110 protein-coding genes and 2 pseudogenes (1 of these 112 only partly in view) are annotated in these 111,696 nt (G+C 60.2%); 54 read left to right on the top strand and 58 right to left on the bottom strand.

Annotation, left to right across the window (positions count from 1 at the left end):
- The 3 genes in view from AC1DIS_RS07540 to exbB are tightly spaced (at most 6 nt apart) and all read right to left on the bottom strand, a layout consistent with a single transcriptional unit that may run on beyond the window.
- On the bottom strand, window positions 1–401 hold the 5' portion of the coding sequence (locus AC1DIS_RS07540) for an energy transducer TonB family protein (protein ID WP_018927476.1). Its footprint begins 346 nt before the window's first position; the window shows 401 of its 747 coding nt (coding positions 1–401); it begins with the start codon at window positions 399–401; its stop codon lies beyond the left edge, outside the window.
- Complete coding sequence (exbD, locus tag AC1DIS_RS07535) at window positions 398–826, bottom strand: TonB system transport protein ExbD (protein WP_007934588.1); 429 nt, start codon at window positions 824–826, stop codon at window positions 398–400. The genes AC1DIS_RS07540 and exbD overlap by 4 nt, the downstream gene beginning before the upstream one ends.
- Window positions 827–832: 6 nt before the next feature.
- On the bottom strand, window positions 833–1,783 hold the full coding sequence (gene exbB / locus AC1DIS_RS07530) for a tonB-system energizer ExbB (protein ID WP_064621107.1): 951 nt from the start codon (window positions 1,781–1,783) through the stop codon (window positions 833–835).
- Window positions 1,784–1,972: 189 nt separating this feature from the next.
- Between exbB and AC1DIS_RS07525 the strand changes: the two genes are divergently transcribed.
- Window positions 1,973–2,830: an SDR family oxidoreductase gene (locus AC1DIS_RS07525; RefSeq protein ID WP_477743565.1), complete on the top strand. Its 858-nt coding sequence runs from the start codon at window positions 1,973–1,975 to the stop codon at window positions 2,828–2,830.
- Between the two features lie 140 nt (window positions 2,831–2,970).
- Here AC1DIS_RS07525 and AC1DIS_RS07520 read toward each other — a convergent pair whose 3' ends face one another.
- The 6 genes from AC1DIS_RS07520 to AC1DIS_RS07495 form a co-directional block, all read right to left on the bottom strand.
- A complete protein-coding gene (locus tag AC1DIS_RS07520; protein ID WP_018927479.1) occupies window positions 2,971–3,711 on the bottom strand; it encodes a hypothetical protein in 741 nt (246 codons plus the stop codon).
- Between the two features lie 69 nt (window positions 3,712–3,780).
- On the bottom strand, window positions 3,781–4,161 hold the full coding sequence (locus AC1DIS_RS07515; RefSeq protein ID WP_003177257.1) for a RidA family protein: 381 nt from the start codon (window positions 4,159–4,161) through the stop codon (window positions 3,781–3,783).
- Window positions 4,162–4,185: 24 nt separating this feature from the next.
- On the bottom strand, window positions 4,186–6,291 hold the full coding sequence (gene spoT / locus AC1DIS_RS07510) for a bifunctional GTP diphosphokinase/guanosine-3',5'-bis pyrophosphate 3'-pyrophosphohydrolase (protein ID WP_007934594.1): 2,106 nt from the start codon (window positions 6,289–6,291) through the stop codon (window positions 4,186–4,188).
- Between the two features lie 56 nt (window positions 6,292–6,347).
- Window positions 6,348–6,611, bottom strand: a complete 264-nt coding sequence (rpoZ, locus tag AC1DIS_RS07505; protein WP_477780808.1) for a DNA-directed RNA polymerase subunit omega — start codon at window positions 6,609–6,611, stop codon at window positions 6,348–6,350.
- Window positions 6,612–6,778: 167 nt separating this feature from the next.
- Complete coding sequence (gene gmk, locus AC1DIS_RS07500) at window positions 6,779–7,399, bottom strand: guanylate kinase (protein ID WP_018927481.1); 621 nt, start codon at window positions 7,397–7,399, stop codon at window positions 6,779–6,781.
- Between the two features lie 12 nt (window positions 7,400–7,411).
- Window positions 7,412–8,275, bottom strand: coding sequence for a YicC/YloC family endoribonuclease (locus AC1DIS_RS07495; RefSeq protein WP_018927482.1), 864 nt, complete (start codon window positions 8,273–8,275; stop codon window positions 7,412–7,414).
- Window positions 8,276–8,543: 268 nt separating this feature from the next.
- Here AC1DIS_RS07495 and rph point away from each other — a divergent pair, with 268 nt between their 5' ends.
- Together rph and AC1DIS_RS07485 are read left to right on the top strand one after the other, a co-directional pair.
- Window positions 8,544–9,266 (top strand): ribonuclease PH, encoded by a 723-nt coding sequence (rph, locus tag AC1DIS_RS07490; protein WP_007934600.1) that lies wholly within the window; start codon window positions 8,544–8,546, stop codon window positions 9,264–9,266.
- A gap of 30 nt (window positions 9,267–9,296) precedes the next feature.
- A complete protein-coding gene (locus tag AC1DIS_RS07485) occupies window positions 9,297–9,665 on the top strand; it encodes a DUF4870 domain-containing protein (RefSeq protein ID WP_018927483.1) in 369 nt (122 codons plus the stop codon).
- A 71-nt stretch (window positions 9,666–9,736) separates the two neighbouring features.
- On the opposite strand, the gene AC1DIS_RS07480 is transcribed toward AC1DIS_RS07485, so the two are convergent.
- Window positions 9,737–10,516 carry an exodeoxyribonuclease III gene (locus AC1DIS_RS07480; RefSeq protein WP_007934608.1) on the bottom strand — a complete coding sequence of 260 codons (780 nt, stop codon included), beginning with the start codon at window positions 10,514–10,516 and terminating at the stop codon, window positions 9,737–9,739.
- A gap of 82 nt (window positions 10,517–10,598) precedes the next feature.
- On the opposite strand from AC1DIS_RS07480, the gene pyrE reads away from it, so the two are divergent.
- Complete coding sequence (gene pyrE, locus AC1DIS_RS07475) at window positions 10,599–11,243, top strand: orotate phosphoribosyltransferase (protein ID WP_018927484.1); 645 nt, start codon at window positions 10,599–10,601, stop codon at window positions 11,241–11,243.
- 91 nt (window positions 11,244–11,334) lie between these two features.
- On the opposite strand, the gene AC1DIS_RS07470 is transcribed toward pyrE, so the two are convergent.
- The 5 genes and pseudogenes from AC1DIS_RS07470 to coaBC all read right to left on the bottom strand — a co-directional run bounded on the left by AC1DIS_RS07470 (window position 11,335) and on the right by coaBC (window position 16,111).
- Window positions 11,335–11,595: a hypothetical protein gene (locus AC1DIS_RS07470; protein ID WP_477743566.1), complete on the bottom strand. Its 261-nt coding sequence runs from the start codon at window positions 11,593–11,595 to the stop codon at window positions 11,335–11,337.
- A 196-nt stretch (window positions 11,596–11,791) separates the two neighbouring features.
- Complete coding sequence (gene argB, locus AC1DIS_RS07465; protein ID WP_018927486.1) at window positions 11,792–12,697, bottom strand: acetylglutamate kinase; 906 nt, start codon at window positions 12,695–12,697, stop codon at window positions 11,792–11,794.
- Between the two features lie 25 nt (window positions 12,698–12,722).
- A pseudogene (locus tag AC1DIS_RS07460) lies at window positions 12,723–14,099 on the bottom strand (phosphomannomutase/phosphoglucomutase); the annotation flags it as partial.
- A gap of 342 nt (window positions 14,100–14,441) precedes the next feature.
- Entirely contained in the window at window positions 14,442–14,897 is a 456-nt protein-coding gene (gene dut, locus AC1DIS_RS07455) for a dUTP diphosphatase (protein ID WP_018927488.1), read from the bottom strand.
- Between the two features lie 5 nt (window positions 14,898–14,902).
- Window positions 14,903–16,111 carry a bifunctional phosphopantothenoylcysteine decarboxylase/phosphopantothenate--cysteine ligase CoaBC gene (gene coaBC / locus AC1DIS_RS07450; RefSeq protein WP_064621105.1) on the bottom strand — a complete coding sequence of 403 codons (1,209 nt, stop codon included), beginning with the start codon at window positions 16,109–16,111 and terminating at the stop codon, window positions 14,903–14,905.
- A 135-nt stretch (window positions 16,112–16,246) separates the two neighbouring features.
- On the opposite strand from coaBC, the gene radC reads away from it, so the two are divergent.
- On the top strand, window positions 16,247–16,921 hold the full coding sequence (gene radC / locus AC1DIS_RS07445; RefSeq protein ID WP_477748468.1) for a RadC family protein: 675 nt from the start codon (window positions 16,247–16,249) through the stop codon (window positions 16,919–16,921).
- A 64-nt stretch (window positions 16,922–16,985) separates the two neighbouring features.
- Here the strand turns inward: radC and AC1DIS_RS07440 are convergent, their stop codons facing one another.
- Window positions 16,986–18,572 carry an ABC transporter substrate-binding protein gene (locus tag AC1DIS_RS07440; RefSeq protein ID WP_018927491.1) on the bottom strand — a complete coding sequence of 529 codons (1,587 nt, stop codon included), beginning with the start codon at window positions 18,570–18,572 and terminating at the stop codon, window positions 16,986–16,988.
- Between the two features lie 447 nt (window positions 18,573–19,019).
- On the opposite strand from AC1DIS_RS07440, the gene rpmB reads away from it, so the two are divergent.
- Both rpmB and rpmG read left to right on the top strand, forming a co-directional pair.
- Window positions 19,020–19,253, top strand: a complete 234-nt coding sequence (gene rpmB / locus AC1DIS_RS07435) for a 50S ribosomal protein L28 (RefSeq protein WP_018927492.1) — start codon at window positions 19,020–19,022, stop codon at window positions 19,251–19,253.
- Between the two features lie 11 nt (window positions 19,254–19,264).
- Complete coding sequence (rpmG, locus tag AC1DIS_RS07430; protein ID WP_003177274.1) at window positions 19,265–19,420, top strand: 50S ribosomal protein L33; 156 nt, start codon at window positions 19,265–19,267, stop codon at window positions 19,418–19,420.
- Window positions 19,421–19,504: 84 nt separating this feature from the next.
- Here rpmG and AC1DIS_RS07425 read toward each other — a convergent pair whose 3' ends face one another.
- Complete coding sequence (locus AC1DIS_RS07425; RefSeq protein WP_018927493.1) at window positions 19,505–19,867, bottom strand: cupin domain-containing protein; 363 nt, start codon at window positions 19,865–19,867, stop codon at window positions 19,505–19,507.
- Between the two features lie 236 nt (window positions 19,868–20,103).
- Here AC1DIS_RS07425 and AC1DIS_RS07420 point away from each other — a divergent pair, with 236 nt between their 5' ends.
- Window positions 20,104–21,597, top strand: a complete 1,494-nt coding sequence (locus AC1DIS_RS07420; protein WP_477743567.1) for an aldehyde dehydrogenase — start codon at window positions 20,104–20,106, stop codon at window positions 21,595–21,597.
- Window positions 21,598–21,786: 189 nt separating this feature from the next.
- Window positions 21,787–22,932, top strand: coding sequence for an MFS transporter (locus AC1DIS_RS07415; protein ID WP_064621103.1), 1,146 nt, complete (start codon window positions 21,787–21,789; stop codon window positions 22,930–22,932).
- 167 nt (window positions 22,933–23,099) lie between these two features.
- Here AC1DIS_RS07415 and AC1DIS_RS07410 read toward each other — a convergent pair whose 3' ends face one another.
- Both AC1DIS_RS07410 and AC1DIS_RS07405 read right to left on the bottom strand, forming a co-directional pair.
- Window positions 23,100–24,671 (bottom strand): phospholipase D family protein, encoded by a 1,572-nt coding sequence (locus AC1DIS_RS07410; protein ID WP_477743568.1) that lies wholly within the window; start codon window positions 24,669–24,671, stop codon window positions 23,100–23,102.
- 56 nt (window positions 24,672–24,727) lie between these two features.
- Window positions 24,728–26,149 carry an aminotransferase-like domain-containing protein gene (locus AC1DIS_RS07405; RefSeq protein ID WP_477780807.1) on the bottom strand — a complete coding sequence of 474 codons (1,422 nt, stop codon included), beginning with the start codon at window positions 26,147–26,149 and terminating at the stop codon, window positions 24,728–24,730.
- Between the two features lie 179 nt (window positions 26,150–26,328).
- On the opposite strand from AC1DIS_RS07405, the gene AC1DIS_RS07400 reads away from it, so the two are divergent.
- On the top strand, window positions 26,329–26,574 hold the full coding sequence (locus tag AC1DIS_RS07400) for a DUF1127 domain-containing protein (protein ID WP_064621101.1): 246 nt from the start codon (window positions 26,329–26,331) through the stop codon (window positions 26,572–26,574).
- 51 nt (window positions 26,575–26,625) lie between these two features.
- Here the strand turns inward: AC1DIS_RS07400 and AC1DIS_RS07395 are convergent, their stop codons facing one another.
- The gene (locus tag AC1DIS_RS07395; protein WP_064621100.1) at window positions 26,626–27,939 is read right to left on the bottom strand and encodes an NAD(P)/FAD-dependent oxidoreductase; all 1,314 of its coding nucleotides are present in this window, start codon (window positions 27,937–27,939) and stop codon (window positions 26,626–26,628) included.
- Between the two features lie 148 nt (window positions 27,940–28,087).
- On the opposite strand from AC1DIS_RS07395, the gene AC1DIS_RS07390 reads away from it, so the two are divergent.
- The gene (locus AC1DIS_RS07390) at window positions 28,088–28,441 is read left to right on the top strand and encodes a YkgJ family cysteine cluster protein (protein WP_064621370.1); all 354 of its coding nucleotides are present in this window, start codon (window positions 28,088–28,090) and stop codon (window positions 28,439–28,441) included.
- Between the two features lie 3 nt (window positions 28,442–28,444).
- Here the strand turns inward: AC1DIS_RS07390 and AC1DIS_RS07385 are convergent, their stop codons facing one another.
- Complete coding sequence (locus tag AC1DIS_RS07385; protein ID WP_003177284.1) at window positions 28,445–28,933, bottom strand: Lrp/AsnC ligand binding domain-containing protein; 489 nt, start codon at window positions 28,931–28,933, stop codon at window positions 28,445–28,447.
- Window positions 28,934–29,089: 156 nt separating this feature from the next.
- Between AC1DIS_RS07385 and dadA the strand changes: the two genes are divergently transcribed.
- The 6 genes from dadA (at window position 29,090) to AC1DIS_RS07355 (ending at window position 35,232) form a co-directional block, all read left to right on the top strand.
- Complete coding sequence (gene dadA, locus AC1DIS_RS07380; RefSeq protein WP_064621369.1) at window positions 29,090–30,394, top strand: D-amino acid dehydrogenase; 1,305 nt, start codon at window positions 29,090–29,092, stop codon at window positions 30,392–30,394.
- The gene (locus tag AC1DIS_RS07375; protein WP_018927502.1) at window positions 30,366–30,719 is read left to right on the top strand and encodes a RidA family protein; all 354 of its coding nucleotides are present in this window, start codon (window positions 30,366–30,368) and stop codon (window positions 30,717–30,719) included. The genes dadA and AC1DIS_RS07375 overlap by 29 nt, the downstream gene beginning before the upstream one ends.
- 111 nt (window positions 30,720–30,830) lie before the next feature.
- The gene (gene alr / locus AC1DIS_RS07370; RefSeq protein WP_018927503.1) at window positions 30,831–31,904 is read left to right on the top strand and encodes an alanine racemase; all 1,074 of its coding nucleotides are present in this window, start codon (window positions 30,831–30,833) and stop codon (window positions 31,902–31,904) included.
- Between the two features lie 128 nt (window positions 31,905–32,032).
- Window positions 32,033–32,581, top strand: a complete 549-nt coding sequence (locus AC1DIS_RS07365; RefSeq protein WP_018927504.1) for a cupin domain-containing protein — start codon at window positions 32,033–32,035, stop codon at window positions 32,579–32,581.
- 170 nt (window positions 32,582–32,751) lie between these two features.
- Window positions 32,752–33,180, top strand: a complete 429-nt coding sequence (locus AC1DIS_RS07360; protein WP_081625748.1) for a c-type cytochrome — start codon at window positions 32,752–32,754, stop codon at window positions 33,178–33,180.
- A 129-nt stretch (window positions 33,181–33,309) separates the two neighbouring features.
- A complete protein-coding gene (locus AC1DIS_RS07355; protein ID WP_477743569.1) occupies window positions 33,310–35,232 on the top strand; it encodes an acetyl-CoA hydrolase/transferase C-terminal domain-containing protein in 1,923 nt (640 codons plus the stop codon).
- A 68-nt stretch (window positions 35,233–35,300) separates the two neighbouring features.
- Here the strand turns inward: AC1DIS_RS07355 and AC1DIS_RS07350 are convergent, their stop codons facing one another.
- The gene (locus AC1DIS_RS07350) at window positions 35,301–35,873 is read right to left on the bottom strand and encodes a xanthine phosphoribosyltransferase (RefSeq protein ID WP_477743570.1); all 573 of its coding nucleotides are present in this window, start codon (window positions 35,871–35,873) and stop codon (window positions 35,301–35,303) included.
- A 57-nt stretch (window positions 35,874–35,930) separates the two neighbouring features.
- On the bottom strand, window positions 35,931–37,940 hold the full coding sequence (gene rep / locus AC1DIS_RS07345; RefSeq protein WP_018927510.1) for a DNA helicase Rep: 2,010 nt from the start codon (window positions 37,938–37,940) through the stop codon (window positions 35,931–35,933).
- A gap of 262 nt (window positions 37,941–38,202) precedes the next feature.
- Between rep and AC1DIS_RS07340 the strand changes: the two are divergent.
- A pseudogene (locus AC1DIS_RS07340) lies at window positions 38,203–39,783 on the top strand (putative bifunctional diguanylate cyclase/phosphodiesterase); the annotation flags it as partial.
- Window positions 39,784–39,848: 65 nt separating this feature from the next.
- Here AC1DIS_RS07340 and AC1DIS_RS07335 read toward each other — a convergent pair.
- Window positions 39,849–41,246 (bottom strand): NorM family multidrug efflux MATE transporter, encoded by a 1,398-nt coding sequence (locus AC1DIS_RS07335; protein WP_018927512.1) that lies wholly within the window; start codon window positions 41,244–41,246, stop codon window positions 39,849–39,851.
- A gap of 157 nt (window positions 41,247–41,403) precedes the next feature.
- On the opposite strand from AC1DIS_RS07335, the gene AC1DIS_RS07330 reads away from it, so the two are divergent.
- The 3 genes from AC1DIS_RS07330 (at window position 41,404) to AC1DIS_RS07320 (ending at window position 45,883) form a co-directional block, all read left to right on the top strand.
- Window positions 41,404–42,324, top strand: coding sequence for a LysR substrate-binding domain-containing protein (locus AC1DIS_RS07330; protein ID WP_019580487.1), 921 nt, complete (start codon window positions 41,404–41,406; stop codon window positions 42,322–42,324).
- 185 nt (window positions 42,325–42,509) lie between these two features.
- Complete coding sequence (locus AC1DIS_RS07325; RefSeq protein WP_477748469.1) at window positions 42,510–44,486, top strand: methyl-accepting chemotaxis protein; 1,977 nt, start codon at window positions 42,510–42,512, stop codon at window positions 44,484–44,486.
- 182 nt (window positions 44,487–44,668) lie between these two features.
- Window positions 44,669–45,883, top strand: coding sequence for an aldose 1-epimerase family protein (locus AC1DIS_RS07320; RefSeq protein WP_018927517.1), 1,215 nt, complete (start codon window positions 44,669–44,671; stop codon window positions 45,881–45,883).
- A gap of 6 nt (window positions 45,884–45,889) precedes the next feature.
- On the opposite strand, the gene AC1DIS_RS07315 is transcribed toward AC1DIS_RS07320, so the two are convergent.
- Window positions 45,890–47,383, bottom strand: coding sequence for a YifB family Mg chelatase-like AAA ATPase (locus AC1DIS_RS07315; RefSeq protein WP_477748470.1), 1,494 nt, complete (start codon window positions 47,381–47,383; stop codon window positions 45,890–45,892).
- 340 nt (window positions 47,384–47,723) lie between these two features.
- On the opposite strand from AC1DIS_RS07315, the gene AC1DIS_RS07310 reads away from it, so the two are divergent.
- A complete protein-coding gene (locus AC1DIS_RS07310; protein WP_018927527.1) occupies window positions 47,724–47,987 on the top strand; it encodes a HigA family addiction module antitoxin in 264 nt (87 codons plus the stop codon).
- Window positions 47,988–48,220: 233 nt separating this feature from the next.
- Here AC1DIS_RS07310 and AC1DIS_RS07305 read toward each other — a convergent pair whose 3' ends face one another.
- Window positions 48,221–48,481, bottom strand: coding sequence for an accessory factor UbiK family protein (locus tag AC1DIS_RS07305; protein WP_008007559.1), 261 nt, complete (start codon window positions 48,479–48,481; stop codon window positions 48,221–48,223).
- A gap of 416 nt (window positions 48,482–48,897) precedes the next feature.
- Here AC1DIS_RS07305 and glnK point away from each other — a divergent pair, with 416 nt between their 5' ends.
- The 4 genes from glnK to sutA all read left to right on the top strand — a co-directional run bounded on the left by glnK (window position 48,898) and on the right by sutA (window position 51,673).
- Window positions 48,898–49,236 carry a P-II family nitrogen regulator gene (glnK, locus tag AC1DIS_RS07300; protein WP_002555808.1) on the top strand — a complete coding sequence of 113 codons (339 nt, stop codon included), beginning with the start codon at window positions 48,898–48,900 and terminating at the stop codon, window positions 49,234–49,236.
- Between the two features lie 35 nt (window positions 49,237–49,271).
- Window positions 49,272–50,609, top strand: a complete 1,338-nt coding sequence (locus tag AC1DIS_RS07295) for an ammonium transporter (protein WP_018927528.1) — start codon at window positions 49,272–49,274, stop codon at window positions 50,607–50,609.
- 212 nt (window positions 50,610–50,821) lie between these two features.
- Window positions 50,822–51,247 (top strand): secondary thiamine-phosphate synthase enzyme YjbQ, encoded by a 426-nt coding sequence (locus tag AC1DIS_RS07290; protein ID WP_018927529.1) that lies wholly within the window; start codon window positions 50,822–50,824, stop codon window positions 51,245–51,247.
- 102 nt (window positions 51,248–51,349) lie between these two features.
- Window positions 51,350–51,673 carry a transcriptional regulator SutA gene (gene sutA / locus AC1DIS_RS07285; protein ID WP_018927530.1) on the top strand — a complete coding sequence of 108 codons (324 nt, stop codon included), beginning with the start codon at window positions 51,350–51,352 and terminating at the stop codon, window positions 51,671–51,673.
- A gap of 81 nt (window positions 51,674–51,754) precedes the next feature.
- Here the strand turns inward: sutA and AC1DIS_RS07280 are convergent, their stop codons facing one another.
- From AC1DIS_RS07280 to lptM, 6 genes are read right to left on the bottom strand one after another with little or no spacing between them, the layout of a single operon-like run.
- On the bottom strand, window positions 51,755–52,462 hold the full coding sequence (locus AC1DIS_RS07280; RefSeq protein WP_019650117.1) for an HAD family hydrolase: 708 nt from the start codon (window positions 52,460–52,462) through the stop codon (window positions 51,755–51,757).
- Window positions 52,459–53,358 carry a tyrosine recombinase XerC gene (xerC, locus tag AC1DIS_RS07275; RefSeq protein ID WP_018927532.1) on the bottom strand — a complete coding sequence of 300 codons (900 nt, stop codon included), beginning with the start codon at window positions 53,356–53,358 and terminating at the stop codon, window positions 52,459–52,461. The genes AC1DIS_RS07280 and xerC overlap by 4 nt, the downstream gene beginning before the upstream one ends.
- Before the next feature lie 2 nt (window positions 53,359–53,360).
- Entirely contained in the window at window positions 53,361–54,086 is a 726-nt protein-coding gene (locus tag AC1DIS_RS07270) for a DUF484 family protein (protein WP_007941280.1), read from the bottom strand.
- Between the two features lie 13 nt (window positions 54,087–54,099).
- A complete protein-coding gene (dapF, locus tag AC1DIS_RS07265; protein ID WP_018927533.1) occupies window positions 54,100–54,930 on the bottom strand; it encodes a diaminopimelate epimerase in 831 nt (276 codons plus the stop codon).
- A 4-nt stretch (window positions 54,931–54,934) separates the two neighbouring features.
- Entirely contained in the window at window positions 54,935–56,182 is a 1,248-nt protein-coding gene (gene lysA, locus AC1DIS_RS07260) for a diaminopimelate decarboxylase (protein WP_018927534.1), read from the bottom strand.
- Between the two features lie 9 nt (window positions 56,183–56,191).
- Window positions 56,192–56,365, bottom strand: a complete 174-nt coding sequence (lptM, locus tag AC1DIS_RS07255) for an LPS translocon maturation chaperone LptM (protein ID WP_007941283.1) — start codon at window positions 56,363–56,365, stop codon at window positions 56,192–56,194.
- Between the two features lie 238 nt (window positions 56,366–56,603).
- Between lptM and cyaY the strand changes: the two genes are divergently transcribed.
- From cyaY to rnk, 3 genes are all read left to right on the top strand, one after another.
- A complete protein-coding gene (cyaY, locus tag AC1DIS_RS07250; protein WP_018927535.1) occupies window positions 56,604–56,936 on the top strand; it encodes an iron donor protein CyaY in 333 nt (110 codons plus the stop codon).
- 4 nt (window positions 56,937–56,940) lie between these two features.
- On the top strand, window positions 56,941–57,159 hold the full coding sequence (locus tag AC1DIS_RS07245) for a DUF1289 domain-containing protein (RefSeq protein WP_081625749.1): 219 nt from the start codon (window positions 56,941–56,943) through the stop codon (window positions 57,157–57,159).
- A gap of 259 nt (window positions 57,160–57,418) precedes the next feature.
- Window positions 57,419–57,829: a nucleoside diphosphate kinase regulator gene (gene rnk / locus AC1DIS_RS07240; protein ID WP_007941285.1), complete on the top strand. Its 411-nt coding sequence runs from the start codon at window positions 57,419–57,421 to the stop codon at window positions 57,827–57,829.
- 5 nt (window positions 57,830–57,834) lie between these two features.
- Here the strand turns inward: rnk and AC1DIS_RS07235 are convergent, their stop codons facing one another.
- The 3 genes from AC1DIS_RS07235 to AC1DIS_RS07225 form a co-directional block, all read right to left on the bottom strand.
- Window positions 57,835–60,681: a class I adenylate cyclase gene (locus AC1DIS_RS07235; protein ID WP_477780806.1), complete on the bottom strand. Its 2,847-nt coding sequence runs from the start codon at window positions 60,679–60,681 to the stop codon at window positions 57,835–57,837.
- Between the two features lie 207 nt (window positions 60,682–60,888).
- Window positions 60,889–61,134 (bottom strand): TIGR02647 family protein, encoded by a 246-nt coding sequence (locus tag AC1DIS_RS07230; protein ID WP_007894898.1) that lies wholly within the window; start codon window positions 61,132–61,134, stop codon window positions 60,889–60,891.
- A gap of 176 nt (window positions 61,135–61,310) precedes the next feature.
- Window positions 61,311–61,595 carry a hypothetical protein gene (locus tag AC1DIS_RS07225; protein WP_018927538.1) on the bottom strand — a complete coding sequence of 95 codons (285 nt, stop codon included), beginning with the start codon at window positions 61,593–61,595 and terminating at the stop codon, window positions 61,311–61,313.
- 125 nt (window positions 61,596–61,720) lie between these two features.
- Between AC1DIS_RS07225 and AC1DIS_RS07220 the strand changes: the two genes are divergently transcribed.
- Window positions 61,721–62,380, top strand: coding sequence for a glutathione S-transferase family protein (locus AC1DIS_RS07220; protein ID WP_018927539.1), 660 nt, complete (start codon window positions 61,721–61,723; stop codon window positions 62,378–62,380).
- 107 nt (window positions 62,381–62,487) lie between these two features.
- On the opposite strand, the gene argH is transcribed toward AC1DIS_RS07220, so the two are convergent.
- Window positions 62,488–63,882, bottom strand: a complete 1,395-nt coding sequence (gene argH, locus AC1DIS_RS07215) for an argininosuccinate lyase (RefSeq protein WP_018927540.1) — start codon at window positions 63,880–63,882, stop codon at window positions 62,488–62,490.
- A 462-nt stretch (window positions 63,883–64,344) separates the two neighbouring features.
- On the opposite strand from argH, the gene AC1DIS_RS07210 reads away from it, so the two are divergent.
- From AC1DIS_RS07210 to AC1DIS_RS07180, 7 genes are all read left to right on the top strand, one after another.
- Window positions 64,345–65,091, top strand: coding sequence for a LytR/AlgR family response regulator transcription factor (locus tag AC1DIS_RS07210; RefSeq protein ID WP_086944358.1), 747 nt, complete (start codon window positions 64,345–64,347; stop codon window positions 65,089–65,091).
- A gap of 136 nt (window positions 65,092–65,227) precedes the next feature.
- Window positions 65,228–66,169: a hydroxymethylbilane synthase gene (gene hemC, locus AC1DIS_RS07205; protein ID WP_018927542.1), complete on the top strand. Its 942-nt coding sequence runs from the start codon at window positions 65,228–65,230 to the stop codon at window positions 66,167–66,169.
- Complete coding sequence (locus AC1DIS_RS07200) at window positions 66,166–66,933, top strand: uroporphyrinogen-III synthase (RefSeq protein ID WP_018927543.1); 768 nt, start codon at window positions 66,166–66,168, stop codon at window positions 66,931–66,933. Before hemC ends, AC1DIS_RS07200 begins: the two co-directional genes overlap by 4 nt.
- Window positions 66,934–66,949: 16 nt before the next feature.
- Window positions 66,950–68,104, top strand: a complete 1,155-nt coding sequence (locus tag AC1DIS_RS07195) for a uroporphyrinogen-III C-methyltransferase (RefSeq protein ID WP_018927544.1) — start codon at window positions 66,950–66,952, stop codon at window positions 68,102–68,104.
- Entirely contained in the window at window positions 68,101–69,339 is a 1,239-nt protein-coding gene (locus AC1DIS_RS07190; protein WP_477748747.1) for a heme biosynthesis HemY N-terminal domain-containing protein, read from the top strand. Before AC1DIS_RS07195 ends, AC1DIS_RS07190 begins: the two co-directional genes overlap by 4 nt.
- 361 nt (window positions 69,340–69,700) lie before the next feature.
- The gene (locus AC1DIS_RS07185) at window positions 69,701–70,252 is read left to right on the top strand and encodes a disulfide bond formation protein B (protein ID WP_018927546.1); all 552 of its coding nucleotides are present in this window, start codon (window positions 69,701–69,703) and stop codon (window positions 70,250–70,252) included.
- Between the two features lie 178 nt (window positions 70,253–70,430).
- Window positions 70,431–70,901 (top strand): Rsd/AlgQ family anti-sigma factor, encoded by a 471-nt coding sequence (locus AC1DIS_RS07180; RefSeq protein ID WP_018927547.1) that lies wholly within the window; start codon window positions 70,431–70,433, stop codon window positions 70,899–70,901.
- 61 nt (window positions 70,902–70,962) lie between these two features.
- Here AC1DIS_RS07180 and AC1DIS_RS07175 read toward each other — a convergent pair whose 3' ends face one another.
- Window positions 70,963–71,628 (bottom strand): FKBP-type peptidyl-prolyl cis-trans isomerase, encoded by a 666-nt coding sequence (locus tag AC1DIS_RS07175; protein ID WP_018927548.1) that lies wholly within the window; start codon window positions 71,626–71,628, stop codon window positions 70,963–70,965.
- 192 nt (window positions 71,629–71,820) lie between these two features.
- Here AC1DIS_RS07175 and AC1DIS_RS07170 point away from each other — a divergent pair, with 192 nt between their 5' ends.
- Window positions 71,821–72,984: an AlgP family protein gene (locus AC1DIS_RS07170; protein ID WP_064621057.1), complete on the top strand. Its 1,164-nt coding sequence runs from the start codon at window positions 71,821–71,823 to the stop codon at window positions 72,982–72,984.
- On the opposite strand, the gene AC1DIS_RS07165 is transcribed toward AC1DIS_RS07170, so the two are convergent.
- Window positions 72,981–73,445 carry a TIGR02444 family protein gene (locus AC1DIS_RS07165; protein ID WP_477748748.1) on the bottom strand — a complete coding sequence of 155 codons (465 nt, stop codon included), beginning with the start codon at window positions 73,443–73,445 and terminating at the stop codon, window positions 72,981–72,983. The two genes, AC1DIS_RS07170 and AC1DIS_RS07165, sit on opposite strands and share 4 nt — an antisense overlap.
- A gap of 50 nt (window positions 73,446–73,495) precedes the next feature.
- Between AC1DIS_RS07165 and AC1DIS_RS07160 the strand changes: the two genes are divergently transcribed.
- From AC1DIS_RS07160 to AC1DIS_RS07150, 3 genes are all read left to right on the top strand, one after another.
- Window positions 73,496–75,406, top strand: a complete 1,911-nt coding sequence (locus AC1DIS_RS07160; protein WP_064621055.1) for an ATP-binding cassette domain-containing protein — start codon at window positions 73,496–73,498, stop codon at window positions 75,404–75,406.
- Window positions 75,406–75,996, top strand: a complete 591-nt coding sequence (locus AC1DIS_RS07155; protein WP_019650132.1) for a mechanosensitive ion channel family protein — start codon at window positions 75,406–75,408, stop codon at window positions 75,994–75,996. The genes AC1DIS_RS07160 and AC1DIS_RS07155 overlap by 1 nt, the downstream gene beginning before the upstream one ends.
- A gap of 117 nt (window positions 75,997–76,113) precedes the next feature.
- Window positions 76,114–76,746, top strand: a complete 633-nt coding sequence (locus AC1DIS_RS07150) for a LysE family transporter (RefSeq protein ID WP_018927553.1) — start codon at window positions 76,114–76,116, stop codon at window positions 76,744–76,746.
- 70 nt (window positions 76,747–76,816) lie between these two features.
- On the opposite strand, the gene AC1DIS_RS07145 is transcribed toward AC1DIS_RS07150, so the two are convergent.
- The 5 genes from AC1DIS_RS07145 to AC1DIS_RS07125 form a co-directional block, all read right to left on the bottom strand.
- On the bottom strand, window positions 76,817–77,560 hold the full coding sequence (locus tag AC1DIS_RS07145) for a hypothetical protein (RefSeq protein ID WP_018927554.1): 744 nt from the start codon (window positions 77,558–77,560) through the stop codon (window positions 76,817–76,819).
- A 3-nt stretch (window positions 77,561–77,563) separates the two neighbouring features.
- Complete coding sequence (lpoB, locus tag AC1DIS_RS07140) at window positions 77,564–78,151, bottom strand: penicillin-binding protein activator LpoB (RefSeq protein WP_007941608.1); 588 nt, start codon at window positions 78,149–78,151, stop codon at window positions 77,564–77,566.
- Window positions 78,152–78,189: 38 nt separating this feature from the next.
- Complete coding sequence (locus tag AC1DIS_RS07135; RefSeq protein WP_064621053.1) at window positions 78,190–78,561, bottom strand: YcfL family putative periplasmic lipoprotein; 372 nt, start codon at window positions 78,559–78,561, stop codon at window positions 78,190–78,192.
- Between the two features lie 15 nt (window positions 78,562–78,576).
- Window positions 78,577–79,971 carry a COG3014 family protein gene (locus tag AC1DIS_RS07130; protein WP_064621052.1) on the bottom strand — a complete coding sequence of 465 codons (1,395 nt, stop codon included), beginning with the start codon at window positions 79,969–79,971 and terminating at the stop codon, window positions 78,577–78,579.
- Window positions 79,972–80,178: 207 nt separating this feature from the next.
- Window positions 80,179–81,576, bottom strand: coding sequence for a COG3014 family protein (locus AC1DIS_RS07125; RefSeq protein ID WP_064621051.1), 1,398 nt, complete (start codon window positions 81,574–81,576; stop codon window positions 80,179–80,181).
- Between the two features lie 153 nt (window positions 81,577–81,729).
- Here AC1DIS_RS07125 and AC1DIS_RS07120 point away from each other — a divergent pair, with 153 nt between their 5' ends.
- Window positions 81,730–83,628 (top strand): FTR1 family protein, encoded by a 1,899-nt coding sequence (locus AC1DIS_RS07120; protein ID WP_477743599.1) that lies wholly within the window; start codon window positions 81,730–81,732, stop codon window positions 83,626–83,628.
- 106 nt (window positions 83,629–83,734) lie between these two features.
- Window positions 83,735–84,190 (top strand): YaiI/YqxD family protein, encoded by a 456-nt coding sequence (locus AC1DIS_RS07115; protein WP_064621049.1) that lies wholly within the window; start codon window positions 83,735–83,737, stop codon window positions 84,188–84,190.
- Window positions 84,191–84,239: 49 nt separating this feature from the next.
- Here the strand turns inward: AC1DIS_RS07115 and elbB are convergent, their stop codons facing one another.
- Window positions 84,240–84,908 carry an isoprenoid biosynthesis glyoxalase ElbB gene (gene elbB / locus AC1DIS_RS07110; protein WP_064621048.1) on the bottom strand — a complete coding sequence of 223 codons (669 nt, stop codon included), beginning with the start codon at window positions 84,906–84,908 and terminating at the stop codon, window positions 84,240–84,242.
- A 114-nt stretch (window positions 84,909–85,022) separates the two neighbouring features.
- On the opposite strand from elbB, the gene AC1DIS_RS07105 reads away from it, so the two are divergent.
- Window positions 85,023–86,258, top strand: coding sequence for a sterol desaturase family protein (locus tag AC1DIS_RS07105; RefSeq protein WP_064621047.1), 1,236 nt, complete (start codon window positions 85,023–85,025; stop codon window positions 86,256–86,258).
- Here the strand turns inward: AC1DIS_RS07105 and AC1DIS_RS07100 are convergent.
- Window positions 86,239–86,871, bottom strand: a complete 633-nt coding sequence (locus AC1DIS_RS07100) for a DedA family protein (RefSeq protein ID WP_018927562.1) — start codon at window positions 86,869–86,871, stop codon at window positions 86,239–86,241. The two genes, AC1DIS_RS07105 and AC1DIS_RS07100, sit on opposite strands and share 20 nt — an antisense overlap.
- A gap of 208 nt (window positions 86,872–87,079) precedes the next feature.
- On the opposite strand from AC1DIS_RS07100, the gene hemB reads away from it, so the two are divergent.
- Together hemB and ppk1 are read left to right on the top strand one after the other, a co-directional pair.
- A complete protein-coding gene (gene hemB, locus AC1DIS_RS07095; RefSeq protein WP_019580521.1) occupies window positions 87,080–88,093 on the top strand; it encodes a porphobilinogen synthase in 1,014 nt (337 codons plus the stop codon).
- 18 nt (window positions 88,094–88,111) lie between these two features.
- On the top strand, window positions 88,112–90,334 hold the full coding sequence (ppk1, locus tag AC1DIS_RS07090; RefSeq protein WP_018927564.1) for a polyphosphate kinase 1: 2,223 nt from the start codon (window positions 88,112–88,114) through the stop codon (window positions 90,332–90,334).
- Between the two features lie 181 nt (window positions 90,335–90,515).
- On the opposite strand, the gene ppx is transcribed toward ppk1, so the two are convergent.
- The 5 genes from ppx to AC1DIS_RS07065 all read right to left on the bottom strand — a co-directional run bounded on the left by ppx (window position 90,516) and on the right by AC1DIS_RS07065 (window position 95,124).
- A complete protein-coding gene (gene ppx / locus AC1DIS_RS07085) occupies window positions 90,516–92,018 on the bottom strand; it encodes an exopolyphosphatase (RefSeq protein ID WP_477743600.1) in 1,503 nt (500 codons plus the stop codon).
- Window positions 92,019–92,264: 246 nt separating this feature from the next.
- Window positions 92,265–93,002: an amino acid ABC transporter ATP-binding protein gene (locus AC1DIS_RS07080; protein ID WP_064621044.1), complete on the bottom strand. Its 738-nt coding sequence runs from the start codon at window positions 93,000–93,002 to the stop codon at window positions 92,265–92,267.
- The gene (locus AC1DIS_RS07075; RefSeq protein WP_007899375.1) at window positions 92,989–93,639 is read right to left on the bottom strand and encodes an amino acid ABC transporter permease; all 651 of its coding nucleotides are present in this window, start codon (window positions 93,637–93,639) and stop codon (window positions 92,989–92,991) included. The genes AC1DIS_RS07080 and AC1DIS_RS07075 overlap by 14 nt, the downstream gene beginning before the upstream one ends.
- The gene (locus AC1DIS_RS07070) at window positions 93,636–94,316 is read right to left on the bottom strand and encodes an amino acid ABC transporter permease (protein WP_018927567.1); all 681 of its coding nucleotides are present in this window, start codon (window positions 94,314–94,316) and stop codon (window positions 93,636–93,638) included. Before AC1DIS_RS07070 ends, AC1DIS_RS07075 begins: the two co-directional genes overlap by 4 nt.
- Before the next feature lie 22 nt (window positions 94,317–94,338).
- Entirely contained in the window at window positions 94,339–95,124 is a 786-nt protein-coding gene (locus tag AC1DIS_RS07065; protein ID WP_028939126.1) for a transporter substrate-binding domain-containing protein, read from the bottom strand.
- 257 nt (window positions 95,125–95,381) lie between these two features.
- Here AC1DIS_RS07065 and AC1DIS_RS07060 point away from each other — a divergent pair, with 257 nt between their 5' ends.
- From AC1DIS_RS07060 to AC1DIS_RS07040, 5 genes are all read left to right on the top strand, one after another.
- Window positions 95,382–96,089: a FadR/GntR family transcriptional regulator gene (locus tag AC1DIS_RS07060; protein ID WP_018927569.1), complete on the top strand. Its 708-nt coding sequence runs from the start codon at window positions 95,382–95,384 to the stop codon at window positions 96,087–96,089.
- Between the two features lie 120 nt (window positions 96,090–96,209).
- Window positions 96,210–96,539, top strand: a complete 330-nt coding sequence (gene trxA / locus AC1DIS_RS07055; protein WP_477780805.1) for a thioredoxin TrxA — start codon at window positions 96,210–96,212, stop codon at window positions 96,537–96,539.
- Window positions 96,540–96,786: 247 nt separating this feature from the next.
- Window positions 96,787–98,046, top strand: coding sequence for a transcription termination factor Rho (rho, locus tag AC1DIS_RS07050; protein ID WP_007899384.1), 1,260 nt, complete (start codon window positions 96,787–96,789; stop codon window positions 98,044–98,046).
- A gap of 138 nt (window positions 98,047–98,184) precedes the next feature.
- Window positions 98,185–99,651, top strand: coding sequence for a 4-hydroxy-3-polyprenylbenzoate decarboxylase (ubiD, locus tag AC1DIS_RS07045; RefSeq protein WP_477780804.1), 1,467 nt, complete (start codon window positions 98,185–98,187; stop codon window positions 99,649–99,651).
- Window positions 99,651–100,619 carry a CDP-6-deoxy-delta-3,4-glucoseen reductase gene (locus AC1DIS_RS07040; protein WP_018927572.1) on the top strand — a complete coding sequence of 323 codons (969 nt, stop codon included), beginning with the start codon at window positions 99,651–99,653 and terminating at the stop codon, window positions 100,617–100,619. Before ubiD ends, AC1DIS_RS07040 begins: the two co-directional genes overlap by 1 nt.
- Window positions 100,620–100,633: 14 nt before the next feature.
- On the opposite strand, the gene AC1DIS_RS07035 is transcribed toward AC1DIS_RS07040, so the two are convergent.
- Window positions 100,634–101,077 (bottom strand): hypothetical protein, encoded by a 444-nt coding sequence (locus AC1DIS_RS07035; protein WP_019580529.1) that lies wholly within the window; start codon window positions 101,075–101,077, stop codon window positions 100,634–100,636.
- A gap of 385 nt (window positions 101,078–101,462) precedes the next feature.
- On the opposite strand from AC1DIS_RS07035, the gene AC1DIS_RS07030 reads away from it, so the two are divergent.
- A complete protein-coding gene (locus tag AC1DIS_RS07030) occupies window positions 101,463–102,131 on the top strand; it encodes a gamma-glutamylcyclotransferase (protein WP_018927574.1) in 669 nt (222 codons plus the stop codon).
- Here AC1DIS_RS07030 and glpT read toward each other — a convergent pair.
- Both glpT and AC1DIS_RS07020 read right to left on the bottom strand, forming a co-directional pair.
- Window positions 102,107–103,456, bottom strand: a complete 1,350-nt coding sequence (glpT, locus tag AC1DIS_RS07025) for a glycerol-3-phosphate transporter (protein ID WP_018927575.1) — start codon at window positions 103,454–103,456, stop codon at window positions 102,107–102,109. The genes AC1DIS_RS07030 and glpT overlap by 25 nt on opposite strands.
- Window positions 103,457–103,659: 203 nt before the next feature.
- Window positions 103,660–104,637 carry an NADPH:quinone oxidoreductase family protein gene (locus AC1DIS_RS07020; protein ID WP_018927576.1) on the bottom strand — a complete coding sequence of 326 codons (978 nt, stop codon included), beginning with the start codon at window positions 104,635–104,637 and terminating at the stop codon, window positions 103,660–103,662.
- Window positions 104,638–104,787: 150 nt separating this feature from the next.
- Between AC1DIS_RS07020 and AC1DIS_RS07015 the strand changes: the two genes are divergently transcribed.
- Window positions 104,788–105,195 (top strand): flagellar basal body-associated protein FliL, encoded by a 408-nt coding sequence (locus AC1DIS_RS07015; RefSeq protein WP_019580533.1) that lies wholly within the window; start codon window positions 104,788–104,790, stop codon window positions 105,193–105,195.
- 60 nt (window positions 105,196–105,255) lie between these two features.
- On the opposite strand, the gene AC1DIS_RS07010 is transcribed toward AC1DIS_RS07015, so the two are convergent.
- From AC1DIS_RS07010 to AC1DIS_RS06995, 4 genes are all read right to left on the bottom strand, one after another.
- Window positions 105,256–106,374, bottom strand: a complete 1,119-nt coding sequence (locus tag AC1DIS_RS07010; RefSeq protein WP_018927578.1) for an ABC transporter permease — start codon at window positions 106,372–106,374, stop codon at window positions 105,256–105,258.
- Complete coding sequence (gene rbbA, locus AC1DIS_RS07005) at window positions 106,374–109,097, bottom strand: ribosome-associated ATPase/putative transporter RbbA (protein WP_477743601.1); 2,724 nt, start codon at window positions 109,095–109,097, stop codon at window positions 106,374–106,376. Before rbbA ends, AC1DIS_RS07010 begins: the two co-directional genes overlap by 1 nt.
- Complete coding sequence (locus AC1DIS_RS07000; protein ID WP_477780803.1) at window positions 109,094–110,059, bottom strand: HlyD family secretion protein; 966 nt, start codon at window positions 110,057–110,059, stop codon at window positions 109,094–109,096. The genes rbbA and AC1DIS_RS07000 overlap by 4 nt, the downstream gene beginning before the upstream one ends.
- Window positions 110,060–110,188: 129 nt before the next feature.
- Window positions 110,189–110,638, bottom strand: a complete 450-nt coding sequence (locus tag AC1DIS_RS06995) for an EVE domain-containing protein (RefSeq protein ID WP_064621039.1) — start codon at window positions 110,636–110,638, stop codon at window positions 110,189–110,191.
- A gap of 196 nt (window positions 110,639–110,834) precedes the next feature.
- Here AC1DIS_RS06995 and AC1DIS_RS06990 point away from each other — a divergent pair, with 196 nt between their 5' ends.
- Window positions 110,835–110,984, top strand: coding sequence for a hypothetical protein (locus tag AC1DIS_RS06990; RefSeq protein ID WP_007899400.1), 150 nt, complete (start codon window positions 110,835–110,837; stop codon window positions 110,982–110,984).
- Between the two features lie 35 nt (window positions 110,985–111,019).
- Here the strand turns inward: AC1DIS_RS06990 and AC1DIS_RS06985 are convergent, their stop codons facing one another.
- A complete protein-coding gene (locus AC1DIS_RS06985; protein WP_018927583.1) occupies window positions 111,020–111,625 on the bottom strand; it encodes a 5-formyltetrahydrofolate cyclo-ligase in 606 nt (201 codons plus the stop codon).
- Window positions 111,626–111,696: the final 71 nt, after the last annotated feature.

The raw sequence follows: 111,696 nt of genomic DNA, 5'->3' as shown, positions 1-111,696 counted from the left end.
TCCGTCGGCGCCTGGGTTGGCTGCGTGTCGCTAGGCTTCTCCTCGGAAGGCTTTTCCTTCGGTGGCTCCGGCTTTTTCTCCACAGGCTTGGGCGGTTGCGGCTTCGGCTTGGGTTTGACCGGCTTGGGCACGGCAATCTCGGCCTTCGGCGCTTCAGCGAGTTTCGGAATCGGTAGTTCTTCCACCGGCGCCGGCGGCTGTGGCGGCGTGATCACCTTCGGCGGTGCGGGCGGTGGCGGGGCCGGCATCGGCGCCAGCTCGACCATCATCGCTTGCGGCGGCAGCTCGATCGGCGGGCGCGAGGTCCAGTTCAGCGCGAGCGCAATGGCCAGCGCATGGACGCCCAGCACCACGGCCAGGCTACCGCTGTAACGCGTCAGCTTTTGGCGCGTGTTGATCATTTTTTGGCTGCCGTCTCGAGTCCGACCAGACCGACCTTCAGGTAGCCGGCGGCGCGCAGGGCGTCCATCACGCTCATCAGGTCGCCGTAGTCCACGCCTTTGTCGGCCTGGAAGAAGATCGTCGTGTCTTTCTTGCCCTGGGTCTTGGCGTCGAGTGTGGCGCCGAGGGCTTCGGTCTTCACTTCGTCTTCGCCGAGGAACAGGCGCTGGTCAGCTTTGACGCTGAGGAACACCGGCTTCTCTGGTCGCGGCGCCGGTTTGGCGGTGGAGGCGGGCAGGTCGACCTTGATGTCCACGGTGGCCAGCGGCGCCGCCACCATGAAGATGATCAACAGCACCAGCATCACGTCGATGAACGGCGTGACGTTGATTTCGTGGTTCTCGGCCAGATCGTCGTCTGCGCCTTCTTTCAAATGCAGGCCCATGGCCGATTACCCCACTTTCACCATGTGCGGTTGCGAGCTGCGCTCGGGCGGCTGGTGGTCGAGGTCGCGGCTGACCAGCAGCAGGACTTCCGCCGAGGCGTCGGACACTTGTGCCTTGTAACCGGCAATGGAGCGGGCGAAGACGTTGTAGATGACCACCGCAGGAATCGCTGCAACCAGACCCAGCGCGGTCGCCAGCAGGGCTTCGGCGATGCCGGGGGCCACGACGGCGAGGTTGGTGGTCTGGGTTTTGGCGATGCCGATGAAGCTGTTCATGATGCCCCATACGGTACCGAACAGGCCGACGAACGGCGCGGTGGAACCGATGGTGGCCAGCACGCCGGTGCCGCTGCTCATGTTGCGACCGCAGGCTGCGACGAGGCGCTCGAGGCGGAAGCTCACGCGTTCCTTGATGCCTTCCTTCTCGCGGCTGTTGGCCGACAAGCGCATTTCTTCCAGCGCGTCGTGGACCAGCAGGTTGGCCAGGGTGCCTTCCTTGGCCGCCGTGGTGCTGGCTTCCTTAAGGGTGGCGGCTTTTTTCAGATGAGCGATTTCAGCGCGCAGACGACGCTTGGCGCCCATCAGCTCGAAGCCCTTGGCGATCCAGATGGTCCAGGTGATGATCGAGGCGATGGCCAGGCCGATCATCACGATTTTCACGATAATATCGGCGTTCTTGTACATGCCCCATGGCGACAGGTCGTGGGCCATGCCCAGGGAGTTGTCGGCTTCGAGAGCTTGCGGCATGTCCGCGGCGTCTACGGCCTGGACCGGATCGGTCGCGACAGGTGCGGTTTGAACGGCTGGTGTTTGAGTAGCCGCAGGCTGTGTGGCCGGCGCTTGCGCATCGGCGAATGCGGCGGTCGGCGCCAGCATCAGGCTGAGCAGCAGGGCGGCTACCGCGCTCCAGGCGCGAGGTCGTTTGGTTGGCGAAGCGGAGAGTTGATTGCGTGTCATGCTGGCCGGACCTGAGAGGAAAAGACGGTAAGTGTTCTTCCAGGCCTCGTAAGGCCGAGAACAAAAGTGGCTGGCATTATTGCAATTAATTCTTGTTAACAAAAGTAATAGCGTCTCTTTTTTTCTTCCATTGCTAGCTGCTTATCCATTTCGGGCGCTAGTCTGTACCTTTCTTGAGGGAGTCTTCTGATGTCCGCGCCTTCTGTTTTGATCGCCGGCTGCGGTGATGTCGGCAGCCGTCTGGCTACGCAATTGCTGGCAGGGCACTGGCAGGTTTATGGCCTGCGCCGCAATGTGTCGCGCTTGCCGGCCGGAGTGGTTGGTGTTGCGGGTGACCTGTTCAGCGCGCAATGCCCGGCTGACTGGCCGACCACGCCACTGGACTATCTGGTGTACAGCGCCGCTGCCACCGACCACGACGAGGCGGGCTATCGCGTCGCCTATGTCGAAGGCTTGCAGCATGTGCTGGGGTGGTTGAAACAACATGGCCAGCAGCCAAAGCGCATTCTGTTTGTCTCCAGCAGCAGTGTTTACGGTCAGCAGGACGGTGAGTGGGTCGATGAAACCTCGCCGACGGTGGCGGGCGGTTATTCGGGGCGTTTGATGCTGGAAGCCGAGCAAGTGGCGCGTGATAGCGGCATCCCGGCCAGCATCGTGCGTCTGACCGGTATTTATGGTCCGGGTCGAGAGTGGCTACTGACTCAGGTTCGTCGCGGTTATCGCGTGGCGATCGATCCCCCGCTGTACGCCAATCGCATTCACGTCGACGACGCGGCGGGGTTGCTGGCGTTCCTGCTTGAGGCGGATCGGCGTGGAGTGGCGCTGGATGATGCCTATATAGGTGTCGATGATGCGCCTGCGCCAATGGCAGAGGTGGTGGGCTGGTTGCGTGAGTATCTGGGCGTGACCGAATGGGCCGATGATGCCAGTGTGCGTCGTGCCGGCAGCAAGCGCTGCAGCAATGCTCGGGCGAAGGCGTTGGGCTGGGCGCCGAAGTATTCGAGTTTCCGCGAGGGCTATGCCGCGATTCTTGAAGGCCGCTGCTGACTTCCGGTCACCTCAAACCAAATGTGGGAGCAGGCTTGCTCGCGAAGGGGACATAACATTCAACATCATCGTTGATTGTTACACCGCTTTCGCGAGCAAGCCCGCTCCCACATGGGTTCTGCGTTGGCCTCAGGGCCGGCTTACTGCTTTTCGAGCAACCACTTGCGATCACCCGGTGTGAACGAAGGCATCTCGTCCGCCAGTGCAGTGTTCACCGTCTGGAAAATCTCCAGTTCTTTGCCCTTGCGCGCAAAGATCCAGGTATTGCCCTGGCCATTCAACTGCAGCCAGATGTTGTCGTTGCCGCCGCTCATCGACGCGCAATCGCCCGCCAGGCACAGGGCATAGCGATCTGCACCGGGCAGACCGGCGACCTGACCGTCTGCCTGGAACTGGACGGTGCTGCCTTCGCCCGGGCCGCTGAGGATTTTCCAGCTGCCGCCCATGTAAGCCGAATACAGCGCGCGCTCGAAACTAGCGCCAATAGGCGCTCCTTCCGGAACCTGGACCGATGCACGGTCGAAGACTTGCTCGGGCTCGTTGTCGTTGGCAGCCTGGTTCAGTCGCTTGCCATCACGCTTCAACTCGCTGGCGGAGCTGCCATAAAAGTCGACATTCCAGGCGCCGGACTTTTCGCCCAGCAGCTTGCCTTCGACGTTTTCAAAACCATTGGTGTAGCGGGCCTGACCGGCCCTGGTGTTGACGTTCCATTCCAGATTCGGGCCATAGGCCTGGAGCGCTTCACGCAGGGGGCCGCCTTTGGATGCGGCATCGATCGCCACCTGGTTGATCCAGGTGCCGCTGATATCACGGTCGGCAGGGTTGCTGGCACATCCGCCCAAGAGTAGGGCGACCAGCGAGAGAGCTAGCGCGTGGCGCATGGTGGAATCCTTTCAGAACCCTTTGTACAAGATCAGTCGGCGCAGCCTCGCAAGGCTGCGCCAGACACATTACTCGATGACCAGAATGGCATCCATTTCAACCTGCGAACCCTTTGGCAGGGCTGCAACGCCGATGGCGGCGCGGGCTGGGTAAGGCTGGTCGAAGTACTTGCCCATGATCTCGTTGACCTTGGCGAAGTGGCTCAGGTCGGTGAGGAAAATGTTCAGTTTGACGATGTCTTTAAACGAACCACCGGCGGCTTCAGCCACGGCTTTGAGGTTCTCGAACACCTGGACGGTCTGGGCTTCGAAGCCTTCGACCAGTTCCATGGTTTTTGGGTCCAGAGGAATCTGACCCGACATGTACACGGTGTTGCCAGCCTTGATCGCCTGGGAGTAAGTACCGATGGCGGCCGGGGCCTTGTCGCTGTTGATAACGGTCTTGGTCATGTATGACTCCTTGTGAAGGGTGGGCTACGCGCGCATGCGGGTGATGCGGATGACCCCGGTCAGGGCGCGCAGTTTCTTGATCACGCGGGCCAGGTGCACGCGGTCGTGCACGCTGACCACCAGTTGGACCACGCTGATACGACCGTCGCGTTCGTCCATGCTGATTTTTTCGATATTGCCGTCGGCCGCGTTGACGCTGCTGGCCAGCAAGGCGATCAGGCCGCGCTGGTGTTCCAGTTCGACGCGCAGCTCGACGTTGAATTCGCCGGTGACATCCTTGGCCCACGAGAGCTGGATGCATTTTTCCGGGTTGTGGCGGATTTCGCTGATGTTGCGGCAGTTGTCCAGGTGCACCACCATCCCTTTGCCGGCGGACAGATGGCCAACGATCGGGTCGCCAGGGATCGGCGTGCAGCACTTGGCGTAACTGAGCACCAGGCCTTCGGTACCGCGAATGGCCAGCGGACCTTCCGGGCTTGGCAGCTGTTCGCCTTCGCCGAGCAGGCGGCGGGCGACTACGTAAGCCATGCGATTGCCCAGTCCGATGTCTTCGAGCAGGTCTTCGATCAGTTCCAGGCGATATTCGTGGAGCATCAACTGCACACGCTCGGCCGGGACTTTTTCCAGCGAGCTGTCGAAACCGTTGAGCACCTTGTTCAGCAGGCGTTCGCCGAGGCTGATGGATTCGGAGCGGCGTTGCAGCTTAAGCGCATGGCGGATGTGGGTCCGCGCCTTGCCGGTGACCACGAAGTTGAGCCATGCCGGGTTCGGCCGTGCGCCGGGGGCGCTGACGATCTCGACCGTGGAGCCGCTTTGCAGCGGTTCGGACAGCGGCGCGAGACGACGGTTGATCCGGCAGGCAATGCAGCTGTTGCCCACGTCGGTGTGTACCGCGTAAGCGAAGTCGACCGCCGTGGAGCCTTTTGGAAGTTCCATGATCCGGCCCTTGGGCGTGAACACGTAGACCTCGTCCGGGAACAGGTCGATCTTCACGCTCTCGATGAATTCCAGCGAGTTGCCGGCCCGTTGCTGCATCTCCAGCACGCCTTTGACCCAYTGGCGGGCGCGGGCATGAGTGCCTTTGGGCTGTTCGTCGCCGCTGGATTTGTACAGCCAATGGGCGGCGATGCCATTGTTGGCCATCTCTTCCATTTCACGGGTGCGGATCTGGATCTCGATCGGTACACCGTGCATGCCGAACAGCGTGGTATGCAGCGACTGGTAGCCGTTGGCCTTGGGGATCGCGATGTAATCCTTGAAGCGCCCCGGCAACGGTTTGTACAAATTATGCACAGCACCCAGCACGCGGTAGCAAGTATCGACCTTGTCGACGATGATCCGGAACGCGTAGACGTCCATGATCTCGTTGAAGGCCCGACGCTTGCCGCGCATTTTTTTGTAGATGCCATAGAGGTGTTTCTGACGACCGCTGACCTCACCCTGGATGCCGTCGATGGCCAGGCAGTGGCTGAGGGACTCTTCGATCTTGTTGACGATTTCCTTGCGGTTGCCCCGGGCGCGTTTGACCGCCTGGTTGATCCGCGCGGAACGCATCGGGTGCATGGCCTTGAAGCCGAGGTCTTCGAATTCTATGCGGATGGCGTGCATGCCCAGCCGGTTGGCGATGGGCGCATAGATTTCCAGGGTTTCCTTGGCGATCCGCCGGCGTTTTTCGCCGGACAGCACTTCCAGGGTACGCATGTTGTGCAGGCGGTCGGCCAGCTTGACCAGGATCACGCGAATGTCGCGCGCCATGGCCATGGCCATTTTCTGGAAGTTTTCGGCCTGGGCTTCGGCTTTGGTCTCGAAGTTCATCTGGGTCAGTTTGCTGACCCCGTCGACCAGTTCGGCCACGGTTTCGCCGAACTGCGCTTGCAGCGCTTCCTTGGCAATACCGGTGTCTTCGATCACGTCATGCAGCATTGCAGCCATCAAGCTTTGATGGTCCATGTGCATGTCGGCAAGAATATTCGCCACCGCAAGAGGATGCGTGACGTACGCCTCACCGCTGCGGCGGCGTTGACCGTCGTGGGCTTGTTCGGCGTAGAAGTACGCTCGGCGGACCAGGTTGACCTGGTCCTTGCCGAGGTAGGTCGATAAGCGATCGGCGAGGGCGTCTATGCTCGGCATGATAATTCCTGCCGTTTGCTATGACCCCGCGCCGTGCTACGTCGACCAGGCATGGCTTATACTGCCTCGTTGGACTCGTCCTCGAACGCTGCGAACAGCGGTTCGTCTTCGACGATTTCAGCGTTGGCGATGAACTCGTAGCTCATCAGGCCTTCAGCGATTTCACGCAGCGCTACAACTGTAGGCTTGTCGTTTTCCCACTGAACCAGGGGCTCTTTGCCACCAGTGGCCAGTTGACGGGCACGCTTGGTAGAGAGCATGACCAGCTCAAAGCGGTTTTCCACGTGTTCTAGGCAGTCTTCAACGGTTACGCRGGCCATGGTATTCCTCGGAGCGAATGCAATATGCGCGCTGCCCGGTTGGGCGAGCGGACTCAACAGTTTAAAAAATCACCAGCGATTAGGGAAGCGCTGATTTTTTGACCAGGCTCTTCAACGCGCTATAAGCACCAATGTAAAGCCCTTGCAGCGGTTTTGGGAAGAGCTGATTAGCCGAGCAATTCAGCTAATAATTTGCCATGACGCTGCTGCTGACGCTTCTGATGCAGCTGATTGGCGCGGAAAATCGCCTTCAGATCGTCCAGTGCGTGGGCGAAATTGTCGTTGATGATCAGGTAATCGTAGTCGACGTAATGGCTCATCTCGCTGACGGCTTCGCGCATCCGGCCTTCGATGATCTCGTCACTGTCCTGGCCGCGATTGGTCAGGCGTTGGTGCAGGGCCTCCAGGGACGGCGGCAGAATGAAGATCGAACGGGCCTGGGGCATCAACTTGCGCACTTGCTCTGCACCCTGCCAGTCAATTTCCAGAATCAGGTCGTGACCTTCATCCAGGGTCTGCTGCAGGTGGCTTTGCGAAGTGCCATAGAGATTGCCGAACACTTCGGCGCGCTCGAGGAAATCTCCGTGCTCGATCATCTTCACGAACTCGCTGCGTTCGACGAAGTGATAGTTCACGCCGTTCACTTCACCAGGGCGCATGGCGCGGGTGGTGTGGGAGACCGAGACGCGGATCTCCTGATCAGCGTCGGTCAGGGCTTTGACCAGGCTGCTCTTGCCCGCACCAGAAGGTGCGGAAATGATGTACAGGGTGCCGGTACTGTGGGTCATGTCAGGTTTGCCTTACTCAATATTCTGTACTTGTTCGCGCATCTGCTCGATCAACACCTTGAGGTTGACCGCCGCTTGGGTGCTGCGCGGGTCGAAGGCTTTGGAGCCCAGTGTGTTGGCTTCGCGGTTGAGCTCCTGCATCAGGAAATCCAGGCGTCGACCGGCAGCGCCGCCGGATTTGAGCACCCGGCGAACTTCGATGATGTGAGTGCTCAGGCGATCCAGTTCTTCGGCGACGTCGCTCTTTTGCGCGAGCATGACCATTTCCTGCTCCAGGCGCTGCGGGTCGAGGTCGGCCTTCATGTCGGTGAAGCGGTCGAGGACTTTCTGACGCTGCGTGGCGAGCATCTGCGGGACCAGCTCACGCAGGATCACCACATCTTCTTCAATGGACGTCAGGCGTTCGTTGATCAACCGCGCCAGCTCCGCGCCTTCGCGCTCGCGGCCGGCCTTGAGTTCTTTCAGGCCTTGGTTGAACAGCGCCATTGCTTCGGCATTCAGCGCTTGCGGGTCGGCGGCGTCGGCCACCAGCACGCCGGGCCAGGCCAGGACTTCCAGCGGGTTCAGCGCGGCAGGGTTCTTGATCAGGCTGGCGACGGTCTCGGCGGCAGCGACCAATTGCGCGGCGCGCTCGCGGTCCACTTGCAGCGGTTTGCCAGTGCTTTCTTCGGTGAAACGCAGGGTGCATTCGAGCTTGCCCCGGGAAATTCCCTGGCGCAGGGCTTCGCGGACGGCGCCCTCGAGGTCGCGGAAAGATTCCGGCAGGCGCAGATGGGGTTCCAGGTAGCGGCTGTTGACCGAGCGCAGCTCCCAGCTCAGGGTGCCCTGGACGCCGGCTTTCTCGACGCGGGCGAAGGCGGTCATGCTGTGCACCATGGAGGTACCTCGCAATGCAGGTCGGCGCGTAACCCATGGTTCGCGGACCCGCTATCTGTGAATTAAAGCCGACAGGCAGCAAAGGCGCAGGATTGTAGCGCAGTGGGGCGGATGCGCCCAATCACACGCTGTGACAATGGGCTGCAGGCCGTCGGCTACGCTCTATTCAGAGCCTTCAATCGTCGGGTGATTTTTTTAGAAGTGCCCACTCGCGGCCCACGGCTCTATAATGCTCGGCAGTTTTCCGTCCCCCGTACAGGTAATCCCTATGAAACGTCCAAGTGGTCGCGCTGCCGATCAGCTCCGCTCGATCCGCATTACCCGCAACTACACCAAACACGCCGAGGGATCTGTACTGGTCGAGTTCGGTGATACCAAGGTCATCTGCACCGTCAGCGTCGAGAACGGCGTGCCGCGTTTCCTCAAGGGGCAGGGCCAGGGCTGGTTGACCGCTGAATACGGCATGCTGCCGCGCGCCACTGGCGAGCGTAACCAGCGTGAGGCGAGCCGCGGCAAGCAAGGTGGCCGCACTCTGGAAATCCAGCGGCTGATTGGTCGTTCCCTGCGCGCTGCGCTGGACATGTCCAAGCTGGGCGACGTCACCTTGTACGTCGACTGCGACGTGATCCAGGCTGATGGCGGCACCCGCACCGCGTCCATCACCGGCGCCATGGTTGCACTGGTCGATGCCTTGAAAGTGATCAAGAAGCGCGGCGGCCTCAAAGGTGGCGACCCGCTCAAGCAAATGATCGCTGCCGTTTCGGTAGGCATGTATCAGGGCGAACCTGTGCTTGACCTCGACTACCTGGAAGACTCGGCTGCCGAGACTGACCTCAACGTGGTGATGACCAGCACTGGTGGTTTCATCGAAGTCCAGGGCACTGCCGAAGGCGCACCGTTCCAGCCAGAAGAGCTGAACGCGATGCTGGCACTGGCGAAGAAAGGCATGATCGAGATTTTCGAACTGCAGAAGGCTGCACTGGCTGACTGATTGTTTTGATGTCCGGCAAAGGAGAGCGCCATGAGTGATGAACAGCAGTTGCTTCCCACCCCGAGCTCCGAGGCTCGCCAGTGGGCGATGTTTTGTCACCTCTCGGCGTTTCTCGGTGTCTGGTTTCCGTTCGGTCACCTGATCGGGCCGCTGATACTCTGGCAGTGGAAGCGTGAAGCCGACCCGTTCATCGATGCCCAAGGCAAAGAAGCGCTGAACTTTCAGATTACCGTGGCCCTGGTCTCGGGCATCTGTTACGTGCTGATGCTGGTGTTGATCGGTTTTGCGCTGCTGCCGCTGGTCCTGATCGGGGCGATGGTGCTGTGCATCATTGCCGGGCTCAAGGCCAATGACGGGGTGCCTTACCGCTATCCCTTCACCTGGCGGTTGATCAAATAACAGGCAGTAAAATCAGCACGCACAAAAAAGCCGACAGCAATGTCGGCTTTTTTGCATCTGCGAAAAGACGCTTAGATCGTCAGCGTCCAGTCGTAGTCCACGATCAACGGTGCGTGCTGCGAGAACCGTGGCTGACGTGGCAGGCGTGCGCTGCGTACGAAGCGGCGCAGGCCAGGGGTCAGCAACTGGTAGTCGAAACGCCAGCCCAGGTTGAGCATCTCGGCCTGTTCGTTGTCCGGCCACCAGCTGTACTGGTCGCCTTCGCGGCTGACTTCCCGCAGGGCGTCGACATAACCCATGTTGCCGACAATCTCGTCCATCCAGGCACGCTCAGGCGCCAGGAAGCCCGGGGATTGCTGGCTGTCGCGCCAGTTCTTGATATCCAGCTTCTGTTGCGCCACGTACAGCGAGCCACAATAAATGTACTCGCGACGTTTGCGTCGCTGTTTATCCAGATAACGGGCGAAGTCGTCCATTAGCTTGAACTTCTGGTTCAAGTCTTCATCGCCATTCTGCCCCGAAGGGAGCAGCAAGGTCGCGATGCTGACCTTGTCGAAATCGGCTTGCAGGTAGCGCCCGTAGCGGTCGGCCGTCTCGAAGCCGAGACCGCTGATGACAGCCTTCGGTTGCAACCGCGAGTACAAAGCCACGCCACCTTGGGCGGGAACTTCGGCTTCGCAGGCATAAAGGAAGTAGCCATCCAGTTGGAAGGCTGGATCGTCCAGTTCAAAGGCGGAGGCGCGGGTGTCCTGCAGGCAGATGACGTCGGCATTCTGTGCTTGCAGCCAACTGAGCAAACCACGCTCGACTGCAGCCTGAATACCATTGACGTTCACACTGATGATCCGCATAAGTGGCCCCAAAAATCGCGTGCGGGTATGATACACGGCGTCTACCTAATTAGCTAAATCCGTGGTATTTGGGGTTTTTTTCATGCAAGCGTATCAACGCGATTTCATTCGTTTTGCCATCGATCGCGGCGTTTTGCGCTTCGGTGAGTTCACCCTGAAGTCCGGGCGCACCAGTCCATACTTCTTCAATGCCGGCCTGTTCAACTCAGGGAAGGCCCTGGCACAGCTGGGCCGTTTCTATGCGGCAGCCATCGTCGAGAGCGGTATTTCCTTCGACGTACTGTTCGGCCCGGCCTACAAAGGCATCCCGTTGGCGGCAGCCACCGCCGTKGCACTGGCCGAACATCACGACCGTGACCTGCCATGGTGCTTCAATCGCAAGGAAGCCAAGGCCCACGGCGAAGGTGGCAGCCTGGTTGGCGCGCCATTGACTGGCGACGTGCTGATCATCGACGACGTGATCACCGCGGGCACCGCCATCCGCGAAGTGATGCAGATCATCGCTTCCCAGGACGGCGCCAAAGCTGCCGGTGTGCTGATCGCCCTGAACCGTCAGGAGCGTGGCAATGGTGAGTTGTCGGCCATCCAGGAAGTGGAACGTGACTTCGGCATTCCGGTGATCAGCATCGTTTCGCTGAACCAGGTGCTGGAGTTCCTGGCTGACGATCCGCAGCTCAAGCAACATTTGCCTGCGGTTGAAGCCTACCGCGCCCAGTTCGGCGTGTAATCACGCTCCCACAGGGATTGCAGACAGCAAAAGACCCCGCTCAGCATGTTGAGCGGGGTCTTTTGTTTATGTATGGCCCAGTCCCCCAGCATTATTTTTTGCTGGTGCTGCTGAATGTCTCGGCTTTTTTGATCCCGCTGGGTTCATTGGTTTTCTCCGGGTACGGATCAGCCACAGCATCGCCCTGGCCAGTCAGAATTCTCCAGCCATGACGGGTGTGTGCGGTCTTGCGGAGTTGCGGGCAGGGCGGCATCGATGTTTTGCCCTGATTCGAGTATTCGTGACCGCAATCGACACAGGCATCGGTGCCAGGTGAAACATCGCTGCCGTAAGGGACGTAGTCTTTTTGCATGGGTAGACCTCCTGTGGATTCAGAGAAGATCCTATGCAGATTGCTTCCTTCGTGAAGTCGGACGTTTCGCCCAATCAGGTCAGGCATTTCCGGCGCGCATAAAAAAGATCGCAGACTTCGTCAGCTCCTACAGGTTTTTCGTACATCCGAAATCCGTAGGTGCTGCCGAAGGCTGCGATCTTTTTAAGGTTTTGAATCAGGGACGCTTGCGATTGCTGATCAGCGTACCCACACCGGTGTCGGTGAAGATTTCCAGCAGAATTGCATTTGGCACCCGACCATCAATGATCAGCGAGCTGCCCACGCCACCCTGTACCGCTTCCAGCGCGCAACGGATCTTCGGCAGCATGCCGCCGTAGATGGTGCCGTCGGCGATCAGGTCGTCGACTTGCTGGGTGCTCAGGCCGGTCAGGACCTTGCCGCTCTTGTCCATCAGGCCGGCAATGTTGGTCAGCAGCATCAGCTTCTCAGCTTTCAGAGCCTCGGCCACTTTACCGGCCACCAGATCGGCGTTGATGTTGTACGACTCGCCGTTGGCACCGACGCCGATCGGCGCGATCACCGGAATGAAATCGCCTTTGACCAGCAGGTTCAGCAGGTCGGTGTTGATCCCGACCACTTCGCCGACGTGGCCGATGTCGATGATTTCCGGCTGGGTCATCTCAGGGGTCTGGCGGGTGACGGTGAGCTTCTTCGCGCGAATCAGCTCGGCGTCTTTACCGGTCAGGCCGATGGCGCTGCCGCCGTGACGGTTGATCAGGTTGACGATGTCCTTGTTGACCTGGCCGCCGAGGACCATTTCCACCACGTCCATGGTCGCGGCGTCGGTGACGCGCATGCCATCGACAAAGTGGCTCTCGATCGACAGTCGCTTGAGCAGGTCGCCGATTTGCGGGCCGCCGCCGTGAACCACCACCGGGTTGATGCCGACGGCTTTCATCAGCACGATGTCGCGGGCGAAGCCGGTTTTCAGCTCCTCGCTTTCCATCGCGTTGCCGCCGTATTTGATCACCAGCGTCTTGCCGACATAGCGGCGAATGTAAGGCAGCGCTTCGGACAGGACCTTGGCGGTGTTGGCGGCGGCTTCGCGTTCGAGGGTCATTCAGGGCTCCGGGTGCTTCAATAGATCAAAACGGTAGTTGGAGATCAGGTGCAACGCGCTTCAGCTGGACGTGGAATACATCCTTGATGCGCTGCAATTCAGCCTCGTCATCGGCCTCGAAGCGCAGCACCAGCACCGGTGTGGTGTTGGAGGCGCGAACCAGGCCCCAGCCTTTGGCATAGTCGACTCGCACGCCGTCAATGGTGGTCAGGTCGGCGCCTTCACCCCACTGTGCGTCGTGCAGTGCATCAATGATGCTGAATTTGCTCTCTTCGGTCACATGGATATTGATTTCCGGCGTAGAAATATCGTTCGGGAAGGTCGCGAACAACTCTTCCGCGGTGGATTTCTCTTTGCTGAGGATCTCCAGCAGCCGCGCGGCGCTGTAAATGCCGTCGTCGAAACCGAACCAGCGCTCCTTGAAGAAGATATGCCCGCTCATTTCGCCGGCCAACAGGGCGCCGGATTGTTTCATTTTCTTTTTGATCAGCGAGTGACCTGTTTTCCACATCAGTGGGCGACCGCCATATTCTTTGATCAGCGGGATCAGGCGACGGGTGCATTTGACGTCGAAGATGATTTCCGCGTCGGGGTTGCGTGCTACCACATCCTTGGCGAACAGCATCAGCAGGCGGTCCGGGAACACGACGCTGCCGGTGTTGGTGACCACGCCCACGCGGTCGCCATCACCGTCGAAGGCCAGGCCCAGGTCGGCGTTGGTTTCCTTGACCTTGGCGATCAGGTCTACCAGGTTTTCCAGCTTGCCCGGGTCCGGGTGATGGTTCGGGAAGTTGCCATCGACATCGCAGAACAGCGGGATGACTTCGCAGTTCAGGGCTTCGATCAGTTGCGGGGCAATCACGCCGGCCGCGCCATTGCCGCAATCGACCACCACTTTCAGGCGGCGGGCGAGTTTGATGTCCTGGACGATTTCGGTGTTGTAGCGGTCGAGGATCTCGACCTTGGTGATGCTGCCCTTGCCGCTGCTCAGGTTGTTGGTCTTGAGGCGGTCGTGCAGGGCCTGGATCTGTTCGTTGGCCAGGGTATCGCCAGCTATGACGATCTTGAAGCCGTTGTAGTTCGACGGGTTGTGGCTGCCGGTGAGCATCACCCCGGATTTGCCGGCCAGTACGTTGGCGGCGTAGTACAGCGCTGGCGTTGGCACCAGGCCGACGTCGCTGACGTGGCAACCGCTGTCGGCCAGGCCCTGAATCAGTTGTTCCACCAGTTCCGGGCCGGACAGGCGACCGTCGCGGCCGACGGACACATTGGGCTCGCCCTGGGCCAGGCTCTGGGAGCCGATGGCGCGGCCGAGCCAATAAGCCGTTTCCGCGTTCAAGAATTCCGGGACGGTGCCACGAATGTCGTAGGCGCGGAAGATGCTGTCGGGGAACTTGGGTGCGACTTGGGCTGGGGTGCTCATCTGTAGGAATGCTCCATCTCGAAAGTGGCTAGACCTGCCGGCGAAGAACTCGTCGGCTGGCTCGGACTGAAGGGTATGACGGCGTTTTCCGCAGAGAGTTCGTGGTGCGAAAAGGCCATGTCACCAATGTCGACGAGTATTGGGTCGATCAATGCCTTGATTTTCAGTGGTAAACCTTCCAGATGACGTCTGTGTGATTTGTGGCGAGGGAGCTTGCTCCCGCTTGAATGCGCAGCACTCACAACGTCGGCAATAGTTGCCAGAGTCGTGGGGCAGCTTCGCTGCTCAGCGCGAGCAAGCTCGCTCGCCACAGAGGGCATATCAGTGACTGCCTGAATGTCCGAACCCGCCAGTGCCGCGCTGGGTTTCGACGAACTCTTCGACCATTTCGAAGTGCGCTTGAACCACTGGTACCAGAACAAGTTGTGCGAGGCGTTCGCCAACGACCATGTTGAAGTCGGTCTGGCCACGGTTCCAGCACGACACCATCAGCGGGCCCTGGTAATCGGAGTCGATCAGGCCGACCAGGTTGCCCAGCACGATGCCGTGCTTATGGCCCAGGCCTGAGCGCGGCAGAATCAAGGCCGCCAGGCCCGGATCGCCGATGTACACCGACAGGCCGGTAGGGATCAGCAGGGTCTCGCCCGGCTTGATGACAGTGTCTTTTTCCAGCATGGCGCGCAGGTCGAGGCCGGCGGAGCCGGGCGTGGCGTACTGCGGCAGCGGAAATTCGCTGCCGATGCGTGGGTCGAGGATCTTGGCTTGCAAAGCGTGCATGTAAATTAAACCTGGTTCAGACGTTCGGCGATAAAAGTGATCAGCTGGCGGGCAATCTTGCCTTTGCTGGTCTGGGCAAAAATAGTGGCGTGCAGCTCACGGTCGATCACGCTGCAGGCGTTTTCTTCGCTGTTGAAGCCAATACTCGGGTTGGCGACGTCGTTGGCGACGATCAGGTCGAGGTTCTTGTCTTTCAACTTGCGGGCAGCGTAGTCGAGCAGGTGTTCGGTTTCGGCGGCAAAGCCGACACTGAACGGACGGTCGGGACGGGTGGCGATGGTGGCCAGAATGTCTGGGTTGCGTACCATCTGTAGCAACAAGCCGTCGCCGCTTGTAGGGTCTTTCTTGAGTTTCTGTGGGGCCACGACTTCCGGACGGTAGTCCGCGACCGCTGCCGAGGCGATGAACAGGTCGCAAGGAATCGCGGCTTCACAAGCGGCGAGCATGTCCCGGGCGCTGACCACGTCGATGCGCGTGACGCGATCCGGAGTCGGCAGGTGCACCGGGCCGGTGATCAGGGTCACGCGGGCGCCGGCTTCTACCGCGGCTTCGGCCAGGGCAAAGCCCATTTTGCCGGAGCTGTGGTTGGTGATGTAGCGCACCGGGTCGATGTTTTCCTGGGTCGGGCCGGCGGTGATCAGCACGTGTTTGCCGGTCAGCGCCTGGCGCTGGAAGCAGTCTGCCGCGCACTGGGCGAGGTCGGTGGCTTCGAGCATGCGGCCCATGCCGACGTCGCCGCAGGCCTGGCTGCCGGAGGCCGGGCCGAAGACTTTGAAGTCGCGGCTTGCGAGGGTTTGCAGGTTGGCCTGGGTCGCCGGGTCGCGCCACATGGCTTGATTCATCGCCGGCGCCACGGCGACTACCGCGTCGGTGGCCAGCACCAGCGTGGTCAGCAGGTCGTTGGCAATGCCTTGGGCCAGGCGAGCGATCAGGTCCGCAGTGGCGGGGGCGATCAATACCAGGTCGGCCCATTTGGCCAGTTCGATGTGACCCATGGCGGCTTCGGCCGCCGGGTCCAGCAGGTCCAGGTGGACCGGGTGCCCGGACAGGGCCTGCATGGTCAGCGGGGTAATGAATTCGCTGCCGCCACGGGTCATGACCACGCGCACTTCGGCGCCCTGGTCGATCAGGCGGCGAACCAGCTCGGCGCTCTTGTAGGCAGCAATGCCGCCGCCGACGCCCAGAACGATGCGTTTCCGATACAGCCGCTGCATAGGTCTGCCTTTCATTTCGTTGATGACTGCATGGCGATACCCCCTCCCCAGGGGTGAAATCGCCCGCAAAAAAGATGGGCTACGATATCACAGCGACCGCTACGGAACAGCGGCGCCCACTTACATGGAGGTGTTATGAGCATTCGCGATTGGCCAGCGGCGGAGCGACCGCGGGAGAGGTTACTTGAGTTGGGTTCGGCGAGTCTTTCGGACGCCGAGTTGCTAGCGATTTTTTTACGTACCGGTGTATCGGGTAAAAGTGCAGTAGATCTGGCACGGCATCTGTTGAATCAGTTTGGCAGCCTGCGTTTACTGCTCGAAGCCGATCAAACTGCATTCAGCAGGCAATTGGGGCTCGGGCCGGCGAAATTCGCTCAGTTGCAAGCGGCACAGGAAATGGGCAGGCGGCATTTAGCCGAACGTGTGCGCCAGAAATCGGCACTGGAAAATCCGCAGGCGGTTCGTGATTACCTGAAGTCGATGCTGCGCCATGAGCCTCACGAGGTATTCGGCTGTCTGTTTCTGGATTCAAAACATCAAGTGCTGACCTTTGAAGTGCTGTTTCGCGGCTCCATCGACAGTACCAGTGTCTATCCAAGACAAGTGGTTAAACGCGCTTTGGCCCACAACGCCGCAGCGTTGATCCTCTGCCACAACCATCCGTCGGGTAACTCCAATCCCAGTCAAGCCGACCGGATGCTGACCAAGCGCCTGCAAGAAGCGCTGGACCTGATCGATGTGCGGGTGCTCGACCATTTCATCGTCGGTGATGGCGATCCGTTGTCCATGGCCGAGTACGGGTGGATGTGAAGAGGAAAGGCTAGATGAGTCACTGTGAGCGAGCCTGCTCCCACGGCTTTTGTGGTGACGCTGATTACTTGAAGTTGACCTTGGAGTAATCCTGCCGGCCAAACGGGCTGACCCGATAACCCTCGACGTCTTTGCGCGTCAGGGCGAAGGCCGTGGGGTGGGCCAGTGGCAGCCACAATGCCTGTTGCTGTATTTGCGCCTGGGCCTGTTCGTAGAGCTTGGTGCGTACACCTTGCTCGCCAGTGGTCTTGCCGGCGCTGATCAGCTTGTCCAGATCCTGGTTGCAGTAACGGGCGAAGTTGGTGCCGGCTTTGATCGCCGCACAGGAAAACTGCGGCGTGAGGAAGTTGTCCGGGTCACCGTTGTCGCCGGCCCAGCCCATGAACAGCAGGTCATGCTCGCCGGCCTTGGCGCGGCGAATCAGTTCGCCCCATTCGATCACGCGGATCTCTGCTTGAATGCCGATTTCCGCCAGGTCGGACTGAAGCAATTGCGCACCGAGGCTCGGGTTGGGGTTCAGCAGGCTGCCGGAAGGACGGGTCCAGATGGTGGTCTGAAAACCGTTCTTGAGCCCGGCCTTGGCCATCAATGCCCGGGCTTTCTCGACATCATGCGGGTAGCCCGGCAAGTTTTTGGCATAGCTCCAGGTGTTGGGTGGGTAGGGCCCATTGGCAGGTTCGGCGGTGTCTTCGAATACGGCCTTGAGGTAGTTGGCCTTGTCGAACGCCAGGTTGATTGCCTGGCGCACTTCCGGCTTGTCCAGCGGCGGATGTTGGCTATTGATGCCGACGAATGCGGTCATGAAGGCGTCAGTCTTTTCCACCTTCAGGGTCGGCTCCTGCTTCGCAGCCTGCACGTCCAGCGGTTTCGGCGACAGGGCGATCTGACACTCGTTGCGGCGCAATTTCTGCAAGCGCACGTTGGCGTCCGGGGTGATCGCGAAGATCAACGGGTCCACCGATGGCTTGCCCTGGAAGTAGTCGCGGTTGGCCTTATAGCGAATCGAGGCATCTTTCTGGAAACGCGTGAAGATGAACGGGCCGCTACCGATCGGCTGGCTGTTGAGCTTCTCCGGAGTGCCGGCCTTCATCAGTTGCTCGGCGTACTCGGCCGAATAGATCGAGGCGAAGCCCATGGTCAGGGTCGGCAGGAACGTCGAGTCCGGGTGATCGAGGGTGAAGCGGATGGTGAGCGGGTCCAAGGCGTCGATCTTTTTGATCAGTGTCGGTAACTGCATCGACTGAGCGTGCGGGAAGCCGCTCTGGGCGATTTTGTGCCACGGGTTTGCCGGATCGAGCATGCGGTCGAAACTGAATTTCACGTCTTCGGCGGTCAGGTCGCGCGTCGGGCTGAAATACTCGGTGCGGTGAAATTTCACCTGCGGATGCAACTTGAAGACGTAGGTCAGGCCGTCGGGCGTGACGTCCCAGCTGTCCGCGAGGCTGGCGACCACTTTGCCGCTGGCCGTGTCGAAGTCCACCAGGCGGTTCATCAGCACGTCGGCCGAGGCGTTGGTGGTGGTCAACGAGTTGTATTGCACCACGTCGAACCCTTCCGGACTGGCCTCGGTGCAGACGCTCAGGGCGGCGGCATGGGCCAGGGGGCTCAGCAGAAGCGGGGCGAGCAACAGTGGTAGGGCAGCGAGGCGCATGGTCGGATTCCTTTACAGATCGAAGGCCCATCTGCAAGTGCAGTCTGGAAAAGGCTTACCCTAGTGGGCTCTTTTGCAAATGACTATCCCCTTTTTCATTTTCAGGGGAGTATGGGCGATTGTTTTCGGTGAGTGACGGTTGAGAAAAACCCTGAATTGTCCCGTTGGCCGATTCTCTGCGACGAGCGGTCGCTATCGGGCTTAGCCTTTGCCCAAGGCGCTCGGCGCCCGAAAAAACGGGTTTTTATCAACTCAATTCACACCGGTTGTTGTTGCTCTCTGGTCTTTCTGGTATAAAGCAGCGCTCTTTTCTAGGGGCCCGGTTCCTTCGTTTGTAGGTGTAGCCGGTAAGACCCTTAAAGAAACGCGGCGCCTGGCGCCAAATGACTGAGAGATTAAGCGGCCAACCCATGCCGGGTTGGGCATGTGGTTTTAGAGGGCTGAGGCATGTCGAGAGTCTGTCAAGTTACCGGTAAGGGTCCGGTGACTGGGAATAACATTTCCCACGCAAACAACAAAACCCGTCGTCGTTTCCTGCCGAACCTGCAGCATCACCGCTTCTGGGTTGAGTCCGAGAAACGTTTTGTGCGTCTGCGCGTATCTGCCAAAGGCATGCGTATCATCGACAAGCGTGGCATTGATGTCGTGCTGGCCGAAATCCGTCGCGATGGCAAGATCTAAGGGAGCTAATCATGCGTGAATTGATTCGTTTGATTTCGAGCGCCGGTACTGGTCACTTCTACACTACCGACAAGAACAAGCGCACTACTCCGGACAAAATCGAGATCAAGAAATATGATCCGGTTGTTCGTAAGCACGTGATCTACAAAGAAGGCAAAATCAAGTAATTGATTTTTCCTCCTTACGAAAAAGGCCCGTATCGCGAGATACGGGCCTTTTTTGTTGCCTGTCGGTTCAAGCGGCACAAACCCTCAAGCCTTCTGTTCAAACACCACATAAATCTTGCGGCACGGCTCCAGCACTTCCCAGGTGCCTTTGAAACCGGCCGGAATCACGAAGCGATCGCCCACGCGCAGGGTCTTGGCGCCGCCGTTGTCATCGCGAAGCACTGACACCCCCTGAACGATTTCGCAGTATTCGTGTTCGGTGTAGTTCACCCGCCACTGACCGACTTCGCCTTCCCAGACACCTGCACTCATCTGGCCGCACGGGCTGTTGTAGTGGTTGTACACCGTTTGTTCGGGGTCGCCCTTGAGGACTTTGGCCGGGTCTGGCCGATAGCGATCGGGCTGGGTGGTGGCCTGACTGAAATCGACGATATCCTGAATGCTCATGTTGGTATTCCCACGTGATTGCGGCGCGACTGACTGGAAAGTTGAAAGTCTATGTTTATTAAAATGAACATCGCAAGGCCATTTAACGGCCCTTTGTCAAATATATTGAAACTTCACCCGTCGCTGGTTTAGGGTAACGGTTGCCTTGAGCCGAAAAGCAGGCTGGCCGGGCAGAATTCCTGACAGCACCCGCGAAGAGCGCGGGCGCTCGTATTCAATAAGAGGAGGACACTCGTATGACCACCCTGACTCGTGCCGACTGGGAACAACGGGCTCGCGATCTGAAGATCGAAGGCCGTGCCTACATCAATGGCGAATACACCGATGCAGTCTCCGGTGAAACGTTCGAGTGCATCAGCCCTGTCGATGGCCGTCTGCTGGGCAAGATTGCCAGCTGTGACGCCGCCGACGCCCAGCGCGCCGTGGAAAACGCTCGCGCCACGTTCAATTCCGGCGCCTGGTCGCGCCTGGCGCCGACCAAGCGCAAAGCCACCATGATTCGTTTTGCCGGCCTGCTGAAACAGCACGCCGAAGAGCTGGCCCTGCTCGAAACCCTGGACATGGGCAAGCCGATCAGCGATTCCCTGTACATCGACGTTCCTGGCGCGGCGCAAGCCCTGAGCTGGAGTGGTGAGGCCATCGACAAGCTCTACGACGAAGTCGCCGCCACCCCGCACGATCAGTTGGGGCTGGTGACTCGCGAGCCGGTCGGTGTGGTCGGTGCGATCGTGCCGTGGAACTTCCCGTTGATGATGGCCTGCTGGAAACTCGGCCCGGCGCTGTCCACCGGTAACTCAGTGATCCTCAAGCCTTCGGAAAAATCGCCGCTGACGGCTATTCGTATTGCAGCGCTGGCAGTTGAAGCCGGCATCCCGAAAGGTGTGCTGAACGTGCTGCCGGGTTACGGTCATACCGTCGGCAAGGCCCTGGCCTTGCACAATGATGTCGACACCCTGGTGTTTACCGGTTCGACCAAGATCGCCAAGCAACTGCTGATCTACTCCGGCGAATCGAACATGAAGCGTGTCTGGCTTGAAGCCGGTGGCAAGAGCCCGAACATCGTGTTCGCCGATGCGCCGGACCTGCAAGCCGCCGCCGAATCGGCTGCCAGCGCTATTGCCTTCAACCAGGGCGAAGTCTGCACCGCCGGTTCGCGCCTGCTGGTCGAGCGTTCGATCAAAGACAAATTCCTGCCACTGGTGATCGAAGCCCTCAAGGCCTGGAAGCCGGGCAATCCGCTGGACCCGGTGACCAACGTCGGTGCGCTGGTGGATACCCAGCAGATGAACACCGTGCTGTCCTACATCGAATCCGGTCATACCGATGGCGCCAAGCTGGTGGCTGGCGGCAAGCGTATTCTTCAGGAAACCGGGGGCACCTACGTCGAGCCGACGATTTTCGACGGTGTCAGCAACGCGATGAAAATTGCCCAGGAAGAAATCTTTGGCCCGGTGTTGTCGGTGATCACTTTCGATACCGCCGAAGAAGCCGTTGCGATTGCCAACGACACCCCTTACGGCCTCGCGGCGGCAGTATGGACCACGGACATCTCGAAGGCCCACCTCACCGCCAAGGCATTGCGTGCGGGTAGCGTTTGGGTCAACCAGTACGATGGCGGCGACATGACCGCGCCGTTCGGTGGCTTCAAACAGTCCGGGAACGGTCGCGACAAGTCATTGCACGCGTTCGACAAGTACACCGAGCTGAAGGCGACCTGGATCAAGTTGTAAGCCTGTGTGGAGCCCGATCGAACATCGGGCTCCCGAGCGACACAGATCCCCTGTGGGAGCGGGCTTGCTCGCGAAGGCGCCGTAACAGCCAACGATGATGTTGGATGTGATGGCCTCTTCGCGAGCAAGCCCGCTCCCACATTTACTTTGTGCGGCCAGTAAAAATAGCAATCCACAGGAGCGTGGAACATGCGTTGGGCGACTTATTTCGCCGTCTTGGCGTCTGTCTTGAGTGTCGGCCTGGCCCTGGGCGTCAGCATGCCGTTAGTGTCGCTGCGCCTGGAAGGCTGGGGTTACGGCTCGTTCGCGATTGGCGTGATGGCGGCGATGCCGGCCATTGGCGTGTTGCTGGGGGCGAAGATCTCCAGCCATCTCGCGGCCCGTCTTGGCACGGCCAATCTGATGCGCCTGTGCCTGTGGGCCGGGGCGGTGTCCATCGGCTTACTAGCGCTATGGCCGAGCTACCCGATCTGGCTGGTGCTGCGGTTGATGATCGGGGTGATCCTGACACTCGTCTTCATCCTTGGTGAAAGCTGGATCAACCAACTGGTGGTCGAGCAATGGCGCGGCCGATTGGTAGCGCTGTATGGCAGCAGTTATGCGCTGAGTCAGCTGGCCGGGCCGCTACTGTTGGGGGCGTTGGGCACCGAGCACGATTACGGTTTCTGGGTGGGCGTCGGTTTGCTGATGACGTCACCGTTCCTGCTGCTGGGCCGTAGCGGAGCGCCCACCAGTGAGGCCTGCAGCGTGACCCTCAACGATTTGCTGAACTTCTGCCGCGGCCTGCCGGCAATTGCCTGGGCGGTGTCGCTGTTTGCTGCGTTCGAAGCGATGATCCTGACCTTGTTGCCGGTCTACTGCCTGCGTCAGGGCTTCACCACGGAAATCGCCCTGGCGATGGTCAGTACGGTGGTGGTGGGGGATGCCTTGCTGCAATTGCCGATTGGTGCGCTGGCTGATCGCTTGTCGCGGCGTACATTGTTTACCGGCTGCGCGATGCTCTTGCTGCTGTCGAGCCTGGCGATTCCATTGCTGATCGATACGTTGCTGATCTGGCCGCTGTGGGTGTTGTTTGGCGCCAGCGCTGGCGGTCTGTTCACCTTGTCGCTGATCCTGATCGGTGAGCGTTATCGCGACGATGCGCTGGTGCGGGCCAATGCCCATATCGCGCAGCTGTGGGGGATCGGTTGCCTGATCGGGCCGTTGGCGGCCGGTGCCGGGAGCCAGTGGGTCAGCGGGCACGCCTTGCCGTTGCTGATGGCGGCGGGCGCGTTGGGGTTGGTGATTCTGGTATCGCGGCAAGGGGCGTTTGGAGTGGTTGCCGAGCCGGCCTGAGCGCTGCACAAAACCTGTGGCGAGGGAGCTTGCTCCCGCTGGGGCGCGCAGCGGCCCTAAATCATGTGCTGTCGCTTACTCAGGTGGAGCGTGGACGTCGATTTGCGACTGCTGCGCAGCCGAGCGGGAGCAAGCTCCCTCGCCACAATTTATCACCAGACTCCTGACTACAGCATTTTCTCCAGGCCAATCGTACTGCTGAACCACGAATTGAAATGCCGCCACCAGCTCCCCGGTTCCTTGGTCAATGTGTGCTGCTTACCGTCGTCTTCGGTGATCCAGACTATCTGACCCTTTTCCAGTCGCGCGTGATAGCTGAGGGCCGGGGCCATACCCTCCAGCGCCAGTTCGCGCACACGCTCGGCAAGTTCCGGGTTGTCCACCAGCACCCCGACTTCGGTGTTCCAGAGCACCGAGCGCGGGTCGAAATTGAATGAGCCGATGAAGGTTTTTTGTCGGTCGAAGATCATGGCCTTGCTGTGCAGGCTGGAATCGGAGCTTTGGTTGGATGATCCTCTGTGAAACAGGCTCGGTCCGCTGCCGCCGTTGTCCCCGGGCTGGCGGCGTAATTCGAACAGCTGCACGCCATGCTCCAGCAAGGCTTTGCGATAAGGCGCATACCCACCATGCACGGCGGGAACATCGGTGGCTTCCAGTGAGTTGGTCAGCAAACTGACCGACACCCCGGCATCGGCGCGACCGGTCAGGTACACCAGTCCCGGTTGGCCGGGTACGACGTAGGCCGAGATCATGATCAGCTCTTTGCTGACCCCGTTGAGTTCAGGCGCCAACTGGGTGGTCAGCAGCAAGTGCGGATCAGGTTCTCCGTCGGACAACACCTTGCTCGGTGCGTCCCATAGCGCCTTGTTCCAGGCCCAGATCAATTCCTGCCGCCAAACGTCCATGCGTGGATGAGTGGTGTAGGTCATCAACTGCAGATAGAGCGCGTGGTTCTGTTTGCGCGTTTCTTCCAGGGATTCGTCCAGGCGGGTCCGGGTATTTCTCAGGTCCCTGGCGCTCGGCCTGCTTGAGAGAAACTGCTCGATCGGCTTGCTCAGGGCGCTGTTCCAGTATTGGTCGAAGCTGTGTCCCAACTGCTCTGCAGCCGGGCCGACACTGAGCATGTCGATGTCGGTGAAATTCAGTTTGGGCTCGGCATCGAAATACTCATCCCCCAGGTTGCGCCCGCCCACGATTGCCACGCTATTGTCCGCCACCCACAGTTTGTTGTGCATGCGGCGATGTTGCTGCGACAGGTTGAACAGCCGGCCCATGGTACGCGTCACGACGGTGCTGCGGCCCAGGTGCAGCGGGTTGAAGACGCGGATCTGAATCTTCGGATGGACAGCGAGGGTTGCGATGATCTGGTCCAGGCCATCGCTGGTGGTGTCGTCGAGCAGAATCCGCACTCGCACGCCTCGGTCGGCGGCTTTGAGCAGCTCGCTGATCAGTATCCGTGTGCTGATGCCGTCATGGACGATGTAATACTGCAAATCGAGGCTGCTTTGGGCATTTCGAATCAGCTCGGCGCGGGCGGTGAAGGCCTCGGTGCTATCGGATAGCAAGCGGAAGCCCGACTGACCCTGGTGGGGAGCGGCCTGGGCCTGGATCGAGCGGCCGAAAGCAGAGTCGGTCGCCGGCAGGGCCTGGCTCGGTTCGCGAGGGACGTGGAGCGTCGTGCAGCCACCCAGGAACGAGGCGAGTAACAGCAGAGCAAGCAGGGGCTGTCTGATTCTCACGGCGCATATTCCGGATGGTGGCGGATAGCATATGGACGCCGTATCCCGAAGAAAGGTCAGTCGGTTTCCGCCAGCAGTTTGATTGCTGTCGCACCGACCTTGCGCACAGCTTCTTCAATCTGCGGGGTCGTTTTGGCAGCGTAGTTCATCCGCAGGCAATTACGGTATTTGCCCGAGGCGGAAAAGATACTGCCCACGGCAATCTGTACGCCCTGATCATGCAGTGCACGATTGAGTTTCAGGGTGTCGAAGCCCTCCGGCAGCTCAACCCACAGCATGAAGCTGCCTTGCGGACGGCTGGCGCGGGTGCCGGCCGGGAAATAACGGGTGACCCAATCGATCATCGCGTCGCGATTGCGCTGGTATTGCATCCGCATCCGCCGCAAATGCGGTTCGAAGTGCCCGGCCTTGAGAAATTCGGCAATTGCAATCTGTGGTTGCGTCGCGGTGGAGCCGGTGCTGATGTACTTCATGTGCAGCACGCGCTCCAGATACCGGCCCGGCGCGACCCAGCCAATGCGCAGGCCCGGTGCCAGGGTCTTGGAAAAGGAACTGCAGAGCAGGACGCGGCCGTCTTCGTCGAAGGATTTGATCGTGCGCGGGCGGGGGTAGGTGTAGGCCAGTTCGCCATACACATCGTCCTCGATAATCGCCACGTCGAAACGCTGTGCGAGGTTCAACAGCGCACGTTTGCGTRACTCCGGCATGATGTAGCCCAGCGGGTTGTTACAGTTGGGGGTCAACTGTATGGCTTTGATCGGCCATTGCTCCAACGCCAGTTCCAACGCTTCGAGGCTGATGCCGGTGAGCGGGTCGGTGGGGATTTCCAGCGCTTTCATGCCCAGGCCCTTGAGGGTCTGCATGGCGCCGTGAAAGCTTGGCGAATCCACTGCGACGATGTCACCCGGTCCGCAGATGGCGCGGATGCTGGTCGACAGCGCTTCGTGGCAACCGGTAGTGATCACCAGATCGTTGGCGCTCAATTGGCAGCCGGAATCGAGCATCAGGCGGGCGATTTGTTCGCGCAGTTCGAGGGTGCCGCAGATGTTGTCGTAATACAGGCCTCGCATGTCCTGCTGGCGGCTGATACGTGCGAGGTTGCGCAGCAGCGGTTTCATGGTCGGCGAGGTGATGTCCGGCATACCGCGGCCCAACTGCACGACATCCTTGCGCGGCACGGCGCGGATCAGTTCCAGCACCTGATCCCACTGTGAAATATCCACCGGTCGTTGGGCTGGGCGGCCGACCACGGGTAGCTCTGGCAGTTCGCGGCTCACCGGTACGAAATAGCCGGATTTGGGTTTGGGCATCGCCAGGCCTACGTCTTCCAGCACTCGATAGGCCTGTTGCACCGTGCTCAGGCTGACCCCGTGCTCGACACTCAGCGCCCGCACCGAGGGTAGCCGGTCACCGGGGCGATAGAAGCCCTGTTCGATACGTGTGCCGAGCAACTCGGCGAGGTTGACGTAAAGGGTCATGGTGCAGTCTCGATGTGGGTGATTCGGTTAACCAATACAGATGGGGCAAAAATAAGCGATTCAGAGGCTGGAACAGAAAAACTGTATGGAATTAATACTGCCCTGTTGAATCTGTAATGCTTTTTGCCGTCCGCGCATCATGAAAGCTCTGGCTACCCAAGTAAACAGGAGCGACGAAAATGAACGGCTTGAGCGATGTGCGGCTGACGTTACACAGTCAGGAACTGGCGGCAGGGCAACAGAACGGCGCGCGCGAGGCAATTATGTGCAACGCACCGTCCTGCCTGGGGCGCTGGGGTCTGTTCTGGCATCGTCTGCACACGCGTAAGGCGTTGTTGGAGCTGACGCCGGAGCAACTCAAGGATGTCGGGTTGAGTCGGGAGCAGGCGCGGGAGGAGGGGCTTAAACCTTTCTGGCATCTGTGAGATGAACCGCGATCCCTTGCAGGTGCAGCCTTCGGCAGCTCCTGCAAGGGTTCAGGCCAGTTCTTTAAGACGATGCCAAAGCATTCCCAACGCCAACAACGGCGAGCGCAAATGTTTGCCGCCTGGAAAGGTAATGTGCGGCACCTTGGCAAACAGATCGAAACCACCACTGTGCTGGCCGCTGATGGCCTCAGCCAACAACTTGCCTGCCAGGTGCGTGGCGTTTACGCCATGACCAGAATAGGCCTGGGCGTAATACACATTCGGTTGCTCCTTGAGCCGGCCGATCTGCGGCAGGCGATTAGCCCCGATGCCGATCATCCCGCCCCACTGATAGTCGATTTTCACCCCGGCCAGTTGCGGGAACACCGCCAGCATCTTCGGACGCATGTATGCGGCGATGTCTTTCGGATCGCGTCCTGAATAATGGCAGGCGCCGCCGAACAGCAGGCGGCGGTCCGCCGAGAGTCGGTAATAATCCAGCGCTACCCGTTGATCGCAGACCGCCATGTTCTGCGGCAGCAGCGCGTGAGCCTGCTCTTCACTCAAGGGTTCGGTGGCGATGATGTAACTGCCGGCGGGCAGCACCTTGCCGCCAAGTTGCGGGTTGAGATCGTTGAGGTAGGCGTTGCAGCCCAGCACCAGGGTCTTGGCGCGGACCGAGCCCCGGGCGGTGTGGACCTTGACCTCGCGGCCATAATCGATGCGGGTTACAGCCGATTGCTCAAACAGTTTGGCGCCCAATTGCCGGGCTGCGGCCGCTTCGCCCAGTGCCAGGTTCAGTGGGTGCAGATGCCCGGAGCCCATGTCGATCAAACCACCGACATAGCGATCGGAACCCACCACGCTGTGCATTTCGTTGGCTTGCAGCAGACGGGTTTCGTAACGGTAACCGAGCCTGCGCAGCTCGCTGGCGTCTTCAGCGAAGCCTTCCAGGTCATGGGCCTTGTTGGCGAGGTCGCAGTAGCCCCAGGTCAGGTCGCAAGCGATCTGAAAGCGCTCGATTCGCTGTCGGACGATTTCCACCGCTTCCAGTCCCATCAGTTTCATCTGACGCACGCCGTCTGCGCCGATCACGTTGGTGAACTGATCGAGGCCATGGCCGACGCCGCGAATCAATTGCCCGCCATTACGTCCGCTGGCGCCCCAACCGATCTTGTGCGCTTCAAGGAGCACCACGCGCAAGCCTCGTTCAGCCAGTTCCAGCGCGGTGTTCAGCCCCGAGAACCCGCCGCCCACCACGCACACGTCTGCAACCAGCTCACCTGTGAGTGTTGGAAGGTCGGGTTGCGGCAGGCTGCTGGCGGCGTAATAAGAGGCGACGTGCCGGTGGTTAGGGGCAGGTTGCTGAACGGGGGCGTTCATGGACGTCATCCTGATGCGTGTGTTTGAAAAAGTTGACGGAGCATAAGCCGCCCCTTCGGATACGGGCAACATTGGTCGGTTGGCGCTGTCTGGATTGGGGCTTTTGCGTCAGAATCCCGGTCTATTCCGCATTCGGGTCACCGCTTCGATGAGCTGCAACAGTCAGAAAATTCGCGCGCTGCGCCAGCAGATTCCCACCTTCGAGTGCGTGCCCGGCTGCCATGATTGCTGTGGGCCGGTCACCACCTCGCCCGAAGAAATGTCCCGCCTGCCGCGCAAGACCCGGGCCGAGCAGGACGCGGCGATGGACGAACTCAATTGCGTCCATCTGGGGCCCAACGGCTGCACGGTGTATGACGAGCGCCCATTGATCTGCCGTCTGTTCGGTACCACCAAGACATTGCCATGCCCCAATGGACGGCGGCCAGTGGAGCTGATTCACCCGCGGGTCGAGAAGCAGATCCACGAATACATGGCCAGTACCCGGCAGGTGTTGGTGTAGGGCTCAATCCGGAATCGGCAGACTCAAACTCTCTTTCACTTCTTCCATCACGATATAGCTCTTGGATTCGCGCACATGCGGCAACTTGAGCAGGATGTCGCCCAGCAATTTGCGGTACGAGGCCATTTCGGAAATCCGCGCTTTCACCAGGTAATCGAAGTCCCCTGACACCAAATGGCATTCAAGTACGTGGGGCAGTTTCAGCACCGCGCGTCGGAACTCTTCGAAAGTATCGCCGGATTTGTAGTCGAGACTGATCTCGACGAACACCAACAGACTACCCTTCAGGTGCTGCGGATTCAGCCGGGCGTTGTAGCCCATGATGATCCCTTCGCGCTCCAGGCGCCGTACCCGTTCAGTGCAGGGGGTGGTGGAGAGGCCGACCTTTTCCCCCAGTTCGGTGAAGGAGATACGCCCGTCCGCTTGCAGAATCCGCAGGATGTTGCGGTCGATCTTGTCCAGCTCACGTTTGGTCTGAGTGTTGGTCCGCATAGGGGATGCGCCTCCGTGAAAAGGGTTTTTGCCGAGAATTGTCGCCAAATATAAGCACTTATATAGTGAAAAGCACTGGCTAATCTTTTTTAAACTGCCCACATCTTCGGTCTGCACAATAAACGTCAGCGGTAAGCCGCGATGAGGGATATGAAAATGCGCGTTCTGGTCTTGGGTAGCGGCGTCATCGGTACCGCCAGTGCCTATTATCTGGCACGAGCCGGCTTTGAAGTGACGGTCGTGGACCGTCAGCCAGCGCCGGCCATGGAAACCAGTTTCGCCAACGCCGGGCAGGTTTCGCCGGGTTATGCCTCACCGTGGGCCGCACCGGGCGTGCCGCTCAAAGCCATCAAGTGGCTGTTGCAGCGTCACGCGCCATTGGCGATCAAGGCCACTGCCAATATCGACCAATACCTGTGGATGGCGCAGATGCTGCGCAACTGCACCGCCAGCCGTTACGCGGTGAACAAAGAGCGCATGGTGCGTCTGTCCGAGTACAGCCGCGACTGCCTCGACGAATTGCGCGCCGAAACCGGCATTGCCTACGAAGGCCGTAGCCTGGGGACTACCCAGCTGTTCCGCACCCAGGCGCAGCTCGATGGCGCCGCCAAAGACATCGCCGTGCTGAAAGAGTCCGGTGTGCCGTTCGAACTGCTCGACCGTGCCGGCATTGCCCGGGTCGAACCGGCCCTGGCCAGCGTCACCGACATCCTCGCCGGTGCCTTGCGCCTGCCGAACGACCAGACCGGCGACTGCCAGATATTCACCACCCGCCTGGCCGAAATGGCCGTGAAACTGGGTGTGGAGTTCCGTTTCGGCCAGGACATCCAGCGCCTCGACTTCGCCGGTGATCGCATCAACGGTGTGTGGATCGATGGCAAGCTGGAAACCGCCGACCGTTACGTGCTGGCCCTCGGCAGTTACTCGCCGCAGTTGCTCAAGCCGCTGGGCATCAAGGCCCCGGTGTACCCACTCAAGGGTTACTCGCTGACCGTGCCGATCACTAACCCGGCGATGGCCCCGACGTCGACCATTCTCGATGAGACCTACAAGGTCGCGATCACCCGCTTCGACAACCGCATCCGCGTCGGCGGCATGGCTGAAATCGCCGGTTTTGACCTGTCGTTGAACCCGCGCCGGCGCGAAACCCTGGAGATGATCGTCAACGACCTTTATCCTCAGGGCGGCAATCTGCCCGAAGCGAGTTTCTGGACTGGCCTGCGTCCGACCACTCCGGACGGCACGCCGATTGTCGGTGCCACACCGTTCAAAAACCTGTTCTTGAATACGGGCCACGGTACGCTCGGCTGGACCATGGCTTGTGGGTCCGGTCGTTTGCTGGCTGACCTGATGGCCAAGAGAACGCCGCAGATCAGCGCCGAAGGCCTCGATATTTCCCGTTATGGCAACACACTTAAGGAGCCTGCAAAACATGTCAATCCAGCGCCAGCTCACCAATGAGCGCATGAGCCAGATCGTTGTCCATAACGGTACTGTGTATCTGGCAGGACAGGTCGGCGACGACATGAGCGCCGGGATTGAACAGCAGACCCGTGAAGCCCTCGCCAACATCGAGCGTTTGCTGGATCTGGCCGGGACGGACAAGAACCGTCTGCTGTCGGTGACCATTTACCTGAAAGACATCGACGCGCACTTCGCAGGCATGAATTCGGTGTGGGACCAGTGGCTGCCAAAAGGCGTCGCGCCGGCCCGTGCCACGGTCGAATCGAAGCTGTGCGAACCGCAAATCCTGGTCGAGCTGTCGGTCGTTGCCGCGCTGCCATAAACGCTCTGCCATAAATCAAGTCACAAAGATCCCTCTCCCGGCGCTGTTGGTGGTTCACGCTGTCAGCCAGCGCCGGTTTTTTTCCCAATGACCGACTAGAAGTCTGCCGCCATGCGTCCTGCCCGTGCCCTGATCGACCTTCAAGCCCTGCGTCACAACTACCGGATTGCCCGTGAAGTCACGGGTGCCCGTGCCCTCGCGGTGATCAAGGCCGATGCCTATGGCCATGGCGCGGTACGTTGCGCCCAGGCGCTGGAAGCCGAGGCGGACGGCTTTGCCGTGGCGTGTATCGAAGAGGCCCTGGAGCTGCGCGCCGCTGGTATTCGTGCGCCGGTGTTGCTGCTGGAAGGTTTTTTCGAAGCCGATGAGTTGGCGCTGATCGTCGAGCATGACTTCTGGTGTGTGGTGCATTCGTTGTGGCAACTCGAAGCCATCGAAAAAGCCACGCTGAGCAAACCGATTACGGTGTGGCTCAAGCTCGACTCCGGCATGCATCGGGTTGGCCTGCATCCAGCGGATTACCAGGCAGCCTATCAACGGCTGCTGGCCAGCGGCCAAGTGGCGAAGATCGTGTTGATGAGTCACTTCGCCCGCGCCGATGAACTGCACTGCCACGCCAGCGTCGATCAGGTCGCGGTATTCGAAGCGGCGCGTAAGGGTTTGGCGGCCGAAATCAGCCTGCGTAACTCGCCGGCGGTGCTTGGTTGGCCGCAGATTCCGAGCGATTGGGTGCGCCCGGGCATCATGCTCTACGGCGCGACGCCGTTCGAAGAGGCCAATGCCGTGGCGTCTCGCCTGCAACCGGTGATGACCCTGGAATCGAAGGTGATTTGCGTGCGTGAACTGCCGGCCGGCGAGCCGATTGGTTACGGCGCGAAATTCGTCACCCCCAAGCCGATGCGTGTGGGTGTGGTGGCGATGGGGTATGCCGATGGTTATCCGCGTCAGGCTCCGAGCGGCACGCCGGTGCTGGTGGCCGGGCAGCGCAGTCAATTGCTGGGGCGGGTATCGATGGACATGCTCTGCGTCGACCTGACCGACGTGCCGCAAGCCGGCCTCGGTTCGCCCGTCGAGCTATGGGGTAAAAATATCCTCGCCAGTGATGTCGCGACAGCCGCCGACACGATTCCTTATCAGATCTTCTGCAACCTGCGTCGGGTTCCGCTGCTCTATTCCGGGGCCTGACAAACAGCGCTCCCGACCGAAAGTCGCTTCGCCAGGCTGGATTCAGGCGCAAGTGTTGTAAATACTGAACGCTGTCGCCATGATAACGCTCAATATTCTTGCAACCTGAATCCCTGGAGGCTCCAGCATTGGACGTCGGTGAACGACTGCAATCGATCCGTAAGCTCAAAGGTCTTTCCCAGCGTGAGCTCGCCAAACGCGCGGGTGTTACCAACAGCACCATATCGATGATCGAGAAGAACAGCGTCAGCCCCTCGATCAGTTCGCTGAGGAAGGTACTGGGCGGGATTCCCATGTCCATGGTCGAGTTCTTTTCCGAAGAAATCCTGCAGGAAAAGCCGACTCAGATCGTCTACAAGGCCCACGAGCTGATCGATATTTCCGATGGCGCAGTGACCATGAAGCTCGTCGGTCGGGCTCACCCGAGCCGGGCTATCGCGTTCCTCAACGAAATCTACCCGCCAGGCGCCGACACCGGCGAGGAGATGCTCACCCACGAGGGCGAGGAAACCGGGATCCTGGTGGAGGGTCGGCTGGAACTGGTGGTAGGGCTCGAAACATTTGTGCTCGAGGCCGGCGACAGCTACTACTTTGAAAGTACCAAGCCGCACCGTTTCCGGAATCCGTTCGATGCCCCGGCGCGACTAATCAGCGCAGCCACTCCAGCGAATTTCTAAGAGGCACGGCGTCGTGCCCGGATTGCGCAGACGCCCATGCTGTATTCCCGCCTTGTGATAAGACCCCTTCGACTTTGGGGTTGTTTCAGTGTGGCGGGCTTACCGCTATACTTGCGCCCGCCTGCGAACCGTGGCCGCAGGCGTGACTAGCCACCATTGAGGGTGTACGCGTGAACCTAATTATGAAAATGCTGGCCGCACCAGCAACCGTATTGGCCCTTTGGGCAGTCAGCGCACAAGCTGCGACCAACGACGATATCGCTAAACGTCTTGAACCAGTCGGCCAAGTCTGTGTGCAGGGTAAAGAATGCAAGGGGATGGAAGTCGCTGCTTCGGTTGGCGGCGGTGCGTCCAAAACGCCTGACGAAATTATTGCCAAACACTGCAATGCTTGCCATGGCACCGGCCTGTTGGGCGCACCGAAGATCGGTGATGCCGCAGACTGGAAAAAACGTGCCGATAAAGAAGGCGGCACCGCTGCTGGCTTGGCGAAGGTAGCGTTGAGCGGGCTCAATGCGATGCCACCAAAAGGCACATGCAGTGACTGCGAACTGAAAGACCTTGAAGGCGCCATCCAGAAGATGTCTGGCCTGAAATAAGCCTGTTTTCAACGAAAAGCCGCTTGCGAGCGGCTTTTTTGTGCCTGCGATTTGCCTGAGGCTATTCTTTGCAGCAAAGACCCGGCAAGCTCGGTTCAACCCAATTCATGGGTTGGGCGGGAGGATCAGATGGTGCAGTTGTGTTCTATCGAGCAGGCGGTCGATGACGTTCTGGCACGGTTGCCGGCGCATATCCATATGGGCCTGCCGCTGGGGCTGGGCAAACCCAACCACTTCGTCAACGCGCTGTATCAACGCATTGCGCAACTGCCCGAGCGGCAGCTGACGGTCTACACCGCCCTGTGTCTCGGTCGTCCGCCCTTGGGTGATGGCTTGCAAAAGCGCTTCCTCGAACCCTTCATCGAGCGGGTGTTCGGCGATTACCCGGAACTGGATTTCCTCGCCGACCTGCATCGCGACAGCCTGCCGAACAACATCCACATTCATCAGTTTTTCATGCAACCGGGCAGCCTGCTGAACAGCGCCCCGGCCCAGCAGGATTACGTCAGCAGCAATTACAGCCACGCCGCACGGGACATCAATGCCGCCGGTTTGAATCTGGTGGCGCAACTGGTCGCCAGCCACAGCGAACATCCCGATCGCTTGAGTATGAGCTGCAACCCGGACATCACCCTCGACCTGTTGCCGATGATCGCCAAGCGCCGGGCAGCGGGGGAGACGATCCTGATGGTGGGCCAGGTGCACAACGATTTGCCGTACATGCCCGGTGACGCGGAAGTCGGCATCGACACCTTCGACCTGCTGATCGACGCCAAGGACAACACCACGTTGTTCTCCACACCGAACATGCCGGTAGGTTGCCAGGATCATTTCATCGGGCTGCACGCCAGCACGCTGGTGCGCGATGGGGGCACCTTGCAGGTCGGCATCGGCGCCATGGGCGATGCCCTGACGGCGGCGTTACTGGCGCGGCAGGCGGACAGTGACGGTTACAAGGCGTTGCTGGCGGATCTGAATCTCAGCCAGTGGGCGCAGTTGATCGAGCGCGAAGGTGGCGTCGAACCGTTTGCCAAGGGCCTTTATGGTTGCAGCGAAATGTTCGTCAACGGCTTGCTGGTGCTGGCGGACGCCGGGATCGTGCGACGCAAGGTCTACCCGGATGTGCAGACCCAGCAGCAGGCGAACGCCGGGACGCTGAATGAGTCGGCGCAAACCGATGGCATCTCGGTACATGGCGGGTTTTTCCTCGGGCCGCGCAGTTTCTACGAGCGCTTGCGCGAGTTGCCGCAGAGCAAACGGCTCGAATTCAACATGACCCGCATCAGTTACATCAACGAGCTCTACGGTCAGGAAGAGCTCAAACGCTTGCAGCGCCTTGATGCGCGCTTCATCAACACTGTGTTCACCATGACGTTGCTCGGTGCGGGCGTGGCGGATCAGCTCGAAGACGGGCGGGTACTGAGCGGCGTTGGCGGGCAATACAACTTCGTCGCCCAAGGCCATGCGCTGGAAGGCGCGCGTTCGATCCTGCTCCTGCGCAGTTGGCGTGAGTCGGGCGGTGAGGTCAGTTCGAACATCGTCTGGGAATACGGCCATTGCACGATCCCACGGCATCTGCGGGACATCGTCATCACCGAGTACGGCATCGCCGATTTGCGGGGCAAGACCGACGCGGCGGTGATCGAGGCGTTGCTGAACATCAGCGACTCACGCTTCCAGCCGGGGCTGATCGAACAGGCGCAGAACGCTGGCAAATTATCGAAGCATTTTCGCCTCGATCCGCGTTTCGCCGACAACAGCCCGCAGCGTTTACAGGCCATTCAGGCCCGGCATTCGAATCTGTTTCCGGAATATCCGTTGGGCTGTGATTTCACGGCGCAGGAGCGGGATTTATTGCGGGCGCTGAACTGGTTGAAGAGCAAGTTCAAGCTCACGGAGATTCTGGAATTGGGCAAGGCGGCGCTGGATGCGCCAGAACCTTCGCAGTTTCCCGTGCATCTGGAGCGGATGCAGCTGACGAAGCCGGAGGGGTTGAAAGAGGATTTGTTTCAGCGGTTGTTGCTCACCGGCCTCAAAGCCACCGCGCAATAACTGGCAGTCGAAATCAAATGTGGGGGCGAGCCTGCTCGCTCCCACATTGGTTTTTCGGTGTAGTGGCTTTATTCGATGAAGGTTACAACGCCATCCTTCAGCGACTGCACCCGAGCCAACGATTCCACGCGATAACCCTGGGCATCCAGTTCCGCACGGCCACCCTGGAACGACTTCTCGATCACGATGCCCAGACCGGCCACGGTCGCGCCGGCCTGTTTGATGATCGAGATCAGCGCTTGCGAAGCCTTACCGTTGGCCAGGAAGTCGTCGATGATCAGCACGCGGTCGCTGTTGGTCAGGTGACGCGGGGAGATCGCCACAGTGCTTTCGGTCTGCTTGGTGAACGAGTAGACCGTCGCCGACAGCAGGTTTTCAGTCAGGGTCAGGGACTGATGCTTGCGCGCGAAAATCACCGGTACGCCGAGGTTCAGGCCGGTCATGATCGCCGGGGCGATACCCGAGGCTTCGATGGTGACGATCTTGGTGATGCCCGAATCCTTGAACAGCGAGGCGAATTCGTCGCCGATCAGCTTCATCAGGGCCGGGTCGATCTGGTGGTTCAGAAAGGCGTCGACTTTCAGGACCTGGTCGGAAAGCACGATGCCTTCTTCGCGAATTTTCTTGTGCAGTGCTTCCATGAAGCTGTCCTCTGTTGGCGTCTTTTGTGCCGAAGGTCTAAATAAATGTGGCTAATTCTAGCGCTTTAGCATTGCGCGTATATCTGCCAATGCGCTGTTGCCACGAACGGCTTTGACTTCGGTCGGGGTGTCGTCGTTGCCTTCCCAGGCCAGGTCGTCCGGCGGCAGTTCATCGAGGAAGCGGCTGGGCGCGCAGTCGATGATCTCGCCATATTGCTTACGCTTGGCGGCGAAAGTGAAAGCCAGCGTCTGACGCGCTCGGGTAATCCCGACGTAGGCCAGGCGGCGTTCCTCTTCGATGGTGTCGGCTTCGATGCTGGAGCGGTGCGGGAGGATTTCCTCTTCCATGCCCATGATGAACACGTAAGGGAATTCCAGGCCCTTGGAGGCGTGCAAGGTCATCATCTGCACACCTTCGGCGCCATCTTCCTCTTCCTGCTGACGCTCCAGCATGTCGCGCAGCACGAGTTTGCCGATGGCATCTTCGACGGTCATCTCACCGTCTTCGTCTTTCTCCAGCGTGTTCTTCAGTGCCTCGATCAGGAACCAGACGTTACCCATGCGGTAATCGGCGGCCTTGTCACTGGAGCTGTTGGTGCGCAGCCAGTTCTCGTAGTCGATGTCCATGACCATGCTGCGCAGGGCGGAGATCGGGTCTTCGCCGGCGCACTGCTCGCGGACCTTGTCCATGAAGCGCTTGAAGCGCGACAGGCGATCGGTGAAGCGGCTGTCCAGGTGTTCGCCCAGGCCGATTTCGTCGGTGGCGGCGTACATCGAGATTTTTCGCTCGGTGGCGTAGTTGCCCAGCTTCTCCAGGGTGGTCGAACCGATCTCCCGGCGTGGGACGTTGATCACCCGCAGGAAGGCGTTGTCGTCGTCCGGGTTCACGATCAGGCGGAAGTAGGCCATCAGGTCCTTCACTTCCTGGCGTCCGAAAAAGCTGTTGCCGCCGGACAGTCGGTAAGGCACCTGGTGATGTTGCAGCTTCAGCTCGATCAGCTTGGCCTGGTAGTTGCCGCGATACAGAATCGCGAAATCGCTGTAGGGCCGGTCGGTGCGCAAGTGCAGGCTGAGGATTTCCACGGCCACGCGCTCGGCTTCGGCGTCTTCGTTGCGGCAGCGGATCACGCGGATCTCGTCGCCGTGACCCATTTCACTCCACAGCTGCTTTTCGAATTCGTGCGGGTTGTTCGAAATCAGCACGTTGGCGCAGCGCAGGATGCGGCTGGTGGAGCGGTAGTTCTGCTCCAGCATCACCACTTTCAGGGACGGGTAATCGTCCTTGAGCAGCATCAGGTTTTCCGGGCGGGCGCCGCGCCAGGCGTAGATCGACTGGTCGTCGTCGCCTACCACGGTGAACTGGTTGCGTTTGCCGATCAGCAGTTTCACCAGCAAATACTGGCTGGCGTTGGTGTCCTGGTATTCGTCCACCAGCAGGTAGCGGACCTTGTTCTGCCATTTTTCCAGGATGTCGTCGTGTTCCTGGAACAGTTTTACCGGCAGCAGGATCAGGTCGTCGAAGTCCACCGCGTTGAACGCCTTGAGCGTGCGCTGGTAGTGGGTGTAGACGATGGCGGCGGTCTGTTCCTTGGGGTTGCGTGCGTTTTCCAGGGCTTCGGGCGGCAGGATCAGGTCGTTTTTCCAGGCGCCGATCATGTTCTTGATCTCGTCGACGCCGTCGTCGCCCGAGTATTCCTTCTGCATGATGTCGGTCATCAGGGCTTTGACGTCGGTCTCGTCGAAGATCGAGAAGCCCGGTTTATAGCCCAGCCGCACATGTTCCTTGCGGATGATGTTCAGGCCCAGGTTGTGAAAGGTGCACACCGTCAGGCCGCGGCCTTCACCGCCCTTGAGCAGCGTGCCGACCCGTTCCTTCATCTCCCGCGCGGCCTTGTTGGTAAAGGTCATGGCGACGATGTACTGGGCGCGGATGCCGCAGCTCTGGATCAGATGCGCAATTTTGCGGGTGATCACGCTGGTCTTGCCGGAGCCTGCGCCGGCGAGCACCAAAAGAGGGCCGCCGACGTAGCTCACGGCTTCTTGCTGCCGGGGATTGAGTCGGGACATACGAAATCAGGGAGTCGTTAGCGAAATGGGCCGGCATTTTAACAGGCTCAGAGAATTGTGCTGCTCTCTCCGACTTGTGACGCAACACGCGATCTCTATTTGCCGGTTTTGATACTTTCACGCAGGATGCGCAATGAATTCGCGTCTAATGTACGTATTCAAGACTCGAAGTCGTGTTTGATAACCGATGATATTGGGTCATTGGTTACCCGAGCGGCATAATGCGCGCCGCCTACATCTTTGCAGAGTCTAGGGAGCTAGCTTGTCTACGCCTGTCGAACCCTTGCGTTTGCTGCTACTGGCCCAAGAGCCGGCGTGGGCAGCGTTGTTGCGCGAGTGTCTGGCTCCAATGGGGAGTTCGGCAGTGCTGCTCAGCGCGCCGAGCTGGGAGTCGGTCAGCAACTTGTTCGATGACAACCGCAGCGCGGTGTTGTTGACGATTCCTGCTCTGCAGCCAGCACCCGGCCGTTGCAGCCTGCCGACGGTGTTGCTGCTCGAACACGAACCGCTGGCGCCGCCCGACGGTGTGAGCGACTGGCTGGTGCGCAACCTGCTGGATCCCGGCATGTTGCGCCGCTGTCTGCGTCATGTGCGTGAGCGCGGGGTGCTGGAAAACACCTTGCAGCGCCTGGCCGAGCAGGATCCGCTGACCGGCATCGCCAACCGTCAGGGTTTCCAGACCTTGCTGGCGGCGCGTCTGGCGGACAACGACGGCCGCGGCCTGGCCCTCGGTCACCTCGACCTCGACAACTTTCGACACGCCAACGACGCCCTCGGCCATCAGGCAGGCGACCGGTTGATTCTGCAAGTGGTCTCGCGGCTGAAAAGCCAGCTGGAGGCCGGCGATCAACTGGCGCGGCTGGGTAGCGATGAATTCGCCCTGCTGATCGACACCCGCCGCGCCCCTCAGCGCGCTGAATGGATGGCCGAACGGATTACCGAAGCCCTGTCCGAGCCCTACTGGATCGACGGCGAAAGCCTGTTGATCGGTTCCAGTCTCGGCATTGCTCACGCCCGGGCGCAGGCCGGCGCCGACCCGTTGATGTGGCATGCGCACATCGCCATGCAGCAGGCCAAGAGTACTCAAGGCTGCACCTTTCACATCTTCAACGAGCGGATCAATCGCAATGCCCGCAGCATCGCCGACCTTGAAAGTGAGCTGCGTCGGGCCTTGCGTCGCGATGAGCTGGAGTTGCATTACCAGCCACGCCTGAACCTTGCGGACGGCCAGATCGTCGGCCTCGAAGCCTTGGTGCGCTGGCGTCATGGCGAACGCGGTTTGCTGCCCCCCAGCGAATTCGTGCCACTGGCCGAGCAAAGCGGCTTGATCGTGCCGCTGGGTTACTGGGTGATTTCCCGAGCCCTGCGGGACATGCAGGCGTTGCGTGAGCGGGGCCTGCCGGCGCTGCACATGGCGATCAACCTGTCGTTCCGGCAGTTTCAGGACAGCCAGTTACTGTCGACCCTGAGCCGGTTGATTGCCGAGCGTGGCGTCGAGGCGCAATGGCTGGAATTCGAACTGACCGAAACCGCGGTGATGCGTCGCAGTGACCTGGTCAAGCAGACCATGGACGCCCTCGGACGGCTCGGTGTGCGCTTTTCGCTGGACGATTTCGGCACCGGGTTCTCATCGTTCGTGCACCTGAACAGCCTGCCGATCGCCTTGTTGAAGGTCGACAAGAGCTTTGTCGGCGGCATGGAAGAACGGGAAGAGAATCGCAAACTGGTGCACGCCATGATCAACCTGGCGCACAACCTCAACCTCGAAGTGGTTGCCGAAGGGGTGGAAACACCGGAGCAGCTGGATTTGTTGCGCGGATTTGGTTGCGATCAGGAAGGCGGAGTGTCAGTCGATATTGTTGTTAACTGACACTCCGCCTTCGCGGGCAAGCCTCGCTCCTACAGGGTTTAATCAGGCTGGGTGATTTGGAAGCTCGGCTGCGACGATGGCTCGCGCCGAATCATCCGCGTCATCTTCCACTCAAACGCCAGCGTCAGGCTCACCGCCGCACACGCCAGCCCCAGCGCCAACCCCCACCAGACGCCCGTCGGCCCCCAGTTCAGATGGAAGGCCATCCACCAGGCGGCCGGCGCACCAATCAGCCAATAGCAGCCCAAACCTACCAGGAACGTGGTCTTGGCATCCTTGAGTCCGCGAATGCAGCCCATGGCAATGGTTTGCGTGCCGTCGAACAGCTCGAACCACGCCGCCACCGCCAACAAGCTCACGGCCAGTTCGATGACCGGGCGAAACGCCGGGTCGTTGTGGTCGAGGAACAAGCCGATCAACTGATTCGGCAGTAGCCAGAAGACCATCGCAAACCCCAGCATCGACACCGCCCCGAAGGCGATCCCGACTCGTCCGGCCAGCCGCGCATCCAGCAATTGCCCGGCGCCGTAATGCTGGCCGATGCGCATGGTGATCGCGTAGGAAAGCCCCGCCGGCACCATGAACGCCACCGAGACGATTTGCAGGGCGATCTGGTGCGCCGCCAGTTGCGTACTGCCCATGGTGCCCATGCACAGCGCGGCGAAGGCAAACAGGCCGACTTCCACCGCATAGGTGCCGCCAATCGGCAGGCCCAGGCGCCACAATTCCTTCAAGTACTGACGATTGGGCCGCGACAGCCCCTGGCGCAACGGATAAGCGTCATAGGCCGGGTGCCGACGAATGTGCAGCGCGAGCGCCAGCGCCATCAGGTTGGCCACGATCGCTGTGACCAGACCGATGCCCATCAGGCCCATTTTCGGCAGGCCGAACATGCCGGTGATCAACGCATAGTTGAGCAGGAAGTTGGCCACGGTGCCGCCGAGGCTGATGACCATCACCGGCGTCGCCCGGCCGATCGCGCTGGTGAAGCCGCGCAGTGCCATGAAACTCAGGTAGCCGGGCAGGGCGAACGGCAGGATCAACAGAAACTGGCCGGCGGCCTGGACGTTGGTTGCGGTCTGGCCGAACAGCAGCAACACCGGTTTGAGGTTCCACAGCAGCAGACCCGCCACCAGCGCCATCAACCAGGCCAGCCACAAACCGGCCTGGGTCAGCCGCGCTGCGCCGATGATGTCGCCCGCGCCCTGACGGATCGCCACCAGGGTGCCGACCGCCGCGATCACGCCGATGCAGAAGATCGACACGAACGAATACGTCGCCGCGCCCAGACCGCCGCCGGCCAGCGCCTCGGGACTCAGGCGCGCCATCATCAAGGTGTCGGTGAGGACCATCAACATGTGCGCCAACTGCGAGGCAATCAACGGCCCCGCCAGCCGCAGGATGGCCCAGAGTTCAATACGCGCTGGATGCTGCATGATCATCACGCTCGATTGTCAGAGAGAACAGGAAGCGTCGATTCTCGGCGCTCTGCGGGGTTTCCACAAAGGGATAAAAAGGATGGGTAGCATGATTAAAACTCATGCTCGGGACTTTCTGATAAGTTGAGGCAATCGCGCTATAGGAGGTTTCCCAATGTCTCGTCGTCTCCCTCCCTTGTATGCCCTTCGAGCATTCGAAGCGGCGGCGCGGCATAGTTCGTTTACCCGCGCCGCCGAAGAGTTGTCGATCACGCAAAGTGCGGTCAGCCGGCACATTCGTACGCTCGAAGAGCATTTCGCCTGTCGGCTGTTTCATCGCAGCGGGCGCAACCTGCAACTGACCGAATCGGCGCGGCTGATCCTGCCGGGCATTCGCGAAGGCTTCACCGCCCTTGAGCGGGCCTGCAACACCTTGCGCGCCGAGGACGACATCTTGCGCATGAAAGCCCCGTCGACCCTGACCATGCGCTGGCTGTTGGCGCGGCTCAGTCGCTTTCGCCACCTGCGACCGGGGAACGAGGTGCAATTGACCAGCGCCTGGATGGACGTCGATACGGTGGACTTCAACCATGAACCCTTTGACTGCGCCGTCATCCTCAGCAACGGGCATTTTCCACCGGATTGGGAGACGACTTTGCTGTTCCCCGAAGAGTTGATTCCGGTGGGCGCGCCGAATCTGCTGAAGGATCAACCGTGGGACGTTGCGCGCCTGGCCAGCACCGAACTGCTGCACCCGACGCCGGACCGCCGTGACTGGCGCAACTGGCTGGAGCGCATGGGCCTGAGCGATCAGGTCTCGCTCAAGGGCGGGCAGGTGTTCGACACCCTGGAACTGGGCATGATCGCTGCCGCCCGTGGCTACGGCGTGTCCATGGGTGATTTGCTGATGGTGGCGGAGGATGTCGCGCAGGGACGTCTGAGTTTGCCGTGGCCGACGGCCGTCGCCAGTGGTGAGAATTATTACCTGGTCTGGCCGAAAACCCGCCCGGGAGGTGAACGTTTGCGCCGGCTCAGCGATTTCCTGCAAGGCGAAGTCCGGGCCATGGAATTACCGGATGTCGAACGCCTGGGTTGAATCGATGGAGCCGCTGCGATGGCGGCCTTGAGCCATATCCCCGTTAATCACTCAAGTATTCGGCTTTGCCGCCGAAAATCTGCTGATGGAACCTTCGTACCAGGCTCCACGTTTTCCCCTCTATCAGAAATTTAGCCGAGTGCGACGGGATCAGGATGATCCGGCCCACTGGGTCAGGAGCTGTCATGTCTCAACCTCGTGCTCGGATTGCCTCACAGCTGGGTCTTGCGCTTGCCGTGATACTGGCGATTGTCATCAGCGGCAGCACCGTGTTTGCCCTGCGCTCGCTGGACGCCGCCAACCTCGCCACCCGCGAAGAGCACCTGGCCAGCGAGGCGCGGCTGCTGGCCGATCAGCTGAGCACGTTCCACGGCACGTTGCGTGAGAGTACCCAGCGCCTCAGCGGCCTGTTCGAGAAGCGCTTCAGCGCCGGTTTGAGCGTGCATCCGGATGAGCCGGTGACCGTGGCGGGCGTGCAGACCCCGGGCCTGCACCTGGGTGGCGAAGTGTTGAACAACAACTTCAAGGAAGTGGATGAGTTCAAGCAAATGACTGCCGGCGTTGCGACGCTGTTCGTGCGCAGTGGCGAAGACTTCATCCGGGTCAGCACGTCCCTGAGCAAACAGGACGGCACCCGGGCCATCGGCACATTGCTGGATCACGCTCACCCGGCCTATGCGCGCTTGATGGCCGGGCAGAGCTACGTCGGTCGCGCCTTGCTCTTCGAACGGTCCTACATGACTCAGTACACCCCCGTACGCGACAGCGGCGGTAAGGTGATTGCCGTGCTGTTCGTGGGATTCGATTACACCGACGCCCAGAACGCCCAGTTCGAAAACCTCAAGCGCTTCCGCATCGGCCAGACCGGCTCCCTGGCGCTGCTCGACGAGCAGAACAAATGGCTGGTGCCGATCGCCGGTGTGCAAGCGTTGGACGTGGCAGCACCGGCCATCGTCGGTCTGGCCAAGACACCGGGCAAGGGCGATTTCTGGAGCGACACGTCGCAAGACTTCTACAGCATTGCCGTGCCGTTCGAAGGCGGCCCATGGTCGGTGGTGGCGAGCATGCCGAAAGCGGCAATCCGCGCGGTAACCTGGAGCGTCGGCATTCGCCTGGCCATCGGCAGCCTGTTGGCGATGTTGCTTGCGGTGGGTTCGGCGGTCTGGTTGTTGCGCAGCAAACTGGCGCCGCTGGGGGATCTGGTGCGTCAGGCCGAAGCCTTGGGTGCCGGTGATTTGAGCGTGCGCCTGAACGTGTCGAGCAACGACGAAATCGGTCAGTTGGCCCGCGCTTTCAACCAGATGAGCCAGGCCTTGTCGACCATGGTCGAGCACATTCGTAGAGCCTCGGAAGAGGTCAACAGCCGCGCCCAGGCGTTGTCCGGTCTGTCTGGCGGTGCCTATGAAGGGATGGAGCAGCAGTCCGGCGAAATCACCAGCATGGCCGGCGCCGTGGAAGAATTCAGCGCCACCTCGCTGAACATCGCCGACAACATGGGCAACACCCAGCGCCTGGCGCAGGAAAACGCACAGCAAACCCAGATCGGTCGTACGTCGATGGACGAAGCGTCCTCATCCCTGGAGCAAATCGCCGGTGCGCTGAACAGCACCGCGACGGTAATCAACACCTTGGGTCAGCGCTCCCAGGAAATCGGCGGCATCGTCGGGGTGATCACCGCGATCGCCGAGCAAACCAATTTGCTGGCGCTCAACGCTGCCATCGAAGCCGCCCGTGCCGGTGAACAAGGTCGTGGGTTTGCGGTGGTGGCCGATGAGGTGCGCAACCTGGCTTCACGCACTCGCCAGGCCACTGACGAAATTTCCGGGATGATCCAAAGTATCCAGCAGGAAACCGGCAACGCGATCAGCACCATGGAGCAGGGTAACGTGCTGATGCAGGAAGGCTTGTCGCGCAACGCCAACGTCGCCTCAGCCCTGGCGCGAATCGATGAGCAAAGTCGCTCGGCCGGTCAGCAATTCGCCGCCATCACCACCGCGACCCAGGAGCAAAGCAGCACCGCGACCTTGCTCAGCAGCAACCTGCAAAGCATTGCCTTGGCGAACAGTGAGCAGCGGGAAGTGGTGTCGAACCTGGCGGTGACTGCCAAAGAGCTGGAGAAGCTCGCGGCGGACTTGCGGCATGAGGTTGACCGGTTCCGCTGAGGCACCTCCGAAACAGCCATCGCGAGCAGGCTCGCGATGGCATCAACTCGATTCTGCGCGTTATCCACAAGCCCCGTATCGACGATCATTTGGCATTTGCCGTCGTGATCTCGATTTTTATGCTTGCTGAAACGTTTCTTCAAGTTTATAAAAATGGCACAACTCCAAGAAAGGCTGCTGCCATGACCCCGCTCAAACTCTTCGTTGCCCTCAGCGCACTGTCCGCTGCTTCCCACGCCATGGCCTGGGATTACGTCCTGCTCGATACCGACAAAGCCGCCCAGAACTGGCAGATCACCAGCCAGCAACTCGGCGTGAAAACCGACAAGCCCTTCTCCGTGACCCTGCGCACCTTGCATGGCGGTCGGCAGGAGGGCGTCAGCATTGTCGACATCGATAATGGCGCGATGAAACTCTCGGTGGTGCCGACTCGCGGCATGAACGTGCTGCAAGCTTCGGTCGGCAATGTGCGCATGGGCTGGGATTCGCCGGTCAAGGAAGTGGTCAACCCGTCCTTCATCGAACTCAACGGCCGCGGTGGCCTGGGCTGGCTGGAAGGTTTCAATGAACTGGTCACCCGCTGCGGCTACGAATGGGTCGGCCATCCCGGCATGGACAATGGCGAGCTGCTGACCCTGCACGGTCGCGCCGCCAACATCCCGGCCAACAAAGTCACCCTGCACATTGATGAAAAACCGCCATACGCCATCAGCCTGCGCGGTGAACTGAAAGAGCAGGCATTCAAGAAGGTCGACTTCTCCGTCGCGACCGAACTGGTCACCGACCCCGGCAGCGTTGTGTTCGCCCTCAACGACACTCTGACCAACAACGGTGATTATCCGAAGGAATACCAAGCGCTGTATCACAGCAACTTCAGCACCCCGTTCCTGGAGCAGGGCGCCCGCTTCGCCGCGCCGGTGAAGCAGGTGTCGCCGTTCAACGACAAAGCCAAGGGCGATTTGCCGGACTGGCAAACCTACCGCGCACCGACCAAGGACTACGACGAAACGGTTTACAACGTGGTGCCGTATGCCGATGCCAAGGGCGATACGTTGACCGTGCTGCATAACAAGGCCGGCAGCCTGGGTGTCTCGGTCGGCTTCAACACTCAAACACTGCCGGTGTTCTCCCTGTGGAAAAACACCGATACCCAGGGCCAGGGCTATGTTACGGGGCTGGAGCCGGGAACGAGCTTTTCCTATAACCGCCGGTATCAGCGGCCACTGAACCTGGTGCCGACAATTGCGCCGAAGGAACAGAAGCAGTTCCGTATCAGCTACAGCTTGTTGGCGGATAAGGCGGCTGTGGATAAGGCGTTGAAACGGGTGAGCGAGATTCAGGGCGGGCGCGAGACTGAAGTGCGGCAGACGCCGTTGGTTGATCTGACCAAGGGGTGATACGGACTAGAGCGTTGTTGGCCGATATTGCAGCGCTTCGGCCAGGTGTTCGCGTCTGATCCCGTCAGCATGCTCAAGGTCCGCCAGCGTGCGCGCGACCTTGAGCAGTCGATGGGCCGCTCGCAACGACAGCGTTAAACGCTCGCAGGCGGATTCCAGCCAGTTTTCATCGGCTGTGGATAACTTACAGTGCCGGCGTAGGCCTGGCAGGTCGAGGAAGGCATTGGCGCAACCCTGGCGTTTGTGTTGCCGCTCTCTTGCATCAGCAACCAACTCGGCGGCGGTGGCTGTATCGTCGCCGGGTTTCAACGCAGGATTCAACGCCGTGGCCTCCCGAGCAACCGTCAGGTGCAGATCGATGCGGTCCAGCAGCGGCCCCGACAGCTTGTTGCGATAGCGCTGCACCATGTCCGGCGTACAGGAACAACGGCCGCTTGGCTCGCCAAGATATCCACAGGGGCAGGGATTCATCGCAGCCACCAATTGAAAGCGCGCCGGAAAGCGTACGCGGTCCTTGGCGCGGGAAATCACGATGTGGCCGGATTCCAATGGCTCTCTCAACACCTCCAATACCTTGCGATCAAACTCTGGAAGCTCATCGAGGAACAACACGCCATGGTGGGCGAGGGTGATTTCGCCGGGTTGCGGTTTCGAGCCGCCACCCACCAGTGCCGGGCCTGAGGCGGAGTGGTGTGGCTGTCGGAAGGGACGCTGTGGCCAATGACTCAACGGCACACAACTGGCGACCGATTGAATCGCCGCGACTTCCAGTGCTTCGCTCTCGGCCAATGGCGGTAACAACCCCGGCAGACGACTCGCCAACAACGTTTTCCCCGTCCCCGGCGGACCGCTGAACAGCAGGTTATGAGCCCCCGCCGCTGCAATCAGCAAGGCTCGCTTGGCCGCAAGTTGTCCCTGAACTTCATTCAAGTCGGGATAGGGTTTGCTGGCGTAGAGCAAACCGTTGGAAGCGTAGGGTTCGATGGGCGTGTGACCATTGAAATGCGCGACCGCTTGAAGCAGATGATCCACCGCAATCACCTTCAACCCCGACGCCAGGCAGGCTTCTTCAGCGTTCGCTCGCGGGACTACCAGCGTGCGCCCGGCCTTGCGCGCCGCCAGCGCCGCCGGCAACACCCCGCGAACCGCACGCACCGCGCCCGACAGCGCCAGCTCTCCCAGGCACTCCACGTCATCCAGCGTCAACGTTGGCACCTGCACACTGGCCGATAGAATCCCCAGGGCAATCGCCAGATCGAACCGCCCGCCATCCTTCGGCAAATCGGCAGGGGCGAGATTCAAGGTGATGCGCCGTGCCGGAAATTGCAGGCCGGAATTGATGATCGCGCTGCGTACCCGGTCCTTGCTTTCCTTCACCGCCGCCTCGGGCAGCCCGACCATGGTCAGCGACGGCAAGCCGTTAGCCAGATGCACTTCGACGGTGACGGCGGGCGCATCCACGCCGACTTGGGCGCGGCTGTGGACGATGGATAGGGACATGGTCGTTCCTTGAGCTGACGGGGGCCGCTTCCTGCGGGTTTTTGAAGGGTAGTCGTGGGCAGATGATTTAGCGTTGTGGCGGAGTAACCAAACTTTCGCAGGATGTTGCTGGGCGAGCTGATTCCAGTCAGTTAAGTCGTAACGCAATCTGTACCAGCCTTCGGCAGCTGCTACACAGGTTACGTCGCGGCTGGTATTTGGGCGTAATCAACTGAGGAGCTAGTTTTTTTGTAGGACCGGGCCTGGATAGATGAAGGACTTCGGTGAAAGAGCTCGGACGCTCTTGTCGGATCGGGGTGGCTGCTTATGATCACAGTTGATCAAGCCCTCAGGAGGGGAGATGAGCAATTCTGGAATGCGGCCGATTCATCCTGGCGAAATCCTTGAAAAGGAGTTTCTTGAGCCAATGGGCATTACGGCGGCTGGTTTGGCTAGCTCGTTGAATGAGGTTGGAGATGAGGTGAGTGCCCTTGTGATGCAGGAGAGCGATGTAGGCCCTGATCTTGCCGAGAGGCTTTCCATTTACCTGAACACCACGCCCGAACTCTGGCTAAACCTGCAATCGACCTACGATCAGCGCAGGGCCGAAATCGAGCGTGGTTGAGCTTCGGGTGCTTGCATCACCCGCGAAGCACGCTTCCACCAAGAGGCATTGAGCGGACGGCGGCGGAGGAAGTTGCCGGGATGTTCGCGGGGCTTAAGATCAAAAGATCGCAGCCTTCGGCAGCTCCTACGGGGTGGTTGTTCCAGCGCGGGGCGGCTGGAACACCGTGGTGACTCTAATCGCGAGCAGGCTCGCCCCCACAGTAGATCCCATTGCCATGGGAACCGGCGGGGTTATTCGGTGGGTGGATTGAGCTTCGCTTCCAGCTCCGCCACTTTCGCTTCAAGGCTCTCCAACCGGGCGCGTGTCCGTGCGAGCACGACCATCTGGCTGTCGAATTCTTCACGGCTTACCAGATCCAGTTTGCTGAAGCCGCTTTGCAGCAGGGCCTTGAACTGGCTTTCGATTTCGCTTTTCGGCAGTGGGGTGTCGCCGCTGAAGAGGCGGGAGGCGGTGCCGCTCAGGGCGTCGAGGAAGTCTTTGGGCGCGAGCATGGGAAATGTCCTGTCAACAATGGCGGGCAGTGTACCACGCAGTGTCTATAGTCAATCTCGAAGGCTGGGATGCACGCTTTTCGCGCATGCGAGTGGAGAGCCACGCACTGTTGTTGTGCGTAACCGTGGCGTCAATCGGCTGGAGAGGCCTGCGTTAGCGGCCAAGGGCTTGAAATCAATGGCTTTTGGATAGATGGCAAGCTTTCTGCTTAGTCGCTGGTGACCCATGCACTGATGCAGTCGCTGTGACGAATGCAGTGCGCCAAGCGGAACGGGGGAAGTTTCGTGCGGAGTGGTTAGCTGGCGTCGGACGGGCAGGTAAAGCCGACGATGCGTTACAAAGCCAGGCACTGCGCTTAGACTTGAGTCGGGTTTGTTTTCCTGGGGCAAGTCCACCAATTCGGGAGAGAGTTTTCATGAAGCTAGTCACTGCCATCATCAAGCCGTTCAAACTGGACGACGTGCGCGAGTCGCTGTCCGAGATCGGCGTGCAGGGCATTACCGTTACTGAGGTCAAAGGCTTCGGTCGGCAGAAGGGTCACACCGAGCTGTATCGCGGCGCGGAGTACGTGGTCGATTTTCTGCCTAAGGTGAAGATCGATGTCGCCATTGACGACAAGGATCTGGACCGGGTTATCGAGGCGATAACCAAGGCCGCCAACACCGGCAAGATCGGTGACGGCAAGATCTTCGTGGTCAATCTGGAACAGGCGATTCGCATCCGTACCGGCGAAACCGATACCGACGCAATCTAAGCCGCCACAAACCCAACGCCCCAGGAGAAAACAAAATGACTCTGCGTAAATTCGCAGGGCTAGGAGCCCTGTTGTCCATCGTAATGCCTGGCCTGGCCATGGCGGCAGATCCGGTGGCGCCTCCAGTCCTCAATTCCGGCGATACCGCCTGGATGATGACCTCGACAGCCCTTGTGCTGTTCATGACCATCCCCGGCCTCGCGCTGTTCTACGGCGGCATGGTTCGTTCCAAAAACGTTCTTTCGTTGATGATGCAATGCTTCGCCATTACCGGCCTGGTCACCATCCTGTGGTTCCTTTACGGCTACAGCATGGCGTTTGACACAACGGGTATGGAAGCTAACGTCGTCAACCTCAATTCGTTTGTCGGCAGCTTCGCCAAGGCATTCCTCGCCGGCATCACGCCTGCCAGTATTACCGGCCCCGCGGCGCTGTTTCCCGAGGCGGTGTTTGTCACCTATCAGATGACCTTCGCCATCATCACCCCCGCGCTGATCGTCGGTGCTTTCGCCGAGCGGATGAAGTTCTCCGCAATGCTGGTGTTCATGGGGATCTGGTTCACCCTGGTTTACGCGCCGATTGCGCACATGGTCTGGAGCGGTCCGGGTTCGCTTTTGGGCGACTGGGGCGTGCTCGACTTCGCAGGCGGTACCGTGGTGCACATCAACGCCGGTGTGGCCGGGCTGATCGCCTGTCTGGTACTGGGCAAGCGTAAAGGCTTCCCAACCACCCCGATGGCTCCGCACAACCTCGGCTATACCCTGATGGGTGCCGCGATGCTCTGGGTTGGCTGGTTCGGTTTCAACGCCGGTTCCGCTGCCGCAGCCAACGGCACTGCCGGTATGGCCATGCTGGTGACTCAGATCGCTACCGCCGCCGCAGCCTTGGGCTGGATGTTTGCCGAGTGGCTGACCCACGGTAAACCGAGCGCACTGGGTATCGCTTCGGGCGTGGTGGCCGGTCTGGTTGCGATCACTCCGGCGGCGGGTACCGTTGGCCCGATGGGCTCGATGATCATCGGTCTGGCAGCGGGCGTGGTGTGCTTCTTCTGCGCCACGACTCTGAAACGCAAAATGGGTTACGACGACTCCCTCGACGCTTTTGGCGTGCACGGTATCGGCGGTATCCTCGGCGCGATCCTGACGGGTGTGTTCGCTGCACCGTCCCTGGGTGGTTTCGGCACCGTCACCGACATCGCGGCTCAAGTCTGGATTCAGTGCAAAGGCGTGGGCTTCACGGTGATCTACACCGCGATCGTCACCTTCATCATCCTCAAGGTGCTGGACGCTGTCATGGGTCTGCGCATCACCGAGGAAGAAGAAGCAGTCGGCATCGATCTGGCGCTGCACAACGAACGCGGCTACAACTTGTAAGCACGCCTATAAAAAATGCCCGGCTTGCCGGGTATTTTTTTGTCTTGATTTTGTCAGTGAAGGAAAGGCTGAAAGGTTTTTTCATACACGTTCAGGGGCGTTTACAACGGGTGTTTTTCTGCGGCCAATGGCTTACACGATTGAAGGAATATTAGGGCCTTTGTTTTTTCCCAGAGCGCGCTAGAATGCGCCCCGAACGTGCGGAGAACTGTATGTGGCAACAGACTCTGATTACCCTGCGGGCACGGCCCCGGGGCTTTCATCTGGTAACGGACGAGTTACTCGCCGGCTTGCCTGAACTCAAGGCGTGTCGGGTCGGTCTGTTGCATTTGTGGCTACAGCATACCTCGGCGTCGTTGACCATCAACGAGAACGCCGATCCGGCGGTACGTCGCGACTTCGAACGATTTTTCAATCGTCTGATCCCACAAGGAACGGACGACTATGAGCATAACGACGAAGGCCAGGACGACCTCCCGGCGCACTTCAAGGCCAGCGTACTTGGCTGTCAGCTCAGTTTGCCGATCTCGGCAGGCCGACTGGCGTTGGGAACCTGGCAAGGCGTTTATCTGGGCGAGCACCGTGATCATGGCGGTGCCCGTAAAGTCCTCGCCACCGTGCACGGTGAAGGGGAATAAACCGCTGGTCACCAGCGGTGGTTGAATTTTTTCCGGCGGCCTTCGACAGAAGGCAAAGCTGGGCTATAACTAATCTGCTTTTCGCAAGTCATGAGGTAGAACATGAGCGACGATGATCTGGAAAACGACGACCTCGAAGTAGGCGACGACGACGAAACCGAAGAAGGCCTGGAAGCGGCGGCTGAAGACGTCGCTGAAGACGACGGCGGTGATGTGCCCGTTCCGACTGCCAAAGGCAAAGCCAAGGCAGCGGTATCGGTCGATGAGCTGCCGAGCGTTGAAGCCAAGAACAAGGAACGCGATGCCCTGGCCAAGGCCATGGAAGAGTTTCTGGCACGGGGCGGCAAGGTGCAGGAAGTGGAGGCCAATGTGGTCGCCGATCCTCCCAAGAAGCCTGATAACAAGTACGGCAGCCGGCCTATCTAAGCGCCTGCTTCCTGCTTGCTGAAAAAAGCCCGCCGTCGCTGCGGGCTTTTTCATGGGTGAAAATCAAAAGATCGCAGCACCTCAAATATCGACTGAGTTCCAGCGGGCGAGCAGTGCAGGCAACTCGGTCAAACTGCGAATCTCGGCATCCGGCGCCTTCTCGGCTTCCCACACTTTGCCCGCCGGGTTAAACCAGATCGCTCGCAACCCCGCCTGCTGTGCTCCGGCAATGTCATCGCCAGGATGATCGCCGATATGCACCGCGGTTTCGGCGGTCGCGCCGCCCCGTTGCAACGCTTCATGAAACAGTCGCGCATCCGGTTTGGCGATGCCGATGTCTTCGGCGCACAGGGCAAACCTGAAGTAATCCGCCAGGCCCAGTCGGCGCACATCGGCGTTGCCGTTGGTCACTACACCGAGGGCGTAGTGCTTGGCGAGTGTCTCCAGCGTCGGCTCGACTTCGGGGAAAACTTCCAATTGATGCCGGGCATGCAGAAACACTTCAAAACTTTGATCAGCCAGGTCTGAGGCTTGACCATGGTCGTAACCAGCCTCTTCCAGAGCATGAAAAAGTACCCGCCGACGCAGCGCACTGATTCGGTGCTTGAGGTTCGGCTCGTTGCTCAACACCCGCTCGCGAATCGACCACAAATGCTCCACCGGCACCGCGCCCAGGTTCGGCGCATGCTCGGTCAGCCATTCACGCAATATGGCTTCGGCGCTGGCGATTACCGGGGCGGTGTCCCACAGGGTGTCGTCGAGGTCGAAGGTGATCAGTTGGATGGTCATGAATCATCGCCTTTAATGCGTTTGGCCCGTGGATGGGCGCTGTCGTAGACCGTCGCCAGGTGCTGGAAGTCCAGATGGGTGTAGATTTGGGTGGTCTTGATGTCTGAGTGGCCGAGTAGCTCTTGCACGGCGCGCAAGTCCTGAGAGGACTCCAGCAAATGGCTGGCGAAAGAGTGTCGCAACATGTGCGGGTGCAGGTTCTGCCCCAGCTCGCGCTCGCCGGCGGCCTTGACTCGCACCTGAATCGCCCGAGGACCGAGGCGCCGACCTTGCTGGCTGACAAACACTGCGTCGTCCGCCGGGTTGGTCATGGCCCGCAACGGCAGCCACAGTTCCAGTGCTTCGCGAGCCTTTTTACCCACTGGCAACAGCCGGGTCTTGCTGCCTTTACCGAGGACCTGGACCATGCCGTCAGCCAGGTCCAGCTGATCGAGGTTGAGCCCGGTCAGCTCCGAAAGCCGCAAGCCGGAGGAGTAGAACAACTCCAGAATCGCCTGATCCCGACGGGCCAGAAAATCATCCTCCACCGCGCCTTCCAGCAGTTGCAGCGCACGGTCGGTGTCGAGGGTTTTCGGCAGACGACGCTCGCCTTTGGGCGGTGCCAGGCCGTTGGCCGGATCGTGGTCGCACAGGCCTTCGCGGTTCAGATAATGATAGAGCCCGCGCACCGCCGACAGTAGCCGTGCCAGGCTGCGGGACGATTGGCCTTGTGCATGCAGACGGGCGATCAGGCTGCGCAGCCGCTGGATATCCAGTGCGGCCCAGCTGCCGATGTTCTGTTTGACGCACCAGCCAAGCACTTTATCGAGGTCGCGGCGGTAGGCGTACAGCGTATGCGGCGACACTTGCCGCTCACTGCGCAGGTGTTCGCAGTAAGCGTCCAGTTGCCGTTCCACGATCAGCGTACCGAGCGCAGGGAGTTGTTGACCCGTGGCAGTACGCGGCCCATGACTTCGGCGATGTAGCTGAGGAACAATGTGCCCACCGAACTCTTGTAGTGCTGCGGATCGCGGCTGGCGATGGCCAGAACACCGTGGATGCCCTGGTGGCTGATGGCGACGACGGCGGTGGAGCCGATCTGCTTGCGCTGTTCTTCGCCGAACAGGAAGTCCAGTTCATGCTCACGCAGGCTGCCGCAGACGCTCTTGTCTTCCGAGAGCAGGCCGCCGATGGCCGTTTGTGCGTCGGCGTGGGTGACCCAGCGGCCTACCGGCATCGGGTTGTCGCCCAGCAGGATCAGGCTGACGAAGGGCACCTGAAAGTCCTGGCGCAGGCTGTCTTCGACGCCGATCACCACGTCTTCCAGGCTGGTCGCATCCATCAACGTGAGAATCAGGCGGCGGGTCTTGTCGAACAGGCGATCGTTGTCGCGGGCCACGTCCATCAAGTGCGAGAGACGATGACGCAACTCGATGTTGCGATCGCGCAGAATTGTCATCTGGCGTTCGACCAGCGAAATGGTGTCGCCGCGCTGGTGCGGAATGCGCAGGGCCGGGAGCAGTTCTTCATGCTCGATGAAGAAATCCGGATGAGCCTCCAGGTACGCGGCAATCGCCGCCGCCTCAAGGCTTTCGGAAGGGGATTCGTCGGGCTGTAGGGCGGGAACCTGGGGCTTGTCGGTCATGGATTTCGCTCACTCAAAGACGCACTTGTCCTTCGTATACGCGTACTGCCGGGCCGGTCATCATGACCGGTTGGCCAGGGCCTGCCCATTCAATGGACAGGCGCCCGCCGGGCAGGTCGATCAATAGCGGCGAATCCATCCACCCCTGGCTGATCGCGGCCACCGCGGCAGCACAAGCGCCGGTTCCGCAGGCCTGGGTTTCCCCGGCCCCGCGTTCCCAGACGCGCAACTGCGCGCGGTTCCGGTCGATGACCTGGAGAAAACCGACATTGACCCGCGCCGGAAAGCGCGGGTGATGTTCGATTTTYGGCCCCAGTTCATGCACCGGTGCTTTGTTGATGTCGTTGACCCGCAACACGGCATGGGGGTTGCCCATGGACACCGCAGCCAGTTCGACCATGGTGCCGTCGACGTCGACCTGATAGCTCAGGGCCTGGCTTGGGGCTTCGAACGGAATCTCGGCCGGCACCAGGCGCGGGGCGCCCATGTTGACGCTGATCTGGCCATCGTTGCGGATGTCCAGTTCGATGATGCCGCTTTTGGTCTCGACGCGAATCTGCCGCTTGGCGGTCAGGCGCTTGTCGAGCACGAAGCGGGCGAAGCATCGAGCGCCGTTACCGCACTGTTCCACTTCGGAGCCGTCGGCGTTGAAGATCCGATAGCGGAAATCCACGTCCGGGTTGCTGGGCGCCTCGACGATCAGCAACTGGTCGAACCCGATGCCGGTGTGCCGATCGCCCCATTGCTTGGCATGCTTGGGCAGAATGTGCGCGTGCTGGCTGACCAGGTCGAGAACCATGAAGTCATTGCCCAGGCCGTGCATCTTGGTAAAACGCAGCAGCATGGGGTTACTCCGGCAGCAGGCTTTCGCCAGCAAACAACTCGGCTACCGTCTCGCGGCGACGCACTTCGATTGCCTGATCACCGTCCACCAACACTTCAGCGGCGCGGCCGCGAGTGTTGTAGTTGGAACTCATGACAAACCCGTAGGCACCGGCCGAATGCACGGCCAGCAGGTCGCCTTCTTCCAGCGCCAGTTGACGATCCTTGGCCAGGAAGTCGCCGGTTTCGCAGATCGGGCCGACGATGTCGTAGGCACGCGCGGCGGTATCGCGAGGGCGCACGGCGGTAACGTCCATCCAGGCCTGGTACAGCGCCGGGCGGATCAGGTCGTTCATGGCCGCATCGACGATGGCGAAGTCTTTGTGTTCGGTGTGCTTGAGGTACTCGACCTGGGTCAGCAGCACGCCGGCGTTGGCAACGATGAAGCGGCCTGGCTCGAACACCAGCGCCAGGTCACGACCGTCGAGACGTTCGCGCACGGCCTTGATGTAGTCGGCGGCCAATGGCGGCTCTTCATCGCGATAACGCACGCCCAGACCGCCACCCAGATCGATGTGGCGCAGGTAGATGCCGCAATCGCCGAGGCGGTCGACCAGGCCCAGCAGGCGGTCGAGGGCATCGATGAAGGGCGGCAGGGTGGTCAGTTGCGAGCCGATGTGGCAATCGACGCCGACCACTTCCAGGTTAGGCAGTTGCGCGGCGCGGACGTACACGTCTTCGGCGTCGGCGATGGCGATGCCGAACTTGTTTTCTTTGAGACCGGTGGAAATGTACGGGTGCGTGCCGGCATCGACGTCCGGGTTGACGCGCAGCGAGATCGGCGCGCGAACGCCCAGCTCGGCGGCGACTACTTGCAGACGCTCGAGCTCGTCGGTGGATTCGACGTTGAAGCAGTGCACGCCGACTTCCAGGGCGCGACGCATGTCGTCACGGGTCTTGCCGACACCGGAGAACACGATCTTTTCGGGGCTGCCGCCAGCGGCCAGTACACGCTCCAGCTCGCCACGGGAAACGATGTCGAAACCGGCGCCCAAACGGGCCAGGACATTCAGTACACCCAGGTTGGAGTTGGCCTTGACCGCAAAGCAGACCAGGTGAGACGTGCCGGCCAGCGCATCGGCGTAAGCCAGGTACTGGGCTTCGATGTGGGCACGGGAGTAGACGTAGGTCGGTGTACCAAAGCGTTCGGCGATGGCGGACAGGGCAACACCTTCCGCGAACAGCTCACCGTCACGGTAGTTAAAAGCGTCCATGGCGTTCCCTTATTGGTAGACGTCGTGTTTGTGTGCTTTCGACGGAGACTGTTGCGACGACTTGGCCTGCTCTGCAGGATCCTGGCTGTCATCGGGCAGGTACAGCGGGCCTTTTTGACCACAGGCCGATACCAGGCAGGCAACCGCGACGAGCGCAGCAAGGGAAGAGATCAGGCGCTTCATGGCGAAATCCTTGAAAATGCGTTAATTGCGCCGGAGTATACCGGCCACCCGGCAGCTTGCCTATGTGACGCGGCTCCCGTCCGGCGGGCCTTTGACTGTGGCGCAGTAACTTGTCTTGCGTTGCGCAGGGATATTTCGTACCGCACCTCGTCCTTGGTGGTTATTCTTTGCAATCATCGGGGCTCGCCCGTATCTTGCGGCGCTTGAGCGTGAGTAGACACTTTTTGAGGTTCCCGTAATGAGTTTGACTGAAGCCCGTTTTCACGACCTGGTCGATGCCACCCAGCAGACGCTGGAGGATATTTTCGATGAGAGTGACCTGGATATCGATCTGGAGAGCTCGGCCGGTGTGCTCACCGTCAAGTTTGAAAACGGCAGCCAGTTGATCTTCAGTCGCCAGGAGCCGTTGCGGCAATTGTGGTTGGCGGCGGTGTCCGGCGGTTTCCACTTCGACTATGACGAAGAGAGCAAGCGCTGGATGTGTGACAAGAGCGACGAGCAACTGGGTGAGATGCTCGAGCGCATCGTCAAGCAGCAAGCCGACGTCGAACTCGATTTCGAAGGTCTGTGAGATCGTGACCCAGCCTGCGCCCGTTCGCCCGCCCAAACCGCTCTATAGCAACGTCAGCCCGGCAGTGCCTTCGCCGTGCAGCGGTGTGTGCCGGCTGGATGAGCAGAAGGTTTGCCTGGGGTGTTTTCGGCATGTCGAAGATATCCGCGAATGGCGCTCGGCCGATGATGAGCGGCGGCGGGTGATTTGTGCGCAGGCTGTACAACGCAAGATCTTGGCTTAAGGGCTTTTGTGGCGAGGGAGCTTGCTCCCGCTCGGGTGCGAAGCAGCCGCAAGGTTTTTAGGGCCGCTCCGCGCCCCAGCGGGAGCAATCTCCCTCGCCACAATGGTCAGCGCTGGGCCGTGGTCGCCCCCGGCTTGTTTATTTATTGAGCTGTGATAGTGTCCAGATACGCCTCAACCCATCGAGGCTCGTGAAAACCCCGCCTTTTTCTGGCGGGGTTTTGCTTTTTTCGTGCAGAAGAAAGGAGTCTGCCCTGATCATGACCGCACCTTCCATCACCCTTACCCGTCTGGACGTGCAACGTCTGGAGCGCCTGATCGACAGCCTGGATGACTCGCTGCCGGGCGTTATCGCGCTGCAAACCGAACTGGATCGCGCCGATACCCTGGTCGGTCACGAAGAGGTGCCGGCCGATGTCGTGACCATGAATTCTAAAGTGCATTGCCGCGAAGAAAGCAGTGGCAAGGACTACCACCTGACCCTGGTCTACCCCAAGGATGCCAACGCCGACGAAGGCAGGATTTCCATTCTGGCGCCGGTGGGCAGTGCGTTGCTCGGCCTGAAGGTTGGCCAGCACATCGACTGGCCGGCACCGGGTGGCAAGACCCTCAAACTGACCCTGCTGGAAGTTGAATCGCAGCCTGCCAATGGCGGCGCGTTCCCGGAATGAACCCCTCAGACCTGCTCGAGCGCCTCGTTCAATGCGCGCTCCAGGTCGGCCTTGTAGCGCAAATACAGATTGCTTGAACTCTGACCATCACCGAGCAGGCCCGACAGGTCCAGGTCGGTGATGTAGCAGCGATAGCGTTCGGTCTCGCGGCGCTGCTCGACGATTTCCCGGGCGACCACGCTGAACAGTTGGTCGCCATGTTCCAGCTCTGAAAATTCCCGCTGATTGCAATACAGCGTTACTTGCACCTGTCCTGGTGCGGCTTTGCCGACGATCGCCTGCACGTCATAGAACGGTTTGTTGACCGGGGTTTGCGGCGCCGGTCGGGCTTCGACCCGACGCGCCCGTGCGGAGCCTGAAGGCAATAACTGGTAATACAAAGTCTCCAGGCTCAGCGGCTGGGCGGCGTCCATCGGTAGCAAGGCGTCGCGCCGGTACTGGATCGATTGCAGGAAACGTTGCAGCGGCACCAGCAGGCTTTGTTCGTCGTGATAGGGCAAGCGTTGTTGCCACAAGGCATTGAACTCATCCAGTACGTACAGATCGGCCTGGTGTTCGTTGATCCGGTAGAACACCTGAACGCAGTCGGGTTGCCCCATGGGCAGGATCAGCGCCAGGTCGTGGTCTTCCAGTGCCATCGGGTCCAGATGCAGCGGGCTGTAGCTCGCCAGCTCTTCGCCGAGGTAGTCAAACAGTGCCGGCAGCGTGGCGAGCGCAACGTGATTGACCTGGCCGGGCACCAGCTCCAGCACGTGGTAATGCTGCTGGACCTGAATCAGGTAACGATGATTGAGTTTGCTCAGCAGCAGGTTTTGCGCGGTGTCGAGAACTTCTTCGACCCGTCGGGCAATGAATTGCGCGCGGTTGTGGCAGAAGCAACGGACCCGCAGCTTGGGCTGCTGTGGCCCGTCCGGCAGGTTGTTGAGGTAATCGCGCAGGCAGTCGAGCAGGGCGTGGGGGCCGTCAAAGCGGCTGACCAGCACCTCGTTCCAGCTGTTTAGCGTGACCTGATCCAGGGTCAGCACCAGATTTTCCCGCACGCCGGCGTAGCTCAGGGAGTCGGTGCGCTCGGTGGTCATCAAGATGTTCATGTCGCGATGGTGCTTGAGCGGATCAACGCYGACGTTCACCAGAATCAGTATTTCGCTCGGCACGCTGGCGCGCAGCAAAGGCTCTTCGGCGACGGTAGTCAGAGGCAGGGCGATGCTTTGTTGCAGGCTGCCGAGCAGGTTGAACAGTTCGAATTCGCTCAAGTCGCTGGTGCCGGGGTGCAGGGCCAGGCGGGTGCTGCTGTCGATCACGCCGTTACGGTGGCACCAGGTGAGCAGCTCGAGTAACTGGCGGCTGCGCTTGATCGGCGCAAAATGCTCCCACTCGTGAGCGGTCAGGCTGCCGTTGTACAAACCCCATTGGGTTTGCCCCGGCTCTCTCTTGTTCGGGGCTTGCACCAGCGTCAGGGTGTCTTCGGCCAGATCGGGGGCGATGCCCGGGTTGATGCATTCGACCTTGTCGGCCTTGCGCTCGAAGGCCGCGTACAACCGCCGGCCCAGCACATTGAGGTCGCGCTTGTTGATCAGGCTGACGGTCTGCTCGTTACGGGCAAACTGTGTCAGGAAGCGGTAGCTGTAATTCAGTTCGCCGACCAAGGCACGGCGCTCGGCGCTGACCTGGCGGACTTTCCACTGGCTGCGGCTGTCGAGCAACGCCAACTGACGCTGATCCCAATGCCATTCGTGGGCCAGACGTTCGAGCAGCGAACGCTGCCAGCTCTGGGTGCGACCGCTGCTGCCGGTGAGCTTGCGATTGACCTTCAGGTACAGCGCACGACGTACCAGTTCGAGCCGCTCCGGTTCGCCCCGAGCCGTGAGGTATTCCTCGATGCGCCGGTAAACCACCATGTACGGGTCCAGTTCATCGAGGTCCAGTCGATTGGCAAACACCGCCTGTTTGAAACGCAGGCTCAGGCAGTGGACTTTCGGGTGTTCACTGGCGTAGACCTCGGTCAGCAGCAGTTTGAGCACTGATTTGTAGGGCGATTCGATGCCTTTGAACAGCTGCCAGAGCCCGGCCCCGATGAACTCCCCGGGAGGGATGTACGCCAGATGCCCCAGGTCCAGGGTTTCGTCGGCACGGATGAAACGCTTGGAAAGCAGCGTGTGGGTGTAACGGTTGTACGCGGCCTCTTCGTAAACCGGCACCAGCCACCAGATGGGGGTGCGTCCGGCCAGCCAGATCGCGGTTCGATAGAACTCGTCCAGCAGCAGATAGTGCTGGGTGGTGCCACAGTCTTCCGAGCTCAACTGCGTATCGCGCTCGCCGAGCACGAAGCGGGCCGGGTCGATCAGGAAAAAGTGCGCCTCGGCGCCCTGGCTGGCGGCCCAGACTTCCAGCAACTGGCATTTCTTGCGCAGTTCAGCGAGCTCGCTTTCGCTCAGGTCCGGCCCATGACAGACCCACACGTCCATGTCGCTCTGATCGGCCTGGGCCAGAGTGCCGAGGCTGCCCATCAGGAACAGGCCGTGAATGGGGCGCGGCGGATTGCTGCCGTGGCGCGGTTTGTAGGAAAACGAGCGGGTCAGGCGTTGGGCTTCGGCGAGGGTGTTGGTATCGGGTTCGTAATTCGACAGGCCGGCCGGGGTGCTACCCGAAACGTAACCCGGCAATAGCGGATGATTGACGTGGAAAAACAGCGGCAGCAGGGTCAGCACCGTTTGCTGGCGGGTCGACAACCCTTCCATCGCACGGGCCATGCGACCCTCGTTGAGCTTCAGGAAACGGGCGCGCAGCTGGCTGAGAACCTTGCGATCGATTCCCTCGTCCAGATCGGGGCGGATTTCATGGGTGCGGGTCATGTCAGCTCAATCCGGCTCGCGGGGCTCGGACGCAGGAGGGCTCAGGGTGAGGGGCAGTTTAGCGCCTCGGCCCCGGGACTTTTAAGCTGATTTTGTTTTCCTGGCGTCAGATTTCTATCGTTTGGCGACGGCAGGTAACAGGGCCAGTCATCAAGTGTGCCCGCGGAAATCCCGTGACAGAGCTTTCCGTGGGCTACGCAGTGATGCTCAGGCTGTTTCCCGCACGGACAGAATGGTGAGAACGGTTTGCACGTTTTGTGCGGCGTCACGCCCCAGGCTGGTCAGATAACCGCCATCGGGCTGGGTGATCAATTCTTTGTCGAACAGTCTTTGTGCGGCGGCAATGGCTTTCGGGGCAGCGGTCTGATGAATTTTCAAACCTTCCTGGGAACTGTCCAGGTTGAAGAGTGCGAGGATTTCCAGTTCGGCAACCAACTCAGGGGTAAGCGACATAAGGACTCCAGACTTTCTAGGAATTAGACGATAGCGTCCCTAAGGTGAACCCGTCGGTGAGGCATGTCCAGTGCTGGCAACAGGGTTTTTCTCCCCCAGAGGCATTCCTCGGAAGGTGGTACGGACAGCGGGGGTGGTTTCTGTAGGAGCGAGCGCGCTCCTACAGGGGGGCGGGGTTATTGCTTTTCCGGCGGCAACTCTGGCAGTGCGCGCAGCGCCGTTTCATACCATTCGGTGTCGAATGCACGGTCCTCATCGAGCATGGCGTCGATCTCGTAGGCCAGCACATGGGCCATCAGGTTGAGGATTTCTTCACGCTCGTAACCCACCAGGGTCAGCTTGTTGAAGGTTGCCTTGGCCGCTGGCGGGTTGTCGCTTTCGATCTGGTTTTCGATTGCTTCGATCAGCGTCGTTTCGGCGAATTCTTCTTCGTCGTTGTCGATGTCGTTTGGCTCGCTCATGGCAGGCTCCTCAAGGAAAGGCGGCCAGTTTACCTGCATTCAGCATTGTGATGCTGCTGGCAAGAAGTGCCTGGGCGTTCTATAACTGGCGCTGCCAACCCCCTGCACGGCCTGGAGGCTATGTAATGCTCAAGCTTTATGGATTTTGCGTCAGCAACTACTACAACATGGTCAAGCTGGCGTTGCTGGAGAAGGGACTGCCGTTTGAGGAAGTACCGTTTTACCCAGGCACCAGCCCCGAGGCGCTGGCCATCAGCCCGCGCGGCAAGGTTCCGGTACTGGGCGTCGAGCAAGGTTTCGTCAACGAAACCAGCATAATTCTCGAGTATCTCGAGCAGAGCCAGAAAGGCACACCGCTGCTGCCGAGCGAGCCCTTCGAGCGAGCGCAGGCGCTGGCTTTGGCCAAGGAAATCGAGTTGTACATCGAACTGCCGGCGCGCGCCTGCTACCCCGAAGCGTTTTTCGGCATGTCAGTGCCGGAAGCGATCAAGGACAAGACCAAGGCCGAGTTGCTGCTGGGGTTCGCCTCACTGGGCCGGCACGGCAAGTTCGCCCCTTACGTGGCGGGCGACCGTCTCAGCATTGCGGATTTGTATTTCCTGTACAGCGTGCCGATGGCTTGTGCCGTGGCGCAGAAGCTGTTCGATATTGATCTGCTGGCTGAGATGCCGGCGGCCAGGGCGCTGCTGGAGCGTCTGGGGCAGAATCCGAACGTGCAGCGAATTGCGGCAGACAAGGGCGCAGCAATGCCCGCGTTTCTGGAGATGATCGCGTCGAAGAAATAGATTGTGTAACGATCTTGAGAATGCCTTTGCGGGCAAGTCTCGCGCCTGAGGGGTACGGTCCCCTGTAGGCGCGAGCGGTGCGGCGATCCGACTTGCCCGCGAAGCTTTTAACGGCTGGCGAGTAGTGCCTGACCGCGAGCCACGGCAGCCCTGACCTGTGCCGGCGCGGTTCCGCCGATATGGTCACGGGCATTCACCGAACCTTCCAGGGTCAGCACGGCAAACACGTCCTGCTCGATCTGGTCGCTGAACTTGCGCAGTTCTTCCAGGCTCATTTCCGCCAGGTCCTTGCCGCTGTCTACGCCGTACTTCACCGCGTGGCCAACGATCTCGTGGCAATCACGGAACGGCAAGCCGCGACGTACCAGGTAGTCGGCCAGGTCGGTGGCGGTCGAGAAACCGCGCAGGGCCGCTTCGCGCATCATCGCGTGCTTGGGCTTGATCGCCGGGATCATGTCGGCGAAGGCTCGCAGCGAGTCGCGCAGGGTATCGGCGGCGTCGAACAGCGGTTCCTTGTCTTCCTGGTTGTCCTTGTTGTAGGCCAGGGGCTGGCCTTTCATCAGGGTCAGCAGGCCCATCAGCGCGCCAAATACCCGGCCAGTCTTGCCGCGAACCAGCTCCGGCACGTCCGGGTTTTTCTTTTGCGGCATGATCGAGCTACCGGTGCAGAAACGGTCCGGCAGATCGATGAACTGGAACTGTGCACTGGTCCACAGCACGAGCTCTTCGGAGAACCGCGACAAGTGCATCATCGCGATGCTCGCGGCCGAGCAGAACTCGATGGCGAAGTCGCGATCGGACACGTTGTCCAGGGAGTTGCCGCCAACAGCGTCGAAGCCCAGCAACTTCGCGGTGTACTCGCGGTCGATCGGGTAAGTGGTGCCAGCCAGCGCAGCACTGCCCAGCGGCATGCGGTTGGTACGCTTGCGGCAGTCCACCAGGCGCTCGTAGTCGCGGCTGAGCATTTCGAACCAGGCCAGCATGTGGTGCCCGAAAGTCACCGGCTGCGCGGTTTGCAGGTGGGTGAAGCCTGGCATGATGCTGCCGGCTTCGCGCTCGGCCTGCTCCAGCAAGCCTTTTTGCAGGCGGGTGATCTCGGCCAGGATCAGGTCGATCTCGTCACGCAGCCACAGACGAATGTCGGTGGCGACCTGGTCGTTGCGGCTACGGCCGGTGTGCAGCTTTTTACCGGTCACGCCGATGCGGTCGGTCAGGCGCGCCTCGATGTTCATGTGCACGTCTTCGAGGTCGATGCGCCAGTCGAACTGGCCGGCCTCGATTTCACCCTGGATGGTCTTCAGGCCATCGATGATGCTGTCGCGCTCGGCATCGGTCAGCACGCCGACCTTGGCCAGCATCGTGGCGTGGGCGATCGAGCCCATGATGTCGTGGCGATACAGGCGCTGGTCGAAGGTGACGGAGGCGGTGAAGCGGGCAACGAAGGCGTCGACGGGTTCACTGAAGCGGCCGCCCCAGGACTGATTGGTCTTGTCAGTGCTCATGAATTCGCTCGTATCGGCTTGAAGAAAGATGGCGTGGAACGCTGACGCGGATAATAACAGGGTTGCCAATCCTGTCGCTGACACTGGTCGATACGTTTTTTTCTCATGGGGCGATCCATACTCGAAGCCAGCGATGCGCAAATTGCGCAACGATATTTCTCATTTGAGCAATATCGTCGCGGCAACCGTCTACAGTTGGACAGTAGGATCAGCGCACTTCTCGATGCTGCAGCTGACTATAGAGAGAAGAGGGGTGTTCATATTGTGTATCAGCAAACCTTATGGCGATGCCTCGCCAACGCGGGCCTGGGCCGTCAGTCACCCGGCAGATGAAAATTTAGCCGCCGGTCTTGCGGCACTTTTTGGCCCTCGCGCTAGTCTTAGCGTGGATCGCGGTGACGGACGTCACTTCACCTGTCTACGCTATCTTTGTGCGAGACTCACGCAGGAATCCAGCGCAATATGAATGTCCTGATCGTTGATGACGAACCCCTGGCCCGCGAGCGCCTGAGCCGAATGGTCGGCGAACTCGAGGGATACAACGTCCTGGAGCCCAGCGCCACGAATGGCGAAGAGGCGTTGGCACTGATCGACAGCCACAAGCCGGATATCGTACTGCTCGATATTCGCATGCCGGGCCTCGATGGCCTGCAAGTGGCGGCACGATTGTGCGAACGCGAAACCCCGCCCGCCGTGGTGTTTTGCACGGGGCCCGATGAATTTGCCGTGGAAGCCCTACAGGCTAGCGCCGTGGGCTATCTGGTGAAGCCAGTGCGCACAGAACAGTTACATGAAGCATTGAAAAAAGCCGAACGCCCCAATCGCATCCAGCTCGCCGCCTTGACTCGTCCCGCCGCCGAAACCGGCAGCGGCCCACGCAGCCATATCAGCGCCCGCACCCGTAAAGGTATTGAACTGATCCCGTTGGGCCAGGTGGTCTACTTTATTGCCGACCACAAGTACGTGACCTTGCGCCATGAAGGTGGCGAAGTGCTGCTGGATGAGCCACTCAAGGCCCTCGAAGACGAATTCGGCGACCGTTTCGTGCGGATCCACCGCAACGCACTGGTCGCCCGCGAACGCATTGAACGGCTGCAACGCACCCCCCTGGGGCATTTCCAGCTGTTTCTCAAAGGCCTGAACGGCGACGCCCTGATCGTCAGCCGACGCCATGTGGCCGGCGTGCGCAAAATGATGCAGCAGCTTTAATCCGCCATTCAGGGCGGATTTCTACCCTGTTTTCGGACCTTGAGGGCCAGGGAGGCCATGCAGTTTCTGATACAAGTCAAAGTGGATTTGGCTGAGCTGTTATTATCTGCCGTATCTATTCAGTACGGATTGATCCATGTCCTCTCGCGAAATCCGCATCGCCACCCGCAAAAGTGCTCTAGCCCTGTGGCAGGCCGAATACGTCAAGGCTCGTCTGGAACAGGCCCATCCGGGCCTGCTCGTGACACTGGTGCCCATGGTCAGTCGCGGCGACAAGCTGCTCGATTCGCCCCTGTCGAAAATCGGCGGCAAGGGCCTGTTCGTCAAGGAGCTGGAAACCGCGCTGCTGGAAAACGAAGCTGACATCGCCGTGCACTCCATGAAGGACGTGCCGATGGACTTCCCCGAAGGCCTCGGTCTGTTCTGCATCTGCGAGCGCGAAGACCCGCGCGATGCATTTGTCTCCAATACCTTCGCCAGCCTGGATGAGTTGCCACCAGGCAGCATCGTCGGCACCTCCAGCCTGCGCCGCCAGGCTCAGTTGCTGACCCGTCGCCCGGATCTGGAAATCCGCTTCCTGCGTGGCAACGTCAACACGCGCCTGGCCAAGCTCGATGCCGGCGAATACGACGCCATCATCCTCGCCGCGGCGGGTTTGATTCGTTTGGGCTTCGAACACCGCATCACCTCGGCCATCAGTGTCGATGACAGCCTGCCGGCCGGAGGCCAGGGCGCGGTCGGTATCGAGTGCCGTAGCGCCGACACTGAGATTCATGCACTGCTCGCGCCGCTGCATCACCAGGATACGGCCATCCGCGTGACCGCTGAACGTGCCCTCAACAAACATCTGAATGGCGGCTGCCAGGTGCCGATCGCCTGCTACGCCGTGCTTGAAGGCGAGCAGATCTGGTTGCGTGGCTTGGTGGGCGATCCGAACGGCGGCCTGTTGCTCTGCGCCGAGGCCCGAGCGCCGCGCAGCGAGGCCGAGGCCCTGGGCGTGCAAGTGGCCGAAGACCTGCTGAGTCAGGGCGCCGACGCCATTCTCAAAGCAGTCTACGGCGAGGCTGGGCACGAGTGACTGGCTGGCGCCTGCTGCTGACGCGCCCTGCGGATGAATCGGCGGCGCTTGCCTGCGTGTTGGCTGACGCGGGGGTTTTCAGTAGCAGCTTGCCGCTTTTGGACATCGAGCCGATGCCGGCCTCTGCCACAATGCGCGCAGTGATTCAGGACCTGGATCACTATTGCGCGGTGATCGTGGTCAGTAAGCCGGCCGCCAGAATCGCTGTCGAGCTGCTCCACCAGCATTGGCCGCAACCGCCGGTTCTGACGTGGTTCAGCGTCGGCGCGGCAACGGCGCAGATCCTCGAGGCTAACGGGCTGGATGTGAGTTTCCCGGCCGACGGTGATGACAGCGAAGCCTTGCTTGAACTTCCACGATTGCGCGAGGCTATCGCCCGTCCCGATCCTCGGGTGTTGATCGTGCGTGGGGAGGGTGGGCGCGAGTTGCTGGCTGAGCGTTTGCGCGAGCTTGGTGCTAGTGTCGAGTATCTGGAGTTGTACCGACGCGGCTTACCGCAGTACCCACCGGCAGCGCTGCCTGAGCGGATCGAGGCGGAACGCTTGAACGGGCTGGTGGTCAGCAGTGGACAGGGTTTTGAGCACCTGCACCGATTGGCTGGCGATGCCTGGCCGATCATGGCGCGGTTGCCGTTGTTTGTTCCAAGCCCCAGGGTCGCCGAGCTGGCACGCGCCGCCGGGGCCCAAACAGTTGTGGATTGTCGTGGCGCCAGTGCCGCGGCCTTGCTGACGGCGTTACGGGAGCACCCCGTACCCGTTTTCTAATGCAAAGGATGGATACGTGAGCAAAACAGCCTTGCCTAAAGATGACGTCCAGCCGGTGCTCGATGCGCCGGTAGAAGCACCGGTTGTAACCGGGCCACCTGCTACTGAGCCGCGCCGAGGCAATGGGCTGGCAATCGTCGCGCTGCTGTTGGGCGCTGCCGGTGTTGCCGTGGGCGGTTGGGGAGTCTGGCAGGTGCGTCACCTGCAAGCCGATAACCTGCAACAGTTGAGTCAGGTACAGGCGTTGAACGATCAGGCGCAGAGCCTGAAGCTCAACGAGCAGCGTCTGACCGCTCGCCTCGAACAAATGCCTGCCGCCGAAGAGCTCGATGCGCGCAGTCGCTTGGTCACTCAACTTCAGGGCGATCAACAGCGTTTGAATCAACGCCTGGAAACCGTCCTCGGTGCCAGTCGCAAGGATTGGCGTCTGGCCGAGGCTGAGCATTTGCTGCGACTGGCCAGCCTGCGTCTGTCGGCGTTGCAGGACATCAGCAGTGCCCAGGCCCTGGTGCAGGGGGCTGATGAGATACTCCGTGAACAGAATGACCCGGGGGCTTTTGCCGCTCGCGAGCAAGTGGCCAAAACCCTGGTGGCCCTGCGCAGTACCGAACAGCCGGATCGCACCGGGTTGTTCCTGCGACTGGGTGCCTTGCGCGATCAAGTGATCAGCCTCACCGAACTGGCGCCCGAGTACAAGGACCGTGGCGAATCCCTGCTGGGCCTGACGGCCGATGGCGACGGCGCCAGTCGCTGGGCGCAATGGTGGGATCAGATCTCGCGTTACATCCGAATCGATTTCAACGCCGACAAGAATGTCCGTCCATTGCTGGCAGGGCAGAGCCTGAGCCAGGTGCGTCTGGCCTTGAGCCTGGCGCTGGAACAGGCGCAGTGGGCCGCGCTCAACGGTCAGGCTGCGGTTTACACTCAGGCGCTGACCGAGGCGCGGGACGTGCTCAAGGGTAACTTCAATCCGGACAACCCTCAGAGCAAGATCATGCTGGAGCAGGTGGCCGAGTTGAGCAAACAGCCAGTCACGGTGGTCACGCCGGATCTGACAGGCACGTTGAGCGCCGTCCAGGCTTACCTTGAGCGACGCAACGTCAACGCCGAGGACTCAGTGAAACCTCTTGGCAAACCTGCCGCGAGCACTGCGCAGGAGGCCACACCATGAAGCGTCTCTATGTGATCGTGTTCGTGGTCATCGCTGCCGCCGCCGCGTTGGGGCTGGCGATTGCCGAGCATTCCGGCTACGTGCTGATCGCCTACAAGAGCTTCCGTTACGAATCGAGCCTGTGGGCAACCCTGGCCTTGGTGGCCGTGCTGTGGCTGGTGTTCTGGGGCATCAAGGCGCTGGTCGAACTGGTGACAACTTCCGGTGGGGTGGTCAACCCTTGGTCGCGGCGCAATCGCAGTCGACGGGTGCAAGTGGCGATCGAGCACGGCCAGCTGGATTTGGCCGAGGGCCGCTGGGCCAGTGCGCAGCGTCACCTGTATCGCGCGGCAGAAGCCGAACGTCAGCCGCTGCTCTACTACCTGGGTGCTGCCCGCGCCGCGAACGAACAAGGTCTCTACCAGGAAAGCGATAACTTGCTGGAGCGCGCTTTGGAGCGACAGCCCCAGGCCGAGCTGGCGATTGCCTTGAGTCATGCCCAATTGCAGACCGACCGCGGCGACACCGACGGCGCCCTGGTCACCCTGCAAGCCATGCACGAGCGTCATCCTCATAACGTCCAGACCCTGCGCCAGTTGCAACGCCTGCATCAGCAGCGGGGCGACTGGTCGGCAGTGATTCGCTTGCTGCCGGAGTTACGCAAGGACAAGGTGCTGCCGCCAGCCGAGCTGGCTGAACTGGAGCAACGCGCCTGGGGTGAGAATCTTTCGTTGGCGGCGCACCGGGAAGAGGACGGAACGGTCGGTTTGCAATCGCTCGCTCGTGCCTGGCAGCAGCTCACCGCCGCTCAGCGGCAGGAACCGCAACTGGTGCTCGCCTATGCCGAGCAACTGCGGCAACTGGGAGCGCAGGTCGAGGCCGAAGAGGTTCTGCGTATGGCTCTCAAGCGCAAATACGACAGTCATCTGGCACGCCTGTACGGTCTGGTTCGCGGTAGCGATCCGGCCAGACAGCTGCACACCGCTGAAGGTTGGCTCAAGGATCATCCGGCCGACCCGAGCCTGTTGCTGACGTTGGGCCGTTTGTGTCTGCAAAGCAGTCTGTGGGGCAAGGCCCGGGATTATCTGGAAAACAGTCTGCGTCTACAGCGTAATCCTGAAGCCTGCGCCGAACTGGCGCGGTTGCTGGCGCAATTGGGTGACACTGAACGCAGTAATCAGTTGTTCCAGGAGGGCTTGGGCCTGCTGGACGAGCGCTTGCTGTCGGCTCCGCTGCCGGTGCCGGCTCATGCTTGATGCCGGCCTGTAGCCGCTGCTGAAGGCTGCGTTCGGCTGCGCAGCAGTCGTAAATCAGGCGCCGCAGTCGGATCAGGTGAGTCGTGTTAAACCGACTACGACTGCTGCGCAGCCGAACGCCGGCTGCGCCAGCTGCTACAGGGGGAGTCGTTCGTCAGGGCAATCCAACCGCTCCGAGTCTGCCACTGTTTTTGAGTTGTGGTCCTGGTCTGGCAAAGTCCTACAGCGGACTACATCTTATCCTCTCGACTCTGTCGGGAATTCCCTACACTTCTGGTGAAGTGTCCGTGCTGGCCTGCCTTGAAAGGCTGCTGCGCTTTCCTCTACCGTAACCGCTTGTCTCTACAGTTACGGAAAAGCCATGTCTTTGGCCTGCTCACGCTCCTTGTTTTTCATGGTTTTCATTGCAGGTGCCCTGGCCTTGGGCGTTTCCTATTACCTGGAATATGCGGTCGGCCTCAAGCCTTGCGGGTTGTGCCTGTTGCAACGGGTTTGCCTGGCGCTGCTCACGGGTGTCTGCCTGATGGCTTCGGTGCAGGGGCCTGGTCGCTTCGGATCATTCCTGTATTGGTTACTGGGTCTGCTATGCAGTGTGGCGGGTACCGTCACGGCGTGGCGGCAGGTTGTGTTGCAGAGTGATCCGGTGCATCAGCTCTCGGCATGCTCGCCCAACCTGACTGATCTGTTTGCCAGTACGCCCTGGTTGTGTGCCTTGCAACGGTTGTTCAAGGGAACCGACGACTGCGCGGAAATTTCCTGGACGCTGTTCGACCTGAGTATCCCGGAATGGAGCCTGTTGTTCTTCGTTGCGATGATGATTCTGGGCGGGTATCAATTGCTGCGCCTTGTCTGGATCGCCTGTCAGCGACCGCTCAGCGGCGAGTCGTCGCACCGGGTATTGACGGGCGATTAAACACTTGTATGAACTTTATCTCCTGCGTACCTTGAAGCCATAGGCGCGCGGGCATAATCTGGCCCGCACGTATCATTGGAATTATGTTGCTCGTTGCTGTTCTGCCTGACCAAGACCGGATGTGCCGAGTCTTGGTCAGGCGTAGAACGGCATGACCCATTAGGGAAGAGAGATCGCCATGTTAGATAGTTGTCAGAATGCTCAGGAACGCTGGGGTGGGGTTCATAAGCTCATTGACCGCTGGCTACAAGAGCGTGAAGAGTTGGTAAAGTCGTTCCACGACTTGCGAAATGCCAAACCGGCTTTCGCCGACAAGTCCTTGAACGGTCGGTTCTGCGAGATTCTTGTCGATTACGTTTCTGCCTGGCACTTCGAAGTGAGTGAGCATCTGGTCAATGAGGCCAAGGCCTTTGGCGACGATGGCGGCCTTGAACTGGCGGAGCAGATCAACCCGCGTATCGACGTGAGCACCGAGATGGCGCTGTCGTTCAATGATCATTGTCACAAGGGTGACTGCAACGACACCGAGCGTTTCGCCGAAGCGCTGGAAAAGCTGGGCAGCCAACTGCGTGAACGCTTCGAACTGGAAGATTGCCTGATCGAAGTGCTGCACACCGCCCACAAGGAAGAGAGTTCGGTTCAGGCCTGAACCCTTCCCGGCTAGACACTGAAAACGGTGCGCAATGCGCACCGTTTTTCGTTTCCGGCATTCAGCTTGTAGCACCACGCAATTCGACTTCGAATACCAGCGGCGTGAACGGCGCGATCAAGTCGCCGGCACCGTCGGCGCCATAGGCTTGCGCCGATGGAATTACCAGGCGCCATTTTGCGCCGACCGGCATATTTTGCAGCGCGCTACGCCAGCCGCTGATCACGCTATCAAGACTGAACCACTGCGGCTGACTGTTCTGATCGAACACGGTGCCATCAGGTAGACGACCGATATACAGCACCTGGACTTTGCCGTTCGGTCCTGCCTTCGCGCCAGTTCCGGGAGCCAGCTCGGTCAGCAATACTCCATCTGCCAATTGACGGACGCCAGGTTTGGTTTTTTCCTCATCGAGAAAGCGCCGCTCTTTTTCGAGGGCAACTTCGCTTTGCGCGACGGCGGGTTGCTCGGCGACCTGGGCTTCGTGCTCGGCAAGAATCTGTTCGATCTGCTCGTCTTTCAGCGCTAGCGGCTTACCTTGGTAGGCTTGCTGCAAACCTTCGAGCAGTGCCTGAAGTTGCAGGTCCGGAACCTCCTGGCGCAAGCGTTCGCCAAGGCTCGCACCCAAGCTGTAAGCGAGATCGTGAGCGTCATTTGTGGTGGTTTTTTCGGCGGCCTGGACCACGGAAAAAAACATGCACAGCGATAAAAAAAGGTAGCGCGACATAGGCACTCTCCGACCTGAGATGCGCAGGATTATGCCAGTGTGAATGCTCTCGAAGGTGAACTGGTTTTGCGTAAGCGCAGAACATTTTTACTTCGTTGCAACGCAGCGCTTTCGATACTGTCAACATGCCCTAGCGGCGGTTGCAGCAGAGGTCTAGTATGAGCCGCATTCACGTCAGCCAGGAGGTAAACCATGTCGGCCACCAAGAAGCCAGTAAATACTCCGTTGCACTTACTCCAACAACTCTCGGGCAGCCTGCTCGAGCACTTGGAAAACGCTTGTTCCCAAGCCTTGGCTGATGCTGAAAAACTGCTCGCCAAACTGGAAAAGCAGCGCGGAAAAGCGCAGGAAAAACTGCATAAATCCCGCACCAAATTGCAGGACGCTGCGGCGGCCGGCAAAGCCAAGGCACAAGCCAAGGCCAAAGATGCGGTGAAAGAACTTGAGGACCTGCTTGACGCCCTCAAGGCTCGTCAGTCCGAAACTCGCAGCTACATCCTGCAACTCAAACGCGACGCTCAAGAAAGCCTGAAACTGGCCCAGGGTGTCGGTCGTGTCCAAGAGGCTGTCGGCAAGGCGTTGTCCCTGCGTTCGGCCAAGCCAGCCGCGGCACCTGCGAAGAAAGCCGCTGCCAAACCGGTTGCTGCAAAAGCACCGGCCAAGCCTGCTGCGGCTCCTGTTAAAAAAACCGCCGCCAAAGCACCGGTAAAAGCTGCAGCGAAACCAGCCGCAAAACCTGCGGCGAAAAAACCAGTCGCTGCCAGCGCTGCGAAACCAGCAGCTAAAACGACAGCTGCCAAACCTGCCGCTAAGCCAGTCGCTGCCAAAACAGCTGCCGCTAAACCCGCTGCCAAAACCACGGCTGCCAAACCCGCCGTGGCGAAAACTGCAGCTGCAAAACCGGCCGCTAAACCTGCTGCAAAACCAGCAGCCAAAACTGCCGCCAAACCTGTCGCGGCTAAAACCGCTGCAGCCAAGCCTGCTGCAAAACCGGCGGCGAAACCTGCTGCAAAAACTGCAGCCAAACCCGCCGCTAAACCGGCTGCCAAAACTGCTGCTGCGAAACCTGCCGTCGCTGCCAAGCCAGCCACTGCCGCCAAACCAGCTGTAGCGAAACCAGCAGCCAAACCTGCCGCTGCCAAACCGGCTGCAAAACCTGCCGCCAAGCCAGCAGCAAAACCGGCCGTGAAAAAGCCAGTCGTTGCTGCAAAGCCGACTGCCGCACCTGTCGCCAAGCCAGTAACCCCGGCCCCGGCTGCATCGGCTTCGCCGGCTCCGGTAGCCACTACCTCGACAGCTTCGCCTGCGCCAGCGGCATCGTCGAGCACCAGCACTACCCCAACCAGCGCTTCCTAAGTGCCGGTTACCGCGACGCGCAGCTGATGCAGCGCGTCGTGGCTCAGGTTGGCGGCGCCTGCTGCCATACCTTCCAGCCAGGCCGTTAGATCGGTCGCTTCACACTGCGGCCAACTCTGCGCCAAACGCTCCAGTCGCAACAGCAAATGCCTTTCGGCTTCCATCTCCAGTGTCTTCACTTGTTCGCGCAAATCATCCAGACCGGCATCCTCGCTGGCAGCGGCTTTCCATTGCTGGCGCAAGGTGCGTAACGGTTGCACGACATCCACGTCCCAAGGCCCGGCTATATCGCGTAGCAGCTGCAGGCGTTGTTCGTTGCAGGCGACTCCACATTGCCCCAGCCACAATCCACAGAGCAGCAGGCACACATTCACACCCGCTGCCTGCAATTGCAGGCAGGCGTGTTCAACGCCGGGACGGGCGTAAGTGTCGAGGGAAAAGCTCCACAGGTCAGAGGACATAGTGCTACTCGCGCCAGTTGCGAGCGAAGCTGGTAGACTCCGCCGCCATTATGATTCGACTTCAGAACCTGACTTTACAGCGTGGCCCGCAACGTCTGCTAGAAGACGCCGAGCTGACCCTGCACGCCGGCCACAAAGCCGGCCTCATCGGTGCCAACGGCGCCGGCAAATCGAGCCTGTTCGCCTTGCTTCGGGGCGAGCTGCACCCGGACTCGGGTGACTGCTTCCTGCCGGCCGACTGGCGCATCGCCCACATGCGCCAGGAGGTCGACACCCTCGAGCGCCTGGCGGTCGACTACGTGCTCGATGGCGACCTGCGCCTGCGTCAGGTGCAACGCGACCTGGCGGCGGCCGAAGCGGCCCATGACGGTGCCGCTCAGGCCCGCCTGCACTCGGAGCTCGACAGCGCCGATGGGTACACCGCCGATGCCCGGGCTCGCAAGCTATTGGCGGGCCTTGGGTTCACCAACGAGCAAATGGACCGGCAAGTAGGAGATTTCTCCGGTGGCTGGCGGATGCGTCTGAATCTGGCGCAGGCTTTGATGTGCCCCTCGGACCTGTTGCTGCTCGACGAACCGACCAACCACTTGGACCTCGACGCCATCATCTGGCTCGAAGAGTGGCTCAAAAGCTACCCCGGCACTTTATTGCTGATTTCCCACGACCGGGACTTCCTCGATGCCGTGGTCGATCACGTAGCTCACGTAGATCAACGCAAGATCACCCTGTATCGCGGCGGTTACACCGCGTTTGAACGGGCCCGTGCCGAACGTCTGGCACAGCAACAGCAGGCGTACGAGAAGCAACAGGCGCAACGTGCGCACATGGAAAGCTACATTGCCCGCTTCAAGGCCCAGGCCACCAAGGCCCGTCAGGCCCAGAGCCGGATCAAGGCGCTGGAGCGGATGGAAGAGCTGTCCGCCGCGCACGTCGATTCGCCGTTCGATTTCGTCTTTCGCGAATCGCAGAAAATCTCCAGCCCGCTGATCGATCTATCGGACGCTCGCTTGGGTTATGGCGAAAAAACCGTGCTGGAGAAGGTCAAGCTGCAACTGACCCCTGGCGCGCGGATCGGTTTGCTCGGCCCCAACGGTGCCGGTAAATCGACCCTGATCAAGAACCTCTCCGGTGAGCTCGAGCCATTGGCGGGCCGACTGACCCGGGGCGAGAACACCGTGGTCGGTTACTTCGCCCAGCATCAACTGGATTCCCTCGATTCCAAGGCCAGCCCGTTGCTGCACTTGCAGCGCCTGGCGCCAACCGAACGTGAGCAGACCCTGCGTGACTTCCTCGGTGGTTTCGACTTCCGGGGTGCACGTATCGATGAGCCGGTGTTGAATTTCTCCGGTGGCGAAAAGGCGCGACTGGCCCTGGCGCTGATCGCCTGGGGCCGACCGAACCTGTTGCTGCTCGACGAACCGACCAACCACCTGGACCTGGAAATGCGCCTGGCGCTGACCATGGCGTTGCAGGAATTCAGTGGCGCGGTTCTGGTGGTCTCCCACGATCGTCATTTGCTTAAAAGCACCACCGACAATTTTTATCTGGTGGCAGACGGCAAGGTCGAGGAGTTCGACGGCGACCTGGAAGACTACACCCGTTGGCTGGTGGAGTACCGTCAGCGCAACGTGCCGGTCAGCAATACCCCGGTCAACCCGGACAAGACCGACAAGAAAGCCCAGCGCCAGGCCGCCGCCGCGTTGCGTCAGCAACTGGCACCGCACAAGCGCGAGGCCGACAAGCTCGAAGCCGAGTTGGGCAAGCTGCACGAGAAACTGGCGAAGATCGACGCCAGCCTCGGCGACAGCGATATTTACGAGCCGGCACGCAAGAACGAATTGCGTGATCTGCTGGCCGAGCAGGCCCGGCTGAAGGTGCGTGAAGCCGAGCTGGAAGAAGCCTGGATGGAAGCGCTCGAATTGCTCGAAAGCATGCAGGCGGAGCTGGAGGCGCTGTCTTGATGGAGGCCTTCAAGCTGCCGTTGCCGGCGATGTGGGTCGAGCCGCTCTGGCTGGTCGTGCAAATCCTGCTGATCCTGCTGGCCGGCTATGTCGCTCAGCGCGTCGTCGCTAAAGGCCTGACTCGCCTGGGCGAGCGTTACCCGTTCCCGCCGCAGTTCTTGATGCCGCTGCGCGGTGGTTTGCGTTGGCTGATCATGGGTAGCGCGCTGATCTTCGTGCTGGAGCGTCTTGGGGTGTCGGCCACGGTGCTCTGGACCGCGTTGTCCGGCTTCGTGGCGGTGGCTGCCGTGGCGTTTTTCGCCATGTGGAGCGTGCTGTCCAATCTGTTGTGCGCGATCCTGATCTTCACCGTCGGCCCATTCCGAATCGGCGATGTGGTCGAGTTGGTGGACACCACCGACAAGCCGGGCGTCAAGGGCCGGGTGGTGGCGATCAATCTGCTCTACACCACGCTGATCGAAGCCGAAGAGCTCGGTACCGGCAGTGCCATGGTGCAAGTGCCCAACAGCCTGTTCTTCCAGCGCTCGGTTCGACGCTGGCGCGGTACTGATGTATTTCCTTCAAACGGGTTCGAAAAGCAGGCTCGATAGGACGCTACCGCCGTCAACGCTGGTCGGCAGTCACTCTGTCCTGCAAAAAATCGGTAGTCATTGGTCGTAAGGCGCATTAGCTTAGACGTTTGTCACGAGTCTGAGTCGAGGTGTGCAATGCTGCTTCAAACATGGCTGGCATTTTTTGCCGCCTGCTGGGTAATCAGTCTTTCCCCCGGTGCCGGCGCCATTGCGTCGATGTCCAGCGGCCTGCGCTACGGTTTCTGGCGCGGTTACTGGAACGCCCTGGGTCTGCAACTGGGCCTGGCGTTGCAAATTGCGATTGTCGCTGCCGGTGTCGGTGCGATCCTCGCGGCCTCCGCCACTGCCTTTTATGCGATCAAATGGTTCGGCGTGGCTTACTTGGTCTACCTCGCGGTCAAGCAATGGCGCGCGCTGCCCAATGAGATGAGCGACGACGCTGCCATTCGGCAGATCGGCAAGCCGATGGCGCTGGTGTTCCGCGGTTTTCTAGTGAACGTCAGCAACCCCAAGGCTTTGGTGTTCATGCTCGCGGTGCTGCCGCAATTCATCGATCCCCACGCGCCGCTGGTGGCCCAGTACCTGATCCTCGGCGTGACCATGATCTGTGTCGACCTGATCGTCATGGCCGGCTACACCGGGCTGGCGGCCAAGGTCCTGCGTTTGTTGCGCACGCCCAGGCAGCAGAAACGCATGAACCGCACTTTTGCCGGGCTGTTCATCGGCGCGGCGGCATTCATGGCGACTTTGCGCAAAGCAGCGACATAAAGCTTCAGGCACAAAAAAGGCGACCTATCGAGGTCGCCTTTTTCATTACTACAGAGTGGCCAGTCTGAGATCAGTGCAGAATCACCGGCGCCGTATCTCGTGGCAGGTTATTACGCAGCGGTGCCTGCCCCGGCTGCTCGTAACCGCCACCACCGAGCTGTTGGCTCAGTTGTGAAGCCACGTCTTCACCCAACGCCTTGGACACGTCACGCACCACCCGTGGGCGGTTCAGGGAAACCCGGATGTCCCGGCCATTCACCAGTTTGGTGTCCTGACCTTCGCCCATCGCCGTGAAGGCCGAGGTGATCTCGAAGGTCTTGGTGTTGATCAGGCTGAAGTCCGCCACCAGCGTCAACGCCAGCACCGCCGAGTAACTGTCGGTGTTGGCCAGCTCATTCATGTCGCGGGTGAAGTCGATGTCTGACACGGTGCCGAACAGCACATAGTCGGCACCCTTGAAGCTACCGGCCTTGATGCGCTTGATCACGTCATACACGTCGCCTTTGGACGATGCCGTGTAAGGCGTGCCCTGCACCAACTGGAACATCCCGGTGCGCAGGATCTCGCCCTTGATGTCGCCGGTGAATTTGCGCAACTCGCCTTGCTCGATGTAGCTGTTGGTGGCTTCGTACTCTTCGTAACTGGATGAACCACTGGCGCCGTAATAGCTCTGGCTATGGTTACTCTGTGCCGAAACAGTGTGGACGTATTGCTCCACGCGCTCCTGGTACGCCAGATCCGCTACTGCAACTTTCGGGGCCGCTTGCACGCTGAATGCGCAAGCCAGGGCCATCATGCCAATCCATGTGCGCATCGATTAACGCTCCGTGGTTTTGCGGATCTCTTTTTCGTCCATCCACTCGGCCAGACCGCTTTCAACGTCGATCAATTGCAGGCTGAATTTGTAGAAGACGTCCTTGTAGTCGCTGCTGCGCTTGACGATCGAGCTGATCGAACCTTCAAGACGGTATTGGGCGGCAATCATGTTGCCGGTCTTGGCCACGGTGCTCTTCTTGTACAGGCCGCTCTGGTTTTGCAGCTTGAGCTGGTCGACCTGGCTCTGCATTGCGGTGTTGTCGCTGGCGAAACGGGCGACGCCGGACTTCATCAGCTGGGTCTTGATGCTGGTAGTGATTTCGCGGGTATCGATGTACTCGCTGGTCTTGTTCTTCACGTCGTAGACCTGAACCACCGGACGGCCTTGCAGGATGCCGGACTGGGCCAGGGAGCGGGTCATGGATTCGGCGATCATCTGCAGGTCGGTGGAGCCGAACTCGTTGGTCACGGTTTCAACCGCTTTGGTGTCGCCGTAGCTGATGTTTTTGCTGCCCAGCGTCGGCGAAGTGTTGGCGCAACCGCTGGCCAAGAGGGCGATGACGGCGATGAACGAAAAGCGTGCAAACATGGGAATGCTCTCTAGAACTGAACGAATAGGTGTCGGGCTTAAGGCGTTTTGATTTCGAGACGGAAATCCACGGCTTTGGCGGTTGGCGCAATGGCCTGGATGAAACTGGTCTGCTCGCCGTACATCATCTGGCTTTTCCAGGTTTCCTCTTCGGCAACCGGGAAGCCTTCAGGGCCGAGCCAGGCAAAGCGGTAGTAGAAGGTCTTGTTGTTGTAGCTGGTGTTGCTCAGCTGTACGTTGACCGTCATAAAGCCGTTTTCCCGCGCCACGCGCATGGCGCCGACCACGATGTTCTTGAGCTTGCCCATGGCCACGACCTTGCTGGCAGCGCTGCCTGGCTCCGGTGGTGGCGGGGTGGCGCAGCCGGCCAGCAAGGCCAGGGCGACGACAGTGATGAGTTTGAAGCGCATGCAAAGACTCCGTTCTTAAGGTTGTTTGAGGCTGGCCACGGTGGTCGGGTTGGCGCTCGGGATCACATGAGCGGCCTGGCCGCTGGCGAATACCTGATTGCCCACGGCGCGCAGGCTGATGACCTGATAGCGCTGATCCACAGTGATCTTGACCACCGAACCGCCCACGGCGCTCGGCAGGGTGACTTGGTGCTCGCCTTTCTTCAAGCGTAGACGCACGACTTGAGTGGTGTCTGGCAGGGTACGCCATGTACGGGTATCGGCACCTTCGAGCACCGCTGAAGAGATCCCGACCGCAAGACCCGCCAGTGGGTTGGATTCGTTGATCTTCTTCTGAGCCACGCCTTTGGTCACGGCACGGACGGTGGTGCGCAGGATGATGCCCGGCATGTCATCACGCAGCGCGCGGCGGGACATGGCGGTGGTGCTGTTGAGTTGCGTCAGGTTCACCTGCTGACCGTCTACGCCGATCTGGGCGAAGGGAGCGGTCGAGGTGTCCGGCTTGATGACCGGGAACGACAGCGGTGTGATCACCACCTGGTTGCTGATCGGCAATGGCAACGGAATGCGGATCGAGTCGCGGGACGGCGCCAGGCCGCTTTGCACGACGATCAGGATGTCGCTGTCCTCGTCCTTGGCGGGTTTGTCGAGATTCACCAGCGCCTGTTCCAGCAGCGGGGTGTTCGGGCGCAATTCGGCGGCCTTGCGATAGCCCGGTGCAGCCAGGTCTTTCTCGCCCAGGGCTTCATAGACGAAACCGGCCAGGTAATGGCTGAACGCACTCTGGTAGCTGTTTTTCAGGCTGACCACTTCTGGCGCGTCGAGGCTGGCCACCGGATAACCCTGGAGATCCTTGTACTGGGTTTTGACGCCTTCCTTCTCGGCCTGCTCTTCGCTCTTGAGGTATTCCTTGTCGCGCAGGTCGGCGATCACCGCTTCACGTTCGTGAGTTTTCTTGATCGCGGTGCGCGCGCCGTCGAAGTCGTTCACCGCCAGCAGGTTGAGGGCCATCTGCGTGGTCAGCATGACTTTCTCGTAGTCGTAGCCTTCGTAGCGACGGACTTTGTCATTGACCAGGAAGCTGCCGAACTGAGCCAGGTACTTTTCGGTGTCGAGCTTGACCGAGTCTTCCCACTTGCCCACCACCTGATCGGCGCTRCTCCAGGCATTCTGGCTGCCGGACAAGTCGCCCTTGGCGCGCAGCAGTTCACCCTTCTCGAAGTAATAGAGCAGGTCTTTGTCGGCGCCGGTGTTGTTCTTTTCCAACAAGGTCAAGGCGCCGTCGACGTTGCCGGCAGCCAGTTGCTGGTTGGTTTGTGCCAGTTCGGAATCGTAGTTGCGAAAAGCCGAACAGCCGGAGAGCAAGGTGACAGCGCTGAGCGCGATCGAGGTAAGGGCGCGAGAGGCCATAGGGGGTACTTCTTCCCTGAGTATAAGCAGCCGCGCGTGCTGGTCGGGCTGTTGGGACCCATCGGCAGGGAGACTGGCGCCCTGCCAATTCCTCATAAAAAGAGGAGCTTAAATGCCGTATCGCGAGAACGACGGCGCGGCATTATAAACAGGGATGCTGGCTATGTAATGGCTTTTTAATTGTATGTTTTCACAACGTGCCATTACTTATTTCTGGCCTGATACCGGCGCTGGCGAGGTTTGCACATAAGTCTTTCCGACGACGAATGCCACGGTGTTTATTGTGCGCAGGTTGATGACTTGAAAGTCGCGGTCGATGCGCAGGGTTACCGGCGGGGTGCCGGGCGCGTTCGGCGCGCTGAACAGGTGTTCACCTTTTTTCAGCCGCAGACGCGCGACCAGGGTTTTGTCCGGCAAGGTACGCCATGTGCGGGTGTCGGCCTCCTCGAATGGGTCTTCGCGCGTGACCACCAGCGATGCTTTGGCCGGGTTGCGTTGGTTTTCCTCAGCCTGGCCGATAGCCGCCATGTTGGCGCGGAACATGGCCCGCGAGATGATGGCGGGCATGTCATCACGCAAGGTGCGCAAGGCCATGTCGGTGACGCTGTTGAGTGCGGTCAGCGGCCGTTTTCGACCATCGACGATGATGTGGTCGAATGCTGGCGTGATGGTGTCCGGGATCATCACCGGGAAAGAAATCGGGGCAACGATCACCAGGTTTTCGTTGAGCCGTACCGGAATCGGCACGCGCACCGAGCTGCGTGCCGGTGCCAGGCCGCTTTGGACAATGATTAACACATCACTTTCATCGGCTTTTGCCGGCGGTTTGTCGAGATTGCGCAACGCCTGCTCGAGAAACGGCAGGTTCGGGCGCAATTCAATTGCCTGGCGATAGCCCGGCGCGGCGAGATCGCGTTCGCCGAGGGCTTCATAGGTGAAGCCAGCCAGGTAATGACTGAAGGCACTCTGATAGCCGTTTTTCAATTCGATGACGGCTGGCGCATCGAGGGTGGTCACCGGGTAGCCTTGCAGATCCTTGTAACGCACCGAAATGCCCTGGGCCTTGGCCTGCTCTTCGAGCTCTTCGTATTGCCGCTCGCGCTGGCGGGCAATCAGTGCTTCGCGTTCGTGGGTTTTCTTGATGTCGGCGCGGGCGCCGTCGAAGTCATTCGCAGCCAATTGGTTGAGGGCCATTTGCGTGGTCAGCATGACTTTTTCGTAATCGTAACCTTCGTAGCGACGCAGTTTGTCGTTGACCAGCATGGTGCCCATTTCATTGCCAAACCGTGTGAGCAGTTTCATGGCCCCGGAGGGCACCGCTTCTTCGCGCTGGAATACCATCTGGTCAGCGCTGCGCCAGGCTTTCTGGCTCTCCGGCAGCGCATTGGCGACACTAAGGATGGCGCCTTTCTCGAAGTAATAGAGCAGATCCTTGTCTTCCCAGGGATTGTGCAGCTCCACTAGGTCCAACGCACCCTGGAGGTTGCCCACCAATAGTTGGTCATTGGTCTGTTGCATCTCCTGATCATAATTTCGGTACGCGGCACAGCCACTCAGTTGTAGGGCGAAACTCAGCAGCAAAGAGAACAACAGGCAGGAGCGCATGGACGATGATTCTTCCCTGATCGGATACCGCGAGGAGATAGCAGTTTGCCGCCCAATGTACACGCCGTTATACGGGAAATACCAACAAAGCTTGAGCGAAACTCATTGGAAGTGAACAATGTGTTACTTCGTATTTCCATTTGAGATTTATTCATGACTGGCTCCTCTCGTTTTCTGGCGTGGCTCGTGCTGCCGATGATCGCGTTCTGCAGCTTCAATGCGCTGGCCGAAACCGCGGAGGGTGCGCCCAAGGCCCTGCATTTGCTCGATTACATTGCCGCCGATTACCCGACGGCGGTCGAGGGAGGCAAGGTTATTGATGAGGCTGAGTATCTCGAACAGCAGACATTCCTGGGGGAGCTGCAAGGGTTGATCGCCGATTTGCCGGCCAAACCCCAGCGTGCCGAACTGGAGCAGGGCGTTAACGGTCTGCGCACCGCGATCGCCGCTCGCAAGGACGGCGCGGACGTCACCCGTCAGGCGCGGCAGCTGGGGGCAAAACTGGCGGTGACCTATGAAGTCAGCCAGGCTCCGGTCATTACCCCGGACCCGACCCGCGCCGCGCCGCTGTATGCCCAGCAATGCTCGGTGTGCCATGGCGATACGGGCATCGGTGACGGCCCGGCAGGTGTCGGCATGACGCCACCGCCGACCAATCTGCGCGATGCCGCGCGACTGGACCGTCTGAGCCTCTACGCGCTTTACAACACGCTGGGTATGGGCGTCGAAGGTACTGACATGCCGGCCTTCGCCGATCAGCTGGATGATCGTCAGCGTTGGGACCTGGCGACCTACATCGCCGGCTTCAGCGCCGATCCGGCCGCGGCAAAATCCGAAAAAACCTACAACATCGCCGACCTGGCGCGTCAGACGCCAGCCGAAGTGCAGGCCGTCGAAGGTCCGCAAGCGGCCGCGACCTTCCGCGCGCAACGAGCGCAACCGCCGCAGGTCAAGCGTGGCCCGGGACAATTGCTTGAATACACGGCGGCCACGCTGGACAAGAGTATCGCCGCCTATCGCGCTGGCGAGCACGATCAGGCCTACGACCTGTCGGTGGCGGCGTACCTGGAAGGCTTCGAACTGGTTGAAAGCTCTCTGGACAACGTCGACGCCAACGTACGCAAAGACACTGAAAAGTCCCTGATGGCTTACCGTCAGTCGTTGCAGGACGGCTTGCCAGTGGCCCAGGTCGAGCAACGTCTGGAAGTGGCCAAGGCCAAGCTGAAAGAATCCGCTGGCCTGCTCGGTAGCGATGGCTTGAGCTGGTCGCTGAGCTACATTTCCGGTCTGTTGATTCTGTTGCGAGAAGGTCTGGAAGCCATTCTGGTGCTCGCGGCGGTCCTCGCGTTCCTGCGCAATACCGGCCAGCAATCGGCGGTGCGCAGCGTCAACATCGGTTGGGGCCTGGCGCTGTTGGCCGGGCTGGCGACCTGGGCGGTGGCGGCGTATGTGATTGACGTCAGCGGGGCCCAGCGTGAGCTGCTGGAGGGGGCCACTGCGCTGTTTGCCAGTGTCATGGTGCTCTGGCTCGGTGTATGGATGCACGACCGTCGCCACGCAGCGGCCTGGCAGGATTACATCAAGAGCAGCCTGGTGAGCGGCGGTGGGCGTTTCGGGTTTGCGATCCTGGCGTTCTTCTCGGTGTATCGCGAACTGTTCGAAGTGATCCTGTTTTACGAAACCTTGTGGTTGCAGGCGGGGCCTGCGGGGCATAACGCCGTAATGGCTGGCGGCGCGACGGCGCTGGTTATGCTGGTCGGTCTGGCCTGGGTGATTCTGCGCGGCTCGGCAAAGCTGCCGCTGGCACTGTTCTTCGGCATCAATGCCGGATTGCTGTGCGCGTTGTCGGTGGTGTTTGCCGGCCATGGCGTGAAGGCGTTGCAGGAAGCCGGGGTCTTCGGCACGCGGCCGGTACCGTTCTTTGACTTCGACTGGTTGGGGATCCACGCTGACGCGTATTCGCTGAGTGCCCAGGCTGTGGCGATCATTGCGATCATCGTGCTGTACAGTCGCAGCCGGATGGCCGAGAAGCGGCAGTTGCCGGCTTCTTAAAAGCATTCGCTGCGCTCATATTCGCGGGCAAGCCCGCTCCCACAGGTTCAGCGCTAACCTTATGGGAGCGGGCTTGCCCGCGATGCTTTTCAATAGAGGAAATCCAATGCGCGTATGGATCGATGCCGACGCCTGCCCTCGGGCAGCCAAGGATCTAGTGGTGAAGTTCGCCCTCAAGCGCCAGTTCGAAGTGGTACTGGTGGCCGGTCAGCCGCAGATCAAGCCGGGCCTTGCGCTGGTGAAACTGATCGTGGTGCCCAGCGGCCCGGATGCCGCCGACGATTACCTGGTGGAACACGCGGTGCCGGGGGAGTTGGTGATTTGCAGCGATGTGCCGCTGGCGGATCGGCTGGTGAAGAACGGCGTTGCGGCGCTGGATCCGCGGGGTAAGGAGTTCGATGCGCAGAACATGGGCGATCGACTCGCGGTGCGTAACCTGTTCACCGACTTGCGCGAGCAGGGGCAGATGAGCGGCGGCCCGGCGCCGTTCGGCGAGCGCGAGAAACAGGCGTTCGCCAATGCGCTGGACCGGATATTGACCCGGTTGTCGCGTAAAGCTTGAGCAAGACGGTAATGATCGTTCCCACGCGGAGTGGGAACAATCGCGAGTGTTACTCGTCGTTTTCGTGGGTCAGTTCCAGTACGCGGTCGACCAATTTGTTGATGCCGGAAGCGGCTTCGCTGATCGATTGCGCGAGCATGTACGCCGGCGTGCTCACCAGCTTGCGCGCCTTGTCTTCGACAATGTCGGTCACTGCGCACTCGGCGTGGGTGGCGCCCATCTTGTTCATCGCGGCGGCGGTATCGGCATCGTTGCCGATGGTGCAGGTCACGCCCGGGCCGTAGATTTTTGCCGCCAGGGCCGGCGAGATGCAGATCAGCCCCACCGGTTTGCCAGCCTCGGCGAACGCTTCGGTCAACGCCAGGACGTCAGGTTGAACGCTGCAGCCGGCGCCTTCGACGGCAAAGTTCGACAGGTTCTTGGCCGCCCCGAAACCGCCGGGAACGATCAGCGCATCGAAGTCTTCGACGTCCGCTTCACGGATATCCTTGATGTTGCCCCGGGCGATTCGCGCCGATTCCACCAGCACGTTGCGCGATTCGGGCATTTCTTCGCCAGTCAGGTGGTTGATCACATGTAACTGCGCGATGTTGGGTGCGAAGCACTGCACCTGGGCACCGCGCTGGTCCAGCCGCAGCAGGGTGATCACGCTTTCGTGGATCTCGGCGCCGTCGTACACGCCACAGCCGGAAAGGATCACTGCAATTTTTTTGCTCATGGGCTTTTCTCCAGATTCATGGCGTTAAATGTCCACTAATTTGTCACTCGTTGCCATAGGGTTAATTCGCGGCTACACCTAATCTCTGCTGAACGATTCCGATCAGGTCGCGTCATGAACTTCATTCTGTATGCGGTGCCGTTTTTCTTTGTGCTGATTGCGGTCGAGTTGTTGGCCGACCGTTGGCGCGGGGTGAGCAATTACCGCGTGGCAGACGCGATCAACAGCCTCAGCACCGGCGTATTGTCGACTACCACGGGCCTGTTGACCAAAGGTGTCGGCCTGGTCACTTATGCCTTCGCCCTGGAACATCTGGCCTTGATCGAGCTGTCGGCCGACAGTGTCTGGGTCTGGGTGTTTGCATTCGTCTTCTACGACTTCTGCTACTACTGGCTGCACCGGATGGGCCATGAGCGCAACATCCTCTGGGCCGCGCATTCGGTGCATCACCAGAGCGAGGACTACAACCTCTCCACGGCCCTGCGCCAGACCAGCACCGGGTTTCTGTTGAGCTGGATTTTCTACCTGCCCCTGGCAGTGCTCGGCGTGCCGCTGCTGGTGTTCGTCAGCGTTGCGGCGTTGAACCTGCTGTACCAGTTCTGGGTGCATACCCGGCATATTCCCAAGCTTGGCTGGTTCGAGTGGTTCTTCGTCACGCCGTCCAATCATCGGGCTCACCATGCACAGAACGCTCTCTACATGGATCGCAACTACGGCGGGGTGTTCATTATTTGGGACCGTCTGTTCGGATCGTTCCAGGAAGAGGACGACAACGAACCGGTGATCTTCGGCGTGACCACGCCGCTGGCGAGCTGGAATCCGGTGTGGGCAAACGTGCAGTTTTACGCGCAGCTGTGGGATGACGCCCGGCGCGCCGAGCGCTGGTGGGACAAGCTGCGGATCTGGTTCATGCGCACCGGTTGGCGGCCGGCGGACGTGGCGGCCAAATACCCGATGAACAAGCCGGACCTGGCTCAGTTCCGCAAATTCGAGGTGCCGCTGGACGGACGTCAGCAGTGGTATGTGGCGCTGCAGTTCTGCGTCTACATCGCCTTGGGCAGTTACTTGATGAACTTGGAGCAGAGCCTGCCGACCGCAGCCCTGGTGTTGGGTTGGGGCGCCGTGGCGTTGGGGTTGTTCGTGTTGGGTGCAGCCCTGGAGAATCGCCCGCAGGCGTTGAAGCTGGAGCTGTTGCGGCTGGTGTCGAACCTGCCGCTGGTATGGCTGGCACCGATGGTCGGGCTATGGCCGGGCAGCGCGGTGGGCTGGGTGGTGCTGCTCAGTTACAGCCTGCTCAGCGGCATCGGTCTCTACTGTTGTAGAAACCGCGTCACTCGATGGGCGTCGTAGGTTCRCTGGACTTGGCCTGTTCGGCTTTCAATGCCTGCTCATCGGCGTAGATCTTTTTCGCCAAGCGGGCATTCTTGAAGCGCCGCCGCAGCCACAGGACAAAGCCCAGGACCAGCAGGGCGCCCAGCACCCACAGCTCGTATTTCTTGACACTGCCCAGCATACCTTCGAGCACCGCGCCGAAGTGATACGCAGCCGCTGCCAGCGCCGCAGCCCAGATGGCCGCGCCAATCCCGTTGAGCAGCAGATAGCGTCCCGGCGGATAGCCCGACAGACCGATTGCCACCGGCATCACGGTGCGCAAACCATAGACAAAGCGGAAGCTCAGCACCCAGATGTCCGGGTGCTTGCGGATATGTTCCAGTGCCCGATCGCCCATCAATTGCCAGCGCGGTTTGCGCGCCAGCAATTTGCGCCCGTGCTTGCGCCCCAGGAAGTACCACAGCTGATCGCCGGCATAACTGCCGAAGAACGCCACGACCACCACCAGGTTGATGTCCATGTACCCACGGAACGCGAGGAAGCCTGCGAGTACCAGAATGGTTTCGCCTTCGAAAAACGTGCCGAGGAACAGGGCAAAGTAGCCGAAGTCATGTAGGAATTGTTGGAGCATTGTCTGGGTGCTGGCGAAATGAACGCGCAGCCTAACCCTTCGTGCACATTCATGAAAGTGTCCAAATGTGTCTCGACGTGAACATTTCCTACAAGGACAATGGAATGCGGCTACCTGTCACAGGGGTGCACACAACTGTCATACGTTGGTCATAATGGCCGCTTATAACTGTCACGCTCGCCCGCCAGCGCGGGCTCAGGAGTCTGCCGTGAGCTTTACCCCCGCCAACCGTTTGTTTCCTGCAACCCGCCTGCGTCGCAACCGTCGTGATGATTTTTCGCGTCGTCTGGTCCGTGAAAACGTACTGACCGTCGATGACCTGATCCTGCCGGTGTTCGTGCTGGACGGTGAAAACCGTCGCGAAGCAGTGGCATCGATGCCGGGCGTCGAACGCCTGACCATCGATCTGTTGCTGGAAGAGGCTGCCAAGTGGGTCGAGCTGGGCATTCCGGCGCTGGCACTGTTCCCGGTGACGCCACCGGAACTCAAGTCACTGGATGCCGCCGAAGCCTGGAACCCCAACGGCATCGCCCAGCGCGCTACCCGCGCTCTGCGTGCGCAGTTCCCGGAGCTGGGTGTGATCACCGACGTCGCCCTGGACCCGTTCACCACTCATGGGCAAGACGGCATCCTCGACGAAGAAGGCTACGTGCAGAACGACATTACCGTCGACGCACTGGTTAAGCAGGCTTTGTCCCACGCCGAAGCCGGCGCTCAAGTGGTGGCTCCGTCAGACATGATGGACGGCCGCATTCAGGCGATCCGCGAAGCGCTGGAGCTGGCGGGGCACGTTAATGTGCGGATCATGGCCTACTCGGCCAAGTACGCCAGTGCCTACTACGGCCCGTTCCGCGATGCGGTGGGTTCGGCGTTGAACCTGGGCAAGGCCAACAAGGCCTCCTATCAGATGGACCCGGCCAACAGCAACGAAGCCCTGCACGAAGTGGCGGCCGACTTGTCAGAAGGCGCAGACATGGTCATGGTCAAGCCAGGCATGCCGTATCTGGATATTCTTTATCGGGTCAAGGAAGCGTTCAAAGTGCCGACCTTTGTGTATCAGGTCAGCGGCGAATACGCCATGCACATGGCGGCGATCCAGAATGGCTGGTTGAGCGAAGGGGTTATCCTCGAATCCCTGACCGCTTTTAAACGTGCAGGCGCTGATGGCATCCTGACTTACTTTGCCGTCCGTGCTGCTCAATTGTTACGAGAGCAAAAATAGCCCTCCCAGGAACATTCGATGAATACCGAAGGACTCACTGAAGTTGCCGTAAAAGACGCTCAACCTGTGGTGGAGCAAATCGCTGAAACTCCGCCGGAGCTGGAGCCCGCTCCACCTGCGGTGGTGGCCGAGCCCGTTGTGGCGGCCCCAGCGATTGCCATTCCCGGTCTGGATGACAGCAGCCTGTACATCCATCGCGAGCTCTCGCAACTGCAGTTCAACATCCGCGTGCTGGAACAGGCGCTGGATGAGTCCTACCCATTGCTGGAGCGGCTGAAGTTTCTGCTGATCTTCTCCAGCAACCTGGACGAGTTCTTCGAGATTCGTGTGGCCGGCCTGAAGAAGCAGATCACCTTCGCCCGTGAACAGGCTGGCGCCGATGGCCTGCAACCGCATCAGGCCCTGGCTCGCATCAGCGAATTGGTGCACGGTCACGTCGACCGCCAATACGCGATTCTCAACGACATTCTGTTGCCGGAACTGGAAAAACATCAGGTCCGCTTCATCCGTCGTCGTTACTGGACTACCAAGCTCAAGACTTGGGTCCGCCGTTATTTCCGCGACGAGATCGCGCCGATCATCACCCCGATCGGTCTCGACCCGACGCACCCGTTCCCGTTGCTGGTGAACAAGAGCCTGAACTTCATCGTCGAGCTCGAAGGCATCGACGCCTTCGGTCGCGATTCCGGCCTGGCGATCATCCCGGCGCCGCGTCTGCTGCCGCGGATCATCAAGGTGCCGGAAGAAGTCGGCGGCCCGGGTGACAACTATGTATTCCTGTCGTCGATGATCCACGCGCACGCCGACGACCTGTTCCAGGGCATGAAGGTCAAGGGCTGCTACCAGTTCCGCCTGACCCGGAACGCCGACCTCGCGGTCGATACCGAAGACGTGGAAGACCTGGCCCGCGCCCTGCGCGGCGAGTTGTTCTCCCGTCGCTATGGTGATGCGGTGCGGCTGGAAGTGGCCGACACCTGCCCGAAACACCTGTCCGATTACCTGCTCAAGCAGTTCAACCTGCAGGAGACCGAGCTGTATCAGGTCAATGGTCCGGTCAACCTGACCCGGCTGTTCAGCATCACCGGCCTGGACAGTCATCCGGAGCTGCAATACACGCCGTTCACCCCGCAGATCCCGAAACTGCTGCAGAACAGCGAGAACATTTTCAGCGTGATCAGCAAGCAGGACATCTTGCTTCTGCACCCGTTCGAGTCCTTCACCCCGGTGGTCGACTTGCTGCGTCAGGCGGCCAAGGATCCACACGTGTTGGCGGTTCGCCAGACGTTGTATCGCAGCGGCGCCAACTCGGAGATCGTCGATGCGCTGGTGGATGCGGCGCGGAACGGCAAGGAAGTGACGGCGGTGATCGAATTGCGCGCGCGGTTCGATGAAGAATCCAACCTGCAGCTGGCCAGCCGTCTGCAGGCGGCCGGCGCCGTGGTGATTTACGGCGTGGTCGGCTTCAAGACCCACGCCAAGATGATGCTGATTCTGCGTCGCGAAGCCGGCGAGATTGTTCGCTACGCTCACTTGGGTACCGGCAACTACCACGCGGCCAACGCCCGTCTGTACACCGACTACAGCCTGCTGACCTCCGACGATGCCTTGTGCGAAGACGTCGGCAAACTGTTCAGCCAGTTGATCGGCATGGGCAAAACCCTGCGCATGAAAAAACTGCTGCACGCGCCGTTCACGTTGAAGAAGGGCATGCTCGACATGATTGCCCGGGAGACGCAATTCGCCCTCGACGGCAAACCGGCGCACATCATCGCCAAGTTCAACTCGCTGACCGATCCAAAGGTCATCCGCGCGTTGTACAAGGCCAGCCAGTCCGGGGTACGCATCGATCTGGTGGTGCGCGGCATGTGCTGCCTGCGACCGGGCATCGCCGGGGTATCGCACAACATCCACGTACGTTCGATCATCGGTCGTTTCCTGGAGCACACCCGGGTCTTCTACTTCCTCAATGGCGGTGAAGAGCAGATGTTCCTGTCCAGTGCCGACTGGATGGAACGCAACCTCGACAAGCGCGTCGAGACTTGCTTCCCGGTCGAGGGCAAGAAGCTGATTTTGCGGGTCAAGAAAGAGCTGGAGCTTTATCTTACCGACAACACCCACAGCTGGAGCCTGCAGTCGGACGGTCGCTACGTCCGTAATACACCGACCGGCAACCAGAACCCGCGCAGCGCCCAGGCCACCTTGCTGGAGCGTTTGGGCAGCCCGATTCTGGCGGTGCGTTAACGCAAACCTTGGGCGATAAAAAATGGCGATCCATGTGGATCGCCATTTTCATTTCCACCACCGTCCCTTGTAGGAGCTGGCTTGCCAGCGAATGGCTTTCAAGTCATGCATCCATTTCAAGGACGCCTTCGCCAGCAAGCCGGCTCCTACAGGACCGTGTTCGGCGACCATTTTCGGTTTTTTAGCGAACGTTCAGCATGAAGCTGACGCGGGTCAGCCATTCGGCTTCCAGGGCGAAGTCGGCCTGGGTCAACTGGTTGTCATCCAGCCAATGTTCCGGGAATAACACATCCAGGCTGTCGCCGTTGGCGTGCAGCACGACCTGTGGCATTTCCTGGGTGCCACGGATGTGGTGGAACAGAATCGCGAAGCGCAGCAGCACGCACAGGCGAATCAGCTTGATGCCGTCGTCGCCAAAATCGGCAAACCTGTCCTTGGGAATATTGCGACGGTGGCCACGCACCAGTAGCGCGAGCATCAGTTGGTCTTCGCGGGAGAATCCGGCCAGGTCCGAGTGCTCGATCAGATAGGCGCCGTGTTTGTGGTACTGATAGTGCGCGATGTCCAGGCCCACTTCGTGGACCTTGGCCGCCCAGCTCAGCAGTTCGCGCCAGACACCGTCGTCCAGGTCCCAGTCCGCGGCCACTTGATCGAAGGCATGCAGCGCCTTGCGTTCGACCCGCGCGGCTTGCTCCAGGTCGACGTGGTAGCGCTCCATCAGCGAGCTGAGCGTGCGCTCACGGACATCTTCGTGATGATGACGGCCCAGCAGGTCATAGAGCACGCCTTCGCGCAGGGCGCCTTCACAGTGGTCCATGCGTTGCAGTTCGAGGGCATCGAAGATCGCTTCGAGAATCGCCAGCCCGGCGGGAAAGATCGCCCGGCGGTCGGGCTTGATGCCTTCGAAGTCGATTTTCTCGACATCACCGAGCTTGATCAGCTTGCGCTTGAGCCAGGCCAAGCCTTCGGCGTTCACCTCGCCAGTGCCATGTCCGCCGGCCTTCAGTGCCAGGCCAATGGCGCGAATGGTGCCCGAGGAGCCGATGGCTTCATCCCAGGTCAGGCGGTGCAGGGCGTGTTCGATGCTCATGATCTCCAGCCGCGCCGCGGTGTACGCCTGGGCGTAGCGGGCCGGGGTGATCTTGCCGTCCTTGAAATAGCGTTGGGTATAGCTGACGCAACCCATTTGCAGGCTTTCGCGCAGCAGCGGTTCGAAGCGCTGGCCAATGATGAATTCGGTACTGCCGCCGCCGATGTCGGCCACCAGGCGTTTGCCCGGGGTGTCGGCGAGGGTGTGGGAGACGCCGAGGTAAATCAGGCGCGCTTCTTCACGGCCGGAGATGACTTCTACCGGATGGCCGAGGATTTCTTCGGCCCGATGGATGAATTCACCGCGGTTACGGGCTTCGCGCAGGGCGTTGGTGCCGACGATCCGCACGGTACCGGGCGGCATACCGCTGATCAGTTGGGCGAAGCGCTTCAGGCAATCGAGCCCGCGTTGCATTGATTCTTCGCTGAGTTGACGCTCTTCGTCGATGCCGGCGGCCAGCTGAACCTTCTCCCCGAGACGCTCGAGAATCCGGATTTCGCCGTTCTGGGCCTTGGCCACGACCATGTGAAAGCTGTTGGAGCCCAGGTCGATTGCGGCGATCAGGGACAGATTCTTGACTTGGGATAGCGGCATGGTCAGGGGGTCTCGGTCGATAACCTCGACATCCTGCCACGATCAAACGCTCGCGCCAACGCGTACGGTTTAATGCCTTGATCCAGCGCACGGACGACGTGGGTTCCTGTGGCGAGGGAGCTTGCTCCCGCTGGGCAGCGCAGCGGCCCCAAAACCATTCAACGCAGTGCTTCAGGAAAAGCCGGTCGGCAGGTTTTACGACTGCTGCGCAGCCGAGCGGGAGCAAGCCCCCTCGCCACAGGGGTGTCAGCCCGCCGCCTCCACGGTCCCAATGAAGTTCGCCAGCTCCGCCGTCTGCGGATTGGCAAACAACACCTTCGGATCTCCCACCTCATGCACCTTGCCCTGGTGCATGAACACCAATTTGTCGCCCACCTCCCGGGCAAAACGCATCTCATGGGTGACCATGATCAATGTCATACCTTCCCTGGCCAGTTGCCGGACCACGCTCAACACTTCATTGACCAGTTCCGGGTCCAAGGCCGAGGTGATTTCGTCGCACAGCAAGACTTTCGGCGACATGGCCAGCGCCCGGGCGATCGCCACCCGCTGTTGCTGGCCGCCAGAGAGTCGATCCGGGAAGGCGTCGAATTTCTCGCCCAGCCCGACCCGTTCCAGCATCTGTCGCGCCAGCTCGGTGGCTTTGGCTTTCGGCACTTTCTGCACCACTTGTGGCGCAAGCATGACGTTTTCGCCGACGGTCAGGTGCGGGAACAGGTTGAACTGCTGGAACACCATCCCGACTTTCTGCCGCAGGCTGCGCAGGTCGGCGCGGGCGGCGTCGAGGTATTCGCCGTCGACTTCGATCACACCGTCATTGATCGATTCCAGACCATTGAGGGTGCGCAGCAAGGTGGACTTGCCCGAGCCGCTGCGACCGATGATCGCCACCACCTGGCCTTCCTCGACACTCAGGTCAATGCCTTTGAGCACATGATGGTCGCCGTAATATTTATGCAGGGCGGAAATTCTAAGCAGAGGCATGCAGTCTCCTTTCCAGGTAGCGCGCACTGAGGGACAAGGGGTAGCAGAGCAGGAAGTAACCGAGGGCGACGAGGCCGTAGACCATAAAGGGTTCGAAGGTCGCGTTGGCGAGCATGCCGCCGGTCTTGGTCAGTTCGGTGAAGCCGATGATCGAGGTGACGGCGGTGCCCTTGACCACTTGCACCGAGAAGCCCACGGTCGGCGCCACGGCGATGCGCAGCGCTTGTGGCAGGATCACGTAACGCAATTGCTCCAGCGGGTTGAGCGCCAGGCTCGATGAGGCTTCCCACTGGCCATTGGGGATCGAGTCGACGCAACCGCGCCAGATCTCCGCCAGGTAGGCGCTGGTGAACAGTGTCAAGGCAATCGCCGCCGCCATCCACGGTGAAATTTCCACACCGGCCAAGGCCACACCGAAGAACACCAGAAACAGCTGCATCAACAGCGGCGTGCCCTGGAACAATTCGATGTAGGTGCGGGCGAAGTGGCTGGGCAGGGATTTCTTAGAAATCCGCATCACCATGATCAGCAAACCGATCAGCCCGCCACCGATAAACGCCACCAGCGACAATGCCAGCGTCCATTGCAGGCCCGTGAGCAGGTTGCGCAGGATGTCCCAGAAGGTGAAATCGCTCATTGGCTGCTCCTTGCGCTGCTCTTGGATATGTAGCGGCGGCCGATCCAGTTCAGCAGCTGGCGGATCAGCAGCGCCATGCACAGGTAGAGCAGCGTGGTCAGGGCGTAGGTTTCAAAGGCGCGAAAGTTGCGCGACTGAATGAAGTTGGCGGCGAAACTCAGCTCTTCGGTGGCGATCTGCGAACAGACCGCCGAGCCGAGCATGACGATGATGATCTGGCTGCTCAGGGCCGGCCAGACCTTGCCCAGTGCCGGCAGCAGAACCACGTGGCGGAAGGCTTCGAAACGCGACATTGCCAGGGCGGCTGCGGCTTCCAGTTGCCCGCGGGGGATCGCTTGAATGCCGGCGCGGATGATCTCGGTCGAATAGGCGCCCAGGTTGATCACCATCGCCAGCACCGCCGCCTGCCATTCGGAAATCTGCAGGCCCAGCGACGGCAAACCGAAGAAGATGAAAAACAACTGCACCAGAAAGGGTGTGTTGCGGATCAACTCGACGTAGACCCCGAAAATGCCGGCGAACGGGCGGATGTTCCACGCCCGCACCAGTGCGCCGATGATGCCCAGAGCGACCCCGAACACTGCGCCAACGGCCGTCAGCTCAAGGGTGAACAACGCACCGCGCAGCAGCAGGTCGGTGTTTTCCACCACCGGCAAGAAATCGAACTGATAAGCCATAAGTCGTCTCCCGAGCGAACGATCAGAGATCGGCCGGCAGCGGTTCTTTCAACCAGGTTTGCGAGTTCTTTTCCAGCGCACCGTCAGCCTTGGCGGTGGTGAGGATCTGATTGACCTTGTCCAGCAACGCCGGCTCGTTCTTGTTCACACCGACGTACACCGGCGAGTCCTTGAGCTTCACTTTCAGGGCCGGTACGCGTTTCGGGCTTTTCTCGCTGATGGCCACCATYACCACGTTGCCGCTGGCGATCAGGTCGACTTGCCCGGCAAGGTAGGCGGCGATGGTCGAGTTGTTGTCTTCGAAGCGTTTGATGGTCACGCCTTCGGGGGCGACTTTGGTCAGCTCAATGTCTTCGATGGCGCCACGGGTGACGCTGATGGTTTTGCCCTTGAGATCGTCCAAACCCTTGATGGCGGCGTCTGGCGGACCGAACACGGCGAGGTAGAACGGCGCGTAGGCACGGGAGAAATCGATGACTTTCTCTCGTTCAGGGTTCTTGCCGAGGCTGGAAATCACCAGGTCGACCTTGCCGGTGGTCAGGAACGGGATGCGGTTGGTGCTGTTGACCGGGGTCAGTTCGAGTTTGACCTTGAGTTGGTCGGCCAGCAGTTTGGCGGTGTCGATGTCGAGGCCGCGCGGTTTCATGTCCGGGCCGACCGAGCCGAACGGCGGGAAGTCCTGGGGCACGGCGACTTTGAGGGTGCCGCGTTTGACCACATCCTCCAGACCGTCGGCGTGGGCAGGTGCCTGGCTCAGCATCAGGCTGGCAAACAGGGCGGCGAGGAGGGCGCTGTAACGCTGGGTCATGGCAAATCTCCGGATCGGCGGGAAGTGATTTCTGCGGATCGACAGAGCACGGGCCATGCCAAGATTCGGTTTCAGGGGTTGCAGGCCACGGTTTTGCTGGTGTTTCTCGGTCTTACTGGTCTGAACAGTTAGGTGGCATTTCGCACCTTGATGGCGCAATCGTGAAAACTCCCGAACCCCCATGGGGCACGACTTGCCGGACGTCGCGAATAGCTTTACAACTAGCCGCTCATTGGCCTGGTTCGTCTGAAGAAACCATGAATTCGATCTCCCGTGCAGTACCTGAAGTGGCGCTGCAAGCCATCCGCAAACTGATCACCGAGCAAGGTTTCGGGCCGGGTGATGCCTTGCCCTCGCAACGGGACCTGGCGGTGCAATTGGGGGTCAGCCGGGCGTCGTTGCGCGAGGCGTTGTCGTCCCTGAGTGCGCTGGGCGTGATCAGCATCCAGCCGGGCAAGGGCGTGTTCGTGCAGTCACCGGTCGATCTGCCCCGGGGCGAGGCGGTGCCGGGCTGGCCATTCGCGGCCCAGGCATCGCCGCTGGACATCTTCCAGTTGCGCTATGCGCTGGAGGGTTTTGCCTCGGGTTTGGCGGCCGTGACCCTGAGCACCGAGGATCTCGATGCCCTGGAAGACAACGTCGCCGCCATGCGCAACGAACTGCGTGCCGCCAACTTCGATGCAGCGGCGCGACTGGACTTCGAGTTTCACCGGCGCATCCTCCTGGCCAGCGGCAATCAGGCGATGCTGAGCATCCTGACAGCCAGCGCCGACATCTTTCTGGAGAGCCAGAAGCTACCGTTCATCCGGGCCGAACGGGCCATGGAAACCTGGCAGGAACACCGTAAAATCCTCCGTGCACTGGCGCGCCGATCGTCCGGCGCCGCACAGAAGGCCATGCAGGAGCATGTGCGCAACGCCGCCCTGCGCACCGGGATTGCCTTCGTCGCTCCCGCCACCTCGTGACTTGAGCTATACCCAAATTCATGGGCCACCATAGCGAGACTCAATCATCTGCGGCTTCCTGAACGGGGGAAGGGCAGCTATGATGGGCCACGTTTTTTTGCTTACAACCTGGAGACTTCCATGAGCAGCGATCTTATCAAACACGTTAGCGACGCTAGCTTCGAGGCCGACGTACTCAAGGCCGAAGGCGCTGTACTGGTCGACTACTGGGCTGAGTGGTGCGGCCCTTGCAAAATGATCGCTCCTGTCCTGGACGAAATTGCCGAGACCTACAAAGGCAAGCTGACCGTTGCCAAACTGAACATCGACGAGAACCAGGAARCCCCGGCCAAGCATGGCGTGCGTGGTATCCCGACGCTGATGCTGTTCAAGAACGGCAACGTCGAAGCCACCAAGGTCGGTGCGCTGTCGAAGTCGCAATTGGCCGCTTTCCTCGACGCCAACATCTAAGCGTTGTTATAAAGCGTCATGAAAAGGCCCCGCATTATGCGGGGCCTTTTCGTTATTGAGGGCTAGACGCTCCGAAACTCAGGTGGTACATTCGGCCCCGCACTGGTTTCTCCACTGCCCCCTGCTAGCCGTCGCCGACGCACTCCTTTTCGAATAAGTACGCGATCCTGTCGCCTTCTCTGCGGCGCGGCCTCATTAAGCCAAAAGCTTAATTTCCCCCCTCCATAAATGATTACGTCATTCCTATATGAATCTGACTGAACTCAAGCAAAAGCCGATTACCGAACTGCTCGAATTGGCCGAACAGATGGGCATAGAAAATATGGCCCGTTCGCGCAAGCAGGACGTGATTTTCTCCCTGCTCAAAAAGCACGCTAAAAGCGGCGAGGAAATCTCCGGTGATGGCGTGCTGGAGATTCTCCAGGACGGCTTCGGCTTCCTGCGCTCCGCTGACGCTTCCTATCTCGCCGGCCCGGACGATATCTACGTCTCGCCGAGCCAGATCCGTCGCTTCAACTTGCGCACCGGTGACACCATCGTTGGCAAGATCCGTCCTCCGAAGGAAGGCGAGCGGTATTTCGCGCTGCTCAAGGTCGACACGATCAACTACGATCGTCCCGAGAACGCGAAAAACAAGATTCTCTTCGAGAACCTGACCCCGCTGTTCCCGACCGTGCGCATGAAGATGGAAGCCGGTAACGGTTCCACCGAAGACTTGACCGGTCGTGTCATCGACCTGTGCGCCCCGATCGGCAAAGGCCAGCGCGGCCTGATCGTTGCTCCGCCGAAAGCCGGTAAAACGATCATGCTGCAGAACATCGCGGCAAACATCGCGCGTAACAATCCTGAAGTTCACCTGATCGTGCTGTTGATCGACGAGCGTCCGGAAGAAGTGACCGAAATGCAGCGCACCGTGCGCGGCGAAGTGGTTGCCTCGACGTTCGACGAGCCGCCAACCCGCCACGTGCAGGTTGCTGAAATGGTGATCGAGAAGGCCAAGCGTCTGGTCGAGCACAAGAAGGACGTGGTGATTCTGCTCGACTCCATCACCCGTCTGGCGCGTGCCTACAACACCGTGATCCCGAGCTCCGGCAAGGTGCTGACCGGTGGTGTCGATGCCCACGCCCTGGAGAAACCGAAACGTTTCTTCGGTGCTGCACGGAACATCGAAGAAGGCGGCTCGTTGACCATCATCGCTACCGCGCTGGTTGAAACCGGTTCGAAGATGGACGAAGTGATCTACGAAGAATTCAAAGGCACCGGCAACATGGAACTGCCTCTGGATCGCAAGATCGCCGAAAAACGTGTGTTCCCGGCCATCAACATCAACCGCTCCGGTACTCGCCGCGAAGAGTTGCTGACAGCCGACGACGAACTGCAGCGTATGTGGATCCTACGCAAACTGCTGCACCCGATGGATGAAGTCTCTGCCATCGAGTTCCTGGTCGACAAGCTGAAACAGACCAAGACCAACGACGAGTTCTTCCTGTCGATGAAACGCAAGTAAATCGAACAGGCCAAAAAGCCGGGGAAACCCGGCTTTTTGCTATCTGATTTTTGATCAACGGCAGTTCGTGGTTCTGAACTGAGGGGTTCGGCGCTAAACTGCCACCCCCGAACGCCACGGCCAAAACGAGGCTCACGCATGCAGTATCGCGACTTGCGCGACTTTATCAGCGGTCTGGAACAGCGCGGCGAACTCAAGCGCATCCAGGTTCCGGTGTCCCCAGTGCTCGAAATGACCGAGGTCTGCGACCGCACATTGCGCGCCAAAGGCCCGGCCCTGCTTTTCGAAAAGCCCACGGGTTATGACATCCCTGTGCTCGGCAATCTGTTCGGTACGCCTGAGCGCGTGGCGCTGGGCATGGGCGCAGAGGCGGTGAGCGAGTTGCGCGAAATCGGCAAGTTGCTGGCGTTCCTCAAGGAGCCCGAGCCGCCGAAAGGTTTGAAGGACGCCTGGTCCAAGCTGCCGATCTTTCGCAAGATCATCTCGATGGCGCCGAAAGTCGTCAAGGACGCGGTGTRCCAGGAAGTGGTCATCGAAGGCGACGATGTCGACCTCGCGATGTTGCCGGTGCAGACCTGCTGGCCAGGCGATGTCGGCCCGCTGATCACCTGGGGCCTGACTGTCACCAAAGGTCCGAACAAGGATCGCCAGAACCTCGGCATTTACCGTCAACAGGTGATCGGTCGCAACAAGGTGATCATGCGCTGGTTAAGCCACCGTGGCGGCGCGCTGGATTACCGCGAATGGTGCGAAAAACACCCCGGCCAGCCGTTCCCGGTGTCCGTGGCGCTGGGCGCTGACCCGGCCACCATTCTTGGCGCCGTGACGCCGGTGCCGGACAGCCTCTCCGAATACGCTTTCGCCGGTCTGCTGCGGGGCAATCGCACCGAACTGGTGAAATGCCGCGGCAACGACCTGCAAGTACCGGCCACGGCCGAAATCATCCTCGAAGGCGTGATTCATCCGGGCGAAATGGCCGATGAAGGTCCGTACGGCGACCACACCGGCTACTACAACGAAGTCGACAGCTTCCCGGTGTTCACCGTCGAGCGCATCACCCATCGGATCAAGCCGATCTACCACAGCACCTACACCGGCCGTCCGCCGGATGAGCCGGCGATTCTCGGTGTGGCGCTGAACGAAGTGTTCGTACCGATCCTGCAGAAGCAATTCCCGGAGATCACAGACTTCTACCTGCCACCCGAAGGCTGCTCGTACCGCATGGCCATCGTGACCATGAAGAAGTCGTATCCCGGTCACGCCAAGCGGGTAATGCTCGGTGTCTGGTCGTTTTTGCGACAGTTCATGTACACCAAGTTCGTTATCGTCACCGACGACGATATCAACGCACGGGACTGGAACGACGTGATCTGGGCCATTACCACGCGCATGGACCCCAAGCGCGACACGGTGATGATCGATAACACGCCGATCGACTACCTGGACTTCGCCTCGCCGGTCTCCGGCCTGGGTTCGAAGATGGGGCTCGATGCCACGCATAAATGGCCAGGCGAAACCACCCGTGAGTGGGGCCGGGTCATCGTCAAGGATGAAGCCGTTACCCAACGGATCGATGCCATCTGGAATCAGTTAGGAATAGATTGATGCGTGTAACCTTGCAGCCCTCCGGAGCAGTGCTTGAGATTCTGCCCGGCGAGCGGATTCTCGATGGCGCGCGGCGCCTGGGCTATGAATGCCCGCAAAGCTGTCGTAACGGCAATTGCCATGTGTGCGGCGCATTGCTGGTGGAAGGGCGGGTCGAACAGGCTGGCGATGTGCGCGACCATGGCGAGTTCTACACTTGCATTGCAGAGCCGCTGGAAGACTGCATCGTGTTGTGGGATGGCGTGCTCGCGCTGGGAGAACTGCCGGTGCGCAGCGTGTCGTGTCAGGTCATTGAATGCAGGGACGTCGGTGGCGATACCTGGCGCGTGCGTCTGCGTGCGCCAGCGGGCAAGCCGCCGCGCTATCACGCCGGCCAGTACCTGATGATCGAGCGTGAGAGTGGCGAGAAATCCGCTTTTTCCCTGGCCTCTGCACCGCATTCCGGCCGCGACCTGGAAATTCATGTGCTGGCGCGCGAAAGCAGCGCGCTGAGCCTGATCGAACAGCTCCAGCGCAACCCGATGGTGCGGATCGAGATGCCGTTCGGCGACACCCATCTGGCGGAACTGCCGAACGGTCCTCTCGTACTGATTGCTGCCGGTACCGGCATGGGCCAGATTCACAGCCTGATCGAACATTGCCGCGCCACGGGCTTCAAGCATCCGGTGCACCTGTATTGGGGCGTACGTCGTCCCGAAGACTTTTATGAGATCGAACATTGGGATGAATGGCTGAAGCTGCCCAATCTGTTCCTGCATAAAGTCGTCAGCGATCAATGTGGTTGGCAGGGGCGTTGCGGCATGTTGCATGAGGCGGTGTGTGAAGATTTCCCTGATCTGAAAGCACTGCACGTCTATGCCAGCGGCTCTCCAGCCATGGTCTATGGCACGCTCGATGCTTTGGTCGAAGCGGGGATGGATGCCCATCAAATGCGTGCCGATGTATTTGCTTACGCCCCGCGATCATAGGTGCGTGAACCGTTCTAGAAGCGCACCCCGGTTGTCACCATGGCGGCATTGAAGCCGAGCAACACCAGCTCGGCTGCCAATGGTCCGTAGTGTGCCCCGACTGAAGGAATGATCACCGGCGCGACCCCGAAGTGATTCAGAGGGATCTTGTCCTGAGACTTGCCGCTATAACCTTGCAACAGACCACCGGTGAGTTTTATGTACACGGGATAGTCAGCACTCTCGTAGCGTTTGCCCGCATACGCATAATATGAACGCTGGCTGAACGAGTTGCGAAAAGTTGCGCCACCAAACAACCAACCGGACGCTTGCTCGCGCTCAAGACCGATGAGGTCCTGATTGTTATTGTGGTCGGAGTCGGGGGAGAAGTGTCTGGTATAGACGCTGGCCTGCAAATACCAGGAGCCGGTGTCTTTCGCAGAGGTGTCCTCGGCCAGCGAGTGCTGCGCCGTGAGCATTAGAAGTAACCCGTAAATCCATGGTGTTTTCATTGTTCAGGCCTTTGAGGCAGTTTGGTTTGCGTCTTTGGGTGGCCGTTATACGCGACGTAAAGCTGCAATGGGTAGGCGGTAAATCCGAAGGGTTTGTAGGCATTTTCTCCTAGGTGAGCTTTATCCTAGACGCGCCGAATGCTTATGTATATTTCGTTCTGGTATTTAAGAATTCTCTTAAATGATATTAGGGTATATCGCCAAGCCCTCCAGCTTCAGTATTGGATTTTTTATAGGGGGCGCAAGGTCATAGGGCGCTTAGTACTTTTCGTTTTAGTATTACTGCTATATGTTCTATGAAGTGAAAGTTGTTTATATTTTGTAATAATTGCTGGGCCAAAATTTTATTGCCATGAGCGCCATTGAATCTGCTTTTTTGAATCTGGCTTACCCTCCGCGGCTCGATCTGGGGCCGCAGCTTACACACGAACAATTGCTCAGTTCGATGCAGTCGACCATGGCGCGCCACAAGGGTGGGCCGGTCTGGTTATTCGCGTATGGTTCGCTGATCTGGCGGCCTGAATGTGCGGCGGTTGAGCGGGTGCGCGGCCGGGTGCATGGCTACCATCGCGGTTTGTACCTGTGGTCCCACGAGCATCGCGGCACGCCGGAAGTGCCGGGGCTGGTATTTGGCCTGGATCGCGGTGGTTCGTGCAGCGGGTTCGCCTATCGTTTGCCCGAAGAACAACTCGAGGCTTCACTTTATGCACTCTGGCAGCGCGAGATGCCATTCCCTTCCTATCGTCCACACTGGCTCAACTGCCGTCTTGAAAACGGAAACCAGGTTCAGGCATTGGGATTTGTATTGGAGCGGCACCTGCCCAGCTATGCCGGCAACTTGCCGGATCACGTGCTGAGCCAAGTATTCGAGAACGCTTGCGGGCGCTATGGCACTACTCGCGAGTATGTCGAGCAGACCGCCCACGCCCTGCGTAGCCACGCCATGCCAGACCGGAATCTGGAGGCGCGGCTCAAGCGCTGTAAATCAAAGGCAGATCAGGCGAGCGCTTCGCGGCCCTGACTGGCGACGTTTTTGTGGCCCAGGGTGGGTGCCAGGAACGCCATCGCCAGCAGGCAGGCAACGACCAACAGAATGAAGCCGCCATTCCAGCCGAAATAGTCCACGGTGTAGCCCATCATGGCACTGGCCGCGACGGAACCACCCAAGTAACCGAACAGGCCGGTAAAGCCTGCCGCCGTACCCGCGGCCTTCTTCGGCACCAGTTCCAGCGCCTGCAGGCCGACCAGCATCACCGGGCCGTAGATCAGGAAGCCGATGGCGAACAGCGAGATCATGTCGATCATCGGATTGCCCGGTGGATTCAGCCAATACACGATCGTCGCAACGGTCACCAACGCCATGAACACCATGCCGGTCAGGCCACGGTTGCCACGGAAGATCTTGTCCGACATCCAGCCGCACAGCAGCGTGCCGGGAATGCCCGCCCACTCGTACAGGAAGTAAGCCCACGAGGTCTTGTCGAAGTCGAAGTGCTTGACCTCTTTGAGGTAGGTCGGCGCCCAGTCCAGAATGCCGTAGCGCAGCAGGTAGACGAAAACGTTAGCCAGTGCGATGAACCAGAGCATTTTGTTGCGCAGCACGTATTTGACGAAGATGTCCTTGGCGCTGAATTCCTCTTCGTGACTGGCGTCGTAGCCTTCCGGGTAATCGTTTTTGTACTTCTCAATCGGCGGCAGGCCCGTCGACTGCGGAGTATCGCGCATCACGATGAAGGCAAACACGGCGACCAACAGCGCCACGGCAGCCGGTACGTAGAACTTGCTGTGCCAGTCGTTGAACCAGCCCATGCCGAGAATCGCCAGCGGGCCGATCAAGCCACCGCCAACGTTATGCGCGGTGTTCCAGACCGAAACCACGCCGCCACGCTCTTTCTGTGACCACCAATGCACCATGGTTCGCCCGCTCGGCGGCCAGCCCATGCCTTGCGCCCAGCCGTTGATGAACAGCAGGATGAACATCATGGTCACGCTGGAGGTGGCCCAAGGTGCGAAACCGAAAACGAACATCACCGCGGCGGACACCACCAGGCCAAAGGGCAGGAAGTAACGCGGGTTGGAGCGGTCGGACACGATGCCCATCAGAAACTTGGACAGGCCGTAGGCGATTGCAATCGCCGACATCGCCACACCCAGTTGGCCTTTTGTATAGCCTTGGGCGATCAGGTCCGGGAACGCCAGGGTGAAGTTCTTGCGCAGCAGGTAGTAACCGGCATAGCCAATGAAAATCCCGGCGAAGATCTGCCAGCGAAGGCGTCGGTAGGTGCTGTCTATTTTTTCTTCAGGCAATGGAGCCTGATGTGCGGCAGGACGAAAGAAAGCAAACATTCAAGAGCTCCAGATTTCTTGTTTTGACTGCGGATGCGAATGTTACAGTTTCGTTACCGAAAATAGCACCGGTTCGCATCGGCAAAACAGCGGAAATGTTGGAGATTGCATGTTCCTTTATGAACATGTCGCTCAGGTATAAATGAGAGTCGGTACAGGGATGACGGAGCCAGGTCGCAGGCTGCGACCTGGCTTGAAAACGATCAACGAACCTGCACGACCACCTTTCCGACCGCCTTGCGCTGGCCAAGATCATTGATCGCCTGCGCCGCATTGCTCAGTGGATACACCTGCGACACCAGCGGCTTCAATTTGCCTTCGGCGAACCAGTGAAACAACTGCTGGAAGTTCGCCGCGTTGTCCTGTGGTTGGCGCTGGGCAAACGAGCCCCAGAACACGCCGACCACTGCAGCACCTTTGAGCAGTGCCAGGTTCACTGGCAGTTCGGGGATACGTCCACTGGCGAAACCGACCACCAGAAGACGACCGTTCCAGGCGATGGCGCGGATGGCCTGGTCGAACAGGTCCCCGCCCACCGGGTCGTAGATCACGTCGGCGCCCTGGCCGTCGGTCAGGCGTTTGATTTCGTCCTTGAGGCTGGTTTCGCTGTAGTTGATCAGCTCATCGGCGCCGGCGGCTTTGGCCACCGCGAGTTTTTCCGCACTGCTCGCGGCGGCGATCACCCGGGCGCCCATGGCTTTGCCGATTTCCACGGCGGCGAGGCCGACGCCGCCGGACGCGCCGAGCACCAGCAAGGTTTCGCCGGGTTGCAGGTTGCCTCGTTGCTTGAGGGCGTGCATCGAAGTGCCGTAGGTCATGCTGAAAGCGGCGGCAGTGTTGAAGTCCATCGATGGCGGGATCGGCAGCACGTTGTAGCCCGGCACCGCGACCTGCTCGGCGAAACTGCCCCAGCCAGTCAGGGCCATGACCCGGTCACCGACCTTGAGGTGGCTGACCTTTTCCCCCACCGCGCTGACCACGCCAGCCGCTTCGCCACCCGGTGAAAACGGGAAGGGCGGTTTGAACTGGTATTTGCCCTCGATGATCAGCGTGTCCGGGAAATTCACCCCGGCCGCGTGCACGTCCAGCAGGATTTCGTTCTTCTTCGCAACAGGACTGGCGACGTCTTCCAGCACCAGCGATTCGGCAGGGCCGAAGGCTTTGCACAGCACGGCTTTCATCAGGGCTATTCCTTTGGGAGTGATGGCCGATAAGTGTAGGTGTGTGAGTTAACGGGTCAACGAGCATGCCCGACCCTGATAGTCAGCCATAAGCTTGTGCTTGAGCGGCGGGTCGTTATGCTAGGCCGCAAACCGGATAAGGAGCGAATTGTGAAAGCGTGGATCATGTTGATGCTGGCCCTGTCTCTGCCTGTGGCAGCGATGGCCGAAGAAGCCAAAGAAGGTGAAGCCCCGAAGGTCAACTACATCACCCTGAGCCCGCCGTTCGTGGGCAACTATGGGTTGGATGGCACGCCGAAGCTCAAGGTCTACAAGGCCGATGTGGCGCTACGGGTGACTGGTGACGAGGCGACCAAGGCGGTGAAGGCCAATGAGCCGTTGATCCGCAATCAGCTGGTGGCGTTGTTTGCCCAGCAGACCACTGAAACCATGAACAACGTCGAAGCCAAGGAAAAGCTGCGTCAGGAAGCCTTGAAGCAGACCCAGCAAGTGATGAACGACGAAACCGGCAAGCCGGTGGTTGAGGATCTGTTGTTCAACAACCTCATTATCCAGTAAGGCTTTTGTTGTCTGGGGCGGCCCCTTCGCGGGCTTGCCTGCGAAGGGCGACTCGGCCCTTCAGGACGCTAGGCTTTTGCGAAACCGCAGCAGTGCAATGGTAAAGAACAGCAGGCCGATGGCGCTCAATGCCAGCAAGTCCGGCCAGACCACGCCAATGCCGGCGTCGCGAAACAGTATCGCGGCGCTGAGGCTGACGAAGTGCGTCGATGGCGAGCCCTGCATCACCCATTGCAGCCATTGCGGCATGCTGTCGAGGGGCGTACTGCCCCCGGAAAGCAGCAACATCGGGATAATCACCGGAATCGCCAACAAGCCGAACTGCGGTGTCGAGCGGGCGAGGGTCGCGAGGAATATCCCCAGCGCCGTGCTGGCGAACAGATAAACCGCCGTTACCAGCAAGAAAAAGCTCATGGAGCCAGCCAGCGGCACGCCAAGGGCGCCTTTGACAATGACTTCCAGCGACACCCAGGTGCACAGCACCACCACCAGCATGTTGCTCCAGACTTTCGCCAGCATGATTTCCAGTGCCGTCAGCGGCAGCACCAGCAAATGGTCGAGAGTGCCGTGTTCGCGTTCACGCAGCAGCGCCGTGCCCGTCAGGATGATGGCCAGGATCGTGATGTTGTTGACGATCTGAATCACCGCCAGGAACCAGCCACCCTCCAGATTGGTATTGAACAGCGCTCGTGTTGTCAGCCGCACGGGTGTCTGGCTCGCCGCATCGCCCTGGCCACTGTAGGTCAACAGCTCGCGCTGGAAAATCCTCCCGATATAGCCTGCCCCCATGAACGCCTGGCTCATGGCCGTGGCGTCGACGTTAACCTGCACCGCCGGCTGGTGGCCGCCCAGCAGATCGGCCTGAAAATTGGCTGGAACATTGATCACGAAGGTGTACCGCCCGTTGTCCAGCACCTCGTCCAGTTGACCATAAGGCAGCGGCACCGGTGGTTGAAATTCCGGCGGCCGCAGAATCTGGGCCAGTTGGCGTGACATGGGGCTGTGATCTTCATCGACCATGGCCACACTGGCGTTGTGCACACCGATCACTGAGCCCGCGGCCGGCATGTAGATCGCCACTGTAAAGGCGTAAAACAGGAACAGCAGCAACACACTGTCATGTCGCAGGCTGGTGAGTTCCTTGAGGCCAAGACGCAGGATGTGCGCGAGCTTATGCATCAGACCTCCTGCTTTTTCAGCATGGCCAGGCTGAGCCCGGTGAACCCGAGAAAGAACCCGAACAGCGCCAGGCATTGTGGCCACAACTGCCGGATATCCAGCGCCTTGGTAAAGGTGCCGACAGCGATATCGAGAAAATAGCCTGCCGGAAACAGCATCCCCATGACCGCGGCGGCGCCATCAAGGGACGACCGTGGCACGATCAGACCGGAAAACTGGATGGTCGGCAGGCTGGTGATGATCATGGTGCCGAGAATGGCGGCGATCTGGGTTCGGGTGAACGCCGAAATCAACAGGCCCATGCTGGTGGTCGCCAGCACGTAGAGCAACCCGCCGAAGGCCAGGGTCAATGCGCTGCCCTTGAAAGGGACGCCGAACAGCCAGCGGTTCATGGCTGTCAGCACGGCGAGATTGATCAGACTGACGGCCAGATACGGCACCTGCTTACCTAACAGAAACTCCAGGCGGGTCAGCGGTGTGGCGTAGAAGTTGGTGATCGAGCCCAGTTCCTTCTCCCGCACAATGCCCAGCGCAGTCAGCATGGCCGGGATAAACGCCAGGATCAGCGCCATCACTCCAGGGCCGATGGCGTTGACGCTGACGACATCCTGGTTGTAGCGGAAACGGGTTTCCAGTTTGGCTGGCGCTTGCCGGGATGGTGCGGGACTGGACTGATCCGCCAGTTGCTCCAGGTTGGCCTGGTGTACCGCTTCCACATAGTTGCGGCTGGTTTCAGCGCGAAACGGCATACCGCCGTCGAGCCAGGCCGCCACCGTAGGCTGGCGACCGGCGAACAGATCCCGACCGAATCCGGGGGGAATCTCCAGCGCCAGTTTGATTTCCGAGCGTTGCAGTCGTCGATGCAACTGCGCCGGATCGCTTATCGGGGGTTGTTCGTCGAAGTAACGGGAGCCGCGGAAGGCCTCCAGATAAGCCCGGCTTTGCGGGGTCTGGTCCTGGTCGTAGACCGCGAAGGCGAGTTTCTCCACGTCCAGGGAAATGCCATAGCCGAAAATCACCATCATGAGCATCGCCCCGAGCAGAGCGAAGGCCAGGCGTACTCTATCGCGCAGCAGTTCCTTGCCTTCACGGCTCGCCAATGCCCGCAGTCGCCCAAAGCTGAAGCGACGGTCTTTCATTGATGGGGTGGGTGCGAGCGTTGTGTCGATGGGCGTTGGTGGCGCCTCTGTCGCGCCCGGGCTCTGGGCCTGTTCCAGGCAGGTGACGAACGCGGCCTCAAGTGTCTGGCCGTTGAACTGCTGTTGCAGTGCTGCCGGGGTGTCGCAGGCCAAAACCTTGCCTGCGTGCATCAATGAGATGCGGTCGCAACGCTGGGCTTCGTTCATGAAATGGGTGGACAGGAAGATTGTCACGTCCTGTTCACGGGACAGTTCGATCAGCAGTCGCCAGAAATCGTCCCGCGCCGCCGGGTCGACGCCGGAGGTAGGTTCGTCGAGGATCAGCACTTCCGGGCGATGCAGCACCGCCACCGCCAGGGATAATCGTTGACGCAGACCCAGCGGCAATGCACCGGACGGCTGATGGGCGACGCTGGTTAGGCTGAAGCGCTGGATCAGTTCGTCGATGCGCTGAGTGCTGTCGGCCTGGGGCAGATCGAACAGTCGCGCGTGCAGGTCCAGGTTCTGCCGGACACTGAGTTCGCCATAGAGCGAGAAGCTCTGAGACATGAAGCCGACGCGCTTGCGGGTGGCCAGATCCTTGGCGTTCACTGGGTTGCCCAGCAGCATGGCACTGCCTTCGCTGGCCGGAATCAGTCCGGTAAGCACTTTCATGGTGGTGGTTTTGCCGCAGCCGTTGGAGCCCAGAAACCCGAAGATCTCGCCGCGGCCGATGGCGAAGCTGACTTTATCCACAGCGGTGAAATCGCCGAAGCGCAGGGTCAGGTCATGGGCTTGGATAGCGATGTCGGCCGTAGCATTGGTTCGGGGAGGGATCACTAGCGGCTGGTTGTCGTGGCCGGTGTCACCCTGAAAGTGGGTGAAGGCTTCATCGAGCTTGCCGCTGGGGGTTACCGCCGCCAGATCGCGGCTCAAACCGGCGGCGATCAGCTTGCCGTCATCGAGCATCAGGCAGTGTTCGAACTGTTCGGCCTCTTCCATGTACGCGGTGGCGACCAGTAGCGTCAGTTGCGGGCGTTGGCGCCGAACATCATCGATCAACTCCCAGAAATGCCGTCGGGACAAAGGGTCGACGCCAGTGGTCGGCTCATCGAGGATCAACAAATCCGGCTCATGGATCAGTGCGCAACAGAGTCCGAGCTTCTGTTTCATTCCGCCCGACAGCTTGCCGGCCGGGCGTTCGGCAAATCGCAGTAGATCGGTGGCCAGCAGCAGGCTGTGCATGCGCTGATCGCTTTCGGCCGCGGACAGCCCGAACAGCGTGGCGAAGAAGTGAATGTTCTCGCGGATCGACAGATCAGGGTACAGGTTGCCGCCCAGACCTTGAGGCATGAACGCGATGCGCGAGTAGAGGCTGTTGCGGTGGCGCCGGTCCTGGATCGAGCCACCGAGCACTTCCAGTTGGCCCTCCTGTAGCGTCTTCACGCCGGCGATCAATCCCAGCAGGCTGGATTTGCCGGCGCCATCCGGGCCAATCAACCCACACCGGGTACCAGTGGGCAGACTGAGCGTGATGTCGGTCAGTGCATGCCGTTCGCCATAGCGGTGCTGAAGGCGAGTGGCATGCAGTGCCAGGCCGGTCATTGAAGATTGGCCGGCCAGTCAATGGGAGCGGTGCGCACGTAACCATTGCCGGGCATCCCCGGTTTGGCCTGGGGCACGGCGCTGGGACGGGTCAGGCGTAGCTTGACCCGAAATACCAGTTTCTGACGTTCGTCGCGAGTCTCGACTTCTTTGGGTGTGAACTGCGATTTGGCCGCCACGAAGCTGATTTTTGCCGGCAGTGGCTGGTCGGGCAGGGCGTCCAGCAGGATCCGCGCTTCATCGCCGACCGCCAGGCGTCCGGCGACGGAGGCTGCAAGGTAGAGGTTCATGTATTGGTCATTCGGGTCAATCAGCAGCAACACTCGCCCTCCGGCGCCGAGCACTTCCCCGGGTTCGGCCATGCGAAGCTGAATTATCCCGTCGATGGGGGCTCGCAAACTGCTGTCGTCGATTTCACTGTTTAACTGARCCACTTGCGCCTGTGCAGCGCCAATGGCTGCGCCGACGGCGGACACCTGTGCGCGGGCCGCCGTAACAGCTGCGTTGGCGGTGTCGAAGCGTGACTGCTGTTGGTCGATGATCTGGCCGCTGGCGAAACCGCGATTGAACAATGCCTGGGAGCGCTTGAGCTCTTGCTGGGCAAGCAGTTGCTCGCTCTGGCGCAGTTTCACATTGGCCTGGGCCGCGGAAAGATTTTCCCGGGCGCGTATCACTTCGGCTTCAGCCTGGTTGCGCTGTGCTTCGAGGGTACGGGTGTCCATGCGGGCCAACAGTTGCCCCTGGGTTACCTTGTCGCCTTCGTCCACCAGCACTTCAGCCAATCGACCGGGTGTTTTGCTGGCGATCTGCACTTCAGTGGCTTCAAGTCGACCATTGCCGACAGACAACCCTTGGGGCAGTYGGTTAACGGTCGACCGCCAATAACCAAACCCTCCGGCGGCCAGCAATACAGCCCCCAGCAAAAAAACGAAGAAAAGCGAAGAGCGGCTGTGCGTCGACATGTCTGCATCCTGCGTCTATTGCGTCCCAGTCTGACAGGAAAGTGCTAGGGCGACTTGATGTCAGTCAACTGAGGGGTAAGCCTGACCGTTTGGCAAGGTAAGCCAGAGTCACAGGCTGTAGCGCAGTATTTAGCGCAGATTAAGCACCACTGCCCATTGCTCGGCTGTCACCGGCATTACCGACAGGCGCGAGCCTTTCTGCACCAGTGGCATCTCGGCGAGTGCCGTTTGCTGCTTCAGATAATCGAGTTTAAGCACCTTGGAAAACGTCTCGACGTGAGCGACATCGATCGCGCTCCAGGCGTTTTTCTCGGCAGTGGCCTTCGGATCGAAGTAATGACTCTCGGGCTCCAGCGCCGTCGGGTCCGGATACGCCGCCTCGACGATCTTTCCGACTCCGGCAATCCCTGGCTCAGGGCAGCTGGAGTGATAGAAGAAAAACTCGTCGCCGACTGCCATGGCCCGTAAAAAATTGCGCGCCTGGTAGTTGCGAACCCCGTCCCAGCGCGCTCGCCCAAGCTTCTCCAGGTCTTTGATGGAGAGTTCGTCGGGCTCGGATTTCATCAGCCAATAAGCCATGGTTTTGCTCCTTGCGAGGTGGGTGGACAAGTGGTCAGGCAATTTTATGACAAACCGACAGTCGGTTGACGCCAGCGTTTGCGTGTCGGTTCACGTTGTCGCAAAATGCCGGCCTTCTTAGCTTGACGCTGCTGCACGGCCTACAAACGGAAACCGCTGCTGTCATCGTGTTGATGTGCCTTGAGGGGGGCAATCGATGAAACGCAAACCGGATTTATTATGGATATTGGTTATTTTGTTCGGTTTGGGCGTCGTGACCACCGGCTACGCCCAAAGCCTGTGGGCCAACAAGACCGATGCTCCCGTCGAGATCGCGCAGCAACAGCCGTCGGCCTTCAAGCGCTGAGCCCGTCTTTTGGACGCCGCTGATATCAGTGGCGTCTAGTCCGCGAAATACCACGCCTTGTCAGTGACCGTGCCCTGCAACGGCACATCCCAGCTCGCCTGAGCCAATCGTTGAACCTTCTGACATTCATGGGCCAAGCCCAGCAGCGTCGGCTTGTGCCAGCTTTTTCGGCGCGCCAGGTACGCCAGGCTTCGGTCGTAGAAGCCGCCGCCCATACCCAGGCGTCCGCCGACATCGTCAAACCCCACCAGCGGCAGCAACACCAGATCCAGCGCCCAGACCTTGCGTTGCCGGGCGATATTGGCCCGTGGTTCTGGAATACGGAAACGGTTGGGTTTGAGTTTTTCACCGGGACGAATCCGCTGGAACACCATTTTGGTTCGCGGCCAGGCGCTGAGTACCGGCAGGTACGTCGCCTTGCCCCGACGTTGCGCGGCACGCATCAACAGGCGCGGGTCGATTTCACCGTCGGTGGGCAGGTACAGGGAGATGTGTTTTGCGCGGCGGAACAGTGGGTGCTGGGCCAATTGCTTATACAGCCCGCGAGCGGCCTCGCGCTGCTGACTGGGGGTCAGTGCGCGGCGGGCCTTGCGCAGCATGCGTCGAAGTTGCGGTCGGGGCAGCAGCGCAGGTTCGGTCATGGATTCAGGCTTCAGAAGTGCGAGTACTAAAAGCGTACCCGTAAACATGCCGATGCCGGTATGAAAACCGG

The organism is Pseudomonas sp. 05N433 (assembly GCF_056396925.1).
This window is presented reverse-complemented; position numbering and strand designations above follow the sequence as displayed.

Coding starts and splice junctions, on each gene's coding strand:
- exbD (WP_007934588.1), bottom strand. CDS start 826: ATGGGCCTGCATTTGAAAGAAGGCGCAGACGACGATCTGGCCGAGAAC.
- exbB (WP_064621107.1), bottom strand. CDS start 1,783: ATGACACGCAATCAACTCTCCGCTTCGCCAACCAAACGACCTCGCGCC.
- AC1DIS_RS07525 (WP_477743565.1), top strand. CDS start 1,973: ATGTCCGCGCCTTCTGTTTTGATCGCCGGCTGCGGTGATGTCGGCAGC.
- AC1DIS_RS07520 (WP_018927479.1), bottom strand. CDS start 3,711: ATGCGCCACGCGCTAGCTCTCTCGCTGGTCGCCCTACTCTTGGGCGGA.
- AC1DIS_RS07515 (WP_003177257.1), bottom strand. CDS start 4,161: ATGACCAAGACCGTTATCAACAGCGACAAGGCCCCGGCCGCCATCGGT.
- gmk (WP_018927481.1), bottom strand. CDS start 7,399: ATGACCCACAGTACCGGCACCCTGTACATCATTTCCGCACCTTCTGGT.
- AC1DIS_RS07495 (WP_018927482.1), bottom strand. CDS start 8,275: ATGGTGCACAGCATGACCGCCTTCGCCCGCGTCGAGAAAGCCGGCGTC.
- rph (WP_007934600.1), top strand. CDS start 8,544: ATGAAACGTCCAAGTGGTCGCGCTGCCGATCAGCTCCGCTCGATCCGC.
- AC1DIS_RS07485 (WP_018927483.1), top strand. CDS start 9,297: ATGAGTGATGAACAGCAGTTGCTTCCCACCCCGAGCTCCGAGGCTCGC.
- AC1DIS_RS07480 (WP_007934608.1), bottom strand. CDS start 10,516: ATGCGGATCATCAGTGTGAACGTCAATGGTATTCAGGCTGCAGTCGAG.
- AC1DIS_RS07470 (WP_477743566.1), bottom strand. CDS start 11,595: ATGCAAAAAGACTACGTCCCTTACGGCAGCGATGTTTCACCTGGCACC.
- argB (WP_018927486.1), bottom strand. CDS start 12,697: ATGACCCTCGAACGCGAAGCCGCCGCCAACACCGCCAAGGTCCTGTCC.
- dut (WP_018927488.1), bottom strand. CDS start 14,897: ATGCACGCTTTGCAAGCCAAGATCCTCGACCCACGCATCGGCAGCGAA.
- coaBC (WP_064621105.1), bottom strand. CDS start 16,111: ATGCAGCGGCTGTATCGGAAACGCATCGTTCTGGGCGTCGGCGGCGGC.
- radC (WP_477748468.1), top strand. CDS start 16,247: ATGAGCATTCGCGATTGGCCAGCGGCGGAGCGACCGCGGGAGAGGTTA.
- AC1DIS_RS07440 (WP_018927491.1), bottom strand. CDS start 18,572: ATGCGCCTCGCTGCCCTACCACTGTTGCTCGCCCCGCTTCTGCTGAGC.
- rpmB (WP_018927492.1), top strand. CDS start 19,020: ATGTCGAGAGTCTGTCAAGTTACCGGTAAGGGTCCGGTGACTGGGAAT.
- rpmG (WP_003177274.1), top strand. CDS start 19,265: ATGCGTGAATTGATTCGTTTGATTTCGAGCGCCGGTACTGGTCACTTC.
- AC1DIS_RS07425 (WP_018927493.1), bottom strand. CDS start 19,867: ATGAGCATTCAGGATATCGTCGATTTCAGTCAGGCCACCACCCAGCCC.
- AC1DIS_RS07420 (WP_477743567.1), top strand. CDS start 20,104: ATGACCACCCTGACTCGTGCCGACTGGGAACAACGGGCTCGCGATCTG.
- AC1DIS_RS07415 (WP_064621103.1), top strand. CDS start 21,787: ATGCGTTGGGCGACTTATTTCGCCGTCTTGGCGTCTGTCTTGAGTGTC.
- AC1DIS_RS07400 (WP_064621101.1), top strand. CDS start 26,329: ATGAACGGCTTGAGCGATGTGCGGCTGACGTTACACAGTCAGGAACTG.
- AC1DIS_RS07395 (WP_064621100.1), bottom strand. CDS start 27,939: ATGAACGCCCCCGTTCAGCAACCTGCCCCTAACCACCGGCACGTCGCC.
- AC1DIS_RS07390 (WP_064621370.1), top strand. CDS start 28,088: ATGAGCTGCAACAGTCAGAAAATTCGCGCGCTGCGCCAGCAGATTCCC.
- AC1DIS_RS07385 (WP_003177284.1), bottom strand. CDS start 28,933: ATGCGGACCAACACTCAGACCAAACGTGAGCTGGACAAGATCGACCGC.
- dadA (WP_064621369.1), top strand. CDS start 29,090: ATGCGCGTTCTGGTCTTGGGTAGCGGCGTCATCGGTACCGCCAGTGCC.
- AC1DIS_RS07375 (WP_018927502.1), top strand. CDS start 30,366: ATGTCAATCCAGCGCCAGCTCACCAATGAGCGCATGAGCCAGATCGTT.
- alr (WP_018927503.1), top strand. CDS start 30,831: ATGCGTCCTGCCCGTGCCCTGATCGACCTTCAAGCCCTGCGTCACAAC.
- AC1DIS_RS07355 (WP_477743569.1), top strand. CDS start 33,310: ATGGTGCAGTTGTGTTCTATCGAGCAGGCGGTCGATGACGTTCTGGCA.
- AC1DIS_RS07350 (WP_477743570.1), bottom strand. CDS start 35,873: ATGGAAGCACTGCACAAGAAAATTCGCGAAGAAGGCATCGTGCTTTCC.
- rep (WP_018927510.1), bottom strand. CDS start 37,940: ATGTCCCGACTCAATCCCCGGCAGCAAGAAGCCGTGAGCTACGTCGGC.
- AC1DIS_RS07335 (WP_018927512.1), bottom strand. CDS start 41,246: ATGCAGCATCCAGCGCGTATTGAACTCTGGGCCATCCTGCGGCTGGCG.
- AC1DIS_RS07330 (WP_019580487.1), top strand. CDS start 41,404: ATGTCTCGTCGTCTCCCTCCCTTGTATGCCCTTCGAGCATTCGAAGCG.
- AC1DIS_RS07325 (WP_477748469.1), top strand. CDS start 42,510: ATGTCTCAACCTCGTGCTCGGATTGCCTCACAGCTGGGTCTTGCGCTT.
- AC1DIS_RS07320 (WP_018927517.1), top strand. CDS start 44,669: ATGACCCCGCTCAAACTCTTCGTTGCCCTCAGCGCACTGTCCGCTGCT.
- AC1DIS_RS07315 (WP_477748470.1), bottom strand. CDS start 47,383: ATGTCCCTATCCATCGTCCACAGCCGCGCCCAAGTCGGCGTGGATGCG.
- AC1DIS_RS07310 (WP_018927527.1), top strand. CDS start 47,724: ATGAGCAATTCTGGAATGCGGCCGATTCATCCTGGCGAAATCCTTGAA.
- AC1DIS_RS07305 (WP_008007559.1), bottom strand. CDS start 48,481: ATGCTCGCGCCCAAAGACTTCCTCGACGCCCTGAGCGGCACCGCCTCC.
- glnK (WP_002555808.1), top strand. CDS start 48,898: ATGAAGCTAGTCACTGCCATCATCAAGCCGTTCAAACTGGACGACGTG.
- AC1DIS_RS07295 (WP_018927528.1), top strand. CDS start 49,272: ATGACTCTGCGTAAATTCGCAGGGCTAGGAGCCCTGTTGTCCATCGTA.
- AC1DIS_RS07290 (WP_018927529.1), top strand. CDS start 50,822: ATGTGGCAACAGACTCTGATTACCCTGCGGGCACGGCCCCGGGGCTTT.
- sutA (WP_018927530.1), top strand. CDS start 51,350: ATGAGCGACGATGATCTGGAAAACGACGACCTCGAAGTAGGCGACGAC.
- AC1DIS_RS07280 (WP_019650117.1), bottom strand. CDS start 52,462: ATGACCATCCAACTGATCACCTTCGACCTCGACGACACCCTGTGGGAC.
- AC1DIS_RS07270 (WP_007941280.1), bottom strand. CDS start 54,086: ATGACCGACAAGCCCCAGGTTCCCGCCCTACAGCCCGACGAATCCCCT.
- lysA (WP_018927534.1), bottom strand. CDS start 56,182: ATGGACGCTTTTAACTACCGTGACGGTGAGCTGTTCGCGGAAGGTGTT.
- lptM (WP_007941283.1), bottom strand. CDS start 56,365: ATGAAGCGCCTGATCTCTTCCCTTGCTGCGCTCGTCGCGGTTGCCTGC.
- cyaY (WP_018927535.1), top strand. CDS start 56,604: ATGAGTTTGACTGAAGCCCGTTTTCACGACCTGGTCGATGCCACCCAG.
- rnk (WP_007941285.1), top strand. CDS start 57,419: ATGACCGCACCTTCCATCACCCTTACCCGTCTGGACGTGCAACGTCTG.
- AC1DIS_RS07230 (WP_007894898.1), bottom strand. CDS start 61,134: ATGTCGCTTACCCCTGAGTTGGTTGCCGAACTGGAAATCCTCGCACTC.
- AC1DIS_RS07225 (WP_018927538.1), bottom strand. CDS start 61,595: ATGAGCGAGCCAAACGACATCGACAACGACGAAGAAGAATTCGCCGAA.
- AC1DIS_RS07220 (WP_018927539.1), top strand. CDS start 61,721: ATGCTCAAGCTTTATGGATTTTGCGTCAGCAACTACTACAACATGGTC.
- argH (WP_018927540.1), bottom strand. CDS start 63,882: ATGAGCACTGACAAGACCAATCAGTCCTGGGGCGGCCGCTTCAGTGAA.
- AC1DIS_RS07210 (WP_086944358.1), top strand. CDS start 64,345: ATGAATGTCCTGATCGTTGATGACGAACCCCTGGCCCGCGAGCGCCTG.
- hemC (WP_018927542.1), top strand. CDS start 65,228: ATGTCCTCTCGCGAAATCCGCATCGCCACCCGCAAAAGTGCTCTAGCC.
- AC1DIS_RS07190 (WP_477748747.1), top strand. CDS start 68,101: ATGAAGCGTCTCTATGTGATCGTGTTCGTGGTCATCGCTGCCGCCGCC.
- AC1DIS_RS07185 (WP_018927546.1), top strand. CDS start 69,701: ATGTCTTTGGCCTGCTCACGCTCCTTGTTTTTCATGGTTTTCATTGCA.
- AC1DIS_RS07180 (WP_018927547.1), top strand. CDS start 70,431: ATGTTAGATAGTTGTCAGAATGCTCAGGAACGCTGGGGTGGGGTTCAT.
- AC1DIS_RS07175 (WP_018927548.1), bottom strand. CDS start 71,628: ATGTCGCGCTACCTTTTTTTATCGCTGTGCATGTTTTTTTCCGTGGTC.
- AC1DIS_RS07170 (WP_064621057.1), top strand. CDS start 71,821: ATGTCGGCCACCAAGAAGCCAGTAAATACTCCGTTGCACTTACTCCAA.
- AC1DIS_RS07165 (WP_477748748.1), bottom strand. CDS start 73,445: ATGTCCTCTGACCTGTGGAGCTTTTCCCTCGACACTTACGCCCGTCCC.
- AC1DIS_RS07160 (WP_064621055.1), top strand. CDS start 73,496: ATGATTCGACTTCAGAACCTGACTTTACAGCGTGGCCCGCAACGTCTG.
- AC1DIS_RS07155 (WP_019650132.1), top strand. CDS start 75,406: ATGGAGGCCTTCAAGCTGCCGTTGCCGGCGATGTGGGTCGAGCCGCTC.
- AC1DIS_RS07150 (WP_018927553.1), top strand. CDS start 76,114: ATGCTGCTTCAAACATGGCTGGCATTTTTTGCCGCCTGCTGGGTAATC.
- AC1DIS_RS07145 (WP_018927554.1), bottom strand. CDS start 77,560: ATGCGCACATGGATTGGCATGATGGCCCTGGCTTGCGCATTCAGCGTG.
- lpoB (WP_007941608.1), bottom strand. CDS start 78,151: ATGTTTGCACGCTTTTCGTTCATCGCCGTCATCGCCCTCTTGGCCAGC.
- AC1DIS_RS07135 (WP_064621053.1), bottom strand. CDS start 78,561: ATGCGCTTCAAACTCATCACTGTCGTCGCCCTGGCCTTGCTGGCCGGC.
- AC1DIS_RS07125 (WP_064621051.1), bottom strand. CDS start 81,576: ATGCGCTCCTGCCTGTTGTTCTCTTTGCTGCTGAGTTTCGCCCTACAA.
- AC1DIS_RS07120 (WP_477743599.1), top strand. CDS start 81,730: ATGACTGGCTCCTCTCGTTTTCTGGCGTGGCTCGTGCTGCCGATGATC.
- AC1DIS_RS07115 (WP_064621049.1), top strand. CDS start 83,735: ATGCGCGTATGGATCGATGCCGACGCCTGCCCTCGGGCAGCCAAGGAT.
- elbB (WP_064621048.1), bottom strand. CDS start 84,908: ATGAGCAAAAAAATTGCAGTGATCCTTTCCGGCTGTGGCGTGTACGAC.
- AC1DIS_RS07105 (WP_064621047.1), top strand. CDS start 85,023: ATGAACTTCATTCTGTATGCGGTGCCGTTTTTCTTTGTGCTGATTGCG.
- ppk1 (WP_018927564.1), top strand. CDS start 88,112: ATGAATACCGAAGGACTCACTGAAGTTGCCGTAAAAGACGCTCAACCT.
- ppx (WP_477743600.1), bottom strand. CDS start 92,018: ATGCCGCTATCCCAAGTCAAGAATCTGTCCCTGATCGCCGCAATCGAC.
- AC1DIS_RS07080 (WP_064621044.1), bottom strand. CDS start 93,002: ATGCCTCTGCTTAGAATTTCCGCCCTGCATAAATATTACGGCGACCAT.
- AC1DIS_RS07075 (WP_007899375.1), bottom strand. CDS start 93,639: ATGAGCGATTTCACCTTCTGGGACATCCTGCGCAACCTGCTCACGGGC.
- AC1DIS_RS07070 (WP_018927567.1), bottom strand. CDS start 94,316: ATGGCTTATCAGTTCGATTTCTTGCCGGTGGTGGAAAACACCGACCTG.
- AC1DIS_RS07060 (WP_018927569.1), top strand. CDS start 95,382: ATGAATTCGATCTCCCGTGCAGTACCTGAAGTGGCGCTGCAAGCCATC.
- rho (WP_007899384.1), top strand. CDS start 96,787: ATGAATCTGACTGAACTCAAGCAAAAGCCGATTACCGAACTGCTCGAA.
- AC1DIS_RS07040 (WP_018927572.1), top strand. CDS start 99,651: ATGCGTGTAACCTTGCAGCCCTCCGGAGCAGTGCTTGAGATTCTGCCC.
- AC1DIS_RS07035 (WP_019580529.1), bottom strand. CDS start 101,077: ATGCTCACGGCGCAGCACTCGCTGGCCGAGGACACCTCTGCGAAAGAC.
- AC1DIS_RS07030 (WP_018927574.1), top strand. CDS start 101,463: ATGAGCGCCATTGAATCTGCTTTTTTGAATCTGGCTTACCCTCCGCGG.
- glpT (WP_018927575.1), bottom strand. CDS start 103,456: ATGTTTGCTTTCTTTCGTCCTGCCGCACATCAGGCTCCATTGCCTGAA.
- AC1DIS_RS07020 (WP_018927576.1), bottom strand. CDS start 104,637: ATGAAAGCCGTGCTGTGCAAAGCCTTCGGCCCTGCCGAATCGCTGGTG.
- AC1DIS_RS07010 (WP_018927578.1), bottom strand. CDS start 106,374: ATGCATAAGCTCGCGCACATCCTGCGTCTTGGCCTCAAGGAACTCACC.
- rbbA (WP_477743601.1), bottom strand. CDS start 109,097: ATGACCGGCCTGGCACTGCATGCCACTCGCCTTCAGCACCGCTATGGC.
- AC1DIS_RS06995 (WP_064621039.1), bottom strand. CDS start 110,638: ATGGCTTATTGGCTGATGAAATCCGAGCCCGACGAACTCTCCATCAAA.
- AC1DIS_RS06990 (WP_007899400.1), top strand. CDS start 110,835: ATGAAACGCAAACCGGATTTATTATGGATATTGGTTATTTTGTTCGGT.
- AC1DIS_RS06985 (WP_018927583.1), bottom strand. CDS start 111,625: ATGACCGAACCTGCGCTGCTGCCCCGACCGCAACTTCGACGCATGCTG.